A 115,343-nucleotide genomic window follows, 5' to 3' on the forward strand; every position below is an offset into this window, starting at 1 on the left:
GCATTTCGCTGTAGACCTCAGGGGTTGCGATGGGCATGTGTCCGCTCCTCGTGATGTGCGGGTTGGCGATCTGCGTACTGCGTACCTGCGGCCCTGACCCAGGGCCTGTCCAGCGGATCAGCTCGGAGACGCGGGGTGCGGCACGCCCATCTGCGGCGTTGTCGTCGGTTGCCGACGCTCCGCGTCGACGCCCTCCTCCGCCTTGCAGCTGCACGCACCACACCCCGCTCACCGGCGCTGATGAGGCGCCGCCGTTCTCCTCCGACCTGATCCGCTGGACAGGCCCTGACCCGGTTGCGAGACCTGGGAAGCGACGTCATTGTCGGCCCCATCTTTCCAGACGTTTCGCCCGGTACGCCGCCCGGTGCTCAGGCCAGGCCCAGGTCGCCCTTCGAGAACGCGAAGAGGTACGGCACCCCGGCACCCTGTTCGATCTTCTCGGCGGCGCCCGTCGCCCGGTCGACGATGGTCGCCACGCCCACCACCTCGGCACCGGCCTCGCGCACGGCCGCCACGGCGGTGAGGGGCGAGTCGCCGGTCGTGGACGTGTCCTCGACGACCAGCACGCGCCGCCCCTCGATGCTCGGCCCCTCGACCCGCTTCTGCATACCGTGCGCCTTGGCCGCCTTGCGCACCACGAACGCGTCGAGCCGCTGCCCGCGCGCCGCGGCGGCGTGCATCATCGCCGTGCCGACCGGGTCGGCCCCCATGGTCAGCCCGCCCACGGCGTCGAACTCCAGCCCGGCCTCCGCCGCCAGGTCGAGCAGCACCTGCCCGACCAGCGGCGCGGCCTGCCCGTCGAGGGTGACGAGGCGGAGGTCGATGTAGTAGTCGGCCTCGAGCCCCGACGACAGGGTCACCTTGCCGTGCACGACGGCCTTGTCCTTGATCTGCCGCAGCAGCGCGCCGCGTACGTCTACGTCACTCATGCCCGCCAGCCTAGACGGGGTCCCTGGAGGGGTCCTTACAGGCTTCGCCAGGTCCAGGTGGTGGTGGCTTCCAGGGGCTCGATGGGCGTGACGAGACGCGGCAGGGTGTTGAGCCCGTTGGGCGGCCCGGTCTGCGGCTCCACACACACGGCGGCGTCCTGCTCGTCGTACACGACGACCCATTCCTCCGGACTCGTCACTCGCAGCTCCAGGCGCTGCGGCCAGGTGAGGGTGACATCGACCCCGCCGGGCATACCGAAGCAGTCGTCCCACGGACCCGGCTTCGGATCGATCCGCTCCCCGGTCGGCAGATGGTCGTCGCCGCGCTCCTCCTGCCAGGCGGGCGTGAAGGCGACCTGCACCTCCGCCGGCGCGTCCGCGCCACCGAGGTCGCGGTTGAACCAGGGGTGCCAGCCGATCTGCGCCGGAAAGGAATCGCCGTACGTCTCCACGGACATGGTCAGCGTGAAGGCACCCGGCGTCAGCGTGAAGACCTGCGTGACGCGCCCGGGGTAGGGCCACGGCTCCACGAGGTCGTACGTGATCACGGCCTCGTCGGCGGTGACGCGGGCGACGCGCCAGGCACCGTCACGGGCGGTGCCGTGGATGGCGTGCGGCGGGGCGTTGAGGGGGAGTTGACGCACGGTACCCCCATCGAGGAACCGCCCGTCACGGGTCCGCCCGCACCAGGGAACCATCGGAAAACACCCGAACTTCGCCCCCTGCCGCAACAGTTCGACTCCACCGACACGCAGCCCACCAACTCGCCCACCGTTCCAGGGCTGCAAGGTCACTTCCGCGTCACCCGCGGTCAGAGTGATGTCATCGCTAGTCACAACCCGACCCTATCGGGCCGGCAACATCGAGGCACCGCCCGCATTTCCAGCCCGTCCGGCGCTTGAGGACGAGGCCCCTTCGGGGCCGAAAGGGGGGTCTGGGGGCACAGCCCCCAGGAACGGGATGGGACGGGTAGGGGCGGCGGGGGCGAAAAACCCCACCCACCTCACCTCCGCCTACGCAACACCCGCCCCACCACAATCGCCGACGCCACCACCAACGCCGCAGCCGGCGCAGCCCACCGCAACGTCATATTCGTCACCACCTGCTCCGGCGGCGGCACAGGCGCATACCGCCCCCGAGGCGGCGCATGATCGACTTCCTCCGCGCTACGCCCGATCATCGTCCGCCGAGCATGCGCGGCCTCGGCCGGCGGCTCATCGGCACCGACGAACTGCTCAGGCACCCGATCACCCTCATCAAGTTCATCGAGAGGCGCACCGGAAGCATCAGACCCATCGGAAGAATCAGGCCCATCGGAAGAATCACCGCCAGGCCCCTGAACCTCCCCGGCAACCTCCCCCAACCCCTCCCCGAACCGCCGAAGCAACCGCACCCCCGCCGCCGCGACGGCATCCGCCGGATGCTCGTTCACCCGCCCGTCGGCCGTGACAGTCCCCCCGAACACCAACAGGGACCCGCCGGCACCATCGTCCTCAGCAGCCCGCACCCGCAAGGTCAGCGCCACCTTCACCGCGCCACCCCCACGAGCCTCGACGGCATCGCCCTCGACGACGTACGCGTCCTCACCCGCATCAGCCGCGGGGACGACCCGCAGGGACCCGCGATACGTGATCGTGTGCCCCCCGATACGTACCTTCACCCGCCCGGCGACCCCAGCGGCGGCAGGTTCGGTGCCCGCGTCCTGCTGGAGTCCGGGAACCGCACGGGCAACGCGCGCGGGGTCGGCGAGCACGTCCCTCAGCCGCTCGACCGGAACCGGAACGAACACCTCATGGTCCATGAAACCCGAGAGTACCCAGCGTGGCCCGGGCCACGCCCCCGCATCCGGCGATTCGGCGGGTATTGGAGCCCCCTCAGTACCGCGGATGCACCAGCGTAGAAGCCTGCAAATCCCGGACACCGCCCCCATCCGCACCCGCACCCCTGCCTCCGCCCCCCACCCCCATCCGCACCCGCATCCGCTCCGCCGCCCGCGCGTCCGCCGCGAGCCCCGCCTGGGTGAGCGTCCGCAGCCGGGGCCCGCCCGCCTCGTCCACCCACAGCCGCGGAGCGGCCCCCGCGGCGCTCGCCGCGCTCGCCGCGCTCGCCAGCACGAACCCCCAGTCCTGCGGGGCCCGCGCCGCGCGTGGTGCCGTACGGTCCGGGCCGGCCGCGAAGTCGGCGTCGTCTCCGGTCACCACGTACGGCGCCGTACGCAGCCCGGCGGCCCGCACGGTCGTCTCGACGGTCCAGAAAGCGCGCGGCCGGGAGGCGACGGGCCCGCCGTGCACGACCAGTCGGCCGCCGTCGGTGAGCACCTGGCGCGCCAGCCCGTAGAACTCCTGCGAGTACAGCTTCGTACTCGCCGTGATGCCCGGATCCGGCAGGTCGGAGATGACGACGTCGTACGCGGCCCGCGCCCCGCGCAGCAGTTGGAAGGCGTCCGCCGTCGTGACGTGGACGCGCGGGTCGTCGAACGCGTGCTCGTTCAGCGCGGCGAGGGCCGGGTCCCGGCGGGCCAGCCGCACCACGCCCGCGTCGAGGTCGACGACGTCCACCCGCCGTACGCCGGGATGGCGCAGGACCTCACGGGTGGCGAGCCCGTCGCCGCCGCCGAGGACGAGCACGCGCGCGTGGGGGCCGTTCATCGCGGGGTGGACGAGTGCCTCGTGGTAACGCCGCTCGTCGCGGCCGCCGACCCGCAGCCGGCCGTCGATGAACAGGTTGAGCGGCCGTCCGCCGGTGCCGCCGGTGAGGACGACCTCCTGGACGCCGGTCCGCACCGCCACGCGTACGTCGTCGCCGTACACCGCGTGCCGGGCGGCGCGTTCGAAGTCGTCGACGAGTACGGCCGCGGCGGCCAGTACCCCGATCACGGTCACGTTGGTCACCACCAGCAGCCAGCGTCCGCGCCGGGTGAGGTCGCGACGGAACAGGCCGAGGACGAGGGCGCCCCCGACGAGGGCGTTGACCGTGCCGGTGAGCAGGGCGCCGGTGAGCTGGCCGAGCCAGGGGAGCAGGAGGAAGGGGAAGGCCAGCCCACCGACCAGTGCGCCCACGTAGTCGGCGGCGAACAGGTCGGCGACGGCTCCGCCGGCGTCCTGGCGGCGGATGCGCTGGATCAGCTCCATGAGGAGCGGTACCTCGGCGCCGATCAGCAGGCCGATGGCGAGGGAGAAGGTGACGAGGAGGACGCGGGGGCCGTTCGCCCACAGGCCGCCCCAGTCGCCGGTCCACGCGAACACCGCGTACAGGGCCATCGCACTGCATCCGCCGACCAGGGCGAGCGCCGCCTCGACCGCGCCGAAACCGGCGGCGGCGCGGCAGCGCAGGCGCTTCGCGGCGAGCGAGCCGATGCCCATCGCGAACACCATCACGGACAGGACGACGGAGGCCTGGGTGACCGAGTCGCCGATCAGGTAGGAGGCGAGCGCGACGAGCTCCAGTTCGTACACCAGTCCACAGGCCGCACAGACGAATACCCCGGCGAGAACGAGGAACCGGCCGGTGCCGGGCCGGACGGGCAGCCGCGCGGGGCCGCCCCAGGACGGGGGACTGCCCGGCGGAGCCGGCACGTGCGGTTCGATCACGCTGGGAACGCTACGTCACACCCTCGGCGCGTTCTGTCACCCACACGTGTGGAACTTGTTTACGCGGAGGAAGGTGATGTGAACTTCCGGAACAGTGCCAGAGCAGTGCCAGCGCCGTGCCAGAGCCGGGCCGCAGCCGCTCAGAGAGCCGCCGCCCCCCGTACCCCCACCCGCGTCCTGGTCGCCACCAGCTGCCCGTCCTGCGGGTAGGCGTGCCAGGTCCGCCAGTGCACCTGACCCTCGTGCCGCTGGGCCAGCATCGCGGTGAAGGCGTGCGGGCTGCCGGGGAAGACACCGGCCAGGCCGTGCGGATGGTCGGCGACCAGGGCCAGCAGTTCCTGGGCACGTCCGGCGAACGACCCCGGCGACAGGACCTCGACTCTCGCCGCGAACTCGTACTCCCAGTCGTCGATCCGTTTGGCCACGCCGAGCGGAAGGGGGGTGCTGGAACCCGGGATGCACGCGACCGTCTCCGAGCAACTGCCCCGTCGCTCCTCGAGCAGCACCTGATGGGAGGCGCCGAGGAGTCTCAACTGGAGTTTCGCGTCCTCGAGTTCCAGGTCGAGGGTGGCGAGAGCGGGCAGCGGCTCCCGGCCCAGGGCCCAGGCGAGGTCGGCCGCGCGCGTGTCGGTGTAGGCGGTGTTGAGGGTCGTGAGCATGGATCGGCTCCGCTGGCACGCAAAGGGAGTTGTGAGTGAGCAAGGTGTGGACGAGCGAGGTCTGGTCCGGCGCGCTCCGGGGAGATCGGCCCGGTCGGCCCAGCCAGGAGGGACATCCAGGTACATCCTGGGCGTCCGAGGGGGCCGTGTTGGTGTTTTAGAGGGAATCATGAACGGTGGCGCCGTCACAGCGCTTTTACCCAACTTCGTGGGGTTTCCATCCCTCCGAGGGCCCCACAGCTCAACTGTTCAACCGGGGCGTACGCCCGAGCGTGCGAAGGACTTCGACAAGCGGTCGCACGAACGCCCGCCGGGACGACGTGAATTTCGTACGTCGTCCCGGCGGGCGCTCCCCCCGTGATCCGGACGCGGTTCCCCCTGTGGAGCTCAGCTGCCCCGTGTCAGCTGCCTCCGCCGCATCCGCCCCCGCCTCCCCCGCAGGAGGACCCGCCCCCGCAGGACGAGGACCCTCCGCAGGAGGAGGAGCTCGAACCGCACGACGCGCTGCTCCCGGCGTCGCCGGTACTGCTGGAACCGGCCGCTCCCCCGGCCCACCAGCTGTTGTCGTTCCGGTTCCGGTTCCGGTTGTTCCTGTGGTTCCGGTTGCCCGCACCGCTCCTCAGCGGTGACCTCCGCGCCGCCCGGACCGTCGCGGTCACGACGATGAACATGCCCGCCAGGATGACCAGGACGACCACTGCGATGAATGCTGCGACCATGACGTCACCCTCCTTTCGTTCCCCCGAAGCGGCCCCCCGTGGGCGCCTCGCCGTCTTGCGTGACGGGGGGATTCCCGCTCGCCTCATCTGCCAAAGCAGAGTTGAGGAAGTCCAGAGCTTCGGCGCAGGATGACGACCATGACCAGCAGCGAACGCCCCTTCCTCAATCGCCGGCTCGCCGAGTTCGGGACGACGATCTTCGCCGAGATGTCGGCGCTCGCCGTCGCCACCGGCTCGATCAACCTCGGCCAGGGTTTCCCGGACACCGACGGCCCGGAGGAGATCCGCGAGGCGGCCGTACGGGCCCTGCGCGACGGGCGCGGCAACCAGTACCCGCCCGGCCCGGGCGTCCCCGAGCTGCGTACGGCGATCACGGCACACCAGGAACGCCGGTACGGGCTGTCGTACGACCCCGACCGCGAGGTGCTGGTGACGGCGGGCGCCACGGAGGCCATCGCGGCGGCCCTGCTGGCCCTGGTGGAGCCCGGGGACGAGGTCGTCGCCCTCGAGCCCTACTACGACTCCTACGCGGCGTGCATCGCGATGGCGGGCGCGGCGCGCGTACCGGTCACACTGCGCCCCCACGAGGGCTCGTTCCGCCTGGACCTGGACGAGCTGCGGGCAGCGGTGACGCCTCGCACCCGCCTCCTCCTGGTCAACACCCCGCACAACCCGACCGGCACCGTCCTGACCCGCGAGGAACTGACCGCGATCGCCCAGCTCGCCGTGGAGCGGGACCTGCTGGTGATCACCGACGAGGTGTACGAGCACCTGGTCTTCGACGAGGCCGAACATCTGCCGCTGGCCTCCTTCCCGGGGATGCGCGAACGGACGGTCTCTATCGGGAGCGCCGGGAAGACGTTTTCGTTCACCGGATGGAAAGTGGGCTGGGTCACATCCACGCCCGAACTGGTCACGGCCGTCCGCTCGGCGAAGCAGTACCTGACGTATGTGGCGTCGGGGCCCTTCCAGTACGCGGTGGCGGAGGCACTGTCCCTGCCGGACTCGTACTTCGAGGAGTTCCGTGCGGACATGCGGACGAAGCGGGACCTGTTGTCGGCGGGCCTGAGGGAGGCGGGCTTCGACGTCTTCACGCCCTCGGGCACGTACTTCATCACGACGGACATCCGCTCCCTCGGCGAGACGGACGGCTTCGCCTTCTGCCGCGCTCTGCCGGAACGGGCGGGAGTGGTGGCGATCCCGAACGCGGTCTTCTACGACCACCGGGAGCAGGGCGCCCCCTTCGTCCGCTTCGCGTTCTGCAAGCAGACGTCGGTGCTTGAGGAGGCCGCAGCCCGCCTCAAGACATTGGGCGCATAGGGCGGGCGCCGGGCGTCGGGCTATTCAGTGTCCTTCGGGTGTCGGGGGGGGGAGGCGTACACCAGGATCACAGTCGAGGTATCCGGGCTGATCAAGGTAGCGAACCCGGCCGCCGGTGGTGATCTCGTACTCCCACTGCTCCAGCTCGGAGCCCTTCCACTCCCTGGTGGCATGCCTGCCACGGAGCTGATGCTGACGGTTCCAGTTGGCGCGCGACAGAGGGTCTGTTCGAAGGGCTTCGAGGCAGCGATGCGCATTCGGCAACGCCACCCGGCACAGCTCCTCCCAACCGGTCGCGGCCTCTGTCGTTCCGTGGATGACGTTCCAGCCGCTGAGCGGCGGGACGCTGACCCGATCGCCTTTCTTCGGGCTCACCCGTGCACCTCGACCGGGCCGAGGTCGACGTCGCTGAGCGGACGGAGTGCTTCCCTGAGCTGGTCAGGGTCAGCGTTGATCCGGGCAGTCGCCCGCCACGAGACGATCGCTCGGTGCACAGCCTCCCTGGCGCCCAGCTCAGCCGCGTCGGACAACGCCTCCAGGAGCTCGACGGTGAATTCCCGGACTTCCTCGTCGTCCAGGTGACGCACCCACGGGAACACCTCGGGCAGCGCGAGCAGAAGCGACCTCGCGCCACCGTCCTGCTTCATCAGGGCGAGGAACAGCCGAGACGCCGTGGTCAGGTTTTCCTCGCTGCGCTCCGCGTGTATGGCCGTGGTGAGCACCATGTCGGGCGCGTCTCGATGCGTGACACGTAGACACCCCAGGGCGGCGGCCCTCGCGGCGACCGCCTTCGGGTTCCGGGACAGGTCGGTGAACGAGACGGACTCTGATTCGGATACCGAATGCACGATGCTCATACTCAGACCATAGTCTGATTGCGCTCTGATTTCTATGCGATACGGCAACCCGCCGACTGGGCGGCCACATTGCCGCGGCGGCCTACGGACCTTCCACCCCTTGGGACAAATCGCGAGATTCTTGACACGCGATCGGAGTCCATCCAAGATCCTCTCGTTTCCGGGTCCGCCTTGATCCGGGCCCTGAGCGGAGGCGGTGTGCGGACCGCACCCGGCGCCTCCGCCGAGCCAGGGGCCGGCCCAGGAGGAGAGACGTGGGTATATCCCGATCTGTCAGATCGCTCGCGGTTGCCGCGAGTGCCGCTGTGCTGTGCGCCGTCGTGCCCACGTCGGCGGCTGTCGCGGACGACACCGGTGCCGTGATCACGTTCGACGGCATCTCCTCGGCCGCCGGAGGCGACGGCACGGTCAGCGCCGGGCAGACGATCACCGGCGCGACGGATGTCACCTTCACGGTGCACGCGGACCCGGGCGACGAGCCGACCTCGGCTGTAGTCAGCATCACCGGAACCGTGTCCCAGGGCACCGGCACGGTCAAGCAGGCCTTCAGTCTCAGCCCGGGAGACTGCCTGCCCTCCTGCACCCTGCACGCGACCCTGGACACCGCCGCCACCCAGCAGTTCGGAGGCTCGAACGGGGTGGCCGCGCCGCTGGTGAACGACGGCGAGAACACCATCCACGTCGAGGTGGACAGCCCCCGCCCGCGGATCGTCACGGCCGACTCCGCCGTCACCGTCGACAACGAGCGGCCGGTCGTCACCCTGCCCGATCTGCCCGGCGACGACGCCTGGACCAACCACAGGCCCGTGGGCCTGTCCGCGGACGGCGAGTTGTCCCTGCGAGCCACCGCGACCGGCGCCAACGGCGTCTCGCGCGTACGGTACTTCAGCTCGAACAGCACCTGGCCCGCCCCCGTCGACCTGACCGCTCCGGCAAGCGGCGCGACATGGGCCACCACACTGGACACGAGTGCGGTTCGGGCCGGCCTGTGGGGCGGAGAGGTCTACGTCGTGGCCTACGACAAGGACGGCCGCGCGGGTTCCCCGGTCCGGGCCACCACCCTGGTCGACCACGGCTTCACCATCATGCCGAAGCTCGACACCATCATCCATCCGGGTGAGACGCCGGTGAACGTGAAGTACGCCTACCCGTCGGCGCTCAACAAGACGTTCCCGTCCAACCTCAACTACGCCTACCCGGTCAGTACCACCGTGTCGCTCGACGGCACGACACAGGCGACTACGCCGGTCGCCGCCTACACCTACGAGGGCAACACCGAAGGCTTCGTCGCCGACCTCGGCCAACTCCCTTACGGCGCCCACACGCTGGCGTTCGACACCGTCGACAACCGCGGCGCCCACGGCCGGGCGGACCTGTCGGTCAGGGTGGTGTCCGAGGTCACGCCGACCTGGACGGACGGCTTCCAGGCCTTTGTCGTAGCGGGCAGCAGCCGGACCTTCGCCGCCACGACATCAGCCGCCGACGGTGTCAGCCGGGCCGAGCACTGGACCCTCGACGTCGACGGCACGACATTCGCCACCGGCAGCTATCCCGCGCGGCCCTCCGGCACCTGGAAGGCCACGACCACCGGGGTGCACGACGTCACGCTGACCATCGTCTCCCAGTACGGCGACACCACCGTCAGCAGCCTGCCGATCCGTGTCGTGGCTGCCACGACGACCCGGCTGACCGGCCCGGCCATCAGCACCTACGGCAGCAAGGCGACCTTCACCGCCGACGTGACCCAGACCGGCGCCAAGCCCGCGGCCGGCGCCAAGGTCAGTTTCCAGTACAAGCGGACGGGAACCACCGTCTGGAAGACCCAGGCGACCGTCACCGCGGACAGCACCGGCAAGGCCCGTTACACCACGACCGCCAAATACAACGGCGCCTGGCGTGCCGTCACCGCGGCCAAGAACCTGACGTGGACGTCCTCGACCAGCAAGACCCTGGCCGCGTATGTCAGGGCCGTACTTACGGTCAGAGAGCCTGTCACCACCGCGGTCCACGGCAGGTCCGTGTCCTACACCGCGCTCAGCGCCCCCTACGTTCAGGGAACCGGACTGCTCTTCCAGGCCCGCCAGAAGGACGGCAGGTGGGTGACCCTCACCAGGGCCGCCCTCTCCAGCAGCGGCAGCGCCACTGCGCGGATCACCTTCTCGCGCGCGGGGACCTTGGCCCTACGGGTCTACCGTCCCGCGACCGGGGATCTGACGGGCACGTACTCCTCATCCTGGACGGTCAAGGTCAGCTGACCGCAGGGCCTTCGCACACCGAGCGCCGGCCGTCATTCTGGTACTTGCCACCGCAGAGAGCGATGTACAAGTTCTTGTACGTCAGCGAAGGGGTGCCGGTGAAGACCATGACGTACTCCGAGTCGCGCGCACGGTATGCCGAGGTGCTCAGCTCCGTCGCCGATGACCGCGAAGAGGTCGCCATCACCCGAGCCGGACACGAGCCCGTCGTCATCGTCTCCCTGGAGGACTACGAGTCCCTCAAAGAGACGGCATACCTGCTGCGAAGCCCGGCGAACGCCCGGCGCCTGCTTGCGTCCATCGACGAGCTGGAGAACGGCGGCGGCACCGTACTAGATTGATGTCGCGGGGTACGGGTACGTACCCGTACCCGTCTGGTGAGTGATGAGGAGTTAATGCGTCATGCCCGATGCCAATGTCCGTATCCCCGCTGATGCCCGTGACCGGCTTGCCGACATAGCTGCTGCGGAAGGACTGTCCCTGCGTTCCTATCTGGCGCGGCTCGCAGAGACTCTGCTCACCCCGGCCGAGCGGGCCGAGCGGGCGACGAAGGCACGGGCAGTACTGCGGGAGTGGAACGGCTACGACCCCGCCGAGCACGAGCAGGCCGAACTGGACGCCGAATTGGACCGCCGTATGACCGATGCGGGTGCCGCGTGACGCGTGACGTGCATGTATTCCTCGACGAGAGCGCGATGGTGGCCGCCGGGCGGGGCAACGCCCTTGCGTCCCGGCTGATCCATCGCGCACACGCCGAGCCGGGCTGGTTCCTGTACGCCACCGTGTGCGCCCTGGTTGAGGCCGACCGCGCCCGGCCAGGCACCGCGGAGCACCTTGCCGCCCTGCCCGGCATCGCGATCGTCGACCTGGACCTGCCCGCCGCGCTGTCGGTGGCTCGGGACAACACCTGGGCCGACGCGCACACTCTCCACGCCGCCCAGCCCAGCCCCGACCGCCCGAATGGTGCGGTGATCGCGACCACCAGGCCGCACACGTGGAAGGAACAGCCTGTGCGCATCCTGGACGTCAGCCCCTGACTCACGCGGCAAGGCGCCCGGCCGCTCCGGATCGGCAGTCCCGGCAACGGCCGGGTTCCGCCGCGCGGAACGCCCTGTCGCAGCCGTCGCAGTTCTGCAGCAGCGCCTCAGTCGGACGCACTGCGAATCCTGCGCTTCTGGTCGGCTCCGACGGGGCGAGGGGTGTCTCCTTGAGCCGGTAGGCGAGGATGCCCGCCGGGCGGGTCAGGAACGTGTCGGGGAGCCGTGCGGTGAGGTGGTCCGTGATGTGTGTGGGCCGGATACCTGCCGCGAGCCACCGGCTGACGCCCGGGGCGAGACGAACGGCTTCTTGCGCGGTGAGGGCGAGGCGGGGGTCGATCCGGCGTAGACCGGCGAGTACGGCGATGGCTTGCGGGTCGGCGTCCGCCGGCGAGATCGGCGCCTCGGCCTCTACGGGCACCGCCATCGTTTCCTGCACGGGCTCCACGGGTTCCACGGGCGCGGACACGGGCGCAGGCGCAGGCGCAGGCGCAGGTGGAGCCGCAGCGACGGCGGCCTGTGCCAGGGACCGGCGCGGCTTCGGCAGCGCGTCCGCTTCCCGGTCCCGGTCCCGGTCCCGGTCCCGATCGCGGTCCCGGTGCGGGTCGGGATCGAGGCGTGGGACGTCGTAGAAGTACGTCCGTGTACGGATCTGTCCGGTGGAGAGGCGTTCGCGGCGGCGCTCCAGGTATCCGGCGTCTTCGAGTTCCCTGAGCGCCCGGGAGATGAGGATCTCGCCCTCGCTGAAGTGCTTGCATAGGGCGGCGATGGTCACGGGGGCACTGTCGGGCAGGGAGTGGATGTAGGCCGCGACGCCGACGGTGACCGCGCTGCCGCGTCGTTGGGCGAGGGCGTTGGAGATCACGGTGAAGTCGGTCGTGAGGCGGGTGCGTACGTGGATCACGCCGGAGGTGGGAGCTCCGGCGTCGGCGCGCAGGCGCGCGTTAGACTGCGGCTCAGCCATTGGGAAGGTGTTCGCTTCCTGGTTGGTCAGGCCCTCGCCCCGGGATTGCCGTCCCGGCGGGGGCCGTTTCTGTGTGCGGTTGTCGCGGCGAACGTAACCGCCCGGATCCCGCGCCCGCAAGCCGGTCACTCGGACGGGTGACGCGCGGGTGACGCGCGCCTCGCGGGCGGGGAGGGAGGGTGGGCGGGTAGTTTCCCTCCCCCCTTAGAAGCGGTTCTTTCCCCCGGTTCTTCAGGGAGGTCAGGAGCTCACCGGACCCTCGCGGACCAGGACCCGGTGACCCCGTAACGCCGGACGACGACCGGGACCCGGCCGCCCCGGTGCCGGTGGCCTCGGCAGCGGCCGGCCAGGAAACGGCGAGAGCCCGGCCTCCCGGCCGGGCTCTCTGATCCACAGGCGTGCGGGGAGACCTACTCCTCGTCGCCCTCGGGCTTCTCCGCCTCGTCGATCTCCTCTTCCAGGCCCAGCTGCTCGATGAGCCACTTGTCGAACTCGATCGCGGCCCGTACCCAGCTCACCGTCGACGACACGAAGTGCTCCAGGCTGACGCCCGTCCCGATCAGCATCTGCGCCTCACCGATGAGGCGGACGGTGCCGTCGTCGTGGGTGTGGCTGTAGACCTTGGGCCACAGGGTCCGGCGGTTCCAGTCGTCGATCGACTCGAGAAGCACGGGCTTCTCCTCGATCTGGTGGGGGCGATCGTAGAAGGTCCGCACCGAGAAGACCTGCTGGTCGCCCTCACCACGGAACATGAAGTACGTACGGAACTGCTCCCACGGCGCCGCGAGGTCACCCTCGTCGTCGACGACGTACTTCAGCTCCATCTGCTCGAGGAGCTGCTTCACAAGGTCCTGATCCGGGACGACGGGGCCTGCCGGGCCGCCGGGCTGCGGCTCGGGCTGGCCCCCGAAGTTCGGAATCGAGGACGGGTCGATGGTCATACGGAACACTCCTGCACTCGTCTGGCTCGTCCGGCCATCGCTGAGACCAGACCTACACGCCCCACCCTCTCTTGCTTCGCCCCCGAGCGGCAACAGCCGCCCGCGTGCGTCGGCCCGAGGCGACCGAAAACGGCGTACGAAGATCCGCAGGACACCCCGCAGGACACCCCGGAGGTGCCCGCTCTCGGCGCTCTCGCCGGGTTCGGCTACAGCGTCTTGCCCGTCGCCGGACCCACGATCAGCCCGTCCCCGAACGCGTCCACCCGAACCGTGTCGCCGTCCTTGACCTCGCCCGCCAGGATCTCCTTGGCGAGGCGGTCGCCGATCGCCGTCTGGATCAGACGGCGCAGCGGGCGGGCGCCGTACGCCGGGTCGTTGCCCTCGTCGGCGAGCCAGGCCAGGGCGGCCGGGGTGATGTCGAGGGTGAGGCGGCGTTCGGCCAGGCGCCCCGCGAGCCTGCCGATCTGGAGGGCCGCGATGCGCTCCAGCTCCGCCCTGTCTAGCGCGGAGAAGACGACCAGGTCGTCAAGACGGTTCAGGAACTCCGGCTTGAAAGAGACCCGGACGACCTCGAGCACCTGCTGCTTCTTCTCCTCCTCCGACGTCATCGGCTCGACCAGGAACTGGCTGCCGAGGTTCGACGTCAGGATGAGGATGGTGTTGCGGAAGTCGACGGTACGGCCCTGGCCGTCCGTGAGGCGGCCGTCGTCCAGGACCTGGAGGAGGACGTCGAAGACCTCCGGGTGGGCCTTCTCGACCTCGTCCAGGAGCACCACGCTGTACGGGCGCCGCCGCACCGCCTCCGTGAGCTGGCCGCCCTCCTCGTAGCCGACGTAGCCGGGAGGCGCGCCGACGAGCCTGGCGACGCTGTGCTTCTCGCCGTACTCGCTCATGTCGATACGGACCATGGCCCGCTCGTCGTCGAAGAGGAAGTCGGCCAGTGCCTTCGCCAGCTCCGTCTTGCCGACGCCGGTCGGGCCGAGGAAGAGGAAGGAGCCGGTGGGGCGGTCGGGGTCGGCGATACCGGCACGGGTGCGCCGTACCGCGTCCGAGACCGCCTGCACGGCCTCGCCCTGACCAATCAGGCGGCGGCCCAACTCCTCCTCCATCCGCAGGAGTTTCTGGGTCTCGCCCTCCAGGAGACGGCCGGCGGGGATACCGGTCCAGGAGCCGACGACGTCCGCGATGTCGTCGGGGCCGACCTCCTCCTTGACCATGGTGTCCCTGGCGGCCTCCTCCTCGGCCTCCGAGGCTGCCTCCAAGTCCCTTTCCAGGGTGGGGATCTCGCCGTAGAGGAGTTTGGATGCGGTGTCGAAGTCGCCGTCGCGCTGGGCCCGTTCGGCCTGGCCGCGCAGTTCGTCGAGCTTCTCCTTCAGCTCACCGACCCGGTTGAGGGACTGCTTCTCCTTCTCCCAACGGGCCGTCAGCCCGCGCAACTCCTCCTCCTTGTCGGCGAGATCGCGGCGCAGCCGGTCCAGGCGCTCGCGCGAGGCCGGGTCGGTCTCCTTGTCGAGCGCCAGTTCCTCCATCTTCAACCGGTCGACGGCGCGCTGGAGTTCGTCGATCTCGAGGGGCGACGAGTCGATCTCCATACGGAGACGGGAGGCCGCTTCATCCACCAGGTCGATCGCCTTGTCGGGGAGGAAGCGGGAGGTGATGTAGCGGTCGGAGAGGGTCGCCGCGGCGACCAGCGCGCTGTCGGCGATGACGACCTTGTGGTGGGCCTCGTACCGGCCCTTGAGGCCGCGCAGGATCGCGATGGTGTCCTCGACGCTCGGCTCCGCCACCAGGACCTGCTGGAAGCGGCGCTCCAGGGCGGGGTCCTTCTCGATCCGCTCGCGGTACTCGTCGAGGGTCGTCGCGCCGACCATGCGCAGCTCGCCGCGCGCCAGCATCGGCTTCAGCATGTTGCCGGCGTCCATCGCGGAGTCGCCGCCGGCGCCCGCGCCGACGACCGTGTGGAGTTCGTCGATGAAGGTGATGATCTGGCCGTCGGAGTCCTTGATCTCGGCCAGGACGGTCTTGAGCCGCTCCTCGAACTCGCCCCGGTACTTCGCCCCGGCGACCATCGCGCCAAGGTCCAGCGCGACAAGCCGCTTGTTCTTCAGGGACTCCGGCACGTCACCCTTGACAATGCGCTGGGCGAGGCCTTCGACGACGGCCGTCTTGCCGACGCCGGGCTCGCCGATGAGGACCGGGTTGTTCTTCGTGCGGCGCGACAGCACCTGCACCACCCGGCGGATCTCCTGGTCCCGCCCGATGACCGGGTCGAGCTTGCCCTCACGGGCGGCGGCCGTGAAATCCGTACCGAACTTCTCCAGGGCCTTGTACTGGCCCTCGGGGTCGGCTGTGGTCACGCGACGCCCTCCCCTGCTCTTCTGGAACGCGTCCAGCAGCTTTTTCGCGCCGGCGCCCTGCTGGGAGAGTACGTCCCCGGCGGCGCCGCCCTTCGCGGCGATGCCGATGAGGATGTGCTCGGTGGAGAGGTACTCGTCGCCGAGCTCCTTCGCCCGTTCGGCCGCGTCGGCGATGACCGAAAGAAGCTCCCGGTTGGGCTGCGGGGGTGCGACGGTCGAACCGGTCACACTGGGCAGACTGGCGAGAACACGCTCGGCACCGGACCGTACGGCCGCCTGGTCGGCTTCGACGGCGGCCAGCAGGTCGGTGATGTTCTCGTTGTCCTCACCGCTCAGCAGCGCCAGCAGCAGGTGCGCCGGGGTCAGGTCGGGGTGCCCCCCGGACACGGCCCTGCTGGTGGCCGCGTTGATGGCGTCCCGGCTCCTGTTGGTCAGCTCGGCGTCCACAGTCGCTGTCTCCCTTCCCTGTCCCGGTCCTGCCCCGGTCGTGATGACTGACACAGCCAACGTACACAAAGTTGAGTCTATTCCACTCAAGGTGTGGATGGGGAAGGCTGGGAGTGGCGGCTGGGCAGACAAAAAACCCGCCCGTCATGAATGACGGACGGGAGGCACAAACGGGGTCGAGGAAACGGCCGGTTCCAGCCAAGCAGGCGGGCACCGGCCCCTCCCCCGATGGTTACCCAAGTCCCGAAATATCCCCGGAAACAGCAGCGGCGTCACCGTGTTCAGGTCACGGTGACGCCGCTACTGGGGGGAAGCACCTGAGCGATCTACTGCGACGGGGGAATCGCGTCAGGCACTGCGGGGGGTGGCTGTGATGGTCTGGACGTCCTGAAGGTCCTGGAGGTTGGGGCCGTCCGAGATATCAGGGTGGTCCAGCCGGTGGTCTCGCTGGTCAAGATTCACAAAGATCATTCCGTACCGAATGGCACACCGTACGGGCTGCGGCGCCCCCCGAGGCCGCCGCAGACACCGGTAAGCCCTGACGTCCTCTTCGTCGTCCCGCGTCACGACGACCGGCTCTCCGAACACGGTCACCATCAGCGAGTCACCGCTGTGGGGGATGGCGGTGACCAGGTCGATGAAGTGCCAGCCGGAGCGGTAGGCTGACGCCATTTCTCGACGGAAAGAACGATCGTCCGGAGGGGTGGTCATACGTCCGCGTCCACCGGAGTGGAGTCCCAGCCGCTGTCTGCCGGAAACGCCGGCCCCGCAGCCTGGACCGAGTCCCAGCCACTGTCTGCCGGAAACTCCGGAACCACGGCCTGGACCGAGTCCCACCCGCTGTCAGGCGGCGGGACCCCCGGATCACTCTCCCCCGAACCCCCAAGAGCGCCGGCAGCCACTACGACGGAGAAGATGGTGGCAAGTACTGAACCAAGCAATCTCACGCGCATAGTCGGCTTCGTCCTTACTCGATCGAATCTTCTCCCCCGTCGCAACAAGACGATGGCTTATTCAGGCACGTCAATGCCACAGGAGCGATGCATCATGTTCCTGCACGTTCAGGACCCTGGGGGGTGGAGAAATGACAACAAAAGACACTAAACCGACACATCCCCACGCCGTCACTGAGTTGTGCGACGAAGGGACGCGGATTTACGCCAGCGCTCTGCGCTCAGGAAAAATCACTCGCGGAGAGGTGGAACCCGCTCCGTGCCTGCTTGAGTTCGCGCTGCTTCACCCTGATCCGGATGACGCGAACTGGCTGCGCCCGGTCCCGCCGGCCATCGCCCTCGCGCAGCGGCTGCACCCGCTGGAGCGCGAGATCCAGGAGACCCGGCGCCATACGGTCGAGCTGACCGATGCCTTCGACCCGTTTATCGCGATCAGTACCCAGAGCCAGGCGAGTATCCACGCCATCACCGTGCTGGAAGGCTTCGACCGGATCAACACGGCCCTGGACTATGCCACCGCCGAGTGCCATACCGAGATGCTCACGATCCAGCCCGGCGGTGGCCGACACGCCGACACCCTGATGCAGGCACTGGAGCGCGACAGGCCACTCACCGACCGCGGGGTCAGGATGCGCACGCTCTATCAGCACACCGCCCGGCACAGCCAGAGCACGCTGGCCTACATCGAGCACATATCCGACGGAAAGATCCAGGTCCGTACGTTGGAAGAGCTCATCGAGCGTCTGATCATCTTCGACCGTACAGTCGCCTTCATCCCGGCGAGTGACGACCGGCGTGTCGCGCTCGAACTCCGGCACCCCGGACTCGTCACATACCTCAGCAAGGTCTTCGAGCAACTCTGGCAGCGCGCGGTCCCGCTGACCGAGAACGTCCCGAACGACGTCGACCCCAACGGCATCACCCCCGTTCAGCACTCCATCGCCAAGCTCCTCATCGAGGGCCACGTCGACGAGGCCATCGCCCGCCGCCTCGGGATGAACGTACGCACCTGCCGCGCCCACATCGCCAAGCTCGCCACCGCCCTGGGCAGCGGCAGCCGCGCCCAGCTCGGGTTCCTGATCGCGCAGTCGGGGATCCTCGACCAGGAACACTGAGCACAAGGGAGTCACCAGTGACGACACGGCACCCGCACGGGGCCGAGGAACTGTGCGAGGCCGGCCTGAGCCTGTACGGCCGCGCGCTGCGCGAGGGCCACGTCCCGGCGGGCGAGGCCGCGGACACACCCTGCCTGCTCGACTTCGGGCTGCTCCAGCCGGACATCGAGGACCCGCTACGACTGCGCCCGCTGGCCCCCGCGGTGGCTCTTCCCCGGTTACTGCGCGAGAGCGCGGAGGCGGTCGCCAGGAAGCGGCGGCAGGAGGCGCTGCTGGCCGAGGCGTTCGAGCCTCTGATGCACCTCGACGCCCCGGACGCGGCGACCGCGACGCCCATGATCAGCCTCCGCAGCGGCTTCGACAGGATCAACCGGATCATCACCCGCACCTTGGCGGAAGCCTCCGACGAACTCCTCGCCATCCAGCCCTACACGGGCCTGCTCTCCAGGACCCTGACCGCCCTGGAACGCGACCAGGCCCTCCTCGACCGGGGCGCCCGGATCCGCACCCTCTACCAGCACACCGTCCGCCACTCCCCCACGATCCGCGCCCGCTACGAGACGCTGAAGGGCGACGCCGAGGCCCGCTCGCTGGACGAGGTCACCGACCGGCTCATCATCGTGGACCGGACCGTCGCCTTCATCCCCGCCAACGAGGACCGGACCCTCGCGCTGGAGATACGTCACCCGGTCCTCGTGCGGTACTTCGTCACCACCTTCGAACGCCTGTGGGGCCTGGCCACTCCCATGTACCCCGAGGCCGTCCGGCCCCCGTCCCTCAACGGCGTCACACCCCGTCAACGGGCCATCGCCACCCTCCTCGTCGAGGGTCACACCGACGCCGTGATCGCGGGCCGACTCGGCATGAACATCCGTACCGCCCGCGTCCACATCGCCAAGCTGGCCGCCACCCTCGGCAGCGAGAGCCGCGCCCAACTCGGCTATCTCATCGGGCAGTCGGGGATTCTGGAGCCGGAGCAGGAGCAGGACCCGGAGCAGGAATCGGGGCCGGGGTCACGGTCGGGGTCGTCCGCGCCGGAAGACTGAGCGCCGGGCCCGCGCCCGGCTCGGCGACGGCCCCCGGCGGCCCGTCCAGGCCCGCCTGTGCGATCCGTACCCCCAGCTGCGTCCGGCTCGCCGCCCCCAGCGTCTCCGACAGCCGCGCGATGTGCGCCCGGCAGGTGCGCACACTGATGCCCAGGCGCTCCGCGACCATCGCGTCCTGGTGGCCCTCCGCGAGCAAGGCGGCGATCGACCGTTCCCGGTGGGAGATGCCCTCGATGCCCGTGTCGGGCAGCGGGGCCGTCAGCGGGACGGCCAGGCGCCACAGCCGGTCGAACACCGTGACGAGGTACTGCACCAGCGCCGGATGACGGATCTCCAGCGCGACCGTCCGCTCCGCGTTCGCCGGGATGAAGGCCACCGTGCGGTCGAAGAGGATCAGTCTCTCGACCACTTCGTCCAGGGTGCGCGCCTCGGCGGCCGAACCGACCAGTTCCAGGTAGTTGAGCAACCCCTGCCCGTGCCGGGCCACGTGGTTGTACAGGCCGCGCATCCGCACGCCGCGTCCACGCAGTTCGAGCGCGCGGTGCAGGCCCTCCGACAGTTCGTACTCACGGCGGATGCCGCCGGGCTGGACGGTGAGCACCTCGGTCGTACACGCCTGGGTCGCCTCGTCCATCGCGGTCTGGATACGGGCGAGACCGTCCAGGACCCGCAGGGCCGTACCCTCGCCGTAACCGAGGCCCGAGCCGAATCCGAAGCCGTGACCGGGCCCGGCCTCGGATTCGGATTCGGATTCGCCGCCGGAATCGGAACCCCGACCGGCGAACCGGCCCGGCTCGCCGAGCGCGGTGAACCGCTCGAAGGCCTCGACCGCCGAGCCCACGCGCCGCTGACTCTCGCTGACCTCGTCGTAGACGCCGCGCAGCAGCCGGGTCATGACCTCCTGCGGGGACGTCGGCACCAGCCAGGCCATGTCGTCGGGGTCGGGGTGCAGCAGGGCGAGTTCGAGCAGGCACGGCACACCCTCGGCGTCCACGCGCCGCACACGGCCCCGCCGTACGGCCCGGGAATACACCTGATCCCCGGCCTCGCACAGTCGGTCAGCACCGTGTGGATGCTCGTCCGTCCCGTGCCCGGCCATCGCCCATCCCACCGCTGGTTCCAGCCCTCTGCAGCGCAACTATGCGCGGCCTGGACGTGCTCCGCAACACGGCTCGACCCGCCGGGCGCCCCCAATCCCCTTACTATGTCCGACTTTCGCCCCTCCTCCGCCCGTGCCCCTGCAACAAGCTGACGGTAGTGGTCCGTTGCCCTCAAGGGCATTGTTGAAGGCGCTTCCCAGGGCGAAACGGGGGCGCCGAGAGGCGCGAACGGGGGAACGTCCTGAAGTGGCCTCGGCCGGATGTCCCCCATCCAGCCGGGGCCACAAGCATGCCCACAACAGGCCCGCCCTACGCGACGGGTGAGGAGAGGAGAGGCCATCGGGTCCGAGGGCGTGGCGGTGTGTCCTCAGGCAGGCGGCGAGGAAGCGGCGGGCATAAGGATGCCCTGGTCCTCGATCTTCAGACAGACGGCGTGGTCGTGGTCCCGCGTGCGAGGAGTTGCACTGGGCCGCGGCCACCGGCGTGCGATCCACGCAGCCCGCGATCCAACGGCAGTACCCGCCCATTTCTGACCCCTACGGCACGACCCGCGCCCCGCCCGGACTCAACGGGGCGCGCGCCCCTGCCTCGCCTCGGAAAGACTTCCTCTGTGTTCACCGCGATCTTCCAAGACCACTACGGTTTCCTCGCCGCCCTGTGCGCCGTAGCCCTGGCTGCCAGCGCCCTGGCCTGGCGGTTGAGCGTCCGTCTGGGCGCCCCGCACCACACGGGGTGGGCCGCCCTCGCCGCCACTCTGGTCGGAGTTCTCGGTGTCACGTCCTTCGGGGGAAGCGACGTACCGAGCGGCCAATGCGTCATCAACCACCAGTTCGCTGAGCCCTTCCACACCACCCAGGGCATCTGGAACCTGGGAATGTTCCTCCCGGTCGGATTTTTCGCCCTGCTCGCTCTGCGCAAGCCTTTCCCCGCGCTCGTGGGAGTAACTGTCCTGCCGTGCGTCATCGAACTCGCACAGGCACTCGTGCCCGGCATCAGCCGTAGTTGCGACAGCTCCGACGCCGAGATGAACATCGTCGGCGGCGTTCTCGGCGCCCTGGCCGCTGGCGTCCTCCTCACCGCCGGCCGCCGCACACTCGACTGGCGGGGCTGGGCAAAACCGGCCTCTTTCGCCGCCTTGGCCCTCGGGCTGGCGGGGATCGGAGTGTTCCGGACTGCCATCACCCCACTGAACTACGACGGCACAGGCCTCAGCAATGCCGACAGTACCCAGCGACAGGCCGCACACGAGGCCGCTCGCCAGGCCTTCGGCGACCGCTACCGGATCAGCCACGTCTACGTGCAACCCTGCGTGGGCGTCCGCTGCACCAACCTCCTCTTCCACGTCGCGGACGAAGGCATCGCAACCCTGGCCTGGCCCACCCGCCGTCACCTCAACATCCTTCTGGAGCAAAGGGATGTCCCAGGACCAGGCAGCTTCCCTGTCTCCGGTGCCACCACGCCTCGCGGCAAGGACGACGCGGCCCGCATCGCCGACCGGTACATGCGCGACCACTATCCCTGGGCAGCGCACGCCACCAGTCGCAAAACGTACCCCGTCGGGGAAAAGGCCACCTTCGGCTGGCTGACCAGTTGGCGCTTCTTCGACAGAGAAGGCGAAGACGGCATCCTCATGCCCCGCACGCTCGATGTCCAGATCAACCGCGCCGGGCGCGTCTCCCAGATCGACGTCACCGAGGGGCCCACCCACCTCGACGACCTGCCCGCGCCCCGGCTCAGCGCCGAGCAGGCCGAGCAGGTAGTCGTCCGGCAGGAGAACGCACAGAGCGCCCGGAGCGGACGCGGACCGTCGGGCCTCGAAGCTCACGCCACCACCCTCAAGGCCATCGACCGGGGCAACGGCTGGCGGCCCGAATGGCTCATCAGCACCGGCACAGGCAGCGGAGAAGAGGCCGACTCCAACGCCGGAGTCGGCTCCGCAGTCGGATCCGGCGCCGACACGCAGACCACAGCATGGGTCGACGCCATCGACGGAACCGTCCACGACAGCCAGTACCCCGCGGCATAACGGCACGACGGGACGAGCGGACGACGGGGCAAACATCGTCCGACGGCATGAACATCGACTGACGGCCCCTCACCGCCCCGCCGCGCTCGCCACCCCATAACAAACCGGATACCGCCCCGGTCTGTCGGAGAATGCACGTACCTCGCCTGTCGCGCAAGCTCCCCGAAACCACTCGGAGATCGTCCCATTGCGTCCCGCCCCTGCCGTCAGGTCATGGCGGACATATTTGACGCATACGCGCTGGCCGACGCATGGGACGAGATGTCAGTGCGGCCGGGTGGGGTCGCGCGTACCGTGGCGGCGTGGCAAACGAAGACCTGGGGCGGGCTCTCCGCCGCCTGCGCCGCCTGGCGTCTCTGACGCAAGAGGAACTGGCCGAGCGATCTGGCGTATCCGTCGACGTGATCCGTCAGCTCGAACAGCGCCGGAAGCATTCGGCGCGCCTACCCACGCTGCACGCGCTGGCGAACGGTCTCGGCGTAGAGCTGACGACACTCCTGGGGGACCCTCCTGCCGTCTCCTCGACGGCAGACAACGACGGGCCGCGCTTCGTGGCGGTGCGGCGTGCCATCATGCCGGCGCTCTGGGGGCCGGAGCTGGAGCCGCCAGGACCGGACTTTTCACTGGCCGACCTACGTGAGCAGATCGCGGACGGCTGGACGCAGTACCACGCGGCCGAGTTCGACACGGTGATGAAATCGCTGCCTGACATGATCTCGGGTGCGCGCGCGGCCGCGGTCTCGACCAACGGCGACGACCGGGGCGCCGGTTTCGCAGCGCTGGGCAAAGCTCTCCAGCTCGCCGGTCACGTCGCCGTGCGGATGGGGAAGACGGATCTCGCGCTCGTCAGCCTGGAGCGCGCCATAGACGCTGCCGAGCGATCCTCCGACCCCCTGCTACGTCCCATGATCGTCAACTCCGTCGCGTGGACGTACCAGCGGCAGGGGCGCCTCGGTGACGCCCTGGGTATCGCCCTGCGCGTCGCAGACGACATCAGGGACAGCGGGCACACGGCTACTGCTGACGGCCTGAAAGTCTGGGGCGCGCTGACGATGTCCGCCGCGACGTCTGCCGCACGTAGCAATGACTACGACCGGGCCTCTGCCTTGATGGCGAACGCGGAAAACGAAGCGGCCCAGGTGGCCAAGCTGCCGCAGGGCAGCGACAGCCGCATGGTCAGCGTGTTCAGCCCGTCATCGGTACGCATCGAGCGCGTCCGGCTGGCCGTCCAGTACGGCCACCCCGAGGATGCCCTGACCCTGGCGAAGGGAATGCGGCTGGGCAAGGACGTGCCCCCGTCCTGGCGGACGTGGCTGCTGCTGGACGTAGCCCGAGCCCATACGGACCTCGGGGACGCGGCGGGGGCCGTGAAGGCATTGGAGTCGCTGCGCCGTGTGGCGCCGACGTGGATGCGGCACCACACGCTGGCCGTGGCCATCGTGCGCGACCTGTGGGCACTTCCTCATCACCCGCCGGGGCTCCGGCCGTTGGCAGAGTTCCTGGGGCTTGGCGCATAACGTCGTAAAACTGGGACGCCACATCCCTGTCACGCTGCACAGCGCGCCGATTCCATAAGACGGACAGTGCCCCCGCGACCACGCGAACGGTCCGGGGCATGGACGACTGGTTGGAGCCGACATGCCCGAGCCTGTGCAGCCGGAACAACGCCCTGCCATCCCCCGCACGGGCATCGCCTGGTGCGCCTGGCACGAGGCGTACAGCAACACCGCCCGCCCGGTACGCGACACGTCCGGCGCCCGGCTCTTCGCCTGCCACTCATGCCGACAGGCCTACGACCTCACCCCCATCGCGGACCAGCCATGACCGCCCCCGCCAACCTGTCCACGGAGTGCACGGTCGGCCGGGAGCCCGGCTACCAGAACGTTCACGCGATGTGCCGCCAGACACGGGACGTTTCCCTCCCGCACTCCACCGGCATCCTCCTTATCGCCCGCTGCACCTGCACCTGCCACAAGGAGTCCGCATGACCACGGCGACGTCGTACCTACTGCAGATGCCCGCCGTACCGCCCGAGCCGACACCGGGCTGTGTGGTGTGCGCGAGCCTCGGCAGGCAGCGGACACAGGCCCGGAGCGTGAGCGACTACTCGCGGGTGTCCGACTGCAACGTCCGTATGCGCGCCCACACCTGCCGGACGATGCCCACACTCCACTGAGCAGTGTGCACCAGCAGGGCCCGCACCGGCGCGGTCGTCACCTCGGATCCGTACGGGCCTTGCCCAGGACCCTGCCGTTCTTCAGGTGCGCGAAGCACCTCGGGCGGATCGCTGGCGGAACCGTGCACGACAGCCAGTTCCCACCGGTGAAGACGGCGCCTGACAGCAGGTCACCGCTGTGCGGAACCCAATCCCCCTGGATAAACCGGACACCGCCCCCGTCCGTCGGGAAAACGCGTACCACGCCTTTCGCGCAAGCTCCCGGAAACCACTCGGAGATCGTCCCGTTACCTCCCGCCCCTACCGTCAGGTCATGGCGGACATATTTGACGCATACGCGTTGGCCGACGCGTGGGACGAGATGTTTGTGCGGCCGGGTGAGGTCAGGGCCGCCTATGAGCCGGTACTGGCGGCGCTTCAGCCCATCGAGCCGACCGAACTGCGCTTCCGGGCCGACCAGATGGCCCGGGCGTTCACCGACCGAGGGGTGACCTACGCCTTCGCGGGCGAGGAAAGACCCTGGCCACTGGACCTCGTACCGAGAATCCTCGACGCGCTGGAGTGGGATCTCATCCAGCGCGGGGTCGCCCAGCGGGTGCGGGCCCTCGAGGCCTATCTCGCGGACGCCTACGGGCACTGCCGGGCCTTCGAGGACGGTGTCGTGCCCTGGCGGCTGCTGCTCAGTTCGGCTCATTTCCATCGGGCCGCCCAGGGCATCGAGCCGCCCGGCGGTGTGCGTATTCACGTCGCCGGAATCGATCTCGTACGGGACGAGGCCGGGGACTTCCGGGTGCTCGAGGACAACGTCCGGGTGCCGTCCGGGGTGTCGTACGTCATCGAGAACCGGCGGGCGATGACCCGCATCTTCCCCTCCCTCTTCGCCGAGCAGCACGTCGTCCCCGTCGACGGCTACGCGCAGCGCCTGCTGGCCGCCCTGCGCGCCGCCGCGCCGGACGGGGCCGCCGCCGATCCGCGGGTCGTGGTCCTGACCCCCGGGCCGAGCAACGCCGCCTACTTCGAACACGCCCTGCTGGCCCGGCTGATGGGCGTGCAGCTGGTCGAGGGGCACGATCTGGTGTGCCGTAAGAACCGGGTGTGGATGCGGACCACGCGCGGTGAGGTGCCCGTCCATGTCGTATACCGGCGGCTCGACGACGACTTCCTCGATCCGCTCCACTTCCGGCCCGACTCGGTGATCGGCTGCCCGGGCATCCTGAGTGCCGCCCAGGCGGGCACCGTCACCCTCGCCAACGCCGTCGGCAACGGCATCGCCGACGACAAGCTGCTCTACACCTACGTACCCGATCTGATCAGGTACTACCTCTCCGAAGAACCGATTCTTCCGAATGTCGAGTCGTTCCGTCCGGATGAACCGGGGCAGTTGGACGCCGTGCTCGACCAGATCGACCAGCTCGTCATCAAGCCCGTCGACGGCGCCGGCGGGCAGGGCATCGTCATCGGGCCGAAGGCGGACAGGGAGACGCTTGAGCGGACCCGGGAGGCCGTTGCCGCCGATCCCCGGGGCTGGATCGCGCAGCGGCCGGTGGCGCTGTCCACCTCCCCCACACTCGCCGGTGAGCGGATGGCGCCGCGCCACATCGACCTGCGTCCGTTCGCCGTGAACGACGGCAACGATGTGTGGGTGCTGCCGGGCGGGCTGACCCGTGTCGCCCTCCAGGAGGGCAACCTGATCGTCAACTCCAGCCAGGGCGGCGGCTCCAAGGACACCTGGGTGCTCGCCGAGGGCCCCACCGAGACCCCGCACCCCGAGCCGGCCGCCACGCTTCCCGAGGTCGCCCCGCGCCAGCACGGACCCGACGGCAACCTCACCCTCGTACAGGAAGGGGCGCAACAACAGTGAACGACGTGATCCTCTCCCGGATAGCCGAGGCCCTGACGTGGACGGGCCGTTACGTGGAGCGGGCCGACGCCACCGGCCGCATCCTGGACGCCTATCTGCACCGCCTCCTCGAGGACCCCTGGCGCGACGAGGACGTGGCCTGCCGCTCCCTGTACGCGATCCTCGGCGTCGACGCGGGCGCCCAACCCGTCGACATGCAGCAGGTGTTGGACCAGCTCGCCTTCGACGCCCGATCGACGTGCTCGATCGAGGGCGCGCTGGGTGCGGCCCGGCTCAACGCGAGAAGCGCCCGGGAAGCCGTCTCCTCGGAGATGTGGGAGTGCCTCAACTCCACCTGGCACGCCCTCGCCGACCAGCGCCTCGCCGCCCGACGCACGGGCCCGTACGCCTACTTGGAGCTCGTACGGCGCCGGTCGGCCCTCTTCTTCGGCCTCGCCGACTCCACGATGAGCCGGGACGACAGCTGGCGGTTCGTCGTCCTCGGGCGCAGCCTGGAGCGGGTGGACATGACCGTACGGCTGCTGTCGGTACGGGTGTTGGACGCCGCCCACGCCCCCGACTGGCCCACGCTGCTGAGTGCGAGCGGTGCGGACGAGGCGTACGCGCGGGTGTACAGCGGCTTCGGGGACACCCCGAGAGTGGCCGAATTCCTGCTCCTGGACCGGGACTTCCCGCGCTCGGCGCTGCACGCCCTGACGACGGCGGAGGAGTGCCTCGCAGCTCTCGGACGCCCGCGCCAGGACCCGGCCCGCCGACCGATCGGACGCCTGCGCACCAGACTCGAGTACCTGGACTCACAGGCCCTGGAAGAGCAACTCCCTTCGCTGCTGCGGGACTTGCAGGTCGCCTGCATGGCCTCGGCGGAGGCGGTCGCGGAGAGGTTCTTCCCGTACCAGGGGCCCGTGGAGTGGGCCCAGGAAGGAGCGCGAGCGGTATGACGACCGATCGGCCCACACATTCCGCGCCGAACTCGGCGACGAACTCGGCGACGAACACGGCCATGATCCGCCGGCTCCGTATCCGGCACGTCACGCGCGTCGCGTACGCGCAGGCGGCGGTCTCCTCGCACAACGAGGTCCGGATGACCCCGCTGACGCTCCCCGGCCAGACCACGCTGGACGCCCGGGTCACCGTGAACCCGACGACGCCGACCTGGTCGTACTGGGACTACTGGGGCACGCAGGTCACCGGTTTCGACCTGATGGACCCGCACGCCGACCTCACCATCACCGCCCAGAGCCTGGTCGAGACGTCCCCGCCGGGCCCCCTGGACCCCGCGCCGAGCTGGGCGGAGGTGGCCGAACGGACCGCGAACTCACGCCTGTTGGAGTACGCGACGGCGACCACGCGTACGACCGTGCCGCCCGAACTGGTGGCACGGGCGAGGGAGGTGGCCGCGGGCCTCGACCCGCACGCCACGGCGACGGCGGTGTCCGCGCTGGTCGCGGACCGCGTGTCCTACCTGCCGGGGACGACGGGCGTGAACACGTCGGCGGCGGAGGCGTGGGAGCAGGGTGCCGGCGTGTGCCAGGACATCGCCCATGTGACCATCGCGCTGCTGCGCGGCCTCGGCCTGCCCACCCGCTATGTCTCCGGCTACCTCCACCCCGAGCGGGAGGCGGAACTGCACCGCCCGGTGGCCGGGCAGTCCCACGCCTGGATCGAGTACTGGGCGGGCGACTGGTGCGGCTACGACCCCACGAACCGCACCCGCGCCGACGAGTCCCACGTGGTGGTCGGCCGGGGGCGCGACTACGACGACGTGACCCCGCACAAGGGCGTGTACCGGGGCGTGGCCGGGGGCCCGCCGGAGGTGACGGTGGAGTTCACGCGGGTGGCGTGAACCGTCCCGTACGAGGTGTGCGTGTCCCCGGGAGTGAGCTCCCGGGGACACGTGAACGTGCGGGACGGGCGACAGCGTGTGCCTACTTCAGGCCCAGGGCCGCGCACTCGTCCTCGTACTTCTGGGTGCAGATGTCGGACACCTTGTAGATGCCGTCCTCGATGACCGTGCTCTTGATGTTGGACTTCGTCAGGGCGACGACACTCACCAGCTGGGACGGGACGTCCTTCTCGGTGGGGCTGTCGACCTTGTCCCGGGTGAGGGCGTCGAACTGGATGTCGCGGCCCTGGATGTGGGCGACGGCCATCTCGGCCGCCGTCTGGGCCTCCTGCGGGTACGACTTGTAGACGCTCATGTACTGCTCGCCGGAGATGATCCGCTGCACGGCGGCCAGCTCGGCGTCCTGCCCGGTGATCGGCGGCAGCTTGCTGACGCCCGCGGCCTCCAGCGCGTTGATGATGCCGCCCGCCATGCCGTCGTTGGCGGAGTAGACGGCGGCGATGTTGTCCTTGCCGATGGCCTCGATCGCCTTCGTCATGTTCGCCTGGGCGTTCTCCGGCTTCCAGTCCTTGGTGTCGAAGGACTGCGCGATCGTCACCTTGCCCTTGAGCTCGGAGAGGGCGCCCTCCTTGAACTGGGCGGCGTTCGGGTCGGTCACCGACCCGTTCATCATGACGATCTTCTGGGCGGGGTTGATGCTGCCGCCGAGCGCCTCCAGGATGGAACGTCCCTGCACCTCGCCGACGAGCTCGTTGTCGAAGGAGATGTACGCGTCGATGGGGCCCTCGGCCAGCCTGTCGTACGCGATCACCGGGATCCCGGCGTCCTTGGCCTTCCTGACCTCGGGCGCGATGGCATGCGCGTCCACGGCGTCGAGGAGCAGGACGTCGACCTTGTTGTCGATCATCTGCTGGAGCTGCCGGGCCTGCTTGGCGGCGTCCGCCCCGGCGTTGGCGTACTCGACCCTGCCCTCGCCGTTGGTGAGCGACTCGACCTTGTTCTTGATGATCGGGTAGTCGAACCTGTCGTACCGAGTGTTGGCCGTCTCGGGGAGCAGCAGCCCGACCGTGATGTCGTTGCCCTTCGCCGGGGTCGCCTCGGCCGTGTTCCCGCTGTCGGCGTCGAGCACGCCGCAACCGGCGGCGAGGGAGACCGTGACCGTGGAGGCGGCCACGGCCATCGCTGTACGACGCAAACGAGCCACACGAGTCACACGACTCAAGTGAGTCGGACGAGCCGGACGAGTCAGACGAAACATTCGGGTGCTCACTTCAGGTGCTTATGGGACGTGGACGCATCAGTGCGACCCATGTGTCCGAAAGACAACGTCGGCGAGCCCCCGGGCGTCAAGCGGAACTACGGAACGAGAGGGCAAGATCACAGCGCGCCGTGCGGGTGAAGAAGTGATGGAAGACCGCGCGAACTCTCTCCGTGCGTCCTCCATCGGGTGGGGAACTCGGGTGCGTGGAGAGGACGGCAAGATCCGTACAACCATGTGCATCCCTCACCGGTCCTGATCATCGACGGCTCACTTCCGCCGTTCTGGAACGGACGCGACGCGACCGGAGCGAAGGACCGAATGATCTCAGCCAGAAGTACGACAGCCAGGGTGCCGGCGAGGGCCACGGTCACCGCGAGGGCCACCGCCGCGACCGCTGTCGCACTCGCCACCGCCGGCGGACTGCTCACGGCGGTCACCTCCACGCCCGCCGCGGCGGCGACGACGTGCACCTCCCCCACGTACACGAGGCAGTTCTTCTCCAACACCACCTTCTCCGGCACCGCGAAGCGGACCGACTGCGACGCGTCGATCGCGGAGAACTGGGGAGCCGGGTCCCCCGCCACGGGCCTCCCGAAGGACAACTTCTCCGTGCGCTGGACGGTGACCCGGGACTTCGGCTCGGGCGGCCCCTTCGCTCTGGTAGCGGCAGCGCAGGACGGCATACGGGTCTACATCGACGGCACGCGGAAGATCGACCTCTGGAAGAACGTGTCGTCGACGGTGAAGAAGACCGTCAACGTCACGGTCCCCTCCGGCAAGCACACCCTGCGCGTCGACTACGCCAACTGGAACGGCAACGCGAACGTCAACTTCGCCTACGCGCCCCGGACTTCGGCGACGGTGGACAGGGTCAAGCCCCTTGTCCCGACCGCGCCCACCGTCACCTACGACAAGACGACCGGCAAGGCGAAACTCACCTGGGCGAAGAACAAGGAGATGGACCTCGCGGGGTACCGCATCTACCGCCGCCTCAACGGCACGTCCTTCTCCGGCACCCCCCTCGCGACGACCACCGCCACCACCTACACGGACTCGACCGTCCCGAAGACCAGCCAGACGTACGCCTACGAGATCCGCGCCCACGACAAGGCAGGCAACCAGTCCGCCGGCACCGCCGATCTGACCGTGACGACCGTCGACAAGACGCCGCCGGGCCAGGTCACCGGGGTCGAGGTGACCGTGGCCGCGTCCGCCGTGCGGCTCGACTGGAAGGCGGTCGCCGACGCGTTCTCCTACAGCGTCTACCGGGCGAGCGCGCCGCAGGGCCCGTACACCCGGATCACCCAGGCGGTCAGCGAGACCTCCTACACCGACGTCACGGCGAACATCAAGCAGCGCGCGTACTACCGGGTCACGGCCGTCGACAAGAACGGCAACGAGTCCGTCCCGTCCGCGACCGTCGACCCCGGCGAGCCCGACACCACGGCACCGGCCCAGGTCACAGGCCTGACGGCGCAGGGCACGACGGCGGGCAACGCGGTCCGCTGGGAGGCGTCGTCGGCCGACGTGGAGCGCTACGAGGTGTGGGCGGCCCCCGTCGGCCAGTCCGACCCCGACGGCCCGGACATCGCCCTCGGCACCTCCTTCAACGACACACGGGCGGAGGACGGCGTCCCGGTCACGTACAAGGTCCAGGCGATCGACGCGTACGGGAACGCCTCCCCGGTGTCCGAGACGGTGACCGCGACCCGCCCGGCGCCCGGGGAGTCGGCCGCGCCCACGGGCCTGACGGGCACCCTCCGCGACAGCGACACCGCACTCACCTGGGACTACTCGACGGACGCCCGGTTCGGCTACCGCGTCTACCGCCGCACGGGTGGGAACGACGCGTGGACGCGGATCAGCGAGGACGAGGTGACAGCGGTCCGCTACAACGACACCGAGGCCCCGGTCGGCCCCGCCTCCTACTACGTGGTCGTCCTCGACCAGTACGGCAACGAGTCCGCGCCCACGGGAGTGTTCACGGTGAACCGGGCGACTCCGGCGACGTCCACCGGCCCCAAGCCGCCGACCATCAGGCTGTCCGCTCCGTACACGGAGTGCACCGCGAACGACTGCGCCGCGCACGGCAGTTCGGGCACTCCGGTCACTGTGACGCTGACTCCTGACCCGGAGCGGCTGATCGGTGGCTACTCGTACAAGTTCTCCAGTGACACCAGCTATACGAGAACCACGAAGTCGACGGTCACGTGGACGCCGCCCAGGTCCGGCCTCTTTGTCTTCGAGGTGCAATCGGTGGACTACTACGGAAGCCGGAGCGGCGCCTCCACTCAGATCGACTTCAAGGTGGGCTGACCTCACCTGCCCCACTCGAACAAATTCACACCAGCCGTACAACCAATTCACACCTTCGCCGGTCCTGATCGTCAACGGCACCTTCCTCGCCGTTGACGATCAGGACCCGAAGGATCGCCTTGAACCCAGCCAGACGCACGACGCAGGCAGCCACCACCGCCCTCGTGCTCGCCACCACCGGCGCCCTGCTCAGCACCGCGGCCCCGGCCGCCTCCGCCGCGACGACGTGCACTGCTCCCGTCTACACGCGGCAGTTCTTCGCGAACACCACGTTCTCCGGCACACCGAAGAAGACCGACTGCGACGCCTCCATCGCCGAGAACTGGGGCGCCAACGCCCCCGCAACCGGCCTCCCCAAGGACAACTTCGGCGTCCGCTGGACCCTGACCCGCGACTTCGGCTCGGGCGGCCCCTTCGCCGTCACGGCCGCCGCGCAGGACGGGATACGGGTCTACGTCGACGGTCAGCGCAAGGTCGACCTCTGGAAGAACGTCACGACGACGGTACGGAAGACGGTCAACCTCACCATCCCGTCCGGCAGGCACACCCTGCGCATCGACTACGCCAACTGGACGGGTAACGCGAACGTCAACTTCGCGTACGCGCCCCGGACTTCGGCGACCGTGGACAAGGTCAAGCCGCTTGCGCCCACCGCCCCCACGGTCACGTACGACAAGGCCACCGGCAAGGCGAAGCTCACCTGGGCGAAGAACAAGGAGATGGACCTCGCGGGGTATCGCATCTACCGCCGCCTGAACGGCACGCCCTTCGGCAGCACCCCCCTCGCGACGACCACCGCCACCGCCACCACCTACACGGACAGCACCCTCCCCGTGACCGGGGAGAAGTTCGCCTACTCGATCCGCGCGTACGACAAGGCGGGCAACGTGTCGGCCGGGACGGCGGATCTGGCGGTCACCACCGTGGACCGTGTCGCCCCGGGCGTGCCCCAGGACGTGGCGCTTGTCGGTTCGACGTCGTCGGACGGCATGCGCATCGGCTGGAGCACGGTCGGAGGCGCGGTGTCCTACCGGGTGTACCGGGCACCCGAGGTGTACGACGGCGTCAAGTACGTGCCCGGCGCGTACGCGATGATCGGCAGCACGAGCGGGCTCGCGTACCGGGACACCTCGGCCGCTGAGAACAAGGGGTACTACTACCTGCTCACGGCCGTCGACGCGGCGGGCAACGAGTCCGCGCGGTCCAAGGTCGTGACGGGCCGCCTCTGGGACGACGTTCCGCCGCCCGCCGTCACCGGCCTGACCGTGACGCCGACCGAGTACGGCTTCGAGCTGGACTGGGACGCGAACTCGGCCGAGGACCTCGCGTATTACCGGCTCTACCGGGGCACGTTGGGCGACTACGACGAGGACGGTGTGGAGGACTGCCTCCTGAGCGTGGCCAGGGAGTACCTGCCGGCCGACAGAACCTCGTTCACATACACGGCTGTCTCGGACTCGTACAAGTACACCGCCCTCCTGGACGGCGAGCAGGGCTGCTTCCTCGTCGACGCCGTCGACGACTTCGGCAACTCCTCCTTCAAGTGGACGGGCGAGGGCAGGACCGTCATGGCCGGCGAGCTGGACATGAGGCCGAGCGTGGCCACGCCCGAGGGCTCCCCGCTGGAGCTGACGACGACGGGCTCCGAGGGCGCCACCGAGGGGAACCTCCTCAACTGGACGTGGAGTTCCACCGCCCAGGAGACGACCGGCTACCGCGTCCACCGCTGGAACCCCGCCACCAAGGCGTACGAGAAGATCGCCGACCTCGGCGCCGACGCCAACGACTACTACGACACCGACGCCCCGCGCGACACGACGTCCTTCTACTGGGTGACCACCCTGGCCGCGGACGGCACCGAGTCCGTGCCGGCGGGCGCCTGGGCGGTCAACACCCCCGCGACGTGACGGCGTACGGGACCACGAGACAGAGAAAGAGCAGACACACACCCGTATGAACCTCGCCAGACGCACGAACGTGACCACGTCCGCCGCGACGGCAGTCGTACTCGCCACCGCGGGCGGCCTCCTCACCGCAGCCGCCGCCACACCGGCCTCCGCCGCGACGAGCTGCAACTCCCCTATCTACAAGCGCCAGTTCTTCTCCAACGCCACCTTCTCCGGCACCCCGAAGAAGACCGACTGCGACGCCTCCATCGCCGAGAACTGGGGCACAAACGCCCCCACAGCGGGCCTCCCGAAGGACAACTTCTCCGTGCGCTGGACGGTGACCCGGGACTTCGGCTCGGGCGGCCCCTTCGCTCTGGTAGCGGCAGCGCAGGACGGCATACGGGTCTACATCGACGGCACGCGGAAGATCGACCTCTGGAAGAACGTGTCGTCGACGGTGAAGAAGACCGTCAACGTCACAGTCCCCTCCGGAAAGCACACCCTGCGCATCGACTACGCCAACTGGAACGGCAACGCGAACGTCAACTTCGCCTACGCACCCCGCACTTCGGCGACCGTAGACAGGGTCAAGCCCCTCGTCCCGACCGCGCCCACCGTCACCTACGACAAGACGACCGGCAAGGCGAAACTCACCTGGGCGAAGAACAAGGAGATGGACCTCGCCGGGTATCGCATCTACCGCCGCCTCAACGGCACGCCCTTCGGCAACACCCCCCTCGCGACGACCACCGCCACCACCTACACGGACTCGACAGTCCCGAAGACCGGCCAGACGTACGCCTACGAGATCCGCGCCCACGACAAGGCCGGCAACCAGTCCGCCGGCACCGCCGATCTGACCGTCACGACCGTCGACAAGACCCCCTGGGCCGCGCCCGCCAGGCCGACCGTCACCTCCGAATACAGGGGCCTGCGGATCGGCTGGAAGGGGGTCACCGGAGCAGCGTCCTACCGCGTCTACCGGTCGACGAGCTGGGGTGGGAGGTACACCCGGGTGGGCAGCACCAACCAGCTCAGCTACCTGGACACCTCTGCCACCGAGCGCGTCCCCTACTTCTACAGCGTGACGAGCCTCGACTCGGCGGGCAATGAATCCGCCCGTTCCCTGGTCGGAGAGGGCACGCGCGAGGACCTCACCCCGCCGCCCGCCGTCACCGGCCTGAAGGCGACCCCGACCGAGTACGGCTTCAAGCTCCACTGGGACGCGAACCCGGCCGCTGACCTCTACCGGTACGTCGTCTACGCCGGCGACCTCCTGCGCGAGGAGGGCCAGCAGTTCTGCGTGGATGTCCACCAGGTGAAGTGGCTGAGCCCCAACACGACCTCGTACGCGTACGCCACCGGCCCGGACGGCGAGGAGCGGTGTCTCTTCGTCGACGCCCTCGACACCAAGTGGAACTCCCACTACGAGTGGACCCGTTCCCCCAACATCGTGATCGCCACCGAACTCGACACGACACCGAGTGTGCCGACGCCTGAGGGCTCGCCGCTGTCCCTCGCCGTGTGGGAGGAGGTGGGCAGCGAGGGGATCGAGCTGACGTGGGGCGGCCTCCCCCAAGGTTCCCCGCTGGACGCGGCTGGTTACCGCATCTACCGCTGGAACCCGGCCACTACCACGTACGAAAAGATCGCCGACTGGGAAAGCGACATTCACCAGTACTTCGACACAAGCGCCAAGCCCGGCACCGCGTCCTACTACTGGGTGACGGCAGTGGCAGCGGACGGCACCGAGTCCCTGCCCGCCGGCGACTGGACGGTCACCGCCCCCGCGAACTGACGGCGCACAAAACGACGAGACAGAGAAAGAGCAGACCCACACCCGTATGAACCTCGCCAGACGCACGAACGTGACCACGTCCGCCGCGACGGCCGTCGTACTCGCCACCGCAGGCGGCCTCCTCACAGCGGTCGCCGCCGCACCGGCCTCCGCCGCGACGAGCTGCAACTCCCCCGTCTACAAACGCCAGTTCTTCTCCAACGCCACCTTCTCGGGCACCCCGAAGAAGACGGACTGCGACGCCTCCATCGCCGAGAACTGGCGCGCCAACGCCCCCGCCCCCGGCCTCCCGAAGGACATGTTCGGCGTCCGCTGGACAGTGACCCGCGACTTCGGCTCCGGCGGCCCCTTCGCCCTCACCGCCATAGCCCAGGACGGCATCCGCGTCTACATCGACGGCCAACGCAAGGTCGACCTCTGGAAAAACGTCTCATCGACGCGCACCCAGAAGGTCAACGTCACCATCCCGTCCGGAAAGCACACCCTGCGCGTCGACTACGCCAACTGGACCGGCAACGCGAACGTCAACTTCGCCTACGCGCCCCGGACTTCAGCGGCCGTAGACAGGGTCAAGCCCCTCACCCCCACTGGCCCCTCCGTCTCGTACAACAAGGCCACCGGCAGGGCGAAGCTCACCTGGGCGAAGAACAAGGAGATGGACCTCGCGGGGTACAGGATCTACCGCCGCCTGAACGGCACCTCCTTCGGCAGCACCCCCCTCGCGACCACCGCCTCCCCCTCCTACACGGACACCAACCTCCCTCTCACAGGCGCGAGTTACTTCTACGAGGTCCGCGCGTACGACAAGGCGGGCAACGAGTCCGGCGGTACGACGGACAAGAGCGTCGTCACCGTCGACCGCACCGCTCCGGCCGCGCCCCAGGGGCCGACGGTCGTCAACGAGTCCGAACTGAACGGGCTCCGGCTCAGCTGGAGTTCGGTCGAGGGCGCCGTGTCGTACCGGGTGTACCGGGCGGTCGGGCCGCAGGGCAGGCTCTTCGAGGTCGCCCGGACGAACAAGGCGTCGTACCTGGACACGTCGGTCGTCGAGGGCGTCTCCTACCGCTACCGCGTCTCGGCGGTCGACGCCGCGGGCAACGAGTCGGCGCGTTCCGTCGCCGTGGACGGCAAGCACGACGACCACACCGCGCCGCCTGCGGTGACCGGCCTGAAGGCGACCCCGACCGAGTACGGCTTCAAGCTGAGCTGGGACGCAAACCGGGCCTCGGACCTCGCGCGATACGCGGTCTACGCAGGCGAGTTGGTCGACGGCAAGGACAGTACGGGCGCCCCGACCGGCGAGAAGGTGTGCTCCGCCGGCCTCCTGAAGTACGTGAACGCCGACACCACCTCGTACTCCTACCTCACCCGCCCGAACGGCGAACAGGCCTGCTTCTTCGTCGACGCCCTCGACAACGCCTGGAACTCGGTCCACACGGAGACCGGCGCCGCCCCCACGGTCGTGGCCACGGAACTGAACACCACCCCGACCGTGGCGACCCCGCCCGGCTCACCCCTGCACGTGACCGCCGTCCCGACCGAGGGCAACAGGGCCAACCAGGTCTTCTGGACCGGCCTGGACGCCAACTCCCCGCAGGCGGCGGGCGGTTACCGCGTCTACCGCTGGAACGCGGCGACTTCGACGTACGAGAGGATCGCGACCCTCGGCAAGACGGCCATCGTGTACGTCGACACCGCCTCGAAGCCCGGCACGACGTCCTACTACTGGGTGAAGGCCGTGGCGACGGACGGCACTGAGTCGCTCCCGGCGGGTGACTGGGCGGTCAACGCACCGCTGAACTGACCTGGAGAAGAGTGCAGCCGACGCATCGCCTGAATCGCGTCGGCTGCACGGATGGTTGAGCAATCGAGGTTGGCGGGTTGATCACTCCGCCGCATAACGCGCCCCAACTGATCAAGTCCCAGCAGAGGAACGCCTGCTGCGGGCCTCATCCGAACAAGAAACCGAAGGATGGCATGAACCCAGCCAGACGCGCGGCAGGCCCGGCCATCACCGCGACTGCCGTCGTGCTCGTCAGCACGGGTGCGCTGCTCACCACCGCAGCTCCATTCGCGGCCGCCGCAACCACCTGCAACTCACCTGTTTTCAAGCGGCAGTTCTTCGCAAACACTGCCTTGTCGGGCACGCCCAGGCGAACCGACTGCGATTCCGTCATCGCTGAGAACTGGGGCGCCGGAGCCCCCGCCACCGGCCTTCCGAAAGACAATTTCGGCGTCCGTTGGACCGTCACCCGGGACTTCGGATCCGGCGGGCCCTTCGCCTTCACCCTCGCCGCCCAGGACGGCATCCGCGTTTACCTCGACGGCAAGCGCAGGGTCGACCTGTGGAAAAACACGTCATCGACTGTGAAGAAGACCGTCAACGTCGACATCCCCTCCGGCAAGCACGCCCTCCGCATCGACTACGCCAACTGGACAGGCTCCGCAAACGTCCAGTTCGGTTACGCGCCCCGCACTTCGGCGAGCACGGACAGGGTCAAGCCACTCGTCCCGGTCGGCGCAGCGGTGACGTACGACAAGAGCAGCGGCACGGCCAAACTCACCTGGTCGCGGAACAAGGAGATGGATCTCGCGGGGTATCGGGTGTATCGGCGGCTGAAGAGCGGCTCCTTCGGCAGCAGACCGCTGATGACGACCGTCGCCACTACGTACATCGACACCGCACTTCCGAAAACGGGGGCGATGTATTACTACGAGGTCCGCGCCCGCGACAAGGCGGGCCATGACTCGTCTGGTACTGCGGACCTGCCCGTCACCACCGTGGACAAAACCCCGCCCGCCGCCCCGTCGGTGGCCTGGGACGCGTGCCCAGGCGATCAGCCGTATGCAGCCCCCCAGCTCGTCACCACTGCGCAGAACCAAGCCGACATCGCCTGGTATGAGATGCAGCGCCTTGTCACTGGCATCTGGACCACCGTCTACTCCGGTCCCAAGGGCGCGATCTGCGACGCCGGTTATCCCGCCGACGGCAGCAAGGTCACCTACCGCGGCCGAGCCCGTGACGCGGCCGGCAACTGGTCCCTCTACTCGGCCGCCACGACGTTCACCACCCCCGACCTGACGCCCCCTGCGCCAGTCGCCGACGCCCGCGTCGAGTACCGGTCGGGGGTTCCGCACCTGATCTGGTCGCCCGTCAGTGGGGCCTCCGCCTATCAGGTCGTCCAGTACGACCCGGCCACAAGCGGCTGGCTCGACGCGCTGCCCGGCGGTGGCACCACCAAGGAAACCGACGCTGTGCCACGCCAGTTGGCCGCGACCGCCGACACATACCGGTACGCGGTCCGCTCGACGGACGCCGGGGGCAACGCCGCCGCCCGTGCGGAGGTGACCCTGTCCATGGCGGACCGGCCCGAGGCGATCCCCCCGTACGAGACCACCGCGAACCGGGCCGGCCCTGGGGTGGTCGTCTCGTGGAGCAGTGCCGACCCGTGGACTTACGACGATGGTCCGCTGCTGACATACCAGATCTTGCGGACCGACCCGGCGACGGGCGAGAGCACCGTCGTGGACAAGTGCAAGTCGGGCATCGCGTTCGACGAGCGGCTGACGGACCCCTCGGTCAACTGGTGGTGGGCCGGTGACGACGCTCCGGCGTACGCCGGCCGCAAGGTTCTCCACGGCAGCTGTTGGGATGTCTCCGGGGCTTCCAGGACGACGTACGAGTACCGGATCGTCACCGTCGACCGGTACGGACACGCCTCGCAGCCCGGCGCGGCGGCCACGGCGACCACGCCGGACACCGAGCGTCCGGCCCCGGTACGGAACCTGACCGCCGAGGAGCTTCCGCTCGGCGTACGCCTGACTTGGACGCCACCCGCCGACGACGACATCGCCGCGTACTACGTATGGCAGGGCATCACCGACCCGGACACCGGCGACACCGTCTGGAAGAAGAACTGCTGGAAGGGGGACTCGCTCGCCGAGACCGAGATCCTCTGCCCGACCGTCCCGGACGGATCCACCCACGTCTACCGGGTGGCCGCCACGGACGACTGGGCCTACATCGAGGAGGGCCCGGACTTCTTCCACACGGCCGATATCTCGGTCACCCTGTCCGACACCCGGCCCCCGGGCTGGACCGGGACCGGGGTCCGCCAGGGCCAGTACCCGGCGCTGGAGGTCGGCTGCGAAGAGACAGACGGTCTGGGTGACTGCTCCCTGCTGCCCGACTATCGCGTGGACCGCTGGGACCCGGCTTCGGGCTCCTACACCACCCTCACCACCGCCAAGGTCGGCCGCCCGACCATCTACATGGATCACACCGTGCACGCGGACCTGCTGAACCTCTACTACTACCGAGTAGTGTTCACCGGTACCTCGGGCGTCGAACTCGCCACGCGGCAGGTGGCCTACGGCATCTGGAACAACTGGCTGTGACCACGTGGAAAGGGGCCCGGAGAATCCTCCGGGCCCCTTTCACCTGCCTGTGGGCTACGTCAGTCCTGCGACCGCTTCGGCCGCCACACCACCAACGCACTGGTCTGCTGAACTTCCTGATACGGCACCAGATCCCGCCGATACGACGCGTGCACCGCTGCCTCCCGCTGCTGCATCGCCGCGGCTGCGCCGTCCAGGGCCGACTCCATCTCCGCAACCCGCTGCTGCAACGCGGCGACCTGGTTCTCCAGTTCGATGATCCGCTTGATGCCGGCCAGGTTGATGCCCTCGTCCTGTGACAACGCCTGCACCGTGCGGAGCAGTTCGATGTCGCGGGCCGAGTAGCGGCGGCCCCGGCCGGCGGTGCGGTCGGGGGAGACCAGGCCCAGGCGGTCGTACTGGCGCAGGGTCTGGGGGTGCAGGCCCGAGAGCTGGGCCGCCACCGAGATGACGTAGACCGGGGTCTCGTGGGTCAGTTCATACGGATTGCGTCGACGACCGTCCATCTCGGTCAGGCTCCCTTCGCCGCCTCGAACAGCTCCGCCCGCGGATCCTCGTCCGCGGTCGCCTCGCGATACGCCTCCAGTGCGTCACGAGCCTTCCCCGCCAGCTCCGTCGGGACACTCACCTCGACGGTGACCAGCAGGTCGCCCCGGGTGCCGTCCTTGCGGACCGCGCCCTTGCCCCGCGCGCGCATCGTGCGCCCGTTGGGCGTGCCCGGGGGCAGCTTGAGGGTGACCGGCGGGCCGCCCAGGGTGGGGACCCTGACCTCGCCGCCGAGTGCCGCCTCGACGAACGTCACCGGCACCGTCACCGTCAGGTTGTCTTCCTTGCGGCCGAAGACCGGGTGGCTGTCGACGTGGACCGTGACGTACAGGTCACCCGCCGGACCGCCCCGCTCGCCCGGGGCACCCTTGCCGCGGAGGCGGATGCGCTGGTTGTCCGCGACCCCGGCCGGTATGCGCACCTGCATCGTCCGGGAGGACTTGGCGCGCCCCGAGCCGCTGCACACCAGGCAGGCGTGCTCCGCGATCAGGCCCCGGCCCTTGCAGTCCGGGCACGGGTCGGTGAGCGAGAAACCGCCGCCCGAACCGCGCGCCACCTGGCCGGTGCCCACGCAGGTCGGGCACACGCGCGGTGTGCCGTTCTTGTCGCCGGTCCCCGAGCACGCCTTGCACGGTGACTGGGACGTCATGCGCAACGGGACCGTCGCGCCGTCCACCGCCTCCGTGAAGCTCAGCGTGACCTCGGTGTCGATGTCCTGGCCGCGCCTGGGCTGCGTACGGGTGGTGCCGCCGCCCCGGTTGAACAGGCCGCCGAAGACATCCCCGATGCCGCCGCCGAAGCCGCCCGCACCGGAGCCGGCCCCGGCCCCGCCCTGGGCGCCGCCGCCGAAGAGGTCGCCCAGGTCGAAGTTGAAGGAGCCGCCGCCCGCGCCCGGCCCGGGGCGGAAGCCGCCGTTGCCGAAGAGGGCGCGGGCCTCGTCGTACTCCTTGCGCTTCTTGGGGTCACCGAGGACGTCGTTCGCCTCGGAGATCTCCTTGAAGCGCTCCTCGGCCTTGGCGTTGCCCTTGTTGGCGTCCGGGTGGAACTCGCGGGCGAGTTTCCGGTACGCCTTCTTGATCTCGGCCTCGGTGGCGTCCTTGGGGACGCCGAGAACCTTGTAGAAGTCCTTCTCGATGAAGTCCTTGGTGCTCATCCTCGACGTCCCTCCTTCCCACCGCCGTCATGCACGTCAGCCCTCTTCCGGGCCACCGCTCTCCTTGCCGTCCGCCGCGTCGCCCGACGTCGAGTCCTTGTCGGCCGGCGTCGCCCCGGGCTGGGGTTCGGCCACCGCGACCCGCGCGGGACGCAGGTTGCGCTCACCGAACTTGTAACCCGGCTGCAGGATCGCCACACAGGTCGTCTCCGTGACGTCCGGCGCGTACGAGTGCATCAGGGCCTCGTGGATCGTCGGGTCGAAGGGCTCGCCCTCCTTGCCGAACTGCTGCAGGCCCATCTTCGCGGCGACGGACTCCAGCGACTCGGCGACGGACTTGAACCCGCCCACCAGTTCACCGTGGTCCCGCGCGCGGCCGATGTCGTCGAGCACGGGCAGGAGTTCGGTCAGGAGGCTCGCGACGGCGATCTCCTTGACCGTGATCCGGTCCCGCTCGACCCGGCGGCGGTAGTTCTGATACTCGGCCTGGAGCCGCTGGAGGTCCGCGGTGCGCTCACCGAGCGCCGTACGCACCTGGTCCAGCTGTGCCGTCAGACCGGCGACCTGTGCTGCTGCTGCGTCCCCGGCCGGGGCCGCCCCCTCCGAAGAGGGGGCGGTCTTCGGCTCGGCGTCGTCGGACGTGGCGCCGGAAGGGACGTCGGGCTTCTCGTCGAAGCCCGGAGTCTCCTCCGTCACGCGGCACCGTCCTTGCGCTCGTCGTCGACGATCTCGGCGTCCACCACGTCGTCGTCGGCCTTGGGGGCCTCGGCGCCGGGCGCGTCGCCACCGGCGGCCTGCGCGGACTGGGCGTCGGCGTACATGGCCTGGCCCAGCTTCTGCGAGACGGCGGCGACCTTCTCCGTGGACGTGCGGATCTCGGCGATGTCCTCGCCCTTGAGCGCGGTCTTCAGCTCCTCGATCGAGGCCTCGACCTCGGTCTTGATGTCGCCGGGGACCTTGTCCTCGTTGTCCTTGAGGAACTTCTCCGTCTGGTAGACGAGCTGCTCGCCCTGGTTGCGGGTCTCGGCGGCCTCGCGGCGACGGTGGTCCTCGTCCGCGTACTGCTCGGCCTCCTGGCGCATCCGGTCGACCTCGTCCTTCGGCAGCGAGGAGCCGCCGGTGACGGTCATCTTCTGTTCCTTGCCGGTGCCGAGGTCCTTGGCCGTGACGTGCATGATGCCGTTGGCGTCGATGTCGAAGGCGACCTCGATCTGCGGGACACCGCGCGGGGCCGGCGGCAGGCCCGTCAGCTCGAACATCCCGAGCTTCTTGTTGTACGCCGCGATCTCGCGCTCGCCCTGGTAGACCTGGATCTGGACGGACGGCTGGTTGTCCTCGGCCGTCGTGAAGATCTCGGAACGCTTGGTCGGGATCGTGGTGTTGCGCTCGATGAGCTTCGTCATGATCCCTCCCTTGGTCTCGATACCGAGGGACAGCGGGGTGACGTCGAGGAGGAGTACGTCCTTGACCTCGCCCTTGAGGACACCGGCCTGGAGCGCGGCGCCGATGGCGACGACCTCGTCCGGGTTGACGCCCTTGTTGGCGTCGCGGCCGCCGGTCAGCTCCTTGACGAGCTCGGCGACGGCGGGCATACGGGTCGAGCCACCGACGAGAACGACGTGGTCGATCTCGGACAGGGCGATGCCCGCGTCCTTGATGACGTTGTGGAACGGCGTCTTGCAGCGCTCCAGCAGGTCGGCCGTCAGCTGCTGGAACTGGGCGCGGGTGAGCTTCTCGTCCAGGTGCAGCGGGCCCTCGGCGGAAGCCGTGATGTAGGGCAGGTTGATCGAGGTCTCGGTGGACGAGGACAGCTCGATCTTGGCCTTCTCGGCGGCCTCGCGCAGGCGCTGGAGGGCCATCTTGTCCTTGCCGAGGTCCACGCCGTGGCCGGTGCGGAACTGCTGCACCAGGTAGTCCATGACGCGCTGGTCCCAGTCGTCACCACCGAGGTGGTTGTCACCGTTGGTGGCCTTCACCTCGACGACGCCGTCACCGATCTCCAGGAGGGACACGTCGAAGGTGCCGCCACCGAGGTCGAAGACGAGGATCGTCTGGTCGTCCTTGTCGAGGCCGTACGCGAGAGCGGCGGCCGTCGGCTCGTTCACGATGCGCAGGACGTTCAGGCCCGCGATCTCGCCGGCCTCCTTCGTCGCCTGACGCTCGGAGTCGTTGAAGTAGGCCGGGACGGTGATGACCGCGTCCGTGACCTTCTCGCCCAGGTAGGCCTCGGCGTCGCGCTTGAGCTTCTGCAGGATGAAGGCGCTCATCTGCTGCGGGTTGAAGTTCTTCCCGTCGAGCTCGATCTTCCAGTCGGTGCCCATGTGGCGCTTGACCGACCGGATGGTCCTGTCGACGTTGGTGACCGCCTGACGCTTGGCGACCTCGCCGACCAGCACCTCACCGTTCTTCGCGAAGGCGACGACGGACGGCGTGGTCCTGGCACCCTCGGCGTTGGTGATGACGGTGGGCTCGCCGCCCTCCAGAACGCTGACGACGGAGTTAGTCGTGCCCAGGTCGATGCCGACCGCACGTGCCATTTCGATTCCTCCAAGGGAATGACCGAGTTGCATGACCGAGTCGGACCCTGACTTGGAGCCTGACTTGCAGTCTGACTTGAGTGGAACAGGCTCAAGTGTGCATCACTCCCGCCGCCCGGTCAACAGAGCTGAGTCGACCCCACTCAACTCTTATCCGTTCCTTACGCGCAACGCCGCTCTGACCTGCGCGGACTGCACCGCCGGATCCTGCCGAAGCCCGTACACGGGAACCCTCAGCAGCCCCAGTACGACCACCCCGGCCACCCCCACCACCCACCACAGCCCCGACTCCCCGACCCACCCGCCGTGCACGAGCACCCCCACCAGCACCGCCCCGAAGGCGCCCGCACCGAGCAGCAGGGCCGCCCCGCGCGAAGTGAGCCCGAGCCGCCGCAGCCGGTGAGCGAGATGGTCGGGCCCGCCCCGGGACAGGGGCCGCCCGGCCAGCCGCCGCGACACCACCACCAGCACCACGTCCGCGCCCGCGACGGCGGTGAGCGCGAACAACACCCCCGCGCTGGACGCCAGTTCGTGCCCGGTCCGCACGACCACCGCCGCCGACGCCAGCACGAACCCGGTGAACAGGGACCCGCAGGCGCCGAGGGCGATCCGCGCGGGATGCCAGTTGTGCATCAGGAACCCGGTGAGCGCGGCGGCCAGGACACTGAGCAGCACGGCGAGCCCGTCGAACACCTCGACGGCGGCACACGCGCCCACCCCGAAGGCGGTGAGCACCCCGACGGTCCCGAGCAGCCCGTCGGCGTGGTCGAGGGCCCGGAAGGCGAGGGCCACGAACACGATCCAGAGCAGCGCGAGCAGCCCGACCCCGAGCCCCAGCTCCCGGTACGGCACGACGAACGCGGCGGCGACACCCGTACCGACGACGAGGAAGCGCGCCTTGACCCGCCGTACGTCGGCCACGAGCCCCAGCGCGCCGACGCCCGCCCCGGCGACCAGCAGCTCGCCGACCCCGTCCCCCAGCGGGGCGTACCCGGTCCACTCCCCCGCGCCCGCGACCAGGCCCGTGGCGAGCGCGACGGCGAGCCCGCCGAGCAGGGGCAGGGGCCGTGCCCGGCGCCGGTCGAGCACCCCCAGCCGCAGGGCGAGGGTCCGCAGGAGGGCGGTGAGGACGGCGGCGAGGAGCAGGGCGGCGGTGGCGGCGAGAATCCCGTAGAGCACGGATTCACGGTAGGCGCAAATGTAACAATTGCGTACGAATAACACGACGCAACATCGTCGGAAAGTCGCCTGATCCGATCGGCCCCGATCCGCCACTCAGGTAAGCCTGAGCGATCCAGATCACTCCGCCGCTGGCTACAGTGCGGTTCAAGATATGAGTAGTCTCTGACAGACTGCCTAAGTTACCGCTTAGTAATACTGCTCCATTAGTCATTACGTACGTCATTACGCGCAGGCCTGAGGAGCCCCTCCATGCAACTCGCCGCGATCATCGTGTCGCTCGTCCTGACCGTGATCGGCGTCGCGCTGCTCGCACGCGCCATCGGTCAGTTCGTCCGGTACTTCAAGCTCGGCCAGCCGGTCCCGGCCGGTCTGCGGACGGACAACCCCTATCAGCGCAGCGTGACGCTGGTGAAGGAGTTCCTCGGCCACACGCGGATGAACCGGTGGGGCATCGTCGGCTTCGCCCACTGGTTCGTGGCGATCGGCTTCCTGACACTGCCGCCGACCCTCGCGCAGGCCTTCGGCCAGCTCTTCTCGGCGGACTGGACGCTGCCGGTCATCGGCGGCTTCCTGCCGTTCGAGCTGTACATCGAGTTCATCGGCGTGATGACGATCCTCGGCATCGCCGTGCTCATCGCGATCCGCCTGCTGAACCTGCCCTCGCGCCCCGGCCGCAAGTCCCGCTTCGCGGGCTCCAAGGCGGGCCAGGCGTACTTCGTCGAGTACGTCATCCTCACCATCGGCCTCGCGATCTACACCCTGCGCGGCCTCGAGGGCGCGATCCACCACGTCGAGCACTACGAGGCCGGCTACTTCGCCTCGTACCCGCTGGTCCTCGCCTTCAAGGGCCTGTCGCTCGGCACCCTGCAGAACCTGATCTACCTCACGGCGATGATCAAGATCGGGACGTCGTTCGTCTGGATGATCGTCGTCTCGCTCAACACCAACATGGGTGTGGCCTGGCACCGCTTCCTGGCCTTCCCGAACATCTGGTTCAAGCGCGAGGCGACCGGCGGTACGGCCCTGGGCGCCCTCCAGCCGATGACGTCCGGCGGCAAGGCCATCGACTTCACCGACCCCGGCGACGACGACGTCTTCGGCGTCTCCCAGGTCGAACAGTTCTCCTGGAAGGGCCTGCTCGACTTCTCCACCTGTACGGAGTGCGGTCGCTGCCAGTCGCAGTGCCCGGCCTGGAACACCGGCAAGCCGCTGTCCCCCAAGCTCCTGATCATGTCGCTGCGCGACCACGCCCACGCCAAGGCCCCCTACCTGCTCGCGGGCGGCGGCAAGACGGCCGAGGGCGAGGAGAAGGGCAGCGAGGAGCAGCTGAAGGACGTACCGGCCGCCGCGCTGGCGGAGGCCGAGCGCCCCCTGATCGGCACGGCGGAAGAGAACGGCGTCATCGACCCGGACGTCCTGTGGTCCTGCACCACCTGCGGCGCCTGCGTCGAGCAGTGCCCGGTCGACATCGAGCACGTCGACCACATCGTCGACATGCGCCGCTACCAGGTGATGATCGAGAGCGCGTTCCCGTCCGAGGCGGGCACGATGCTCAAGAACCTGGAGAAGAAGGGCAACCCCTGGGGCCTGGCGAAGAAGCAGCGCCTGGAATGGCTCAAGGAGCTCGACTTCGAGGTCCCGGTCGTCGGCAAGGACATCGAGGACCTCAGCGAGGTCGAGTACCTGTACTGGGTCGGCTGCGCCGGCTCCCTCGAGGACCGCGCCAAGAAGACCACCAAGGCGTTCGCCGAACTCCTCCACATCGCGGGCGTCAAGTTCGCGATCATGGGCGGCGACGAGAAGTGCACCGGCGACTCCGCCCGCCGCCTCGGCAACGAGCCCCTGTTCCAGGAGCTCGGCATGGAGAACGTGGCGGCGCTGAACATGGCGTTCGGCGAGGAGATCGACGACGACGGCAATGTCACCCCGGAGTCGAAGAAGCCCAGGTCGGCGAAGAAGATCGTCGCGACCTGCCCGCACTGCCTGAACACGATCGGCAACGAGTACCCGCAGCTCGGCGGCGACTACGAGACGATCCACCACACCCAGCTGCTCCAGCACCTCATCGACGAGGGCAAGCTGCTCCCGGTCACGCCCGTCGAGGGCCTGATCACCTACCACGACCCCTGCTACCTGGGCCGCCACAACAAGATCTACACGCCCCCGCGCGAGATCATGTCGGCCGTCCCGGGCCTGCGCCAGCAGGAGATGCACCGCCACAAGGAACGCGGCTTCTGCTGCGGCGCGGGTGGCGCGCGGATGTGGATGGAGGAGCGGATCGGCAAGCGCATCAACAACGAGCGCGTCGACGAGGCCCTCTCCCTCAACCCCGACATCGTCTCCACCGCCTGCCCCTTCTGCCTCGTCATGCTGACCGACTCGGTCAACGGCAAGAAGAACGAGGGCAAGGCGAAGGAGTCCGTCACGGTCGTCGACGTCGCCCAGCTGCTCCTGACGTCCGTGAAGACCCCGGCTTCCGACGACGAGCCCCCGGCGGACGAGCCGGAGTCCGAGAACGCGCCGGAGCCGCAGCCGGTGAAGTAACCGGCCGCACCGCTGCAGCCGACAGCCCCCTGCCCCGCACGGGCACGGGGCTGTCGCCTTGTCTCGAACACGTGCATCATTACTGAGTAGTTGCCAATGGGGTCAATGGTCCGGACGAGGTGCAGGGTGCGGATGCGGGCGCAGGTGCGGGCACGAATGCAGGTGCGGACGCGGGTGCGAAGCGGCGGTCGGGGTACGACGGCCACCACCGCCCTGGCGGCCATCGGCGCCCTCGTGGCCCTCACCGCCTGCGGCCCCTCCTCCGGCGACGAGGGCGCGACCCCCGACCGGACCCCGATCCGCGCCGCCAAGGCCCCCGCCCAGCGCCCGATCCCGCAGGGCGACGGCAGCAAGGTCCCGGACGACTTCAACGGCGACGGCCACCGCGACCTCGTCCTGGGCGACCTGGTCAAGGACCAACTCCACACCGACGACGCCGGAATCGGCATCGTCTACGGCTCCCCGGGCGGACTCGTCCCCGGCGCCCGCCAGTTGCTCAGCCCGTCCCGCCAAGCAGCCCGTACGAAGGGCCAGTTGCCGGCCGTCTTCGACGCGGAGGAGACCTGCGACCTCGACGGCGACGGCTTCACCGACCTGATCGTGTCGACGGACCCGCCCTACGACGGCCAGGGCCGGCCCCCGGTACCCCTCCAGCTCCTCTTCGGCTCCCCGAACGGCCTCACCGGCCGCGCGGTCACCCTCACGATCCCCGGCCAGGCCCGCGCCGGCAACGACTGGCCCGACCAGCCGGTGTGCGGCGACTTCGACGGCGACGGCGCCAAGGACCTGGTCGTCCACGCCTCGGACGTCCAACTCAGCTATCTGCGCGGCCCGTTCACCCGCAAGGGCACCCCGCGCAAGGCCGGCCCGCCGATCGTCGCCCCCGGCAACGTCCCCACGGGCCCGGCGGCCGACGTGAACCGCGACGGCTACGACGACCTGATCGTCCGTACGGCGGACGGCACCGCGAAGTCGTCGGTCGTCCTCGGCGGCCCGAACGGCCCGACACGCACCGGGGCCGTGCTGCCCGAGGGCATCGACGTCGCCCTCGGCCGCTTCGGGAAGGGCAAGAACCTGGACGCGGCGGTGGGCGCGATGGGCGAAACGTCACTGCGCTACGACCTCCCCGACGCGGCCTCCGGCACCCTCGCCACCCCCGGCTCGATGCTCGACACCGGCGACTTCGACGGCGACGGCCGCGCCGAACTCGTCTCCAGCGGCTCCCGGTTGAGGATCTTCCGGGCCCCGACAGCCACGACCGGCCTCTCGACGAAGGGCATGGTCACCGTCGCCCCACCGACCCGGGGCACGACCCGCGTCCTCACGGTCGGCGACTTCGACGGTGACGGCCGGGCGGACCTGGTGGTGCGGACGTATCGGGGGGAGACGTGGGACGAGGTGGCCGTCTACCCCGGCACGAAGAACGGCCTGGTGGCGGCGAAGCCGTCGGTGACGTTCTCCAGCTCGGAGTTCCTGTAGGGGTCTCGCAGGGCCCCCTCCCGTACAACCTTCGGCCGTCACCGACCGTCTCCCACGTACTCACGGGAACCGCCCACCGTGCCAACACGCTTACGCGGACGTGCACTTGACCGCGTGCACCTGTACCGGGGAGACCACCATGCGACGGACACGCATCACCACGGCGGCCCTGGCCGCCACCCTGCTCGCCACCGGCCTGGCACCGCTGGCCCTCACCACGCCCGCCACCGCGGCCCCCGCCAAGTACGCCGACGACTTCAACGGCGACGGCCACCGCGACTACGCCGAGTTCTCCTACGGCGCCCGGCACGAGCACCGGGGCGGCGCCGTCAAGGTCACCTTCGGCACGGCGAACGGACCGGGCACCAGGGTCCAGTACATCGGCCAGAACAGCCCCGGTGTGCCCGACTCCGACGAGGTCGACGACAACTTCGGGAACGTCCGGGCCGCCGCCGACTTCAACGCCGACGGGTACGGCGACCTGGCCGTATCCGCCACCGGCGAGAGCGTGGCGGGCCGGATGAGCCAGGGCTCGGTCACCATCCTCTGGGGCAGCAGGGCCGGCCTGTCCGGCGGGACCAGCATCCCGGCGCGGTCGCACACCTCGTGGGCACGGATGGGCACGGACCTCGCGGTCGGCGACTTCAACGGGGACGGCAAGAAGGACCTGGCCGTCGTCGCGGGCAGCAAGGCGTGGGTCTACCGGGGCACCATCTCCCGCGCGGGCGTGGCCGGTTCGGTCACCGCCCTGGACAGGAACGGGCAGTTCGAGGTCTCCTCGCTGATCGCGGGCAATGTGACCGGCGACAACAAGACCGACCTCGTCGTCATCGGCGATGTCCTCGGCGCCGGCACCATCGCCTCCGACGCCTGGTTCATCAAGGGCGGCACCAGCCTGGTCCCCGGCCGCACGCTCCGGCTGGAGGGCGTGCACAGCCTCGGCGGCCAGGTCGAGCGCGGCGGCGACGGCGTCATCGCCGACTTCAACAAGGACGGCAAGGGCGACATCGCCATCGGCACCCCGCTGTTCTCCTCCTACCGCGGCATGGTCAGCATCTGGTACGGCGCCGCCGCCGGACCCGCCAGGGTCACCCGCCTCACCCAGAACACACCGGGTATCGCGGACAGTACGGAGCCGGACGACAGCTTCGGCGCCGGCATCGCCGCCGGCGACATCGACGGCGACGGCTACCGGGACCTCGCGATCGGCGCGTACGGCGAGAAGATCGGCGGCCAGCCGTACGCCGGCGGGGTCCACGTCCTCTACGGCCGCGCGGGCGGTCTCACGACCACCGGCGCGCAGTGGCTCGCCCGCAGCACGGCCGGCATCCCCGGCAACCTCACAGCAGGCGACATGTTCGGCGCGAAGCTGCGCCTGCGCGACGGCAACCGCGACGGCAAGGCCGACCTGTACGTGTCGGGCGGCGTGAGCTCCGTGCGCCTGCTCGGCTCGGCGACGGGGATCAGGACGGCCGGGGCGACCTCGGTGCCGGACGGCCTGATCGACGGCCTGCTCCCGTAGGGGACAGAAGCGAAACTCCCCTAGGGAAGCAGCCCAGGCCCCCCTTACGGGATGTCACAGGTCGGCAGCAAAGCGGGGTCCGGAAGCCCGGGCCCCACGCGCCACTCTCCAGGACCAGGTACGTTCGATGACGTGGCTGGATTCAGGATCGGACGCGGCGGCCGGGACAACCGCCCCCCGCAAGCGCGACCGCAACAACAACCGCGGCAGCAGCCGTACGGCCAGCAGCCCCCGCAGGGCGGCCCGTCGTACGGCTACCCCTCCGCGCCGCAGCAGCAGCCGTACGGCGGCGGACAGCCGTCCTACGGCGGCCCGGGCGGCGCCGGAGGGCGGCAGTGGCCCCCGCAGCCGAACCCCGGCGGCGGTTACGGCGGACAGGGCGGGCCCGGTGGACACGGCGAGCCGGAGTACTTCGGCGACGGCGGTCACGGGCAGCAGCACGGCCAGTACGGGCACGGCCCCCAGGGCCACCCCGACGCCCCCGTGGACCCGTACGCGGCCAACAACCCTGGTCACACACAGGCGTTCACGACGAGCGACGACCCGTACAACCAGGGCGACACCTATCGCGCGGGCGGCCCCTCGGCCCCGGCCGGTCCGCGGCTGCGCTGGAAGGAACTGCTGCGCGGCATCGTGACCGCCCCCGACCGCACGTTCCTCCAGATGCGCGACTACCAGGTGTGGGCGCCGGCTCTCGTCGTCACGTTCCTGTACGGCCTGATCGCCGTCTTCGGGTTCGACGACACCCGCCAGGACACGATAAACGCGACGCTCAGCAACGCGATCCCGATCGTGCTGACGACGGGCGTCGCGATGGTCCTGAGCGCTTTCATCCTGGGCGTGGTCACCCACACCCTGGCCCGCCAGCTCGGCGGCGACGGCGCCTGGCAGCCGACGGTCGGCCTCTCCATGCTGGTCATGTCCATCACGGACGCCCCGCGCCTCGTCGTCGCGATGTTCGCGGGCGGCGACGCCCCCTTCGTACAGATCCTCGGCTGGGCGACCTGGGTCGCGGCGGGCGTACTCCTGACCATCATGGTCCGCCGCTCCCACGACCTGCCGTGGCCGAAGGCACTGGGGGCGTCGGCGATCCAGCTGATCGCGCTGCTGTCGATCGTGAAGCTGGGGACGTTCTGAGGTTCCAGGGGGCTCGCTGAGTTTTCAGGGGGCCCCTGAGTTTTCAGGGGGCCCCTGAGTTTTCAGGGGGCCCCTGAGTTTTCAGCGGGCCCGCTGAGGTTCCAGGGGGCCCGCTGAGGTTCCAGGGGGCTGTCTACTGCCTGTCGGCGGCGGGTGCGCCGTGCCAACGCCATTGCGTGAGTCGCGGCCGGCCTGGGATTTCCGCGCGGCCGGTGGCCCACAGCAGGGTGAGCCACCGGTCGGTGTCCGTCGGGGCGTGGGGGAAGAGCCGGAGCAGCACACGGTGGCAGACGTCGGCGTCCGGCACCCAGTCGATGCCGAGGCCCTCGGCGATGTCGTACATGTGCACCAGCGTCTCGACGACCCCCATGGCGGCGAAGCCCTCGGGATCGGACGCACCGAAGACGTGGTGCGACCTGACTGCCGGCGGCGCAGTCCGCGCGATGGCCGTCAGCAGGGCGCCGCAGGCTTCCAGTACCTGCAACAGGCCGGCCGTGCCGGCGTCACGGTCCGCGAAGATGACGTTCGCCGGGCCGCCGGGCTTCTTTCGGCTCCAGACGAACGGGACATGCGTGTCCAACGGCGGGCTCGCGGGGCCCAGTTGGGCAGCGTAGGAGAACAGGTCGTCGGCGAGGTGCTCGACGGTCTCCCAGCAGCTCCACTCCAGGGAACCGGCTTTGGCGTCCCAGTCCGGCGCTTTCGCCGCCCGCAGGGTGGCCACCGCCAGGCGGACGGCGTACTCGACGTCGTCGGCGGTGACGGGGCCGCTCGATCCGCGCGTTTGAGGCATGCCGGGACCGTATCAATGACCGTGGGGGGCTGCGGCTTCGCGATCAACTCCGCGTCCACATGCGAGAATTCGCGCCGTGCAGTGGACAACGATCGTAAGCACCGCCGTCGGCATCGCCGGCGGAGCGGGGGCCACCATAGCCGTCGAGCATGTTCGCTGGCGCCGAGCAATGATCGATCGCGTGTTTCAGGATCGCCGCGATCTGTACGTGGACTGCTTCGTCACCCTCCGGCGAGCCCACGAGGCCATGCGGGGCACGGTCGCGGACGGGCAACCGCACGATGAGCTGGCGGCAAGGGTCCGCGAGGCCTTCCGCGCCTCCGGCTGCGACGAAGCCCGGGAACGCATGTTCCTGCTGGGCGTCTCGGACGAGGTTGAGGCCGCGATAACGGCCTCGTATCACACCCTCCGCGAGGTGAGGCAGGTGCTGGCCGAAGGCCACGACCTGACCTCGGCCGAGTACTCGACCGCCAGGCAGGCGCACGGAGACGCGACGCGCGCGGCCCGCGTGGTGCTCCGCCGCGATCTGAGCGCTGTCCGCAGGTAGGGCGGGCAGGGCGTCAGAGCGCTTCTTTCGACGGCGTGACCGGCTCCCCCGACTTACGTACTACAGGCAGGACACTCCACGGGAAGTTGATCCACGCGTCGGTCCGCTTCCACACGTACTCGCACTTCACGAGCGACTGCGTCTTCTCGTAGATCACCGCCGAACGCACCTCGGCGACGGCGTCCAGGCAGAAGTCGCGCACCAGTTTGAGCGTCTTGCCGGTGTCGGCGACGTCGTCGGTGATGAGGACCTTCTTGTCGGAGAAGTCGATCGCGTTCGGGACGGGCGCGAGCATGACGGGCATGGGAAGCGTGGTCCCGACACCGGTATAGAACTCGACGTTGACCAGATGGATGTTCTTGCAGTCGAGCGCATAGGCAAGCCCACCGGCGACGAACACCCCGCCCCGCGCGATGCTGAGCACGACATCGGGCTCGTACCCGTCGTCGGCGATGCTCTGCGCGAGCTCACGCACGGCACCACCGAACGCTTCGTAGGTCAGGTTCTCCCGTATGTCACTTACATCACTGGCGTCACTCACGTCGCTCACACCTGTGTCCGGTGGAAGTTGAGGAAGGACCGGGAGGCAGTGGGCCCACGCTGCCCCTGGTACCGGGAGCCGTACCGCTCGCTGCCGTACGGGTACTCGGCCGACGAGCTGAGCTGGAACAGGCACAGTTGGCCGATCTTCATACCGGGCCAGAGCTTGATGGGGAGGGTGGCGAGGTTGGAGAGCTCGAGCGTCACGTGTCCGCTGAACCCCGGGTCGATGAACCCGGCGGTGGAGTGGGTGACGAGTCCGAGGCGCCCGAGCGAGCTCTTGCCCTCGAGGCGGGAGGCGAGATCGTCGGGAAGGGTGATGACCTCGTACGTGGAGGCGAGCACGAACTCCCCGGGGTGGAGGATAAACGGCTCGTCGCCCTCGGGCTCGACCAGGCGCGTCAGGTCGGCCTGCTCGATCGAGGGGTCGATGTGGGGGTAGCGGTGGTTCTCGAACACCCGGAAGAAGCGGTCGAGGCGCACGTCGACACTCGACGGCTGCACCATGGATTCGTCGTAGGGCTCGATCCGTACCCGCCCGGAGTCGATCTCGGCCCGGATGTCCTTGTCTGAGAGAAGCACGCCCCGAGGATACGCAAGGCGCGCGAACCCGACACCATCGGTCGACCTCGCGCGCCTGCTACTGCTACTACTACTGCTTCGACTTCCACTTCACTTGCTGGTGGTGGTGCTCCGCTGCTGCTGTTGCTGCTCCAACGTCACCGGCACCACACTGCGGAGCCGCGCACAGCGCGGACACCGGACCAGCCGGCCGGGGCCGAGCCGCTCGGCCTGCTGCATCGGAAACGAAGCGGTGCTGAACACGTGCCCTTCGGCACAACGGACGACGGTGCGCTCGATCAAGTCCTCAGAGTCCCTTCCCCAAGAGCCGTCGCCGGTCACTGCCGAGACCGACGAGGACCGTCACATTACGGGACGAAAAGGGCGGCCCTCCAGGCGGCACTCCGATCCCGCCCGATCCTGCCCGACCCCTCTTCCGCGCCCCCACCGTACGCCCCAACTCCGGCCGCCCGCAGCCGGGTCACGCGGTGGGAACGGGTCCGGTTCGCGTGGGTTTCCGGCCCCGTCAGGGTCTGATCTGCGGGCGATTCACATCCGGAACATCGCCGGAACCGCCCAGAAACGGCGGCAGGCCCCACGGCTTCGGCGCCGGGGGCCTGGCGTACGGTAGAGTGACTGAGCGTTCGGACACCGGTCGTACCGGCGTCTTACGCGGGTGTAGTTTAGTGGTAGAACATCAGCTTCCCAAGCTGAGAGTGCGAGTTCGATTCTCGTCACCCGCTCCATGACAAACCCCCAGGTCATCGACCCGGGGGTTCTTTGTTGTCTAGACCGGTGGGCAGGTGCCGCACCACAACCGCACCATTAGCTCTCGGCGGCCTCCTCACTGTGGTGCGCGGGTTGATCCTTGTGACGCTTCGCACGCTCGGTCCGCACCAGACCATCGAGCCCGGCGGCGACCTCCCGCTGCCGCTCCTCGTCGGAGTGCTGATAGATCAGCGCGGCCTTCTCCGAGGACTGACCCGCGCGAACCATCGTGTCCTTCAGGGTGGCGCCAGAGCGCGTCGACAGGGTGTGTCCGGTGTGCCGAAGATCGTAGAAACGGAAGCCGTCCGGGAGACCTGCGACGACCCGGGCGCGCCGCCACTTCCGGCCGAAGGATGTGCGGCGGAAGGCCGCCCCTTTCTCGCCGACGAAGAGGAGACCGTCAGGCCCCTTCTCCGCGTACCAGGCGAGGTGGCGTTTCACCTCCTCCTCCGGGAAGGCCGGAAGGACGACGAGGCGGGCGCCCGCATCCGACTTTGTGGCCCCGGGAGCACGCTGCCCGTTGGTTCGCTCGGGCTCGGCGACATGGACGCGGATCACGAGGTTGTCGAGGTCGACGTCTCGGCGCCGGAGGCCGGCCAACTCCTCGGGCCGCATCGGTCCGTACGCCCCGAGGTAGACCATGAAACGCCAGCGGATACCGATCACATCGGCAAGGGCGTCGACCTGGGCGACGGTGGCGATCCGGCGCTCAGCGGCGGACTCCTTTCCGGCGCCCTTGATCCGGCACGGGTTGCGGCTGATCAGGTCATCGTCGACGGCCGTCTCCATGATGCCTTTGAGCAGCCGGTACGCCTTAGTGCTGTGACCGGGAACGTTCACCGTGTTAGGAGTTCGGGCTCATCTTGGCGAGCCCGTGTGGACCGATCAGTCAGAAACAGCTGCTTGCCAGCTCCATGAGGCGCGGCGGGGGCGGTCATCCAGCTCGCCGCGGCCGGTGCACCAGAGATCCCCCGGCGCATGGTGCAGTTCTTCCTGGAGGTGAAGAAGGCCGATGAGGACCCCGACGTTTGAGGAGTTGTTCCGCGACTGCCAGAGGACGGCCGTTCATCTGGAGATGCGCGACGCCTACATGAAGTCGGATCCCGCCTTCGTCGACTGGAAGGCCGGCGTGGCACTCGACCCGGCCGAACGCTGGGGTGACTGGCACAGCATCGTCACTGAGGCGACCTCGCGAGGCGTCGAGGTCCGCCGAGCCCGGGTCGTGTCGACTCCCGTCAGCGAGTACGTCCGCTTCGAGTACGACGTGACGGACGGACTGAACATCGCTGCTGGCGAAGAGGTGCGCTGGCTCTCCCGGCGAAACGCAACGGGCCTGGCGCTTCCGGGCAACGACTTCTGGCTTTTCGACTCCAGCCTCGTCCTCGTCAACCACTTTGACGGAGAGGGCGAGAACATGGAGGTGGAGCTCACAGAAGACCCTGAGGTGGCGAAGCTCTGCAAGTCTGCCTTCGAGTCCGTGTGGGCGCGGGCAACACCGCACGCAGAGTTCCAGCCGGCCTGACGGCTCGAACGGCAGTATCGCAGCGACATGACATCGCCATCTTCGAGCGTTCAGGAAGCCCGCAGGGCCCTGGGTAAACGCCTGAGTGAAATCCGGGTCGAAGCCGGGCTCACCAAGCGAGCGCTGGCCAGCAGTCTCGGCTGGCATGAGTCGAAGTGTTCGCGCTTCGAGAGCGGCACGCGTCCGCCTTCGGAGCGCGACCTTCGTGCGTGGGCTGCTGCTTGCGGTGCGGACAGCGCGGCCGAGGATCTCGTGTCGACAGCCCGCGGCATCGAGGGCATGTACGTCGAGTGGCGCCGGATGGAGCGCACCGGCCTGAAGCAGGCCCAGGAGTCCGTTCTCCCTGAACGCGCGGGTCAGGGCAGGGCGACAGAGGTGTTCTGGTTCAGGTGCGTGCGGAGGGTGGCGGCGAAGTCCTCGGCGCGGGCCAGCTGGACGCGGAGCTTGTCCACCTGCTCGGTCGCGGCCTGTTCGTAGACGCGGACACGGCCCAGCAGGACGTCCCGCTCGGCGGCATCGACGGGGTCGTCGCCGTCAAGGCGGTCGGTGGCGTCCAGGAGGTCGCGCATCTGGTCGAGGGTGAAGCCGAGCGGCTTCATGCGCCGGATGACCATGAGCCGGACGACGTCGGCCTCGGTGTAGAGGCGGAAGCCGCCCTGGGAGCGGGCGGAGGGGATGACCAGGCCGGTTTCCTCATAGTGCCGGATGGTGCGCAGAGACAGCTCCGTCCGCGCGGCGACCTCGCCGATCTGCATGTGCTTGTCGTCCACGCCTGTCTCCTGGCCCTTCTCGTCCTGTCGGGACCGCGCCCCGTGCGATGCCGCCACCCTCTACTCTAACGTTAGGGTAGAGTTGCTGATGCGCGGGCGGCCCGGCTGCCCCGCGACTGCCGTTCCGGGGCCAATGCCGCCCCCGGCGAAGATCCAATTCTTGCAGGAGAGAGTGTGCGCGAGCCCACGACGCCCATCGCCGCCGCCTGCCCACCGTGACTCTTCGCTCCCCGATGTGAGCCGCCCGGCCGCGCCTCCGCGCAGGCCCCCGGCTCCGTCGCTTCTTCGACTTCCGGCCCGCTCCTCGCGGGCCGCCCGCGGGGTGCCGGCCCGGTTCCTCCGCGTTCTCCCGCGCGCCCCGGCCTACCAGTGGGGTGCCCGAGCACGACAGGTACGCATCTCCTTGTCCTCTCCCGTAGTGACTCCCGCCGCGCGGCTGCGCGGTCTGCGCCCCGACTGGCTGAGCGACCCGAAGGTCTGGCGTACCGAGGTCCTGGCCGGCCTGGTCGTCGCCCTGGCCCTGATCCCGGAGGCGATCTCGTTCTCGATCATCGCCGGTGTCGACCCCGCGGTCGGTCTGTTCGCCTCGTTCACCATGGCCGTGGTCATCTCGATCGTCGGCGGACGGCGCGCGATGATCTCGGCGGCGACCGGTGCCGTCGCGCTCGTGATCGCCCCGCTCAACCGTGAGCACGGCTTCGGCTACCTAGTCGCCGCCGTCATCCTCGCCGGGATCATCCAGGTCGCGCTAGGCGCACTCGGAGTGGCGAAGCTGATGCGGTTCGTTCCGCGCTCGGTGATGGTCGGCTTCGTCAACGCCCTCGCCATCTTGATCTTCATGGCGCAGGTCCCCGAGATGCACGACGTGCCCTGGCCCGTGTATCCGCTGATCGCCGCCGGGCTAGCCCTGATGGTGTTCTTCCCGAAGGTCACCACCGTGATCCCGGCGCCGCTGGTTTCCATCGTCATCCTCACCGTGATCACGGTCGCCGCCGGGATCGCCGTGCCGACCGTCGGCGACAAGGGCGTACTGCCGTCCTCGCTGCCGGTGCCGGGCCTGCCGGACGTGCCGTTCACCATCGAGACCCTGACCACCATCGCCCCGTACGCGTTCGCGATGGCACTGGTCGGACTGATGGAGTCGCTGATGACCGCGAAGCTCGTCGACGAGATCACCGACACCCACTCCTCCAAGACCCGCGAGTCCATCGGCCAGGGCATCGCCAACATCGTCACCGGCTTCTTCGGCGGCATGGGCGGCTGCGCCATGATCGGCCAGACGATGATCAACGTGAAGGTGTCCGGCGCCCGCACCCGCCTCTCCACCTTCCTCGCCGGCTCGTTCCTGATGGTGCTGTGCATCGCCTTCGGACCGGTCGTGTCCGACATCCCCATGGCCGCCCTCGTCGCCGTGATGGTGATGGTGTCGTTCGCGACGTTCGACTGGCACTCCATCGCACCCAAGACACTTCGGCGGATGCCCACCGGGGAGATCGCCGTCATGGTCATCACCGTGATCTGCGTGGTCGCCACCTCCAACCTCGCCATCGGTGTCGTCGTCGGCTCCATCACCGCGATGGTCATCTTCGCCAAGCGTGTCGCCCACCTCGCCAACGTCACCGCCGTCACCGACCCCGACGGCAGCACGGTGGTGTACTCCGTGACCGGTGAGCTGTTCTTCGCCTCGTCCAACGACCTCGTCGGCCAGTTCAGCTACGCCACCGACCCGGACAGGGTCGTCATCGACCTGTCCGCCGCCCACATCTGGGACGCCTCCTCGGTCGCCGCCCTCGACGCGATCGAAACCAAATACGCCCAGCGCGGCAAGACCGTGGAGATCATCGGGCTGAACAACCCCAGCGCCGACCTCCACAGCAAGCTCACCGGCGAACTCACCAGCCACTGACCCAGTGGTGAACAACGGAGGACCCCGGTTTTCGCCGGGGTCCTGCGCTGTTCAAGCGGCAAGCGTGGCGCATCTCGAAGCCATCGCAGCAGCCCCCGCCGACTCCGCCGCCCTCCAGCAGCACAAGAACCACCCCGAGTTGTCCCTCAGCGCACGCCACCTCCCCGTAGACGCGAGCGGGGCCGTGCACACAAGCTCAACCCTCACCCCCGTCCGGCCCCGGGGCCCCGCCGACCACCGCCGCGATGTGAGGCCCAGCGGCGCCGCAGCCAGTCTCCGGCCTCTCCGATCGCGACCAGAAGGGCAGCCGATGCGGCACACCCGGCAAGGCGCACCTGTTGCCCGAGTGCCATGCCCAGTAGCCACAGCGCGAGGGTGACCGTGATCCACCACGCGGTGACGGATCTGGTCTCCGCCCACCACCGCGGAACGTGCTTCACCGGCCGACGCCGGCGTTCGGGAGAGTGGAGACTGCCAGGGCGAGCGACTGCCAGAGCATCGTCGTCATCCCTTTCTGGTTGTTGGCGGGACCAGAGTTCCGATACGCGGGTGGGGCGTCGCCGGTTGCTGGCGGCGACCATGACCAGGCCGGTGATCAGCAGGGCGAGGCCGATGACCAGGACAGGGAATCCGGGGCCGGGCAGGACGTACATCAACGCCCCGGCCAGGGCGAGCGGCGCTCCGACGGCCGCCAGGATGGTCCCGATGCGACGTTCAGACACGCACTGCTACTTGGATGCTGATGCGGTGGGGGGTCATCAGATGTCCCTCCCGATCAGGGATGCGGTCAGGGCGCCGGCGAGGAGGGCCCAGGCGACGGCGGCCCATCCGGCCTGGCTCCAGCCGATGGCCGTCATGCTCACCGCGACCACGCCTGCGGCTGTCATCGCCCGCCGGCTGGTCGTGAAGGCCCATTGGCGGCGGGCGCTGCCTGGGTGCCGGATCTCGGTGAGCGCGGTGCGGATGCCAAGAGCCGCGACGATGATCACTGGCGCCAGCAGCGATGCCTCGCCACCGCCGTCCATCAGGTGTCCTGCCTGTCCGGCCCGGCGTCGGCCGACTGGGCCTGCTGGTAGATGTCGGGGATGCCGTCCGCGTCGGCGTCGAGGTTCTCCGCCTCGTACAGACGCCGGTAGATCGTGTTCCGACGGCGCAGCAGGGCGGCGGCGAGCAGCGCGGCGAGCACCGAGGCGATCAGGACCGCCGCCTTGACGTGCTCCCCGACCGCCGTGCCGGTGAAGGCGAGCTCGCCGATCAGCAGCGCCACAGTGAAGCCGATCCCCGCCAGCACCGACAGGCCCAGCACGTCGGCCCAGGCCAGGTCTGGGTTGAGGCGGGCGCGGGTGAAGCGTGCGGCCAGGTACGTCCCGGCGAAGATGCCCACGGTCTTGCCGGCGATCAGACCGATGACGACGCCGAGGGGCTCGGGGCTGGTGAACACCTCGCCCAGAGCCGCGCCGGTGATGCTCACTCCGGCGGCGAACAGCGCGAACAGCGGCACCGCGACCCCGGCCGAGACCGGGTGCACCAGGTACGCGACCCGGGCTGCCGGGGACTTCGTGTCGCCTGCGTCGGGGGTGGTGCGCAGGATCAGCCCCATCGCGACCCCGGCCACCGTGGCGTGGATGCCGCCGTTGTGCATCAGCGCCCAGACCGTGACGCCCAGGGGGATATACCACCACCAGCCACGTACCCGCGCCCGCTGGAGCAGGTAGAAGACGACGAGTCCGGCGAACGCCCCGGCCAGCGCCCACAGGTTCAGGTCGGAGGGGAAGAACACCGCGATGATCAGGATGGCCCCGAGGTCGTCGACGACCGCGAGGGTCAGCAGGAACGCGCGCAGCGCGGCCGGCAGGTGGGTGGACAGGACCGCGAGCACGGCGAGGGCGAACGCGATGTCGGTGGCCATCGGCACCGCCCACCCGTCCAGGCTCCCGCCGCCCGCCGAGGCGGTCACTGCGTACAGGGCTGCGGGCACGGCCATTCCGCATATCGCGGCAATCACCGGCAGCGCCGCCGTCGCGGGAGTGCGCAGCTCGCCGACGACCAGTTCACGCTTGAGCTCGATCCCCGCGACCAGGAAGAACACCGCGAGCAGCCCGTCCGCCGTCCAGTGCCCCACCGACAGGTCCAGGCCGAGGACCGGTATCCCGAAATGGAAATCCCGTATCTCCTCGTAGGCCCAGCTCCACGGGCTGTTCGCCCACACCAGGGCCACCACCGCGGCAGCAAGGAGAACCAGGCCACCGACGGTCTCGGTGCGCAGTGCACGAGCGACGGCCTGACGCTCGGGAAGCGGAAGCAGGCCCAGGAAATAGGAACGCGAGCGAACATCAGACACGGCGGGGAGTCCTCCGGGGCGTCGGCGGGAAAAGGGCACACAGCCCCACGGACGCCGACCAGACTTCCCGGCACACCCCGCGCCAGTTCTTGACGCGTTCTTTGCACTCTATCCAGCCCGAACCCCGCTGTCTCCCCCACCCTGCGGACGCCCAAGATCGACATGGTGCGGCGCTGTGACCACCCGGCCCTGTCAGGTTCGGGCCACACGCCTCCGCCAGCTCGACCTCCGCGAACACCTCCCCGGCTGCCGCGCGCGGCGGTCTCAGCATCCGCGTCGGCATCGTCCTGCTCGCCGCCGTCGTCCACCTCTACCTCGTCATCAACCACCTCGCGGCCGACAGCACGGTGGCGCCAACCCGCCCTCGCTCAGCGGACCGGCGACTGCAATGCGCCAACCGCCGCAAGGAAGAACACACACCACAGAGCCCCTGTGGAGATCCACCTCGTGCACGACCTTCAGAAGGGCTTCGCCGGCCAGTCCAGCAGCCGGGCGCCGATCACCGCGGTCTGCAACGTGTAGCGGTGCACCGGGTCGGACGGGTCCGCGCCGGTGAGGCGGTGGATGCGTTCCAATCGGTAGGTGAAGGCCCGCACACTCAGCGACAGCCGTCGCGCCGCCTCCGCGGACACGCAGCCGGAGTCGAAGTACGTGGTGAGGGTGTCCAGGAGCGGCTGTGCGCCACCGCGGGCTCCGCGCAGCGAGCCGAGGGCGCTTTCGACCAGATCGGCCATGGCCTGCCGGTCGCGGGTGAGGACGGGGTAGACGAGGAGGTCCGCCGCGCGCAGCACGGGTTCGTCGAGCTCCAACCGGTCGGCCAGGTCGAGGGCGTTGAGGGCCTCCTCGTAGGACTGGACGACCCCGGCCGCGCCGGGCTGCGGGCGGCCGATCCCCACCTGTCCCCCGCCGGTGGCAACGGCCGCGTGTTTGGCGAAGTACGTGAGAACCTCGCTCTGGTCACCCGGAGCGACACAGACCAGCCGTCCGTCCTTGGTGGTGAGCAGGATGCTGCGGTCGCCGAACCGGCCGATCAGCGCATGCTCGACCTCCCGGAGAACCGTGTCCCCCTCCTCGTACGCGACCGTGCCTCGTGCCACGGCGACGGCGTGTTCGTACGACAGGCGCAGTCCGTAGCGTTCCGCGCGCTGGGCGAGCCGGCCCAGGTCGCTGCGGCCGTACAGCAGGTCGTCGATGAACTCCCGGCGGCCTGCCTCCTCCTGGCGTACGGCGATTCTCTGCGCCTGCTCGTAGCCCTCGGCGAACGCGTCGACAGCCTGGGCCGCGGCGGCCAGCACGTTGTCCACGGACGCGCCGTTCTGGGTCGGCCAGTGCGCCCGGGTGGCTGCCATGTGGGTGCCCACCAGGACACGCAGCCCGAGGCCGGCCTCCGCGGCCAGTTTGCCCAGGGCACGGCGGGAATCGAGTTCATCCCGGGACAGTCGGCGGCCGGTCGCCGAAGCGTCCGCGAGGATGCGGGCATAACCCCGCAGGTACTCCCCGTGCTCCCCGTACTCATCGGACATGTCCCGCCCCGCCATGTTGTTCCCCCTGAATTGGACGCGCCTTGACGTCTTTTTAGAGACCATCTCATTTGGCGAGTCTGCGGTAGCAGATGAGGGTGCAGGCGATGCTGGTGAAGGCCAGGAAGTGGTCGCCGCCGGCGGAGCAGGTGGGCTCGACAGCGGCGCGTCCGGGTTCCGGCCGCGCCGCTGTCGAGCTGTGGTCAGCCCTCGGGGGAGCCCCCGGGTCAGTGGAGCTTGTCGACGGCGGTCTTCGTCGTGGTGCGGAAGGCGGTCAGCGGGGCGTCCTTGAGGTCGCCCATCTGGCCCCAGCGGACGAGGGTGACGGTGCGGCCGTCGCGGCCGACGGAGAACAGGTGGATGTCGGAGATGCCGATCTGCGGGTCGGCGGTGTCCAGGCTGTAGACCCAGGCGCCCTCCTCGACGGCGAGCTTGCCGTGGGAGGCGCTGACGGCCTGCAGGCCCGGGTTCTGCTGCTCCAGCCGGGGGCCGCAGCCGGCGAGGGCCCCGCGGAGGGTGTCGACCAGTTTCACGGCGTCGGCCTCGGTACGGGCGACGGTGGTGACCTGGACGCCGTTGGTGTCGAGCTCGGTGCTGAACTCGCGGTAGCGGGTGTTCTGCGCCGGGATCTTGTACGGGGCGCAGAGAACGCCGCCGTTCTCCGGGACGCCGGTGAAGACCTGGGTGGCGGTCCACGGCGTCGACGACGGCGGCATCTGGGAGGCGGCGAGGAAGGCGGGCTGGGCAGCGGCCTGCGCCGGGGCTGTGGCGAGGGCCGCGAGGCCCAGTGCGGCAGCGGCTGCGGTGGCGAGTGCGGTGCGGAGCTTGTTCATGGTGATGGATCCCCCGTCGGGTCGTTCGTTCGGTCAGTGCTCAACCAGCGTGGGGCCGGCGCCCGCCGGCTGCAACGATCACGCGCCCACCAGCCGTCCCGGAACCATTCCACCCCCGCTGACGTGCAAGGACGTGAAGGATGGGACGCAGGGTCGAGGGGGGATGGAATGCCGAAGGACGCCGCCGTCGAGGAGTTCGCGGAGCTCGTGCGCGCGCTGAAGGCGCGGGACGGGAGGAGTTTCGAGGCGCTGGGCCGGCGGCTGAGCGTCAGCGCGTCCACCCTCCACCGCTACTGCTCGGGCGCGACCGTCCCGGAGGAGTTCGCCGTGGTCGACCGCCTCGCCCTGCTGTGCGGGGCGGACGAGGAGGAACGGCGGGCCCTGGAGGCGGCCTGGACGGAGGCGGACCGCGCCCGCCGCCGAGCGGCCTCGCCCGCGCCCACGCCTGTGCCGGCCGTGTCGGCCGCGCCGGAATCGAACCAGGAACCGTCCGCGCCGGAACCGGGCCCCGGCCCCGCCCCGGACCCGACCGCCCCGGACCCGTCCGCCGCGGATCCGTCCGCGCCGGAGGCGCCCCGCGCCCGCCCCCGTCGTGGCGCCCCCGCTCCCCTCCTCGTCGCCGCCGCCGTCGCCCTCGTCGTGCTCGCCCTCGCCGCCGCCCTGCTCGGCCACCCCACCCGTACGGCTTCCGCCCCCGCTCCCGCTTCCACCGCTCCGGGGCGGACCGCGGCCCCCCTCCCCTTCACCTGGGGCATCGGTTCCCAGCTCTGGGAGGGCGGCTGCGGGCACACCTACCTCGTGGACCGGGCCCCCCGCGCGGTCGCCCCGCCGCCGGTCACGGCCGACTCCGGGGCGTGGGCCGGGACGCACGGTGCCGTGCACGGCGGGGAGGCGCTGGTGCGGATCACGGTCCAGGGCCGGTCCCCGTCCGACGCCGTCGTCCTCCATGCCCTGCACGTGCGCGTGGTCGACCGCGCCGCGCCGCTGCCGTGGAACGCGTACCGGATGGACAACGGCTGTGGCGGCGCCGTCACCCCGCGCCACTTCGCCGTGGACCTCGACCGGCCGCGCCCGCTCGCGAGGCCCGTCGACGGCCTTGACGCCTCCGGCGCCGAGGTCCGGAAGATCCCGGCCGTCTCCTTCCCGTACAAGGTCACCTCCTCCGACCCCGAGGAGCTGCTGGTCTCCGCGCGGACGGCGGGCTGCGACTGCCGCTGGTACCTGGAGCTGGAGTGGAGCGCCGGGGGCCGTACGGGGACGGCGCGGATCACGGACGGCGGGAAGCCGTTCCGCACGAGCGGGACCAGGGGGAGGCCGGCGTACGTGCATGACTCCGCCGAAGGGCGCTGGATCACAGACTCGACAGACCGGGTGACCGATGAGTAACTTCGACTGGCATAGGCTGAGCAAGCGCTTGGAGACCATCTCATTTGGCGAGTCTGCGGTAGCAGATGAGGGTGCAGGCGACGCTGGTGAAGGCCAGGAAGTGGTCGGCTTTGCGCTCGTAGCGGCGGGGAGGCAGCGGCATCCAGCGAGCCATGCCATCGTGCGTTCCACGGTCCAGCGGTGGCGGCCCAGTCGTTGTGAGGACTCAACTCCCTTGCGGGAGATGCGGTGGGTAATGCCTCGCCCGGCTAACCATCGTCGCAGGTGGTTGTAGTCGTAGCCCTTGTCGGCGTGGAGCTTGCCCGGCTTGCGCCGCCGCCGACCACGGCGTGAACGGATCGGCGGGATGCCCTTCACTAGAGGGATCAGGGCCTGGCTGTCATGCAGGTTGGCCCCGGAGATTCCGACGGAGATGGGCAGACCGGAGCGTTCCGTGATCAGGTGGATCTTCGAGCCGTACTTGCCCCGGTCGACAGGATTCGGACCTGTCAGGTCCCCCTTTTCAGGGCTCGCATGCTCACCGAGTCGATCGCGCACCGCGACCAGTCCAGCTCGCCACGAGCCCCGAGTTCGTCGAGGACCATGCGGTGGAGCTTGGCCCACACCCTGGCCTTCGACCACTCCGAGAACCGCCGGTGGGCCGTCGCCCCGGACGGGCCGAACGACGCGGAAGGCAACTGCTGCCAGGTGCAGCCCGACGTGGCCACGAACACGATCGCGGCCAGCACCTCCCGGTCACCGTGCCGCCGCCGGCCACCACCTTGCGGCCGCAACGGCGCCTCCGGCACCACCCGTTGCTGAACGTGGAGAGCGGCATCAACGACGGGCTCGCCCTGCCGGTCGTGCTCATCCTTATCGCCGCCGCCGGACCGACCTCCGGGCACACCGAGGCGTCCTTGGGAACGATCGCACTGGAGCTGGTCCTGGGTTTGTGGCGGCGCGCAGCACCAGAGTTGCCTGTGGGGCGGACGGGTCAGGGGGGTTTCACCACCGCGTCAGATTCTCGTAATGTCTGCCCCTGCCACGTGGCGGGCCATGGGGTTGGTCACGGGGTGGCGTGGGTCGGCCGGGCGGTTGATCGCCGTCTCCACGGCGGCGAGCCGGTCGGCGAGCAGCCCGAGGGTGGTCACGGCGCGGGTGAGGAGGTCGTCGTCCGGTCCGCCGAGCGTTCGGGTAGGGACGTACGCCGCCTTCAACTCGGCCCAGCGGGATGCCTGTTCGCGTGTCAGTGTGCCGCGCAGCTCGGCCAGCTTCAGCAGGTTGGCCTCGGCACCGGTGGTGAGGGTCTGGGCCTCAGCTGTGTAGTGGTCGTCGATCAGCGCGGCCAGCTCGGTGTCGTTCATGACCGGCTGGATACGCTGGGCCATCTTGTTCATGTTGCGGTAGGAGCCCTGGAGCCGGAAGGGCGGCTCGGTGCGGGTGGCGTCGGACTGGGCGGCCGAGGCGATGTACGTGGCGTTCACCGCGAGAACTGTCGCGCGGGCCGTCAGCAGGTGCCGCAGCAGGGCGAGGACGCGCTCCAGCTCGGCGGGCGCGTACGGGTGGGTCAGCCGGTCGGCACGGGCCGTCGAGTCGCCCTCAGCCAGGCGGATGAGCAGGTCGAGGTCGGTGCGGTCGCGGCCGGCGAGCGGGGCGAGGACCGGGTTGGCCGTCAGCGCATTCTCGATGAAGCTGAGCCCGAAGGCGTGCTCCTTGCCGGTGAGGACGTCGCCGAGGTTCCAGACGTCGGCGCGGTTGGCGAGCATGTCGGGGACGCGGAAGCGGCTGCCCGACTCGGTGTAGGGGTTGCCGGCCATGCACACGGCGAAGCGCTTGCCGCGCAGGTCGTACGTGCGTGGTTCGCCGTCCCGTACGCCCTCGATGCGGCGGGTGGCGTCGCACAGCGGGATGAACTTCTGCAGCAGCTCGGGCGAGGTGTGCTGGATGTCGTCGAGGTAGAGCAGGGTGTTGTTGCCCGCCTCCAGCGCGAAGTTGATCTTCTCGATCTCCTGGCGGGCGGTCACGTTCGGGGCCTCGGCAGGGTCCAGGGACGTCACCGCGTGCCCCAGCGCCGGACCGTTGACCTTCACCAGGATCAGGCCGAGGCGCTCTGCCACGTACTCCATGAGGGTTGTCTTGCCGTAGCCGGGCGGGGAGATGAGCAGGAGCAGGCCGCCGGTGTCGGTGCGTTTGGACTCGCCCGTGGTGCCGAGCTGCTTGGCGAGGCTGTCGCCGACCAGGGGGAGGTACACCTCGTCGATGAGCTTGCCGCGCACGAAGGCCGACATCACGCGTGGTCGGTACTCGTCCAGGCGCAGGCGGGTGCGCTCGGCGGCCACCAGTGCCGTACGGCGACGCTGGTACGCGCGGTGGGCGGGGACCTCGTGGGAGCAAAACGCCCTTGTGCGGGCCAGGAATTCGTCGACGCGGACCGTGAGGGAACGGCCCTTGACGCGCGGGTGGGTGCCGAGCAGCCCTTCGACGGTCTCGGTGAGCGGCGCGTCGGACTCGTAGCGGGGCAGGCCGGGGCAGAGCTCGGCGGTCACCGCTTCGGCCAGGTCACCGGGGGTGGCGTCCGTGCCGTTGGCGGCGGTGTACGACGTCAGCCATGCCTCGACGAGTTGCCTGCGGGCTGCGAGGTCGTCGAGCGCGGCGAGGTCGTCGTCGTAGGCCGAAGTGCCCACCGTACGGCGGAACTTGTCGAGGAGCGTGCGGGTGGCGGCGCTGATGACGAAGCCGTCGGGGCCGGTGGTGAGTTCCTCGAAGAGGTAGGCGGCGACCACGTCCCGGTCGGCTCGCGCGGTGTGCGCGTCACGCGCGGCGCCCGAGCGGCCCTCGCCGGGGAGCGCCCGGTCCCCGCGCCCGCCCGACGCCCCGTCGGCCGTGGCTGGACCGACGGTCACGCCGATTCCGCCGCCCCGCTCCTTCTGTCGCACCCCCTCGTCGATCGCTTCCGACAGTTCCCGCTCGAAGTCCGCGATCGCCGGGGTGAGCCCGAAGGTGTCCCGGGCGCGTGCCAGGGACACGGCCCGGCGCGTCCACGCCGCGCGCTCGTCGGCTGTCGTGCCGTGTGCCCAGAACAGCTGGGCGGCGGCGCGGGCGGCGGGTTCGTGCCGTAGCGGGCCCGCGGTGTCGTGCAGGCGCAGGAGCGCCATGAGGATCAGGACCGCGTCGTGGTCGTGGATTCCTCGCTCGTAGCTCTCGTCGTACGCCGCCTCCGCAGCCTGCCTCACGAGTGCGGGCAGGTCGGCCTCGGCCAGGACCGCCGGGCCGTGTTCGGCAAGCAGGCGGGCGGCGAGGTGCTCGGCGCGGTAGACCTCGGGGGACTCCGAGGGCAGCGGGCGGTCCCAGTACGGGCGGGTGGCGGCGAAGTCGGGGTCCGTGACCGGCGAGCGGTAGTCCGTGCCGGTGAGTGCGAAGGCGAGGGTGTCGCCGTGCGGGACCAGGGTCAGGTCCAGGGGCTGGGTGTTGACCGCGAAGCGGTGGGTGCCCAGGCGCAGGGTGCGTCCGTCGTGGGTGTACAGGTCGGTGCGGTCACGCAGGGCGCGCAGGGCCTCCTGGCGGGCGGACCTGAGGCGGCCGTCCAGTTCCTCCGCCCTGACCTGGTCGCCGAGTTCACGCAGGTCGCCGATGACACGGCGGACCTTGGCGGGCATCGGGTCGGAGGTGAAGTACGTGGCGACGGCGTCCGCGTCGGCCAGTGTGGCGGCCCGGCGGGTGACCGTGGCCAGGACGCGGGTCGCCGAGTCGGCGAGGCGTTCCGCGCGGCGGGCGCGGGCGTCGGCGAGGGTCTGCTTGCGGGCGGAGAACGCCTCCTGTACCTCGTCACGCTTGTCGGCGAGCTCGCCGAGGAAGTCGTCGAACTCCGCGAACCGGGACTCCAGGTTCTCCAACTGGACCAGCACAAGGGCGAGTTGGTCATCGCACGCCTCGGGGCTGTCCGCAGCCGCGAGCGCACCGGTGACCGTCTGCCCGAGCAGCGCGGACTCGGCGGCGAAACCGGCACGCCCCTCCCTGTCGAGGAGTGCGCGGCGGCGGCCATCCAGGGTGGCGCGGGCGCGGTTGACACCGCCGAGGACTTCGGCGACGCGCGCCAGGATGGACGTACGGACGGTGGTGTCGCCGATGTCGAGTCCGGCGACGACCTCGGTGACCGTGCGCAGACCGTCGGCGAGCTCGTCGAGGCGGGCGGTGACGGGTGCGGCTTCGGCGACGGTGACGATCGCCTCGGCGTCCGTGACGAGTTGCTCGATGTCGGCCTGGTGGCCGGCGAAGGCATCCTCACGGGCGAGGTGGGCGACCGCGCGCCGGCCGAAAGCGGCGAGGTCGGCCTCGGTGTCGGCGACGAGGTCGTCGATGCGGGCGGTGTCGGCGTACCGCATGTCCTTGAGGGTGATCAAGTGGCCCTGGGCGCGGTGGAGTTCGGTCAGGCCGGTGACCCAGGCGGCGGCGCTGCGCGGGGCCTCGCCGCGCAGCCGTCGTACGACAGTGGCGACGCGCGACGCGGCCTCGGCGAGCGCGTCGGCGGCCCGGCGGGTAAGGGCCTGGACAGTCTCGAACTCGGCCAGCACCCCCTCGGCTGTCGTGCGCACCTGCTCCAACGGGCCCAGCAGATCGCCGAGTTCGGGCTCGCCCAGCCAATGGTGGGAGTCGGCGGCCCGGACGCACGCGGCGGCCAGCGCCTCGTACACCTCGTGCGTCGGGGTCGTCTCGACCACAGCACGCGTGATGGACAGGCAGTCGGAGATGCCGCGCACGAGGTCGGCGTTGCCGATACGGGTCAGCGGGCCGGTGCCGACCGGCTGGGAGGCGGCGTGGACGTCGGAGACGTACGGGGAGTTCCACAGCTGGACGGGGTGCACACGCTGCGCTTCGTGGCTGTCGGCACGCAGCACGACAAAGGAGCCGTCGTCGAGCAGCGCCCAGCCGTGGCAGGAGAGCGGGGTGACCACCTCCTTGCGGATCATGTTGTAGGGCAGCAGGAGGCTGCGGCCTTCCGCGCGCGAGTGGAAGGCGAACAGGACGTCCTCGCCGTTCGGGGAGCGCACCTCGCGCTCGAACTCCAGGTCCGCCGTGTCGATGCCGTCGAACGTTTTGTGGGTGCCCGTGGTCAGGCAGTAGCCGCCGGGAAAGACGATGCCCTGGTCCTCGGGCAGGCGGCGGCAGGCCCGGCCGATGCCGTCGAGGCGGACGACCGTCCTGGTGAGGGTGTTGAACACCAGGTAGCGGCGGACGTCCTCGTTGTACGGAAGAACGGCCAGCAGGATCAGGGCGCCCACGCGCGCGTACGCGATGTCCGCGTCCGCGAGGGACTGCAGCGACTCGTCGACGGGCTCGGCGTAAATGCCCTCACCCGTCTCGGTGTTGTCCTCCACCTTGACCGTCAGCGTCCCGCCGAGCGTCTCGACGAAGACCTCGCCCTCGATGGAGACGTGCGGGTGACGGCCCAGGACGTGGTTCTCGCGGGTCGCCCCGGTCCACTCGAAGTCGTGGGAGGGAGGGAATGCGTTGAGATGCCCGCCGCGGTCTGCCCCCGGGTCCAGGAAGGCGGCCTTCCCGTCGTCGGTCAGTGCCCAGCGCAGGACGCGGAGATCGCCGGCCTTCTCCCCGGTCTGGAAGACAGCCAGCAACTTGCCTTCCGTACGGCGCAGTTGAAGAAGATATGCCTGCCGGTAGTAGCGGTAGAGGGCCGCGAACTCACGGACGAAGGCAGGATCATCGAGGAGGCCGGGCACGGCGTCGTCGGGCAGCCTGTTCAGGTCGCGGTCGTGCAGCGCGAAGACGTCACCGACGGTCGTCTCGGGCCCCCGCCCGAGGAAGACGTTGTGGCCGAAGAGCAGGACGTCGCCGACGGCGGCGATGTCGCGGGGCACGCAGGTGTGCTCGGTGCGCAGCCGCTCGGTGCCGACGAGTTCGAGCGGTGTGGAGCCGAACTCCTCGGTGCGGCGGGTGTTCAGCGCCTCCGCGCGGCGGGCGAGTTCGGTGGCCTGCGCGGTCAGGCGGTCGCGCAGTACTTCGTACGTGCCGGTGTCCAGGCCGGTGGTCATGGGGTCCCTCTCGGAGAGTCGGAAAAAGCGGTCCGGAGCTGCCGTCCCCTGTGCGGCAGCTCCGGACCGCGGCCTGTCAGACCTTGGCGCTGCCGTTCAGGGCCGCGAGCGAGGTGTCGGCGACACCCAGTTCGCCGGCCTTGCCGAGCAGTTGTTCCAGAGCGCCGGAATCGGCTCCGCCCGTCTTCATCAGCTTCATCAGCAGCGCGGAGACGGTCAGGTTCTGCACATCGGCCGTGGAGACCGAACCGAGGACGCGGCTGAGGTCGTCGGTGAAGCTCGACGAGCCGTCCAGCCAGGGCCCCGCGAGGGCCTGTGCCGTCTCGGAGTGCTGGACGAACCCGTCGACGCTCTTGCCGAGCGCGATCGAGTTGACGAGCCGGTCGAAGAAGACGGACTCCCCGCCGACGATGTTGATGTCGGCGTTCTCCAGTCCCGTGGCGAGGACCGTGGCCTGCGCCTCGGCGACGTGCTTCTGCACGTCGAGCCCGGCGAGCCGGATCTCCTTCTCCGCCTCCAACCGCAGCCGGTACTCCTCGTGGCCGCGGGACGCCTCGTCCAGCGCCGCCATCGCCGCCGCCTTCTCGGTCAGACCGGCCGCCTCCGCCTTGAGCTTCTCGCCGATGCCCTCGGCCTCCGCGAGCACCCTCGCCCTGGCGCCTTCCGCCTCGGCCCGCATCCGCGCCTCGGTGGCCGCGGCCTCCGCGCGGCCGGCCTTCTCGGTGACCTCGGCCTCCTTGTCACGGACCTGTACGGTGGCCAGCCCCTCGGCGGCGGCCTCCGCCTGGACACCCTCGGCAAGTCGCAGCTTGGCCTGCGCGTCGAGGTCCGCCGACTTCAACCGGGCTTCGGCCAGGGTGAGTTCCTCGGCGGCGCGGTGCACGGCGGCCTGCTCGGCGGCCTCCGCGGCCTTGATGTCCTTGACGAGCAGCTCCTGAGCCTCGGCCTCGGCGGCGATGACGACCGTCTGCCGCTGCCGCTCGGCCTCCTCCACCGCGCGCAGCTTCTTGATGGACTCCTCCTGCTCGGCGACCGTGCGGTCCACCGCCACCCGCTCCCGGACGACTTCGGCGATCTCCCGCTTCTCGGCCTCGATCTCCTTCGAGGCCGAGATCCGGGTCAGCTCGGTCTCCCGCTCGCGTGCGATGACTTCGAGGAGGCGGTCCTTCTCGATGCGCTCGTTCTCGATGGCGATGACCCGCTCGCGGTTCTTCTGCGCGACGGCGACCTCACGGGCCTGGTTCTCCCGCTGAATGCCGAGCTGTTCCTCGGTCTTCAGGAAAGCGCCCTGCGAGCGCAGCCGCTCCTCCTCCACCACCCGCGCAGTCTCGGCCTCCTCACGGGCCCGCACGGTGTCGATCTCCCGCCGCTGCTTGATCTCAGCGTCGGCCTGCCGGCGCTCCAGCTCCAGGATGGCCTCACGGGCGTCGACGTTCTGCCGGGTGATCTCCTTCTCCTCGGTGCGCTGCGCCTCGTTGGTGCGTACGTGCTCCACGGCCGTCAGCTCCGTGATCTTCCGGATGCCCTGCGCGTCCAGGACGTTCGCCGGGTCCAGCTGGGTCAACGGCGTCTGCTCCAGGTAGTCGATCGCCGCGTCCTCCAGGTGGTAACCGTTCAGGTCGACGCCGATGACCTCGATGATCCGGTACCGCAATTCCTCACGCTTGGTGTAGAGGTCGGTGAAGTCCAGCTGCTTGCCGACGGTCTTCAACGCCTCGGAGAACTTCGCGTGGAACAGCTCCTGCAGCGTGTCCCGGTCGCTGGCCCGTGCGGTGCCGACGGCCTGGGCGACCTTGATGACGTCCTCGGCGTTCTTGCTGACCTTCACGAAGAACGAGATCCGGATGTCGGCGCGGATGTTGTCCTGGCAGATCAGCCCGTCCTTGCCGGCCCGGGTGATCTCGATGGTCTTCACCGAGATGTCCATCACCTCGGCCTTGTGCAGCACTGGCAGCACGACCTGACCGGTGAAGGTCACATCGACCTTCCGCAGCTTGGAGACGATCAGCGCCTTGCCCTGTTCCACCTTGCGGAACAGCAGGGAGACGATGAGTACGGCGAGCAGGCAGACGGCTACGAGCGCGCCGATGCCCACGATCATGGCAGTCATGGCATACGTCCTTCAGGCGTAAGGGAGTTGAGCGTGAAGAGGAGAGGCCGGAGGTGAGATCCCTCCGCAGCGCGGCTCAGGCGGCGTGGTCCCGGGACCGGAGGCCGGCGTCGCGCGGCACGCCGCCGTAGGGATCACGGCTGCGGGCATGCGGCAGCACGGTGGTGGCGCCCGTGCGAGCCTCGCTCAGCACGGGCGGTCCGGGTTCGTTCGGGAAGAGGCGGTGCAACGGCCGTACGATCAGGCGCGTCACAGCCCGGGCGACGAACAGCGCCCCCACGGGCACGACCAGACGCAGCACCCCGGCGACCAGTGCCGGGGGCGCGAACGCGGCCAGTAAAACGGCTGCTCCGACGCTCAGGGACCAGGCGAGCACCGTCATCAGCGAGAAGGCGACCGTCACCGGCACCCCGCTCATGCGCCACAGCCGTAGGTCCACGTCCGTGTCGAAACTGCCGACGCCGGCGACGCCCACGGCGGCCAGGAGCCAGAAGCAGACGACCACGACGAGGGCCGCGGTCAGCAGGATCGTGGGCAGGCCCGTGGCCGCTGCCAAAAATGTCCGCATCTCCCGGTCCCCCCTTCCACCCACGGCGCGCATCAGCCGGTCCGGCGGTGCACGACCCCTGCTGTCCCCTGGCGGACACCTGCCGATGCTCGGCAATGAAACCAACGGCCGTGGCCCCCTCGGGCAATGCTGCCAGGCCGAGTCCCGCCCACGCATTGCCGGTTCCCGGCAGTCTTTCCTACGGTCTGCATGCCGGTGACCCTCAACATCTGCTCACCACACACTCCGGTGCCAACGGCGGCCGGGTCGCCACCGACCGCACCCGCCCCGGCGCCGTCGTCCTGGCGAACCCACGCCGAGACACACGAGGATCACGGAAATACATGTCCCCCACCGGCCGACGGGCGAGCCGACGCCGGTGCTTCAACAGCGGTGCCGACAGCCATACTTGGCCATGCGGGACGATCCCGTAATGGCTCGATACGGGATAGGCGGTAGGCCAGTGAGCAGCGACAGCACGGGAGTTGGGAAGGCTGAGGTACGACTCAAGTGGGACCCGAGTCCCTGGAATCAGCCACCTCGTCATCTCGACATCATCGCCGCCACGTATTCGGCGGACGCCCCCTACGGGCGGCCGGTGTACGTCGTCCACTTCGACAGCCGCTCACCGGACGGCACCATCAACATGGGCCGGCACAGCCAGACCGGTCAGGGCTTCGGCTACGTCGAAGTGATGACCCTGGAACTTGACCGCCTCGCGTCCTCCTTCGCACGGGTGGTGGTGGGCGTGGCCATCCACCAGAACAACGGCCCCATGACCTTCGGCGACCTGTCGAATGCCGGAGTGCTGGTCGTCGAGGGGTACCAGGAACTGCTCAAGGACGAGTTCACGCAGGTCGCCGGATCCACCGCCACGACCGTCGCGGAGTTCACCCGCGGCACCTCCGGAGCGTGGGAATTCCACGAGATGGTCCGAGGGTTCGACAGCGACCCCGTGGTCTTCACCGCAGAGATGGGCAGCGCCCAACCGCGCTGACCAAGCGCCTCACCGCGCTGACCGCCGACAGCGCGAAACGTACGGCCGATCATGGTGACGGCTTCCCGAGCTCCTGGATCCGGAGCAGCAGGCACTCCGAAAGCGTCACAGTGTCGGCCCCGGCGTTACTCGTCCGACTCGGGCGGTGGTCGTCGGCGCCGTTCGGATGTCTCGGCGCGGGTGCGGTCAAGCGGCGCAGGGTTACGAGCGGCGATCGCCATAGGGCGTAGCTCTTCTCCAGTGTGCTCCCTCGGCATAGATCGTTGCTGCTCACGGTGGTTTGCCGGGTCAGCGCTACGGCTGATCGCCCCAGCCGCATCCCTCATTCAGTGGCTTGGGAAGACGCTGGGAGACGGCACTCCTGCCGTCGTACACGCGGACTGCGGCTCGTTCTCTACGGCCAGTTCCCTGATGGTGACCTCAGAGCTCCGATGGCCGCGCCCGTCCGGTGTGACGGTGAAGGTGAAGCACCCCGTCATCAATGTCTCGCTGGTGAGGAAAACGCCCGGCCCGACGCCCAGTAGCTCTGCCGTCACTATGACATCAGGACCATGCCGCTCGACCCTGACCAGGCCCTGAGCCGGCTTTCCCTGAGGGAAAACCCGAGCGATCTCGCTGTCGTCCAGCACACCGTCGGCCGTCGCCCCGGCGAGCTTTTCCCGCCGAGTCTCAGCACCACTCCGCATATCAGCGCGGGCCTCTCCCTCGGCGCGGTCATCCGCCGTGGCCGCCCAGATCCACAGTCCGATGACGCACACAAGAAGCAGCACGAGCACAGCCAGACAACCATTGAACAGGCACCCTCCGGCTGTTCCTCTCCGCACCCCGTCGCGTCTCCCCATGACCTGAGCATGACGGTCCCCAGACCGGCTAGGGGCACGAGTCCAAGCTGTTACTCACTCCGCCCCTGCCCGAAACCAGCCCGAGCTCGTTGGACAGATCCCAGGGACGCCGACCGCCGTCAGCGGGGCGGGTGATCCGGGAGGGCATCGGGGGTGACGCGCTCGGCCTTGGCTGCTTCGGCGAGGGCCTCGGCAGCGGCTTCGGCGGCCTGGGCCTTGTCGTTGGCGGCCTGGGCAACCATGTCGTCCGAGGGTTTCTCACGGGTGGCCGGCGACTGGGGCAGCACGTCGGTGAAGGCGCGGGACATGCCCTGGAGCGCGGAGGTGATCTCGCTGGGGATCACCCAGAAGTTGTTGCCCGAGCCCTGCGCGAGTTGGGGCAGCGTCTGAAGATACTGGTAGGCGAGCAGCTTGGGGTCGGGGTCGTTGCGATGCACGGCCTGGAACACCTCGTCGATGGCCCGGGACTGGCCCTCGGCCTGGAGGATCGCGGCGGTACGGTTGCCCTCGGCGCGCAGGACGGCGGCCTGTTTGTCGCCTTCGGCGGTGAGGATCTGCGACTGGCGCTGCCCCTCGGCCCCGAGAATCGCGGCCCTCTTGTCCCGTTCCGCTCGCATCTGCTTCTGCATCGCGTCCTGGGTGAAGATCTCCGCCACAGCCAGCACGGCTGCGACGATCAACCAGATCAGCCATGGATCCGTAGCGTGCCTCTTCTGACCGGTGCGGGCGCGAAGGGCCTGACTCCCACCATTGGACCCCGATACGGGGCAGAAGCGATACCCCTGGGGAACGAACCCTGCCTAACGACCGGAGGTTGAAGCGGTGACGCCCGCCCTTTCGCCCCCAGGATGCGGGCCATCGACGGGACCCGCCAGATGAGCGGAAGGCTCAGTACACGACCGGGCAGTTCCCCCAGGCCGAGGCCAGGACCTCGGGAATCTGTGGGACGTCACCGCAGCCATGCGGCCCGCGGGGGAAGCCGTCGCTGGTGAGGTAGGTCCAGCCGCCCCCGGAAGTGCCGCGGAAGTACTTGGTGACGCTCCCCTCGTCCTGCATGCCCACGAGTTCCTCGGGTGTGGCACCGGGGGTGGACTCGAAACGGGTGGCGGCGTAGCGGACGCCGCCGCACTGGCCGTAGAAGAACTGGTGCGGGACCGGCTGGATGTGAGAGAAGCGGGAAAAGCTGCGCTGGTATGCCCCCGTCACGGCGGCCTTCACTTCGTTGCTGACGGCCAGATTGCGGCAGCCGGGGTGGTTAGCGGACGCAGGCAGGGTTCCGGCAGGAGTGGGGGACGCGGATGCCTCCCCGGCCGGGGCGGTAGAGGTGTGCAACGGGGTGGGCGTGGGGGCAGATGTCGGGGGCGTGGGGACAGGGCCGTTCGAAGGGCGGCCTGCCTGCACAGAGGCATTAACGGAAGGCGAGGATGAGGAGGGGGCACCCGAGCCGGCGGGCGAACCTGACGAATCCTGGCACCCTGTCAACACCAGGATCCCGCCCATCACCACCATCACCGACGCACCTATGAAACCCGGCACAGCGAGTCCTCCCTTCGACCGATGAAGCTACGGCCACGTCCTGCGTGACCGCCATGACAAGGGTGTGCGGCGCCGTACGGTCGGCCACCGACTCGTTCGTAGACACACAGGACAGCCCCGCGGTTGCGGGCAGTGGCCTGCGGGGCGGTCTCGATTCCGTATACGCCCTCCGCCCCGGTGCCGTCGTACGTCAGACGGAGGGTGAGGCGGTACGGCCACCCGCCGCCCGCAGGGTCACAGTGGCCGCGACGCCCGCGAGGACGCCCCAGAGCAGCGCGGCGGTCACCCCCTCACCGAGGCCGGACGCCACGTACAGCAACCCCGAACGCATCTGCGTCCCGCCACTCGCGATGCGCAGCGCTTGTTCGGCCAGCAGCCCGAGGACGACCGCGCAGACCCCGCCCGCCGCCATCGCCGGGACGGACACCCGGGTGAGCAGCCCGGGCAGCCACCGCAGGGCGCACCAGACCACGGCGAGGAGCAGGACGTCCCCGAGGCGGTACAGGAGCCAGTCGCCGAGCGGTGCGCCGGCCGGACCGGACCATGCGCCGAGCAGCAGCCACTGACGCAGCAGGTCACCCGGTTCAGCGAGCAGCCCGCCTCCCGTGAAGGCCGTCTGGAGGGTGGCGGCGTTCGACTGGTACGACAGGACGACCAGGGACACCGCGACCACCACGGTTCCGACGGTGGCGGCCAGCAGGGCGGCCCGCGCCGGAACCTCCTCGCGCGGCTGGGGCTCGGCGCCCTTCAGCGCCAGCCGCGCCACGAGCACCGTCCATGCCGCCGCGGCCAGCGCCACCGGCACCACGATCTGCCGCCCGGCCGAGGAGAGGGAGGCCAGCTGCGGCAGGAACCGGTAGCTGCCGTGCCCCCCGGCCGCGATGAGCCAGGGGGCCGACACCGTCACCGCCAGGGTCGCCGCCACCAGGCCCCACGCCCACAGCGCGAGCAGTCCGACCCACGTCCGGCCGCGCTGCGGAGGAAGCCGCCGGACCAGGAGGAGCGCCCCGGCCGCGTAGAGGACGAACACGGCGGCGAAGCGGATCTGGATCGCCGTGTGGTGCAGGCCGAGATAGCGGGAAGCGCCGGTCCCGTCGAGGTACCCGCCCGCGGTCCCGCCGGAGGGTTCGTACGCCCAGGGCAGCAGCCAGCTCTGGAGGCGGGCGACGGCCTCGTAGCCGAGAACGTCGGTGGCGCCCTGAAGATGCAGCGCGTCGGCGCTCGCGCCCGCCCACCACAGGAGCAGCGTCACCATCAGCCCACCCGCCACCGCCGGTATCACCGCGCGCCGGTATTCCATGTCCCGCCCCCGTGTTCGCTTCGTGTCGCCACCCGCCACCGTGGCCCAGGAGACCTTACGTGGCCGCGGTCACCTGTGGATCGCAGCCCCGCTTCGTCCTGCCCGCGCTGCCGAGTCCCCTCGCCATCCCTCCGGGGCCCAGGCGCCTGCGCTGTGACCGTCGTACCGGGCCCGATGCCCCAATGGCGTGCCGTATCCGCCACAGCTGCCCTCAGGGACCAACGGCTGCGGCGCCGGGAGCAGCGCACCGGCGGCTGGCTCATCGGCCTCGCGGTGGTCGCCTCATGGCGTACGCGGTGCCGATCCTCGACCCGGGGCAGCCCCGCACCTGGCGGAACGCCGCCGAAATCGTGACCCGCAGCTCCTGCGTGTGCCCCTGCAATGGCGCCCCTCCGCCCAGCGCCCGCTTCCAGAGCTCGGCACCTCCTCAACCGCTGAGGTGGGCTCCGGGCGAATCCGATCTGACGGCGTGCCCATAGCGTGCCCATAAGACGGGTCAACCACGGTCAACAGCGGTGCGATCCCGCACTCCCGAGCGCCACGCCGGAGCACATAAGCCCAGGTCGGGAGCTATCCGTCCATGCAAGCGCCGTGGCTTCCCAAGCTGAGAGTGCGAGTTCGATTCTCGTCACCCGCTCCAGAGAGAAACCCCAGGTCAGCAGCCTGGGGTTTGTTGTTGTCTAAAACGATTTGGTGGCTCCGTGCCCTCCGCGTGTCCTGAGTCGCGGGCTCGTAACGTACAGAAGGGCCTTCGAGTGCCGCTTCAGGCACCACTGGGTCGAATAGTCTTCCATCGCGAGACGCACTTTCGGTGACCTGGGTCACGAGGTGCGCGGAGGGTCGACCAAGTCGCGTAAGCAGAGCAGCAGTTGTCAGGTGCGCCAGTGCCGCCGCTCACGTGGTCGTCGCGGTCAAGAGCCCCTCACCGGTCAGTAGTTCTCGACTCTGGTGATGAGGAGCGCCCCCACTCCATCTGCCTCCCCACCAGCCTGAACGCAGAGTCGGGCTTCCTCTGCCTGAGCCCCGCGCAACGGCGCCGTCGCGCCCAGAGGTGGAGATGGCCCGGAAGCGCTGGCCAGCTTCGAGCAGCATCCCTTCGGACGGGGACTACCTCCTGCCCCTGGACGAGGGTGATTCACCCTCGTCCAGGGGCACGGCACGGTCGGGCAACGGAGGCTCAGTGCGCGGCGCGGCGGGCCAGCGCCCCGCGAGAGCGGGTCACCAGCGCGGCCAGCAGGGCGGCGCCGAGGGGCACGGCCACCAGGAGGGCGGCGAGCGTCTCCCAGGGGACGATGATCGGCACGTACGGCGGGGCGTCACCGGTGCCGCCCCAGCCGTTGTCGAGAGCCTCCTGGTAGAAGCGCGTCTGCTCGCGCTCCTCGGTGAGCCGCAGCCCGACCGCGGGCAGGACACCGGCCGCCGAGCCGAGGACCACACCCATCGCGGCGACCACACCGCACTGGAAGCCGCTGAGCATGCGGCGCACCCGGGGCGGGGCTCCGACCGCGGCGAGCGTCTTGAAATCGGCCTCCGCGTCGGCCTGGGCGAGACCGGTGGCGATGCCGGCCGCACCGATGGTGACCAGGCCGGCGAAGACGGTCAGCGCGAGCAGGACGAGCCCGTTCTCGTCGACCCAGCCCTGCTCCACGGTCAGCTCGACGTTGCTGCCGAGCTTGGCGATCTCGGCGTCGAGCTTCTGCCGCTGCTCGGTGCTGGGCATCCGGTCGGTGCTGAAGAAGGCGCCGAGGGGGACTGTGGTCAGTCCGGCGGCCTTGGCGGCGGCGGGGCTGAGCACGCTCTGCACTCCGTAGGAGTCGGGCGAGCCGGGCACCTGGTAGGCGGGGAAGGACTTCAGCTCGCCCGGGACCGGCTTGTTCTGCTCGACGGCGCGGTCGGCGGCCTTCTGGTCGGTGATCAGCTTGATGCCGACGGCGCCGTTCCTGTCGACCTGGGGCTTGTGGAAGCTGAGGAGCTTTCCGTCGGCGAGCGCCTTGACCGCGCCCGGGTCGTCGATGCCGAGGACCTTCAGGAGCGGGGCGTCGGCGACGAGGAGACCGCCCTCGACGTAGATGCCGTTGCCGTCGCGCGAGAGGCAGCGCCAGTCCTTGGCGAGCGCGCGCCGCTGCTCCTTGGTGTACTTCTCCGCCGGGTCGGAGCCGTCGGGGGTGCTGGCCCACAGCGGGCACTCGTTGGCCGGCGGGGTGATGACCTCGAAGCGGCCACAGCCCTCGCCCTCGCCGTACGGGGCGCAGCCGGGCTTGCCGACGGCGATCCGGAACACGTCGGCGCGGACATCGACGGGCAGCGTCCGCTGTATGGCGTCGCGGACCGCGGGGACGTCCCGGCCGCCCTCCTCGGTGACGAGCGCGGCGCCGGCCCCGTACGGCAGGCTGGCCCGGTACTCGGCCAGACTCTGGGCGTCGCGGCTCGCGGCGTACGTCGAGACGGCGACGGTGCCCGCGACGGCGGCCAGGACGGCGGCGACAGCGGGTGCCGTACGGCCCCGGTTGCGGACGGCGTCCCGCAGGGCGAGGCGCGGCGAGAGCGGCAGCCAGCGGCTGGCCCGGCCGAACAGGCCGACCAGGGCGGGCGTCATGGCGACCACACCCAGCTCGGCGACGGCCGAGCCACCCGCGACCAGGACGAACTGGTCGGAGACGACCGAGCCGTACAGGGCGATGGCCGCGCCGAGCAGAACGGCGCCGAAGCCGATGAGCGGCAGCACGCGGTTGCTGCGGCGCACGCCGCGACGGCCGGTGAGGGAGGCCAGGACGGTCTGCCGGGAGGCGGTGACGGCCGGGATGATCGCGGAGAGCAGGCCGGTGAGGACGGCGAGCGCGGCGATGGCGAGCAGTTCCTGCGGCCTGACGGTGAAGCCGCCGAACCGCTGCCCCATGTAGTCCTCGAGGAGCGGCCGGAGGGCGAAGGTCAGGATCAGGGCGAGGACGATGCCGACCAGGGCCGCCGCGACGCCGATGACCAGGCCGCCGCTCAGCACGATGGCCCGGATGTGGCTGCGGGCACCGCCGTTGGCGCCGACCAGGCCCAGCTGGCGGCGGGAACGACGGGCACCGACGGCGAAGGCGGGACCGGCGAGCAGGCAGATCTCCAGCATCGCCAGGCCGACGACCGTGCCCACGGCGGCGAGCGCGGCGGCGTCGGCGCCCCCGCTGCTCTCGTAGACGGCCCAGCCTTCCTTCTGGTAGAGCGGCACCTTGGAGTCGGCCGGCGGGTCGAGGGCCACGACGCGCGAGGTGACCAGGACACCCTTGGCGTTGATCGCCTGGACCGTGTTCCACGTGAAACCACCGGCCTTCTTCACCAGGTAGGTGGTGGAGATGTCGGGCTTCGGCAGTCCGGCCTTCTCGACCGCCTTGGCGTACGGCGCGAGGAAGGCCCCCGGCAGGGCGTTGACCTGCTGTGCCGTGAGTTCGCTGGGCAACTCGTACGAGCCGCTGATCACATAGGTGCGGTCGAAGCCGCGGGCGGTGAGGGTGGAGCCGACGGACAGCCCGCTGCTCTCCAGGAACCGGGTGGTCGCGGCGATCTCGTCGTTCTTCTCGGGGAAGTGGCCCTCTTGCAGCCGCATGATGCCCCGGGCGACGGGATCGACGGCGGCCAGCTCACGGACCTCGGTCTGGAGCAGACCGTACCTGGTGGTCAGCTTGGCGTTGCCCGTGCTGTCGGTCAGCACCGTCGAACCGGCCGGGATGGTCTTGGTGACATCCGTCGGGCCGTCGGGCCAGGACTTGCCCGGCGAGTCGTAGTCCCCGGCCGGGGTGTGCTGCTCGCCCTCGGGGTCCTGGAGGATGGCCACGCCGGCCGTTCGGGGGTCGGAGAAGCGAGCGTCGGCGGCACCCAGGGTGCGCTCCATCCGCTGCGCGGGGGTGAGTTCGGCGCTGCGCAGGGTCAGGTCCAGGGCGCTCACGCCCAGGATCGGCAGCGCGATCATGGCGAGGACGAGGAAGCTGCGGCCCTTGGAGCGCCAGGCGTCACGGCGGGCGATGCGGACCGCGGCCCGCCAGGAGTGGAACCAGGTCGTCACCGCTGGGCCGCCCGGCCGGTCAGGAGCGAGTCGGCGTCGCTGCGTACGGTCTGGTCGACGACGGCGCCGTCCCGCAGGAAGACGACCCGGTCGGCCCAGGCGGCGAACCGCGGCTCGTGGGTGACCATGACGCCGGCGGCTCCGGCGTCGCAGCGGGAGCGCAGCAGGGCCAGCACGGACTCGCCGGTCTCGGAGTCGAGGGCGCCGGTGGGCTCATCGGCGAGGACGAGCCGGCGGTCGCCGACGAGGGCACGGGCGATGGCCACGCGCTGCTGCTGGCCGCCGGACATCTCGTCGGGGAACCGGTCGGCGAGTTGGCCGAGGTCCATCTCGGCGAGGGCGGCGAGGGCCTCGGTGCGGGCCTTGCGGGCCGATATGCCGTCCAGTTCGCGGGGCAGGGCCACGTTCTCGGCGGCGGTGAGGGCCGGGATGAGGTTGTAGTCCTGGAAGACGTAGCCGATGCTGCGGCGGCGCAGGGCGGCGAGCCCCTTGATGCCGAGGACGGTGATGTCGGTGCCCTCGACGAAGACCTGCCCGGAGGTGGGGTTGTCGAGGCCGCCGGCGATGGTGAGCAGGGTGGACTTGCCTGAGCCCGACGGGCCCATGACGGCGACGAGTTCACCGGGGTGGACGTCGAGGTCGATGCCGCGCAGGGCGTGCACCTCGGTGGCGCCGGAGCCGTGGACGCGGGTCAGGTTCCGCAGACTCAGCACGGGTTGCTGCTGTTGTGTGGACATGGTTCCCCCTCGGGCGTACGCCGGCGAACGGCCGGACGTCGGTGCGACGGACGGTCGTTGGCAGAGCCGTGCGTACGGTATTGGTCTGGTCGGGTGGTTCGGAGTCTTCATGTGGGTCGGGTGGACCCGGTGGGTCGGGTGGACCCGTTGGACTCGGTCGGCCTTGTGGATCCGGTCGTTCGGGTGCTCAGGGCCGGTCGTGAAGGGCGGATGTCACGGGCGGACGTCACGGGCGGTGGTGTGCGCCCTCCTCTGCCCCGGCCCCCGCCCGCGCCCCCATCCCCGCCGCTCCCGCTACCGCCCCCGGCGAGGCCGGCTCCGGGGCGGTCGACGAGAGACGGATCAGCCGGGACTCGCAGTGGTCGAGCCAGCGCGCCTCGGCCTCGGTCTGGAAGATCAGCTGCTCCAGGACGAGAAGCCAGGCGATGTCGTCCCGCTCCCGGGCCCCGTTCTTCTCCACGGCGGTGAGGGCCTGCGCCTTCAGCCGGGTGTAGTCCTGCATGGCTTTCACGGTGTGCCGACGCTGGGACTGGATGACGTCACGGATGTCGACCCCGGGCGCCCCGACGGCCATGGCCAGCTTGATGGCCAGCTCGTCACGGGCCGGGCTGGTGCGGTCGACGGGGTTCTCGAACCAGCTGCGCAGTTCGACGCGACCGCTGTCGGTGATCGCGTAGAGCGCGTGGCCGGCCTCATCCTCGCCGTCCTGCACGACCATGCCGTCGCGTTCGAGCCGGCTGAGCGTCGTGTAGACCTGACCCACGTTGAGCGGCCAGGTGGAGCCGGTACGGGCCTCGAACTCCGTACGGAGCTGTGAGCCGTAGCGCGGGCCGCGTTCGAGGAGGGCGAGAAGCCCGTGGCGGATGGACATACCGAGTATGTATACCGAGTATGTCCGCGTGGACCAAGCGTCCTGAGGAGGACCCCGGAGGTCCGACTCAAGGGGGACCCGGGCCGTCGCGAGCCGCTCGGCGGCGGCGCGTCCGCACCCCGAGGAAGCCGATGTCGAGGCCCCCCAGAGCCGCCCCACGCCCAGTGTGAGCTCGGGAATCCGCCGGTCGGAGAGGTCGAGGGGGGCCTCGGTGCCGGTTCCGGTGAGCGGCCGTCGACAGCCCCGCGGGCGAGCTCTCGGCGGCCGGGGCGTCCGTCTCGGGTACCACCTCGACCCCCTCGTCCGACTCATGGGCGGGCTCCTACTCTGTTGCCGTTCTGGTACGAGCGGGCTCCACCGGGCCCGTGGGGGACGGCGAGCCGGAGGGGTCGGCCGGTCGGCCGGGCCGCTCCCGGCCCTCCCCCGCCGGCCGCCCCGCGAGGGAGGCGGAGTCGCTGGGCGCGAGCGCGTCGGGCGGCCCCGACAGCTCGGGATCCGCCGGACGGGCGGGTCCGGCGGATCCGGAGGAGGGCGACGCCGACGGGGCGGACGGGCGATCGGGCGAGGTGGATGCGGCGGTCGTGGCCGCGGAACCGTTGGGAGCGGGGCGCGAGCAGGCGGTTCGGGGGAGGCCGTGGCCGGGCGCGAGGGGGCCGGCGGGCGCGGGACGGACGGGACGGTGGGCGGCCTGGAGGGTCTCCGGAAAGGGAGTTCTCCTACACGGCCGGCGGCGTCGCCAACGACCTTCTCTCGTTCGTCGGCAAGGCCCAAGGAGTCCTCAACCCGCAGCAGGATGCTTGATGCGGGCCACTGCATTCGAAAGACGCCATGTGTGCAGTCGCGACGGCCTCACTCGACTGCCGTTCGAGGCGGAGCCACTCCCGGTCGCTGGGGGCCAACCGGAAGCCCTGCTCTCCCCCATCCCTGCTCCGTGCCCATAGCGTGCCCTTCAGAGCGGACAACCACGGTCAACAACGGTGCAACCAGTCCCTCACACCTGCCGCCTGACAACGAATTTTCCCAGGTCAGCGATCCAACGCACCTTCGGTGCGCGCCGGGGGCGGGGTAAATCCCGTGGCGTGCGCCGGAGGTGCTTCTGTGTGCCCTGACGGGGGTTGATGCGGGTCGGGGACGCTGGAGGGGTTCGTTCCGGCCGAAACCGATGCTTCTGTGATGCCGGCGATCACCACGACCGCCGGGCCACAGACCTGCCCACACCACCTCTGATCAGGCCCTATTTACGCGTCAGAGGCCCTACCTCTACGCAAGCGCCGTCGCTTCCCAAGCTGAGAGTGCGAGTTCGATTCTCGTCACCCGCTCCATGACTGAGGCCCAGGTCAGAGACCTGGGCCTTCTTGCTGTCGTCGTCGGCTACTCGCCGCGTGCCAGATTCGTGCCAGAACGTTGACCGTCGGGGTCGGCGGTCTCCGGTTCTGGCACGGCAGCAGCTTCCTGGCGTGCCTTGCGTACGCTAGAAGTAACCGTCGTGGATCGACAGTTCAGCGCTGAGTGTAAATGCCGCACAAGAGGGCGATTACCTGTCGCGGTAGGCGCGTGGACCGGTTCCGTAGTGGTTCTTGAACGCCCTGGTGAAGTGGGAAGCGTCTTTGAAACCGAGGCCGAAGGCGATGTCGCTGATCGTCCGCCTCGCATGGCGAGGGTCCGTGAGGAGCCGCGCGGCGCGTTCGAGCCGCTGCTCCTGGATCGACCGGGAAGGTGAGGTGCCCTCGGCACGGAAGAGCACCTGCAGATACCGGATGGACACACCGAGGGCGTCGGCGACCATGACGGGCGAGAGCTGCGGGTCCGTGATGTGCTCCGCGATGTACTGGCGGGCCCGCAGCCACTGTGCCGATCGAGGGAGCGCCGAGCCGTCGCCGGAGGCGGGCCCCTTGGGCAGCGCGGCCCCCAGGAGCTCCAGAACATTGATGCCGACCTGCTGGACGACATCGGGCTCCAGTTCGACCGCGTGCCTGGTCAGCGAGCGGAGGTAGGGCGAGAACAGAGCGCCTACCCCGTGATCGCCTCGAACGACGGTCGCCATCGCGTCCTGCGGCAGTCGGCAGTACGCGGTGAACAGTGCCCGGGGGATCCTCAGCGACACCAGTCCGAACCGGTCGGGACCCGTGATCCGGCACGGACGGGCGCTGTCATAGAGGGTGAAGTCGCCCGGCCGCAGGACCGCGTCCCGCTCGTCCTGCGTCACGATGACCAAGCCTCGGACGGTCAGGTTGACGAGGAAGTCGTCCTGTGGCGACCGGCGTATCAGTGACGGCGTCCTGAACACGGTGTGCGGATCGGCGTCGACCGTGGACACCTGCATGCCGGCGATCGCGTGAGCGGTGACCGTGCCCCGGAAGCCCTCGGTGCGGCGCCGCGGCGCCGTGACGTCGTAAGGGACGAACGCCTCGCTGATCACCTGGCGCCAGGACGACAGCTGGGAGGGGTCGTCGACCGTCGCTGTGGAGAATTCCAGACTCATGCGGTCACCTCGCTGCCGATGCTGCACGGACCACGGAGATCCGTTGCGCGCAGAGTCAACAATCCCGTGCGGCGGGAGTCAAGACCTGACCGGACGTCTCCCCCTACGTTCGGTGCGGGCCCGAAGAACAGCACCCGACGGGGGCAGCCGCACCGAAATCGGTTGCTGCGACATCCCCTTCTTCCCCGGCATCAGAAAAGAGGAGAGATGACCACTTCCGACGACATCATGAATCAGTATGTCGCGACAGAGGCACGGGTGGACCTCATGCGGGACAAGTACGCTCTCGAAGAGGGCTACATCAGCGACGACAGCACTCCGTGGGTGCCGTTCGCGCCCAACGTCTTCATCAAGCACCTCACCTTCGACGTCCGGACCAGCAGCGCCGCGAACGTGTTGTGGGTGCAGGAGGGCGGTGTGCTCGGCCGCCACCGCCACCGCGGCCCGGTCTCCGGTTATGTGCTGGAAGGCAGCTGGCGTTACATGGAATACGACTGGGTCGCACAATCGGGCGACTTCGTTCGCGAGAGCCCGGGGCGAAGCCACACGCTCTACTCCGAACACGGTATGAAGACGATGTTCTGGCTCAACGGGCCGCTGGAATTCCTTGACGAGGAGGACCGTGTCCTCGAAACGGTCGATGTGTTCTGGTTCATCGATCATTACGAAAGCCACTGCAAGGCGAACGGAATAAAGATCAACGAGCGGCTCTATTTGTGACACAGCCCGACCATGCGCAGGAACCGCCGGCGAAGCGGTTCCCGCGCCTGACGTCTGCCCCGGCCGACCGGCCGAGGCGCAGCTGACCGCTCCTCCTACAGTGACCGTTGTGAACCTCCCACCTGCGGCAGCCGACCTCACCGCGACGCAGACCCGCCGGGAGGGCTGCCTGCGTGCCTTGGGTGTCACCACGCTTGTCCTGCTGGCCGCCGCGGACGTGCTCATCGCCGTCGCCAACGGCAAGACCCTCTGGCCGGTGCTCCTGCTCCTGTCGCTCGGCCTCGCGGCTGTTCTCTGGCCCCGCGCCCATCGGCCCGCGTGGCTCACCCGCAGTTGCGGGCCGTCGTACCAGCGGGCGTTTCCCTGGCCCTGACCACAGTGGCCACGATGACAGAGCGCGTGCGGACCCTCGGCCCCGGTGAGGTGGCGGTCCTGCTCTGCCTGTTGTTGATCGCCGTCCGTGCCTGCCCACCACGGTGGGCGTTGCTGTGCGCCGTCCTCGCAGGCGGGGCAACCATCGCGGCGCCGCTGCGTTTCTACGATGCCATCGCCAAGGAGGACGCGCTGCTGTTCACGCTGCCGGTGGCGCTGCTGACCGGCGTTTTCGCCGGCCTCGGCGGCTACCTGCGCTCCCTGGACCACAGACGCGGCGTCGCGGTCGCCGAGACCCGCCGCTCGGAACGCCTTGCCATGGCGGCCGACCTGCACGACTTCGTCGCCCACCACGTGACCGGCATCCTGGTCCAGACACAGATGGCCCGCATGATGGCCGCCACCGAACCCGGCCGCCTGGACCCGGTCCTGGCAGGCATCGAGCACGCCGCGACCCAGGCGCTCGACTCCATGCGCGTGACCGTCGGTATTCTGCGCGGTGGCCGACAGGAGACGGCCCGCCTTGAGCCGGGCGAGAACCGCCCGGTGGGCGACCTGACAACCCTTGCGGACCTGGTCGACCAGTTCGGCGGTCCGACCGGTCCGAAGGCCGAAATGCACGGCGACGCCTCAGTGCCCCGGAACCTGCCCCACGAAGTGCAGGCTGCCGCCTACCGCGTCGTCCAGGAAGCCCTCACGAACGTACGCCGCCACGCCGCCGACGCCACCGAAGTCACCGTCGCCCTCGCTCACGCCGACGACACCCTGCGCGTGACGGTGCGCGACAACGGCCACGGAGGCTCCCCGCTGCCGTACGCCGCCCGGGGCGGAGGCTTCGGCATCGTCGGCCTCACCGAACGCGTCACTGCTCTGGGCGGCACACTGCACACCGGCCCGCGCAAGGACCGCGGCTGGGAGGTCGTGGCCCGCCTCCCCGCCGCGGCACGAGCGGACTGACCCGCGGGCGGGCGGTCGATGCCTCCGGTGCGTCGATCAGCCGAGCAGTCGCGTTCGCGACGATGGTCGCCAGTTGCTCCACGTGGATCTCGGACGTCTCGCCGACTGTGTACACGAGAACATCCATGGACAGAGCGACGAATGTCCCAATGTTGCTCAGCAGAGTTCCGATAGTGGCGACGCCGCGCAACACGTCCAGCGAACGCACGCACCGACTGACGGCCGCTGTTTCCGGTTCTTCCGGCTTGATCTTGTCCGACACCTGGCGAGGCTATGGCGGCGGTGATCGCGAGCACGTCAGACCGGCGTAGGGCACCGCCTCATCACTTCGACGGGGAAGGACCGCTCACTACCTGCTCGCGACCGTATGGCCGTGGGCACGGTGTGCCTACGGCCATGCGGCGATCCGCTCCGCCTACTCGGTCTTGATGGCGGTGAGCATGTTCAGCCGGGCCGCGCTGCGGGCGGGCCACATGGCGGCCAGCAGGCCGACCAGCGCCGCCAGCAGCAGACGCCGACCGGCTCCGCGCGCAGCCGGTCCTCGCGCAGCCGTACCGCCTGGCGGCTCGCCCCACCCGCGATGTGCACCACGGCTGCCCCGGTCTCCGCCGCCATCCGGCAGGGCTCTCGACCACGTCGCCGACGCGCACCACCAGTCGGCCGCGTCGCCCGCAGGCCGCGTCGCCCGCAGGCCGCGTCGACGTCGGCAGGCTGCCGCCAAGGAACGCCGCGCGGTCGGGCCCGGCGAAGCCGGTGGGGTGGATGCCGTCGGCGACGAAGAGCGAGACCACACGTTCGGCGTCCTTCAGAGCGGCCTGGTGGACCGGGTTGTCGTGCACCCGCGGTCGGCGGTGAACAGGGCCACCGAGACGCGCACGGTTCCTCAAGCGCCCTCAGCGCGTACGGGCCGGTTCAGGGGCGGCCGATTCGGCCGCGGCGGCGATGTTGCGGGCCATGCCGCCGAAGACCGCAGCGTGGAAGGGGGCCACGCCCCACCAGTAGGCGTGCCCGGCCAGGCCGTGCGGATGGAACAGGGCCCGCTGCCGGTAGACCGTGCGCCCCTGTGGGTCCCGGTCGACGGCCATCTCCAGCCAGGCCAGGCCCGGCAGTCGCATCTCCGCGCGCAACCGGAGCAGCCGGCCGGGCTCGATCTCCTCCACCCGCCAGAAGTCCAGGCTGTCGCCGACCCGCAGCCGGGTCGCGTCCCGGCGGCCCCGGCGCAGACCGACACCGCCCACCAGGGTGTCCAGCCAACCTCGCAGGGACCAGGCCAGCGGCGAGGAGTACCAGCCGTTCGCGCCACCGATCGCCTCCACCACCCGCCACAGAGCCTGCGGCGACGCCATGACCGTGCGCTCACGGTGATCCGTGTAGAGGCTCCCGCCCGCCCAGTCGGGGTCGGTGGGCAGCGGGTCGCTGGGGGCGCGGGGAGTCGACGCCGAGGACCACCTGGTGGCGACGTCCGCGTCCTGCACGCGCCGCAGAGCCAGCCGGATCGCCCGGTCGAGGGTGACCGGTCCCTCCGGAGGGTCCGGCACGTAGCGGACGATGTCCCGCTCGGCGCAGACGACCTCGTGCTTGAGCGACTCCACCAGCGGGCGCGCGAGGGCGCCCGGCACCGGGGTGACCAGACCGACCCAGAGGCTGGACAGCCGGGGGGTGAGCATCGGAACGGGGAGGATGACGCGTTTCGGCAGCCCGGCGACGACGGCGTACCGCCGCATCATCTCCTCGTACGTGACGATGTCCGGTCCGCCGATGTCAAAGGCACGGTTCACGTCGTACGGAAGCCTGGCGCATCCCACGAGGAGGCGCAGCACGTCGCGGACGGCGATGGGCTGGATGCGGGTGCGCACCCAGCTCGGGGTCACCATCGCGGGCAGCCGCTCGGTCAGATGACGCAGCATCTCGAACGAGGCCGAACCCGACCCGATGATCACGGCTGCCCGCAGTACTGCGGTCGGCACGCCCGAGGCCAGGAGGATGCGGCCCACTTCGGCGCGGGACCGCAGGTGGGGTGAGAGTGCGTGCTCGGGTACTCCAGAAGGGCTCAGACCGCCGAGGTAGACGATGCGACGGATTCCGGCGGCACGCGCCTGCTCACCGAAGATCCCGGCCGCGCGCCGGTCGGTCTCCTCGAAGCCCCGACCGGTGCCCAGCGCGTGCACCAGGTAGTACGCGACATCCATGCCCTCCAGGGCCGCGCGTACGGCCCCCTCGTCCGTCATGTCCGCGCGCACGGCCTCCACCTGCCCGGACCACGGATGGTCCCGCAGCTTGCCGGGGGCGCGGGCCGGGCAGCGCACGGAATGTCCGGCGGCCAGCAACTCCGGCACCAGCCTGCCGCCGATGTAACCGGTGGCACCGGTGACCAGACAGCGCAGCGGCCGGTCGTCGTCGGTCATGCCGATCGCACGCATGCCTGCCGGGTGCGCCTTGTCCCGCAACGGTCTGCGGACCGGGGGGCGGGAAACGTCATGGCTCTCATGTCCTCCCGGGACGTTCTTCTCCGATGGGCTCTGTCGCTGTTCTCCTGAGCCCATGCTTGGGTCCGAGCACGAGCACCGCAACCTCGCCGGTCCCGGCCGCTGATGCCATCCGCGCCCAGGTTGATCGTCCACCGGCTTCGTCACGCTCCGAGCTCCACCGCGACCAAGGCCGCTCGTCGCGATGTCGCGCCGCCGACCGGCCCGTCAGACGACGTCGTGGATGTTGTGCTCGGTCAGGTCGGATGCGTGCCGGGCAATGGTGCCGTAGTCGGCATCGTCGTGGAGGACGGTCAGGCCATGATGGGCGGCAGTAGCCGCGATGACGAGGTCAACTGCCGAGGCACTGCGATGCTCCCCGGCCTGTGCCATACGGTGTTGCACCGCGCTGATCCAACGCGCTGCGTTTTTCGGCACGGCCGCGTCGGGATAGAGGTCGGAGAACATTTCCGCGATCTCGTCGTACTCACGGCGGTTCCGGGCGTTGTACAGGAACTCGGCGCGCTGCACGTAGCAGGATGCGACGGCCCCGGCATCGATCGCGTCGTACCAGGCCGATTGCAGTTTCGGATCACGGAGCAGCCGGACCAGGCCGGAGGTGTCGAGCAGGTAGATCACCGGCTGTGCTTCTCCGCTCGGTGCGAGCGCTCGGCGTCCTCGACGGCACCCCACTCACGCGCACGCTCGAAGTGACGACTTATGCGCGCCGCACGCTCCTGCTGCTCGGCGTAGAAGTTCAGAGCGAGATTGACCGCTTCCTTTTTGGTCCGGACGTGAGCCAGAGCCATGACCCGCTCCAGGGCGTCGTCATCGATGTCGATCTGAGTCACGGACATACCGTGCCTCCCGCGCAATGTTGGTGATGTACATCGAATGATATGTCACCAACATTCACGGGTACCACCTCTCTGCTTCGGTGTATGCAGTCGCGACGGACCCTCCGGATCAGGTCCGGAGATGATCAGTCCGGTGGGTGCAGGTGTTTTGCGCAGCACAGACCGCCTGCTGAGGCCATGCGGCCGACCGCGCATTGCGCACCCCGTCGGCAGCAACCTTCCTGCGGTGAGGCGGGAACCTCAGGACGCCCGGCGGCGTTCATGTCACTGACGGCCGGACGAGCGGAGCCGTCGGTTCGCAGTGTCGACTGATGGTTGCGTACGACGACTTGACCGGGGGGCAAGAGGCGTGCAGCAGCACCGTGCATACCCGACGCGCCCGGCCGCCGTCGTGCTCTCCGTGCTGGTCGCGGTCCTGACCTTCCTCCTGCCGGTGTCGGCCAAGTCGGCGTCGGCGGCTCGCCCGTCTTCGACGGGCACGGCCGCGGTGGCGATCGCGCAGGCGTCCGCCACCGCCGACGCGCAGCGACCTTTCACCGTGGCGCGTCCCGTGCTCGGCCACGCCGACGCCCTGCCGTACCCGTTCCCGTTCCCGTTCCACCCTTTCCTGGGCCCTGGCGCCGGGGACGCGGCCCCGCACCGCGCTGTCGGCGGTCCCGCCGTGGGCGTGGCGGTCGCGGACGCGGAAGCGAGCCTGGGCAGCCACGCGTATCGCCCGCGCGGCCCGCCGTCCTGATGGAGCACCGAAGTCCGTATCGACGCCTGACCGTCGCCTCCGCGCGCGGGGCAGACGTCGACTCCGTCTGCCTGCCCATCGTGGAGAACTCATGTCTCGCGCGCCCATGTGGCGGGCGATCGTCGCCCTAGGTGTGATCGCCGCCTCGCTCTTCTTCGCTCTCACCCAGTCCGCCCGCCTCGGTCTCGACCTGCGTGGTGGCACCCAGATCGTCCTGGAGACCAGGGACTCACCCGTGGTCAGGGCCGATGCCGAATCGACCCAGCGGGCCCTGGAGGTGCTCCGCCAGCGGGTCGACGCGCTCGGCGTGTCCGAGCCGAGCCTGTACCGGTCCGGCCAGCAGCGGATCTTCGTCGAGCTGCCCGGCGTACAGGACCCGCGCGAGGCCGCCGAAGTCATCGGCCGCACCGCGCAGTTGACCGTCCACCCGGTACAGGGCGTGACGGACAAGCAAGACGAGAACAAGGGGGCCAAGGGGGCCAAGGGGAAGCCGGCCAAGGACGGCTCGCGCATCCTGGCCGACCCCGACCAGAAGGGGGCGTTCCTCAAACTCGGGCCCACCGCCCTCACCGGCGAGGGCGTCAAGGACGCCGAGGCGGTGCTCGACCAGCAGAGGATGTCGGGCTGGATGGTCAACCTCACCTTCCGCGGGCAGGCAGGCAAGGACTGGGCGCGGGTCACCGGAGCGGCGGCCTGTGCCCCGCAGGGCGCCCCCGAGCGGCGCGTCGCCATCGTCCTGGACGGCAAGGTGCTCTCGGCGCCCGCCGTCAACGCGGACGTGGCGTGCCAGGTCGGCATCTCCGGCGGCTCCACGCAGATCACCGGCGGCTTCGACAGAGAAGAGGCCCGCGAGCTGGCCGCGCTCGTCAAGGGCGGTGCGCTGCCGGTGCCCGTGGAGGTCGTGGAGCAGCGCACCGTCGGCCCCACGCTCGGTGCCGACGCCATCGCCGCCAGCACCCAGGCCGCGCTCATCGGGCTCGCCCTGACGGGGCTGTTCATCCTCGTCGTCTACCGGCTCCTCGGCGCCCTGGCCACCATCGCGCTCGCGCTGTACGGGCTGATCTCCTACGCCGTCCTGGTCGCTCTGGGCGCGACCCTGACACTGCCCGGACTCGCCGGTTTCGTCCTGGCGATCGGCATGGCGGTGGACGCGAACGTGCTGGTCTTCGAGCGTGCCCGCGAGGAGTACCTGGGAGTCCGCACTCGGAAGTCGGCCTCGGCGCACCTGGACAAGCCGCTGAGCATCGGCTTCAACAAGGCATGGAGCGCGGTCGTCGACTCGAACGTGACGACGCTGCTCGCGGCCGGGCTGCTCTTCTTCTTCGCCACCGGACCCGTCAAGGGCTTCGGCGTCACGCTCTCCATCGGTGTCCTCGTCTCGATGATCTCGGCCCTGGTGATCACCCGGGTCCTCGCCGACTTCGCGATCCGACGCACCTTCGTGCGCAACCGGCCCTGGCTGACCGGAATCACCTCCACCGGCCGGGTGCGTGCCTGGCTCGCGCGCCGCAAACCCCGCCTGGTACACCACCGGCGCCGCTGGCTCGGCGTCAGCGCGCTGCTGATCGTGGTTGCCGTCGCCGGAATCGGCCTGCGCGGCCTGGAGTTCGGGGTGGAGTTCACCGGCGGGCGCCTGGTGGAGTACAACACCAGCAGGCCCTTGGACGTGGACGCGGCGCGGGCGGCGGTCACGGACGCCGGATTCCCGCGCGCGGTGGTACAGGAGTCGGGGGACGAGAACATCTCGGTACGCACCGGCGAGCTGAGCAACGACCAGCAGCACACGATCAGAACGGCGCTGGCGAGGGAGGGCGGCGAGGTCACCGTCCAGCGGGACGAGCTGATCGGCCCGAGTCTCGGCGACGAGCTGCGCCGGCACGCGCTCATCGCGCTCGGCATCGCCGTCGCGACCCAGCTGATCTACCTCAGCGTGCGGTTCCGGTGGACGTTCGCCGCCGCGGCGGTGACGGCCATGGTGCACGACGTGCTGCTTGTGGTGGGCCTGTTCGCCTGGCTCGGCAGGCCCGTCGACAGCGTCTTCCTGGCGGCCCTGCTCACGGTCATCGGTTACTCCGTCAATGACACCGTCGTCGTCTTCGACCGGGTGCGCGAGGCGCGCCACCGCGATCCGGCGGCGGACCTGGAGACCACCGCGAACAAGGCCGTCATCCAGACGCTGCCGCGCACGGTGAACACCGGTATGGGCGCGCTGTTCATCCTGGCGGCCCTGGCAGTGCTCGGCGGTGACTCGCTCGCGGACTTCTCGGTGGCGCTGATCGCCGGCGTGGTGATCGGTATGGCGTCGACGGTGTTCACCGCCGTGCCGATCGCCGTGCAGCTCGAGGGCAGCCGCCCGGCGCCGCCGGTGCGCCCCAAGCGCGGCGAGAACAGCGGGCCGCGCGGTCCGCTGGAGCGACGCGGGCGGGCGCGGGATTCAGGCGCTGTGGTGTGAGGGGGCGCGGAGGCTCGCGGGGATGACGCGGATGGGCCGGGAAGACGCGCGCATTTGGAGGGCGGCCGCGGCGGCAGCTCCGGATGCAGACGCGGGGTGAACATGGGCGCGGGTGCCGGCCCTGTCCCGGCGTGCCCGATGCCGGGCTGTCGTTCGGCTCGCAGGTGCCGGAAGCCCTCCTGGGCGGGAGGAGGCCGGCCGGCCGGTAGGCGTGATCCCCCGTTCCATGGGCTGCAGTTGCAGTGCCAGCCACACGGCGACCGAGGCGTCCGGTTCACATCCGGCCGCCTTCGCCGTCCTGGTCAGGCCGCGACGGCCTGCGCCGACCGACGGGCTGGTGGCTCACCCCTGTTCCAGGCGGACCACATTGGTGCCGTGACGTGACGTGACGTGACGTGACGTGCAGGGCCGTGCCCAGGGTCTCGTCCGCTCCGTCGCTGTGTCCGCCGGACAGTCGTCGTCCCTGGTACTGGCTGTCCTACCGTCGCGGAGGGCACTGGTTGTCCTCTCGCCACGGGCCGAGGGTGGACGCATGACGACAACATTCATCACCGGAGCCAACAAGTCCCTCGGGTACGAGACCGCCCGCCGTCTCATCGACGCCGGCCACACCGTCCTCCTCGGCGCGCGTGATCCGGAGCGCGGTCGGCAGGCCGCCGACGCGCTCGGGGCCCGCTTCGTGCAGATCGACGTGACGGACGACGCGTCGGTGGCCGCGGCCGCAGACGACATCGCGGCCCACGAGGGGCGCATCGACGTCCTCATCAACAACGCGGGTGTCTTCGGGCCGCATGTCCCCGCCGACCAGCTCACCGCCACCGACGCCGGCGCGGTGTTCGAGGTCAATGTCGTGGGGATCGTACGGGTGACGCACGCGTTCCTGCCCCTGCTGCGCAAGTCCGCGCACCCGGTCATCGTCAACGTCTCCAGCGGCATGGGGTCGTTCACGCTGACCCATGACACCGAGCGCGCCGAGGGCCGTAACCTCGCGCCGCTCTACACGGCGTCGAAGGCCGCCGTGACCATGCTGACCACGCAGTACGCCAAGTCCTGGCCGGACGTGAAGGTCAACGCAGCCGACCCGGGTTACACCGCGACCGACTTCAACGCGCACAGCGGGCCGCAGACCGTGACCGAGGGCACCGACGCGATCGTCGGACTCGCGACCATCGGGGCGGACGGACCGACCGGAACCTTCCGTGACCGTCACGGCGAGATGCCCTGGTGATCCACCTCTGCGAGCGCCGTGAGGGGGAAGGGACGTACGGGGCGGAGAAGCCCGGACAGGCGGACAGGTACTACTCGGCAGCCAGGCTCTGCGTACCGACCACCGCGAGCAGCTCCAGCTTCTCGGCGTCCTCGGTGCCCGGCTCGGCCGAGTAGCCGAGGATGCGCAGACCGCTGCCGTCCATCCGGAGCACGTTGCAGTCCAGGGTGAGCAGGCCCACCTGCGGATGTTCGATCGTCTTGCGTGAGACTTCCAGACTGCCCACGACACCCGCTTCCCACAGCTCGGCGAACCGCTCGCTGCCCGCCCGCAACTCGGTGATCAGTAGGCGCAGTTGACGGTCGGCGGGATACCTGGCGGCGGCCGACCGCAGCTCGGACACCATGCCGATCTCCAAGGCGCGCTGCTCGTCCGGCGTGTGCCGGATCCGGGTGGACGGTCCCAGGAACACCCCCCACGCCCCGTTACTTCGAGACGCGGGAGCCTTTCGACGCCTTCGACGCCGTGGTGGGCCGCTACGTCCTGCCGTACCAGAAGGACCCCGCCGCCACACTCCGCCGATTCGCCCGTTTCCTGCGGCCGGGCGGGATTGTGGTGCTCCACGAGTTCGACTTCACCGTGCGGAACCCGACTTGGCCGCCGTGCCCCCTGTGGGACGACAGCTACCGGCTGCTCACGGCCGCGTTCCGGGCCATCGGAACACCGCCGGACTTCGGACGCCGGCTGAACCGCGTTTTCCTCGACGCCGGGCTGCCCGCGCCGGAGGTCGAGTGCCAGGCCCCGGTCGCGGCGGGCGCGGACTCACCGATCGTTCCGTGGCTGGCGTACACGCTGCGCAGTGTCGCCCCGGTGCTGGCGGGGGCGGGCCTGTCCCTGCCCGCGGGCCTCGTCGCCGACGACACCCTGCCCGACCAACTGGAGCAGGCCGTGCTGGAACAGGGCAGTCAGGTCCTGGGGGCATTGCAGTACGGCGCCTGGACCCGAGTGCCGTGAGCGGACGAGGGAGGCTGCGTGCCCAGGGTGTTGAAGAACACTCATCACTGTGAACGATGGCGTGGCCTCCAGCGGTTGGGACGTCCTGGACGCCTCCCACGAAGCACTGCGCACGGCGGTCCGTGCCGTCCCCGCCGACGTCTGGCAGCTGCCGACGCCCTGCGAGAGGGCTGGACCGTCGCCCAGGTCTTCCAGCACGCCGCCGGCGGACAGATCGGCTACGCCGCCGCGCTGACCGGCGAACCCGGCCCCGACTTCGACCCGTTCGACCCGTCGGGCGAGATGGAGGGCGTGGACCCGGCGGCTTTCCTGGAGGACGCCCTGGCACGTGCGGCGAAGGCGTGGGCGGGGGTCGACGAGGACATGGCCGAGGTGCCCGTGCCGGTGCCGCCGCATATGTCGTCCCCGTGGTCGGGCTCGGCGGCATGCGGGCTGGACGCGGCGGTCCCGCGACCCCCACTGGAGGAGCGCCCCCCAGGCGGCCTGTCAGACGCCGGGATCCAGCGTGTGAATCAGCGGGTCCAGGGGCTCTGCGTGTAGTCGCTGTCGAAAAGGCAAGCGAGTTGGCGACGGGTCAGAACATCGTGTTGCCGTTGGCAGAGGTCGCTGGAACGGCTTCGATCATGTCCCAGTGCTCGACGATCTTGCCCTCGCGCACCCGGTAGATGTCGAGGATGGCCATGCCACGGTCATCGGCCGAGTCCTTGGAATGGGTGTAGACGGCCACGTAGTCGTTCTCCGCGATGATCCGTTTGACCGTGGTGGTGGCGTCCGGGTTCGCGGCCCAGCGGCCGGCGAAGAAGTTCTTGACGGCCTCCGTGCCGTTGGGCACCCACGGGTTGTGCTGGTAGTACGGATCGGCGATGTACCGGTCGAAGGCGGTGAGGTCCCGGTTGGCGATTCCGGTGTACAGGTTCGTCACCGCCTGCCTGCTCACCTCGGTGGGGACCCTGCGGTCCGGCCAGGGGAGGCGGGGGCTGCTCAGGGTGGAGAACATGTCGTTGCCGCTGGCTGTGGTCTCCGGGACCTGCTGCCGCACGGCCCAGTGTTCAGCGATCCTGCCGTTCTCGACACGGAAGATGTCGGCCCGCGCCGTGCCCCGGGTACCCGGCACAGCCACGGCGTTGCTGTGCAGCACGACGAGGTCACCGTCGGCGATGACCCGGTGGATGGTGGTGTGGTGCTTCGGGTAGGCGGCGTCGTAGCGGGCCACGAAGTCACGCAGAGGCTGACGCCCGTCGGCCGCCTGCGGACTGTGCTGGATGTAGTCGGGCCGTATGTACTTGTCGATGACGGAAAGATTCCCGTGGTTGAACAGCTGGTCGTAGACATGGACGACCAGGGCCTTGTTCGCTGCCTCCTGGAAACTCTGCGCGTGGGCCGGCTTGGTGGCCGCCGAGGGCGGCAACGCCACCGCCGTGGAGGCCCCGGCGATCAGGGCACCTGCCGTGACTGCGCCGACGACAAGGCCGACGCCCTTCCTGGTGCGGTTCAGGAATCGGGACATGGGGGGTGTCTCTCCTTGTGTTCGTTCGTCTGGTGCTGCCTGGGGCCTGCCGCCCGGGCCATGGGTGCGATCCACCTCGTTGGGATCGGTCCGGCTTCGGCCACCGCCCAGGGCTGTCTTCCAGAGGTCCGTCCCGTACGCCGCATGGTGCTTCGGCGCCCGGCTTTCCCCTGTGCCAACCACTCTCGACGGGAAAGGCCGGGTGAGCGAGGTAATCTGAGGACTGATCAGGATCGGGAGCGGACATGACCCAGGGTTCTACGACGCTCACACACCTCCCCGCCGACGCCGGCCGGGAGGATGTCGCGCGCATTTACGATCTGGACTGCAACGCGCCCGAGGGCCCCGTGCCCGGCTTCGAGATCACGGCGTTGGACGCGGTGCGCCGCCGGATCCCGAAGGCAGTCCAGGAGCGCTTCAACCGGGTGGACTTCCACACCATCACCCTGATCACCGAAGGCCGGGACGATCACACCGTCGACTTCGTGACGTACGGCTGCCGCCCGGGCACGCTGCTGTGGGTACGCCCGGGCCAGGTGCAGCGCTTTGTGCCGTCCACGCTTCAGGGCGTGCATCTGCGGTTCGCGGCCTCCTTTCCGCTGCGCACAGCCCGTACGGAGCGTCTGCTCACCCCCTGGGCCGGGCCCGTGTGGCGTCAGCTGGGCGTGGACGCCGAGTACAGCGCGCTGTCCGCGTCACTGGGCCGTCTGGCCACGGAGTACGCCCAGCGAGCCGAAGAGGTCTCCCGCGAGATCCTTCAGCACCTGTTGGCCGCCACTCTGCTGGAGATCGACCGGCTGCCGGATCCGGGCACCGGGGAGGCTCAGCGTGGCAGCGAGGTCTACAACCGCTTCTGCGCGGAGCTGGAGTCGTCATACGCCACCGTCCATCGGGCCGAGGACTACTCCCGTCGCCTGGGCTACACCGTGAAGACCCTGACCCGGGCATGTCTGGCGGCCACCGGGCAGCCCGTGAAGCAGGTCATCGACGGCCGCATCGCCCTGCAGGCCCAACGCCTGCTCGCCCACACCGACGACCCGGTGTCTTCCATCGCCCATGGTCTGGGCTTCAGTGAACCCACCAACTTCAGCAAGTTCTTCACCCGGCTCACGGGGACAGCACCCGGAGACTTCCGGCGCCTGCACCGCGGTGGCGACGTGCGGTGAAGGTGCCGGTCACGGGCCTCTGGCCTGGCGCCGAGCTCAGGCCAGGCCGACCTGTCGTCGCATGGTCAGCTGGTCGAAGAAGAGGAACTCCTCTTCCATGACGCCACGCTTGTTCAGGACGCCGATGGTGCACATGTGCAGGGCGAACGGCTTGCCTGTGGGCTGGATGACACCGCCCTCCCCGTCCGGCATCGGGCCGGTGAACGTGCCCTCCCACACACCGGTCACCGCGACGAAGTTGCCCTTGGCGATGCGGACGGGGTGCACCTCGATCTTGATGTCGGGTGCCCACAGGAACTGGGCCTTCATGTCCTCGATGTGGATGTCCAGCCCGTCGGTGTAGTGGCCGTCGGGCCAGTGGACGCGTACGTCCTGGTCGTGGCTCTCGTCGAAGCGGTCCCAGTCCTGGTGGGAGTAGACGTCGAAGTCGGCGACGTCGAACATCTCCAGGTTGCGGCGCTCCTCACGGGTGAGATGCCCGGGCCACGGGTACTCCTCGCGGGTCCTGACGGGGTCTCCCATCTTGAATTCGCTCAGGTGGCGATACCGGTCCGAGGCCTCGGCCGGGGTACCGCCGTCGAGGACTGCGGTGAGTGCCAGGGCGCCGAAAGCGGCTCCGGCGCCGCCCCTGAGTACGGCACGACGATCCATGAGTCATCACTCCCCAGTGATCAGAACATTTACTTACTTGCGCACACAATTACAGAATTTCGTTGCGCACACAAGTAATGCGTAGGATGAAGGCGTGCCCCACGACAGCGACAGGCCCGCCCCTCTCACCGCTGACGAGTACGCCCTGGTCAAGACGCTCCGTCCCGCCATGGCCGCTCTGACCCGCGCCTTCGACGCGAACCTGCACCCTCTGGGCCTGACACATGCCGAGTACGTCGCGCTGATGTTCCTGTCCGAAGCTGAAGGGCGTGCCCTCCGCCTGGGCGACCTGGCCGAGCTGTGCCATCAGTCCGCCTCCCACATGGGGCGTACCGTTCAGCGGCTCCAGAGCGAAGGGCTGGTCGTACGGGAGCAGTGCAGCCAGGACGCCCGTTCCTTCCGGGCGGTCCTCACCGACGCCGGCCTGGCCCGCCTGGAAAGGGCCTGGCCCGTCCATATCGCGGGCGTCCGCCATCAGCTGTTCGACCAGCTCGAAGGCATCGACCTGGGCAAACTCGCGGCCGCGTTCCAGCGCATCGTCGACGCCGAGGACTGAACCCCAGGTCAATGACCTGGGGGGGTCAGGTCGCCGCGTGGCGGTTCCGGCAGCGCGTCAGCGTCGTACCGCCGCCGGGTCCTCCGCCACCACCGGAGCCGTCACGCTGCCGAGAAGCCGCAGCGCCGCCTCCGACGGTGAGCCGGGCTCGGCGGTGTAGGCGATGAGGCGCTGGCCGGAAGCGCCGGGGATGACGAGGTTCTCGAAGCTGAGGTCCATCGCGCCGACCATCGGATGGCGCAGGTGTTTCACCCCGGACGTGCAGGTGCGTACCGGGTGGCGGGCCCAGCGGGATGCGAACTCGTCGCAGTTCATGGTGAGTTGGCCGATGAGTTCGGCAAGGGAACGGTCGTGGGGGTGGCGGCCCGCGACCAGGCGCAAGGAGGCCACGCCGAGTTGCGCCTCCTCGTCCCAGTTCGTGAACAACTCCTGGTACTGCTCGTCCAGGAAGAGCATCCGGGTCAGGTTGGGGCGGGTCGCCGGCGTGTCGGGGCTCTCGGGCGCCAGGTGTCCGGCGAGCAGAGCGTGCCCCATCCGGTTCCAGGCGAGGACGTCGTTGTGCCGGTCCAGGACGAGGGCCGGTACGTCGCTCATGGCCGCCAGCAGTTGCCGGGCCGAGGCACTGGCGTGTGCCACCCGGGGCGGAGCCGGCCGGGAGGAGGCGACGGCTGGGCGGGCGAGATCCTTCAGATGGGCCGTCTCGTCGTCGGACAGGCGCAGGGTACGCGCGATCGACTCCAGTACACCGTCGGAGGCGCTGAGGGCACGCCCCTGTTCGAGCCGGGTGTAGTGGGTGATGCTGACGCCGGCGAGCATGGCCAGTTCCTCACGGCGCAGACCGGTGACGCGGCGGCGGTTCGGGTACGGCGTGATGCCGACGTCCTCGGGACGCAGCGCGGCGCGGCGGGACTTGAGGAATTCTCCCAGCTCGGACGGGGCGTCCATCCATGCCTCCAGGTGGGCGGAGTGCGACAGGCCGTGGCCCCTGACTTCCCATCATGCCCGCCGGTCCCGAGGGCCGGGAGCCGTGAGAGTGGTCCTCTGATGACTACCCTCCCGCCGGCTGTGCGGGACAGGGTTCTGGCTGGCGGTCCGGACATCGACGAGCCTCCCATCAGGAAACTTGAGGAAAGGGACTCGCTGTCATGTCTGTCACTGATTCGGAGGCTGCCGGTACCACGCCCCGTACCGCGCCCCGTACCGCGTCCGGCACCGTCGCCGACACGCCACCGAACGTGCTCACACCCCGGCTCCGGCTGGTGCTGGTGCTCCTGCTCGCCTCCCAGTTCATGCTGGCCGTGGACTTCTCCATCCTGAACGTGGCGCTGCCGGTGATCGGTGAGGGCCTGGGCTTCTCGCTCGGGCACCTGCAGTGGATCGCCACCTCGTTCGCCCTGTGCGCTGCGGGCTTCACCCTGCTCTTCGGCCGGGTCGCCGACCTGTTCGGCCGTCGCCGGCTGTTTCTCGGCGGCCTCGTCCTCCTTGGCGCGGCCTCGCTCGTGGGCGGCCTGGCGCAGAGCCCGGAGGTACTGATCGCGGCCCGCGTCTGCCAGGGTCTGGCCACCGCCGCCGTCACCCCGGCCGGACTGTCGCTCCTGACGACCTCGTTCCCGGAGGGTCCGCTGCGCGAGAAGGCGCTCGGCCTCAACGGGGCGTTGATGTCCGCCGGGTTCACCACCGGAGCCATCCTCGGCGGCCTGCTGACCGACCTGCTGTCGTGGCGCTGGGCGTTCTTCATCAACGTGCCCGTCGCCCTCGCCGTGCTGGTCATCGCCCCGACGGTCATCAAGGAGTCCCGTCCCGACGAGCGTCCGAAGCTGGACCTGCCCGGTGCCGTCAGCGTCACGCTCGGCCTGCTGGCCATCGTCTTCGGCCTCACCCAGGCCGGTGAGAAGGGCTGGGGCTCGGCGGACGCGCTGCTTCCGCCGGCCGCGGGCGCGGCACTGATGCTCGTGTTCTACGCCGTCGAACGCAAGGTGTCCGCGCCGCTGGTCCCGCTCAGCGTGCTCGGCAAACGCTCCGTGGCCTGGGGCAACGTCGCCGGTCTGATCGCGTTCCTCACCGAGACCTCGCTGGTCTTCCTGCTCACCCTCTACCTTCAGGAAGTACTCGGCTTCTCCGCCCTCGCCGCCGGGCTGTCCTTCGGTGTGCTGGGCATCGGAACGGTCGTGGGCGGCTCCACGGCCCCTCGGGTCATCGGGAAGCTCGGCACCAGGCAGACGCTGCTCGTGGGCGGCATCCTGCAGACCGTGTTCACGGTGGCCCTGCTCGGCCTCGGCGACGACCGCTCGTGGATGTGGCTCCTGCTGGTCGCCACCTTCGCCGGTGGCGTCGGCAACATGTTCGTCATCGTCGGCTTCATGGTCACCGCAACCTCGGGCCTCGCCGACCACGAGCAGGGCCTGGCCACCGGCCTCGCCACCATGACCCAGCAGGTCGGCATCACCATGGGTACGCCCATCATGAGCGCCATCACCACCGCCGCCATGACCGGCAGCGGAGCCTCCGCCGTCCTCGGCGGTCTGAAGGTCGCGATCGCGGTGAACGCCGCCATCGTGCTCCTCGGCACCCTCACCAGCGCCCTGTTCCTGCGCGGCGCCCGGTCGAGTGCGCACTGACGACGGGCGGTCCGGGCCGCCGGCCGCCGGGCCACGGCCCTCCACTTCCGTTCGCCTCGACGCCCCGCAGGGCGAGGAGGTCCGCTGGGAGGACCGGTTGCTCGACGCCGGGACGCACACCGTCCCGGTGCGGGTCTACCGGCCCGGACCGAGCCCCTACGGCTGGCTGGTCTGGGCACACGGCGGCAGCTGGCAGGCGGGGTCCGTGGAGCACTGGCACGAACCGGTCATGGACCTCGCCCGGGTATCGGGCTGCACCGTGGTCAGCGCCGGATACCGGCTGGCACCCCGCCAGCAGGAGGACAGCCATGTCGCCTCCTCGCGATTGATGATCAGGTCCGCAACAGTGATCATCCCGTCCAATGGGCCGTCGAGCCGAATCGAGTGGTCACCGACGAGGGACATTTTCCAGTCCGCGTCGCTGTGCCAGAGCCGAGCGGTTTTCTCGCCCCGACGCTGGGCGAACACGAGTTCCTCCCCGTACCCGTTCATGAAGTATCCGACGTAGTCCTTGTCGGTGATCTCTCTCGTGACAGTCCGCCGACGGAGTCGGTGGACCGTTTTCGTGCCGTGGGCTGAGGCTGTGCAGGCCGAGGGCCCGAGTGTCGCCTCGGATTGGCGCCGGGTTCCCCTGCTCCGGGTGTTGAGGTGCCGCCGAAGGGATGGGGAATCCGCAGGTCAGTTAGGGTCGGGCAGGTGGGTGAGCCGGTCGAGGGCTGCGGTGATGTGACCGGTCCAGGGCCAGTGCCGGGCCAGGCGGAGGACTCGCCGACGACCGGTGGTCACGAGTTGTCCGGCCGCGGTGAACAGGCGGAGCCGCAGGCGGCGGGGTTCCCAGAGCCTGGCTTTGCCGGTCAGGGCGCATCGGCACCCAGGCCCGCAGGTCAGAGCGATCTGCACGATCTCCAGCCAGATCCGGTTCAGGGCCGTGCGATGCAGGGGCAGGTTGCGCAGGCCAGTGGCCCGGGCGGCGTGGATGCGGCCCGGGGCCCGCAGCCGGTGACGGCGCTCGAGCTCGGCGATCGGCCGGCCCTGGGTGTTGGTGGCGAAACAGGTCAGCCGCATGCCGTCCGCATCCGTTTGATCAAGTATCGGACACTCCACCTCGTGAAAGCGCGAGGCTAAGGTCTGCCCGAGCCCGTTGATCTACCGGCCTCGCCCGCCGGGCTCCCGGACGCACACGCATTCCGGCGCATGCTGGCGAGGCTCAGCGCGGGCAGCGCGGGCAGCGGCGGCGCCAGGGCGTCGGCCTGACTCGGCCCCTTCTACGCGTCGAGTTCCGTCGGCGGCGATCGACGGCGCACCAGTACGCGGCGTACGACACGATCTCAGATGACCAGCGTTCACCTGCGGTTGTCGAAGCCGGTGATCAGGCCTCTGCCCACGTTGCCTCCCGTGTACTGGGATCGACTTCGTCGGAGGGCGCGGACGCGGGCCGCAGGATCCAGGCGAAGATCGCGCCGGCCGTGTACAGCAGGAAGATGACGACGAAGAGCAGCCGGGGCCGTGTGTCGTACAGAAGTGCCGCGACATAGCCGGAGGGAATCGCCATCATGGCGGTCACGCTTTGCAGGGCACCGAACATCGCGGCCCGGTCCCTGTCATCGAGTGTCCCCACAATGATGGTGTCGCGGTAGGACTCCGTGAGGAACACGCCGGCGGCGATCAGCGTGCTGCTCAGCATCAGCAGGACGACTCCGTGCCTCGGGACCAGAAGGAACAGCAGCCATCCCGCGGCGCTCAGCGCGAGGGCTGTTCGGGTGGTGTTCACGACGGAGTGTCCCTGCAGCCGGGGCAGCAGCATCAGGAAGCACACCAGTGCCACAGCCGCGGTCAGCGCCGGGATCCAGGAGATGATGTCGGCGCCGATCCCGAGGTTGTCCGCCAGGTAGACGACCTGGAAGACGTTGATCGTCACCGCGAGGCTGGTGGCGATGTACAGGCCGACGAGAGGCCACATCCGGCGCTGTCGTGACAACTGCCAGAACAGCCGTAGGTTCGTGGCGACGCTGCGGGCCATGCCGGTGTTGCCGCGCCGCTTCATAGCGGCCTTGCCCGCGACGGTCTCACGGACCATGCGGTGGCGCCAGACGAAGTGGGCGAACATCATGACCGCGCCGACGCCGTAGATGACCCGCAGGGTCGAGACCACGCCGTACTGCCCCATGAGGGCACCCGCGATCGGGGTGAGCAGCCCGGCGCCCATGGCGATCAGCTTTACCGCGGCGAAGACGCGGGGCTGGCCCTCCTTCGGTGTGTCCTCGGTGGCGAGGAGGTTGAAGGAGGTGTTGACGATGCTTGAGCAGGCGTTGAACAGAGCGGCGATCAGGAAGATCCAGAAGTTCGTCGCGATCGCCCAGAGCGCCATGGGCAGTGCCCAGCCGACCAGATCGAAAACGAGGGATGTCATCCTGCGCCCGAGCCGGTCGGTCACGGCTCCGGCGATGATCTGGAAAAGGAAGGCAGCGTAAAGGTTCGCTGACAGGATGACACCGATGGAGAGATTGCTCAGTCCGACGGACTTCATGTAGAGCGTGGCGTAGTAGAGCACGACCGTGCCGGTCAGTGCCCACAGCGGTTCGAGAAGGACGCAGTACCGGGCGTTCGGAGGCAGGTCCTTCAGGAGGATGGATCTCAACGAGGGGTCCGTTCTGGGAAGCCCGGCCGCGCCCCGCCGTATGAGGGCGGAGCGCGGCGGGCGTCGGTTGCTGGGGGCCCCGGGGCCGAGGTCCGGCAAGCCGGCGCCTCAGCCCCGTACCGGCAGACCTCGGATCAGCGTTCGGCCCGGATCTTGGCCGTGTCCCACGTCAGCGGTGTGTCGTCGAACACCACGGCGATGTTCACCTTCCCGGCCGCGAGGGTCTTGGGAAGGGTCACGCTGCCCTTCTGGTTTTCGTCGAAGGGGACCGGACCGAGGTCCGTGACCTTGCCGTCGGCCGCGAACACGTAGGCGTGGCCCGTCTTGTTCGCGTGCAGGGCCGTGCCCGCGGGGTCCGACGCGGCGGCGTTCAGCGACACGATGGCCTTCTTGCCGACGCTTCCCGCGATCAGGTGCTTGGACCGCGTGTCCTCGGTCAGGCTGGCGGAGACCGGGGCCTGCTGGACGAGCTGCCACTCCTGCGAGCCGTCCGCGACCATGTTCTGCAGGGTGAGCGGCGCCCCGGCGGACGCGCCGGTCAGGTACACGTTGTGGTTCTTGGCCGACTGGAACCTGTAGTACCCGTCAGCGGTCCTGACGAGGTTCCACAGACCGGCCGGCGTGTCGTCGGCCCACTGGCCGATCCGCTGGCCGACCGTCGGATTCGCCGTCCAGATGCCGGCGGCACGGCCGCCCGACTTGTTCAGCAGCGTCAGTGCGCCATCGGCCTTGGTGGTCAGGTGCCAGTACTGCGTGTCCTTGTTCGCCGCGGAGCCGGCGTCCTCCAGACGGACGTCGGGAACGTCGCCGTTGCCGATGTTCGCGTCGTTGGTCTTGTTTCCGGTACCGATCACCTGGCCGGTCCTACGGTTCACGAGCTGGTAGTAGGCGCCCTCGGAACGGCCGAAGTCGACCTCGGCGTAGCGGAGCGTCGAGGTGCCCTCGTGGTTGAGGATCGAGACGCGGCCGGTGCCCTCGACGTACTGCAGGTTGCGGGTGTAGCCGGCCCGCGACGTCGTCTGGTACTCCTTCCACACGCCGTCGCTGCGTCCGCTCTCGTTGATCCAGACGTTGCCGCTGTTGGACGCGTTGTAGGCCAGCCGCCCGTCGGGCAGCCCGATGACGACCGGGCTGCCACCGACCGCGAGAGGACGGGAACCGGCGTCCACCGGCAGCGAGGTGACTCCCGTACCCGTGGGGGAACCGCGGTAGAACTTCAGCGGGTCGTCGGCGAGCACGTACCTGGTGTTGGTTCCGCCGCCCCAGTACTCGAAGGCGAGGAGCCACTTGCCGTCCGTGGTGGGGACGACGTTCGTCATGCCCGGCCGACCGCCACCGATCTCCGTCTTGCCGCCGCCCATGTCCTGGGTCAGGCCCGCGAGGTCGACGACCGGAGCGCTCCACTGCGCCTTGCGGCCGTCCCAGGTCTTGTGGACGAGGATCTGCCCGTGCGAATCCGGGGCGGTGTCGTTCGCGGGGTCCAGTTTCGGGACGCCTGTCACCGGGTCGAAGCCGACGTAGTCGTTCTCATCCGAGTAGTAGCAGACGAGTTGGCCCTCGTGGACCATCAGGTACGGCTCCCACAGGGGGTCCACCTGCTTGTACGTGTTCGCGGCGGCGACGTTCTTGCCGACCGCACCCGCGCTGCCGCCCTGCCAGCCCCCCGTCGCGATGATGTTGAGGACGTCCCACGTCACGCCGTCGTCGGTGCTGGAGTAGAGGGCCATCGCCACGTCACTGCGGTCACCGTCGTTGGACGGCGTCCAGTTCGGGTCGGCCGCCTTGTGCTCGAGGTAGTACTGGTCGTCACCCGTCACGACGCTCGCGAGGAGCAGCGTGCCCTTCTTCAGCTTGCCGACCTTCTCCGGCAGCGTGTAGAGGTACGGGGCGCCCCAGTTGCTCGTGTACTTCGCGTAGCGCGGATCGCTGGAGAGATACGCCGGAGCCTTCACCTCCGAGAGTGCCTGCCACGACGTTCCGTGGTCGTCGCTCTTGTAGATCGGCAGTGTCTCCCCGTCGGCGCTTCCCGTCTCCGGCACGACCGTGGCCTTCTCGAACGACGCGACCAGGCGTCCGCTCGACAGCTGAGCCGACTTCACGTAGATCGCGCAGTTGCCCCGGCCCTTCAGGCACGATTCGTTCCCGAGCTGGTACATGACCCCGCCCGTCGGGTTGTACGCCTGCGCACTGGCCATGGGTATCACCAGCATCGCAGTCGCAGCGGCGAAGGTTCCCAGCACCTTCGCCGACCTTCCTCTGTGCATTGCGTCTCCTTTGTCGCGGCGGCGGGTCCGGCGCTCGGCCGTCTGCGCGCGGTCGTGCGGCTTCGCATGACCGCGCGGTCACACAAGGGCGTATGACCGCGCGGTCATGCGGAGTTTGTGGTGGCCACCATGCCGAAGTCAAGACTCGCGTCACGCCCATCACGTTGAATGAGGCTGATGACCGACGATCACGACGATGAACCCGGCATGTCGGCTCACGAGGGGCTGACTGCGCAGTCAGACTGTGGTTGACTTCGCGTTCGCGCAGGTCGCCGGATCCACGGCCACCACCGTCGCGGAGTTCATTCGTGACGCCTCCGGCGCGTGGGAATTCCGCGAGACGGTCACTGGGTTCGACAGCGACCCCGTGGTCTTCACCGCAGAGATGGGCGGCGCCTCACAGCGCTGACCGCAGGCAGCCCGGAAAACGTCGGCCGATCACAGTGACGCTTCCCGATCACAGTGACGCTTCCCGCGTTCCTGGATCCGGAGGAGGCAGGCGCTCCGAAAGCGTCACCGTGTCGGCCCCGGCGATACCCGTCCGACTCGGGCGGTGATCGTCGGCGCCGTCCGGACGTCTCCCGGCGTGGGTGCGGTCGAGCGGCGCAGGGTGACGAGCGGCGATTGCCACGGGGTCGGGCGCTCGGAGGCTTGCGGTGTCTGGTCGCGCCGACAGGGACGCCGACCGCCGTCAGCGGGGCGGGTGATCCGGGAGGGCATCGGGGGTGACGCGCTCGGCCTTGGCTGCTTCGGCGAGGGCCTCGGCAGCGGCTTCGGCGGCCTGGGCCTTGTCGTTGGCGGCCTGGGCAACCATGTCGTCCGAGGGTTTCTCACGGGTGGCCGGCGACTGGGGCAGCACGTCGGTGAAGGCGCGGGACATGCCCTGGAGCGCGGAGGTGATCTCGCTGGGGATCACCCAGAAGTTGTTGCCCGAGCCCTGCGCGAGTTGGGGCAGCGTCTGAAGGTACTGGTAGGCGAGCAGCTTGGGGTCGGGGTCGTTGCGATGCACGGCCTGGAACACCTCGTCGATGGCCCGGGACTGGCCCTCGGCCTGGAGGATCGCGGCGGTACGGTTGCCCTCGGCGCGCAGGACGGCGGCCTGTTTGTCGCCTTCGGCGGTGAGGATCTGCGACTGGCGCTGCCCCTCGGCCCCGAGAATCGCGGCCCTCTTGTCCCGCTCGGCACGCATCTGCTTCTGCATCGCGTCCTTGATGGACTGCGGCGGGTCGATGGCCTTGATCTCCACCCGGTTGACTCTCAGCCCCCACTTTCCGGTGGCCTCGTCCAGCACGCCGCGGAGCTGGCTGTTGATGGTGTCCCGTGAGGTGAGGGTCTTTTCCAGGTCCATGGATCCCACGACGTTGCGCAACGTGGTGACGGTGAGCTGCTCCACCGCCTGGAGGAAATTCGCGATCTCGTAGAAAGCCGCTCGTGGGTCGGTCACCTGGAAATAGAGCACGGTGTCGATCTCGACGACCAGGTTGTCCTCGGTGATGACCGGTTGCGGTTTGAAGGAAACGACCTGTTCCCGCAGATCGATCACCGGATGAACGCGGTCGATGAACGGGATGACGAGGCTGAGGCCGGGATCCAGGGTCCGGTGGTAGCGGCCGAGCCGCTCGACATTGCGAGCGCGTGCCTGGGGCACGATACGGACGGCCCGCACCACGGTGAAAACCGCGATCAGTGCGACGATCAGGCCGGCAACGAGGAACGCCGAGGTTTCCATGATTTCAGTCCCGGGGGTAGACGATCGCGGTGGCGCCGCTGATCTCCATGACATCGACGGTCTTTCCAGGAGGAATCACCAGCGTCTCGTCGTAGGCGCGGGCCGTCCACTCCTCACCGTCGATGCGGACCCTGCCGCCCAGGCCCGTCACCTCCGAGACGACATAGGCGGCCTTGCCGACCAGCGCGTCCACGCCGAATCGCGCCACTTGGGGCCGGAGTACGTGGCGTAGCGCAATGGGGCGGACGAACAGCACGGTGACTGTGGCGACGATGGTGAACACCAGGAACTGCAAGGGCAGCGGCATCCCGACCGCGGCGGACCCCGCCGTGACCAATGCGGCCGCACTCAGCAGTCCGAGCGCAGCGGTAAGGGTGAAGATCTCCGCCACAGCCAGCACGGCCGCGACGATCAACCAGATCAGCCATGGATCCATAGCGTGCCTCTTCTGACCGGTACGGGCGCGAAGGGCCTGACTCCCACCATTGGACCCCGATACGGGGCAGAAGCGATACCCCTGGGGAAAGAACCCTGCCGAGCGCACAACGGCGCGCACACCGCACTGCCACTTGGCGGCCTCGATGCCGTTGCGCCACGCCTCGTCGGCGGACTGGCGCACCACGGCTGTCTCACGTTCCTCGGCTCCGGACGCCTTCACCGTGCGGAAGGCGCCCAGCGCGCGTTCGAGTACGGAACCCATCGCGCCCACCGACGCCTGCGCCCGGAGCGTCGCGCGGGAGATGCGCGGCATGGCCGTGGTGATCACACCGCTGACGACAGCGACGACACCGACGGTCACGCCCAGGAGCAGCGGATCGAGTCCGCCCATCATGACCATCACCGCCCCGAGCGTGAGGACACCGGTCACGGCCGAGACCATCGGCTGGGGGGTGACCTGCCGCAGGAGGGTGGTGTCCGAGGTCACGCCTCGCGCCGGGTCCTGCGCGAAGCGCGCGCCGAGTGCCTCGACGACGTCCGCTGTCTCTCTGCCCACCTGGAGCAGTCGCACGACCGCCGCCCCTGTGGGATTGAGCATCCAGTAGCGGCCGGTGCCCTCGTGGAGCAGCACCATTCCGTCGTCCGATTCGGTCGCGGCCGCACCGGGGCCGAGTGCGAAGCTCATCGGGTTCCTTCCGCGCCACGGGCACGCGTTCGCGCGGCCTCGACAGAGCGCAGCCACGACTCGGGGGCCAATGTGCGCGTTACCAGGTTCCGCTTTCCGTTGGACGGCAGGATCTCAGTGGCGGGCCCAACTGACTCTGTTCTTCCGTCTGGTCCAGCAGGGACCGCTCGGCCGACGGGTCGCCGGCCGACAACTGCATGGTTCTGCTGGGAGCCGGTGCGTGGCTGCTGGAGCATCCGCCCGCGTGGCACGTCGGCCGAGAATCCGCCCACGGTGGTCCCGAGCGGTTCCCACAGCCGGTCAGGGCTGCCCGTTCTGGCGGCGGATCCTGGCGGCCACCTCGTTCTGTTCGGTCTCCCACCAGGGGCGTACGCGGTCGGGAGTGGATGTCGTGCCGGGCTCCGGGACCGGTGCGGCGGCGGCGAGTTCCGCGTCCAGTCGGCGGTCGAGGGCCGCGGTCTGAACGCGTTCGGCACGCGTCCACTGGAACAGGACCGCCAGCAGGAAGGGCAGAGCGACCAGCTCGGCGATGCCGAGCATCGCGCCACCGCCGACCTGCTGGTCATGGTGGACGTCCGGCGACCAGGACGGGGCGTGGCGCACATACCAGGCGCCCGCGATCAGGGTGCCGTGCGTCATGACGACGATCCCGGGCACCGCGTCGACGACGCCGTCCAGGAAGACCAGCGCCGCCCGCACCGGATGCGTGCACCAGGACGGCAGCGTCTCCTCCCGGGTCAGTACCGGTACGACGAACAGGCAGCCGGCCGCCAGCAGGTGCAGGTACATCAACTCGTGCAGCCAGCCCACCCGCAGCGCCGTGGCGAAGTACGGCGTGAAGTACACCGTCAGCTCGGTGGCCAGCACCAGCACCGTACTGACCAGGGGAAAGGTCAACGCCCGTACCACCCGCCCGGTCACCACCCGCCGGACCCGGGCGCCGGCCCTTTCCGGCAGTGCCTCGACGGCCAGCCGCAGCGGATCGCCGAGCGCCAGGCCCAGTGGCACCACCAGGTCCAGCGCGACGTTCTGCACGGCGGCCGGCCAGAACAGCACGCGGTCGTAGACGGCGAGCCCGGACATCGTCGCCACGACCAGCCCGCCGAGGCCGAGGAGCGCGAACGCGGCAGCCCTGGCGAGTGGCCAGGGCGTCCCGCGCCGACGGAGTCTTGTCACGCCCCAGCCGTAGAGCACGCCCAAAGCTACGGCCAGCAGGAGGGCGGGGACGTCCAGTCGCCAGGAGGACAGCAGCCGGCCCGCGGTCAGCTCCGCGAGCGGGCCGGTCGCCAGATCGGTCAGGGCGTGACCAGCCATCCGGTCCCTCCCCTCCTCCCACGCCCCGCGCCGGGACGCGTCACCTCCGCCGTCCAGCCACACGGCCGCACAGTTGGACGGTATGCCTGTACGGCCGCGGGTCGGGCAGCGGGGTGCTCCGGGCCCGTCACCCGCTCCGGTGGCCGGCGGCCCCCTGGCCTCGGGTGGCCCCAGGCCCGGGCGGAGCGGCGGCGGGCTTCATCTGCGCTTCGTGGCGGGAGGCGTCGGCTCCGGGCCCTCGGCGCGCAGAGTCGCATGACCGGGCTTCGGGTCGTCGGCGGCCGCCGGCGACTTCTTCAGGTGACGGGGTACGGCGTCCTGGGGGAACGTCAGTTGCTGGTTCATCCACTTCAGGGCGGGAGGCATCTCCTGTACCCAGGTCGGGAAGTTGTGGCTGCCGTGCTCGGGCAGGATCGACACGACCCGCATGGGCGGCTTGACGGCCCTGACGAATGCCTGCGTCTGCGGATAACCGCGCTCGCCGTGCTTGCTCTCGGCCACCAGGACGGACACCTGGGGGGCGGGCAGGTGCTTGAGCCGCCACATCAGGTCGTGGCCGTTGATCCGCTCGTCCCGGTCCGGTCCGCTGCCGAAAAGGCTGCCGGTCGTCGGATCGTCCTTGACCTTGTAGTCGGGCGACAGCGCGGCCGCCGTCGTGTACACGTGCGGATCACGCATCGTCAGCTGAAGGGCGCAGCTGCCTCCCGAGGAGTAGCCCATGACACCCCAGGCACTGGCGGCATGACCCACCCGATAGGCGGACTTCAGGGCGTCGGGCAGATCCTTGGCCAGGAAGGTCTCGGTCTGCGGACCGCCCGGTACGTTCACGCACTCGGTGTCGCGCGGCGGCGCGATCGTCGGCCGGATCATCACCATGACGGTCGGCTGCATCTGACCGCGCCGCTGCAGATCGCCCGCGATCTGGGGCACCCGCAGATGCTGCGCGAGGTTGAAGATGCTGCCCGGATAGCCGCTGAGGGCGACGATCACCGGGAAGCGCTGCCGTTGGTACGCCTTCTGGAAGTACTGCGGCGGCAGATAGACGAACGCCGGGTCGACCACGCCGGTGCGGCGTCCGATGACCTTCACGGACTCCACCCGCCCGTTCACCGAGGCGGGCCCGGTGGGCAGTCCACTGACCTGGCCCAACTGCTCATTGGTATCCGGCTGTACCAGCGCCCCCTTCATGGCGGCACCGCTCATCGTGCCGACGCCTCCGACGCCTCCGCCCGCCTGGGTCAGCTCGACGGGGGCCGTCTCGACGCGGCCGAAGAGTTCGTTCCACGATCCGAAGAACTGGTACGACGAGTTCACCCAGCACGCGAACGCCGCGATGAGCACCACCTGGGTCGTCCCGATGGCGACCAGTCGTCCCAGCACCTGCCACAGTCCCCGCCGGGCGAAGCGTGGCCACGACCAGACCAACAGCGCCACACTCACGGCGGCGACAGCCGTCATCACATACACAGTCGTTTCGCTGGTCAGACCCATGCCGGTTGATACCCGATTTCCCTGTCTGTGCGTATTCCTTCATCCAGAAGGAGGGAAATTCGGGCCTCCGCGTTCCCCCAGACCGCTCATCGGGGTCACCGCTCAGCGGCAGTCGTACGTGAAGTGCGTGGTCACCGTGCGCCGGGTGGGTGAGAGGAGGTGCAGTTCGGCCTGCGCGGTGTAGCGGCCCTTGCCCTGGAAGGTCCACAGCAGGTGGAGGTTCGCGTGTTTCTGGCCCCGGACCATCTCCTCGCGCAGTACGCCCGACGCGGTGCCGTCGCTTCGGGTCCAGCGGTAGGAGAGGGTGCCCGGTCGGCCGTTCGTGGTGACGCGGGCGGCGATGTCCGCCGTGGCGTCGCAGCCCAGCAGCGTCGGACGGGCTGTCACCTCCACTGTGCGTGCCGCGATGTCCGGTCCCAGGCGCTGCCAGGCGAGGAACGCGATGACGACGAGCAGGACGAGGGCGGGCAGGGCGTGTCTTCGCAGGCGTCTGCGCGGGGGCGCGAGGGGCGCCGGCACCACGTTCAGCGTGCTGTGGGTACGGTTCGCGACGGCCGCCGTCACCCCGGGGC

91 protein-coding genes, 1 tRNA gene and 11 pseudogenes (1 of these 103 only partly in view) are annotated in these 115,343 nt (G+C 69.6%); 45 read left to right on the forward strand and 58 right to left on the reverse strand.

All coding sequences use genetic code 11. The features are described 5' to 3' along the window. Positions 1 to 368 precede the first annotated feature (368 nt). From pyrE to PV396_RS17620, 6 genes are all read right to left on the reverse strand, one after another. On the reverse strand, positions 369 to 929 hold the full coding sequence (gene pyrE, locus PV396_RS17595) for an orotate phosphoribosyltransferase (protein ID WP_319205711.1): 561 nt from the start codon (positions 927 to 929) through the stop codon (positions 369 to 371). Positions 930 to 964: 35 nt separating this feature from the next. Continuing rightward, positions 965 to 1,765 (reverse strand): aldose 1-epimerase, encoded by an 801-nt coding sequence (locus PV396_RS17600; protein WP_319205712.1) that lies wholly within the window; start codon positions 1,763 to 1,765, stop codon positions 965 to 967. A gap of 167 nt (positions 1,766 to 1,932) precedes the next feature. Beyond that, a complete protein-coding gene (locus tag PV396_RS17605) occupies positions 1,933 to 2,730 on the reverse strand; it encodes an SRPBCC domain-containing protein (RefSeq protein WP_319205713.1) in 798 nt (265 codons plus the stop codon). A 73-nt stretch (positions 2,731 to 2,803) separates the two neighbouring features. Next, entirely contained in the window at positions 2,804 to 4,519 is a 1,716-nt protein-coding gene (locus PV396_RS17610; RefSeq protein WP_319205714.1) for a polyamine aminopropyltransferase, read from the reverse strand. A 140-nt stretch (positions 4,520 to 4,659) separates the two neighbouring features. Beyond that, positions 4,660 to 5,178, reverse strand: coding sequence for a DUF2617 family protein (locus tag PV396_RS17615; protein WP_319205715.1), 519 nt, complete (start codon positions 5,176 to 5,178; stop codon positions 4,660 to 4,662). Positions 5,179 to 5,579: 401 nt separating this feature from the next. Continuing rightward, positions 5,580 to 5,897: a hypothetical protein gene (locus tag PV396_RS17620; RefSeq protein ID WP_319205716.1), complete on the reverse strand. Its 318-nt coding sequence runs from the start codon at positions 5,895 to 5,897 to the stop codon at positions 5,580 to 5,582. Between the two features lie 129 nt (positions 5,898 to 6,026). Between PV396_RS17620 and PV396_RS17625 the strand changes: the two genes are divergently transcribed. Next, complete coding sequence (locus PV396_RS17625) at positions 6,027 to 7,217, forward strand: pyridoxal phosphate-dependent aminotransferase (protein WP_319205717.1); 1,191 nt, start codon at positions 6,027 to 6,029, stop codon at positions 7,215 to 7,217. Between the two features lie 371 nt (positions 7,218 to 7,588). Here PV396_RS17625 and PV396_RS17630 read toward each other — a convergent pair whose 3' ends face one another. Continuing rightward, the gene (locus PV396_RS17630) at positions 7,589 to 8,074 is read right to left on the reverse strand and encodes a prevent-host-death family protein (RefSeq protein WP_319205718.1); all 486 of its coding nucleotides are present in this window, start codon (positions 8,072 to 8,074) and stop codon (positions 7,589 to 7,591) included. Positions 8,075 to 8,328: 254 nt separating this feature from the next. Here PV396_RS17630 and PV396_RS17635 point away from each other — a divergent pair, with 254 nt between their 5' ends. The 4 genes from PV396_RS17635 (at position 8,329) to PV396_RS17650 (ending at position 11,366) form a co-directional block, all read left to right on the forward strand. Next, complete coding sequence (locus PV396_RS17635; RefSeq protein ID WP_319205719.1) at positions 8,329 to 10,329, forward strand: hypothetical protein; 2,001 nt, start codon at positions 8,329 to 8,331, stop codon at positions 10,327 to 10,329. 98 nt (positions 10,330 to 10,427) lie between these two features. Next, the gene (locus PV396_RS17640; protein WP_319206332.1) at positions 10,428 to 10,670 is read left to right on the forward strand and encodes a type II toxin-antitoxin system prevent-host-death family antitoxin; all 243 of its coding nucleotides are present in this window, start codon (positions 10,428 to 10,430) and stop codon (positions 10,668 to 10,670) included. 61 nt (positions 10,671 to 10,731) lie between these two features. Further along, on the forward strand, positions 10,732 to 10,989 hold the full coding sequence (locus PV396_RS17645) for a hypothetical protein (RefSeq protein ID WP_319205720.1): 258 nt from the start codon (positions 10,732 to 10,734) through the stop codon (positions 10,987 to 10,989). Between the two features lie 35 nt (positions 10,990 to 11,024). After that, complete coding sequence (locus PV396_RS17650) at positions 11,025 to 11,366, forward strand: hypothetical protein (RefSeq protein WP_416071438.1); 342 nt, start codon at positions 11,025 to 11,027, stop codon at positions 11,364 to 11,366. A 1-nt stretch (position 11,367) separates the two neighbouring features. On the opposite strand, the gene PV396_RS17655 is transcribed toward PV396_RS17650, so the two are convergent. From PV396_RS17655 to PV396_RS17670, 4 genes are all read right to left on the reverse strand, one after another. Beyond that, positions 11,368 to 12,330, reverse strand: a complete 963-nt coding sequence (locus tag PV396_RS17655; protein ID WP_319205722.1) for a hypothetical protein — start codon at positions 12,328 to 12,330, stop codon at positions 11,368 to 11,370. A 410-nt stretch (positions 12,331 to 12,740) separates the two neighbouring features. Then, positions 12,741 to 13,271 carry a YbjN domain-containing protein gene (locus tag PV396_RS17660; protein ID WP_319205723.1) on the reverse strand — a complete coding sequence of 177 codons (531 nt, stop codon included), beginning with the start codon at positions 13,269 to 13,271 and terminating at the stop codon, positions 12,741 to 12,743. Between the two features lie 206 nt (positions 13,272 to 13,477). Continuing rightward, positions 13,478 to 16,075: an ATP-dependent chaperone ClpB gene (clpB, locus tag PV396_RS17665; protein ID WP_319205724.1), complete on the reverse strand. Its 2,598-nt coding sequence runs from the start codon at positions 16,073 to 16,075 to the stop codon at positions 13,478 to 13,480. Positions 16,076 to 16,423: 348 nt separating this feature from the next. Beyond that, positions 16,424 to 16,786: a hypothetical protein gene (locus PV396_RS17670; RefSeq protein ID WP_319205725.1), complete on the reverse strand. Its 363-nt coding sequence runs from the start codon at positions 16,784 to 16,786 to the stop codon at positions 16,424 to 16,426. Positions 16,787 to 17,159: 373 nt separating this feature from the next. Here PV396_RS17670 and PV396_RS17675 point away from each other — a divergent pair, with 373 nt between their 5' ends. Both PV396_RS17675 and PV396_RS17680 read left to right on the forward strand, forming a co-directional pair. After that, positions 17,160 to 18,143, forward strand: coding sequence for a helix-turn-helix transcriptional regulator (locus PV396_RS17675; protein ID WP_319205726.1), 984 nt, complete (start codon positions 17,160 to 17,162; stop codon positions 18,141 to 18,143). A 17-nt stretch (positions 18,144 to 18,160) separates the two neighbouring features. Beyond that, entirely contained in the window at positions 18,161 to 19,189 is a 1,029-nt protein-coding gene (locus PV396_RS17680; RefSeq protein ID WP_319205727.1) for a helix-turn-helix transcriptional regulator, read from the forward strand. On the opposite strand, the gene PV396_RS17685 is transcribed toward PV396_RS17680, so the two are convergent. Beyond that, complete coding sequence (locus PV396_RS17685) at positions 19,089 to 20,288, reverse strand: helix-turn-helix transcriptional regulator (RefSeq protein WP_319205728.1); 1,200 nt, start codon at positions 20,286 to 20,288, stop codon at positions 19,089 to 19,091. The genes PV396_RS17680 and PV396_RS17685 overlap by 101 nt on opposite strands. 611 nt (positions 20,289 to 20,899) lie before the next feature. On the opposite strand from PV396_RS17685, the gene PV396_RS17690 reads away from it, so the two are divergent. The 8 genes from PV396_RS17690 (at position 20,900) to PV396_RS17725 (ending at position 28,195) form a co-directional block, all read left to right on the forward strand. Continuing rightward, positions 20,900 to 22,315 carry a VanZ family protein gene (locus PV396_RS17690; RefSeq protein ID WP_319205729.1) on the forward strand — a complete coding sequence of 472 codons (1,416 nt, stop codon included), beginning with the start codon at positions 20,900 to 20,902 and terminating at the stop codon, positions 22,313 to 22,315. Positions 22,316 to 22,617: 302 nt separating this feature from the next. Beyond that, entirely contained in the window at positions 22,618 to 23,832 is a 1,215-nt protein-coding gene (locus PV396_RS17695) for a helix-turn-helix transcriptional regulator (protein ID WP_319205730.1), read from the forward strand. Between the two features lie 121 nt (positions 23,833 to 23,953). Beyond that, positions 23,954 to 24,139 (forward strand): hypothetical protein, encoded by a 186-nt coding sequence (locus PV396_RS17700; protein WP_319205731.1) that lies wholly within the window; start codon positions 23,954 to 23,956, stop codon positions 24,137 to 24,139. Further along, on the forward strand, positions 24,136 to 24,303 hold the full coding sequence (locus tag PV396_RS17705; protein WP_319205732.1) for a hypothetical protein: 168 nt from the start codon (positions 24,136 to 24,138) through the stop codon (positions 24,301 to 24,303). Before PV396_RS17700 ends, PV396_RS17705 begins: the two co-directional genes overlap by 4 nt. Further along, the gene (locus PV396_RS17710; protein ID WP_319205733.1) at positions 24,300 to 24,491 is read left to right on the forward strand and encodes a hypothetical protein; all 192 of its coding nucleotides are present in this window, start codon (positions 24,300 to 24,302) and stop codon (positions 24,489 to 24,491) included. Before PV396_RS17705 ends, PV396_RS17710 begins: the two co-directional genes overlap by 4 nt. 313 nt (positions 24,492 to 24,804) lie before the next feature. Then, a complete protein-coding gene (locus PV396_RS17715; protein ID WP_319205734.1) occupies positions 24,805 to 26,352 on the forward strand; it encodes a circularly permuted type 2 ATP-grasp protein in 1,548 nt (515 codons plus the stop codon). Continuing rightward, positions 26,349 to 27,290, forward strand: a complete 942-nt coding sequence (locus PV396_RS17720; RefSeq protein ID WP_319205735.1) for an alpha-E domain-containing protein — start codon at positions 26,349 to 26,351, stop codon at positions 27,288 to 27,290. The genes PV396_RS17715 and PV396_RS17720 overlap by 4 nt, the downstream gene beginning before the upstream one ends. A gap of 62 nt (positions 27,291 to 27,352) precedes the next feature. Next, the gene (locus PV396_RS17725; RefSeq protein WP_319206334.1) at positions 27,353 to 28,195 is read left to right on the forward strand and encodes a transglutaminase family protein; all 843 of its coding nucleotides are present in this window, start codon (positions 27,353 to 27,355) and stop codon (positions 28,193 to 28,195) included. A gap of 82 nt (positions 28,196 to 28,277) precedes the next feature. On the opposite strand, the gene PV396_RS17730 is transcribed toward PV396_RS17725, so the two are convergent. Then, on the reverse strand, positions 28,278 to 29,375 hold the full coding sequence (locus PV396_RS17730) for a sugar ABC transporter substrate-binding protein (RefSeq protein ID WP_319206336.1): 1,098 nt from the start codon (positions 29,373 to 29,375) through the stop codon (positions 28,278 to 28,280). Between the two features lie 399 nt (positions 29,376 to 29,774). On the opposite strand from PV396_RS17730, the gene PV396_RS17735 reads away from it, so the two are divergent. From PV396_RS17735 to PV396_RS17755, 5 genes are all read left to right on the forward strand, one after another. Next, on the forward strand, positions 29,775 to 31,772 hold the full coding sequence (locus PV396_RS17735; RefSeq protein WP_319205736.1) for a fibronectin type III domain-containing protein: 1,998 nt from the start codon (positions 29,775 to 29,777) through the stop codon (positions 31,770 to 31,772). A 119-nt stretch (positions 31,773 to 31,891) separates the two neighbouring features. Continuing rightward, positions 31,892 to 33,679 (forward strand): fibronectin type III domain-containing protein, encoded by a 1,788-nt coding sequence (locus PV396_RS17740; protein ID WP_319205737.1) that lies wholly within the window; start codon positions 31,892 to 31,894, stop codon positions 33,677 to 33,679. A gap of 46 nt (positions 33,680 to 33,725) precedes the next feature. Further along, complete coding sequence (locus PV396_RS17745) at positions 33,726 to 35,459, forward strand: fibronectin type III domain-containing protein (protein WP_319205738.1); 1,734 nt, start codon at positions 33,726 to 33,728, stop codon at positions 35,457 to 35,459. A 46-nt stretch (positions 35,460 to 35,505) separates the two neighbouring features. Next, a complete protein-coding gene (locus tag PV396_RS17750) occupies positions 35,506 to 37,263 on the forward strand; it encodes a PA14 domain-containing protein (RefSeq protein WP_319205739.1) in 1,758 nt (585 codons plus the stop codon). Between the two features lie 173 nt (positions 37,264 to 37,436). Beyond that, positions 37,437 to 39,857 carry a PA14 domain-containing protein gene (locus PV396_RS17755; RefSeq protein WP_319205740.1) on the forward strand — a complete coding sequence of 807 codons (2,421 nt, stop codon included), beginning with the start codon at positions 37,437 to 37,439 and terminating at the stop codon, positions 39,855 to 39,857. A 59-nt stretch (positions 39,858 to 39,916) separates the two neighbouring features. On the opposite strand, the gene PV396_RS17760 is transcribed toward PV396_RS17755, so the two are convergent. The 5 genes from PV396_RS17760 to PV396_RS17780 form a co-directional block, all read right to left on the reverse strand. Beyond that, positions 39,917 to 40,363 carry a heat shock protein transcriptional repressor HspR gene (locus tag PV396_RS17760; RefSeq protein WP_319205741.1) on the reverse strand — a complete coding sequence of 149 codons (447 nt, stop codon included), beginning with the start codon at positions 40,361 to 40,363 and terminating at the stop codon, positions 39,917 to 39,919. 5 nt (positions 40,364 to 40,368) lie between these two features. Further along, positions 40,369 to 41,556, reverse strand: coding sequence for a molecular chaperone DnaJ (gene dnaJ, locus PV396_RS17765; protein ID WP_319205742.1), 1,188 nt, complete (start codon positions 41,554 to 41,556; stop codon positions 40,369 to 40,371). Between the two features lie 36 nt (positions 41,557 to 41,592). Continuing rightward, positions 41,593 to 42,252 carry a nucleotide exchange factor GrpE gene (gene grpE / locus PV396_RS17770; protein ID WP_319205743.1) on the reverse strand — a complete coding sequence of 220 codons (660 nt, stop codon included), beginning with the start codon at positions 42,250 to 42,252 and terminating at the stop codon, positions 41,593 to 41,595. Further along, entirely contained in the window at positions 42,249 to 44,093 is a 1,845-nt protein-coding gene (gene dnaK, locus PV396_RS17775) for a molecular chaperone DnaK (RefSeq protein WP_319205744.1), read from the reverse strand. The genes grpE and dnaK overlap by 4 nt, the downstream gene beginning before the upstream one ends. 150 nt (positions 44,094 to 44,243) lie before the next feature. Further along, positions 44,244 to 45,272 (reverse strand): MraY family glycosyltransferase, encoded by a 1,029-nt coding sequence (locus PV396_RS17780; RefSeq protein ID WP_319205745.1) that lies wholly within the window; start codon positions 45,270 to 45,272, stop codon positions 44,244 to 44,246. A 252-nt stretch (positions 45,273 to 45,524) separates the two neighbouring features. Here PV396_RS17780 and PV396_RS17785 point away from each other — a divergent pair, with 252 nt between their 5' ends. The 4 genes from PV396_RS17785 (at position 45,525) to PV396_RS17800 (ending at position 51,957) form a co-directional block, all read left to right on the forward strand. Further along, a complete protein-coding gene (locus PV396_RS17785) occupies positions 45,525 to 47,819 on the forward strand; it encodes a heterodisulfide reductase-related iron-sulfur binding cluster (RefSeq protein WP_319205746.1) in 2,295 nt (764 codons plus the stop codon). Between the two features lie 156 nt (positions 47,820 to 47,975). Further along, entirely contained in the window at positions 47,976 to 49,298 is a 1,323-nt protein-coding gene (locus PV396_RS17790; RefSeq protein ID WP_319205747.1) for a VCBS repeat-containing protein, read from the forward strand. A 139-nt stretch (positions 49,299 to 49,437) separates the two neighbouring features. Beyond that, the gene (locus PV396_RS17795; RefSeq protein ID WP_319205748.1) at positions 49,438 to 50,820 is read left to right on the forward strand and encodes an FG-GAP and VCBS repeat-containing protein; all 1,383 of its coding nucleotides are present in this window, start codon (positions 49,438 to 49,440) and stop codon (positions 50,818 to 50,820) included. Positions 50,821 to 50,871: 51 nt separating this feature from the next. Then, positions 50,872 to 51,957 carry a Yip1 family protein gene (locus tag PV396_RS17800; RefSeq protein ID WP_319205749.1) on the forward strand — a complete coding sequence of 362 codons (1,086 nt, stop codon included), beginning with the start codon at positions 50,872 to 50,874 and terminating at the stop codon, positions 51,955 to 51,957. A 133-nt stretch (positions 51,958 to 52,090) separates the two neighbouring features. Here the strand turns inward: PV396_RS17800 and PV396_RS17805 are convergent, their stop codons facing one another. Continuing rightward, positions 52,091 to 52,747 carry a hypothetical protein gene (locus PV396_RS17805; protein ID WP_319205750.1) on the reverse strand — a complete coding sequence of 219 codons (657 nt, stop codon included), beginning with the start codon at positions 52,745 to 52,747 and terminating at the stop codon, positions 52,091 to 52,093. A 76-nt stretch (positions 52,748 to 52,823) separates the two neighbouring features. On the opposite strand from PV396_RS17805, the gene PV396_RS17810 reads away from it, so the two are divergent. Beyond that, complete coding sequence (locus PV396_RS17810) at positions 52,824 to 53,294, forward strand: hypothetical protein (protein WP_319205751.1); 471 nt, start codon at positions 52,824 to 52,826, stop codon at positions 53,292 to 53,294. A gap of 13 nt (positions 53,295 to 53,307) precedes the next feature. Here PV396_RS17810 and PV396_RS17815 read toward each other — a convergent pair whose 3' ends face one another. From PV396_RS17815 to PV396_RS17825, 3 genes are all read right to left on the reverse strand, one after another. Continuing rightward, positions 53,308 to 53,835 (reverse strand): phosphoribosyltransferase, encoded by a 528-nt coding sequence (locus tag PV396_RS17815; protein ID WP_319205752.1) that lies wholly within the window; start codon positions 53,833 to 53,835, stop codon positions 53,308 to 53,310. Between the two features lie 5 nt (positions 53,836 to 53,840). Continuing rightward, entirely contained in the window at positions 53,841 to 54,416 is a 576-nt protein-coding gene (gene dcd / locus PV396_RS17820) for a dCTP deaminase (RefSeq protein WP_319205753.1), read from the reverse strand. Positions 54,417 to 54,506: 90 nt separating this feature from the next. Further along, positions 54,507 to 54,695, reverse strand: a complete 189-nt coding sequence (locus PV396_RS17825; RefSeq protein WP_319206338.1) for a hypothetical protein — start codon at positions 54,693 to 54,695, stop codon at positions 54,507 to 54,509. Positions 54,696 to 55,067: 372 nt separating this feature from the next. On the opposite strand from PV396_RS17825, the gene PV396_RS17830 reads away from it, so the two are divergent. Beyond that, positions 55,068 to 55,141, forward strand: a tRNA-Gly gene (locus PV396_RS17830). A gap of 79 nt (positions 55,142 to 55,220) precedes the next feature. Here PV396_RS17830 and PV396_RS17835 read toward each other — a convergent pair. Next, positions 55,221 to 55,979 (reverse strand): annotated as a pseudogene (locus tag PV396_RS17835) (tyrosine-type recombinase/integrase); the annotation flags it as partial. Between the two features lie 196 nt (positions 55,980 to 56,175). Here PV396_RS17835 and PV396_RS17840 point away from each other — a divergent pair. Both PV396_RS17840 and PV396_RS17845 read left to right on the forward strand, forming a co-directional pair. Further along, positions 56,176 to 56,685 (forward strand): DUF6879 family protein, encoded by a 510-nt coding sequence (locus tag PV396_RS17840; protein WP_416071429.1) that lies wholly within the window; start codon positions 56,176 to 56,178, stop codon positions 56,683 to 56,685. A gap of 27 nt (positions 56,686 to 56,712) precedes the next feature. After that, positions 56,713 to 56,913: pseudogene (locus PV396_RS17845) on the forward strand (helix-turn-helix domain-containing protein); the annotation flags it as partial. Positions 56,914 to 57,041: 128 nt separating this feature from the next. Here PV396_RS17845 and PV396_RS17850 read toward each other — a convergent pair. Further along, entirely contained in the window at positions 57,042 to 57,455 is a 414-nt protein-coding gene (locus PV396_RS17850) for a MerR family transcriptional regulator (RefSeq protein ID WP_319205754.1), read from the reverse strand. A 403-nt stretch (positions 57,456 to 57,858) separates the two neighbouring features. Between PV396_RS17850 and PV396_RS17855 the strand changes: the two genes are divergently transcribed. Further along, positions 57,859 to 59,361: a SulP family inorganic anion transporter gene (locus PV396_RS17855; RefSeq protein ID WP_319205755.1), complete on the forward strand. Its 1,503-nt coding sequence runs from the start codon at positions 57,859 to 57,861 to the stop codon at positions 59,359 to 59,361. A gap of 203 nt (positions 59,362 to 59,564) precedes the next feature. Here PV396_RS17855 and PV396_RS17860 read toward each other — a convergent pair whose 3' ends face one another. The 5 genes from PV396_RS17860 to PV396_RS17880 form a co-directional block, all read right to left on the reverse strand. Further along, complete coding sequence (locus PV396_RS17860; RefSeq protein WP_319205756.1) at positions 59,565 to 60,083, reverse strand: hypothetical protein; 519 nt, start codon at positions 60,081 to 60,083, stop codon at positions 59,565 to 59,567. Between the two features lie 36 nt (positions 60,084 to 60,119). Further along, positions 60,120 to 60,386 (reverse strand): hypothetical protein, encoded by a 267-nt coding sequence (locus PV396_RS17865; RefSeq protein WP_319205757.1) that lies wholly within the window; start codon positions 60,384 to 60,386, stop codon positions 60,120 to 60,122. Next, on the reverse strand, positions 60,386 to 61,702 hold the full coding sequence (gene nhaA, locus PV396_RS17870; protein ID WP_319205758.1) for a Na+/H+ antiporter NhaA: 1,317 nt from the start codon (positions 61,700 to 61,702) through the stop codon (positions 60,386 to 60,388). Before nhaA ends, PV396_RS17865 begins: the two co-directional genes overlap by 1 nt. A 458-nt stretch (positions 61,703 to 62,160) precedes the next feature. After that, entirely contained in the window at positions 62,161 to 63,240 is a 1,080-nt protein-coding gene (locus tag PV396_RS17875; protein WP_319205759.1) for a helix-turn-helix domain-containing protein, read from the reverse strand. A 209-nt stretch (positions 63,241 to 63,449) separates the two neighbouring features. Continuing rightward, positions 63,450 to 64,055 carry a hypothetical protein gene (locus tag PV396_RS17880; RefSeq protein WP_319205760.1) on the reverse strand — a complete coding sequence of 202 codons (606 nt, stop codon included), beginning with the start codon at positions 64,053 to 64,055 and terminating at the stop codon, positions 63,450 to 63,452. 168 nt (positions 64,056 to 64,223) lie between these two features. Between PV396_RS17880 and PV396_RS17885 the strand changes: the two genes are divergently transcribed. Continuing rightward, positions 64,224 to 65,441, forward strand: a complete 1,218-nt coding sequence (locus PV396_RS17885; RefSeq protein ID WP_319205761.1) for a helix-turn-helix transcriptional regulator — start codon at positions 64,224 to 64,226, stop codon at positions 65,439 to 65,441. 40 nt (positions 65,442 to 65,481) lie between these two features. Here PV396_RS17885 and PV396_RS17890 read toward each other — a convergent pair. Next, positions 65,482 to 66,232: pseudogene (locus PV396_RS17890) on the reverse strand (IS5 family transposase). 3 nt (positions 66,233 to 66,235) lie between these two features. On the opposite strand from PV396_RS17890, the pseudogene PV396_RS17895 reads away from it, so the two are divergent. After that, positions 66,236 to 66,373 (forward strand): annotated as a pseudogene (locus tag PV396_RS17895) (sodium:proton antiporter); the annotation flags it as partial. A 63-nt stretch (positions 66,374 to 66,436) separates the two neighbouring features. Here PV396_RS17895 and PV396_RS17900 read toward each other — a convergent pair. The 3 genes from PV396_RS17900 to PV396_RS17910 form a co-directional block, all read right to left on the reverse strand. Then, entirely contained in the window at positions 66,437 to 71,467 is a 5,031-nt protein-coding gene (locus tag PV396_RS17900) for a DNA repair ATPase (protein ID WP_319205762.1), read from the reverse strand. Between the two features lie 76 nt (positions 71,468 to 71,543). After that, entirely contained in the window at positions 71,544 to 73,577 is a 2,034-nt protein-coding gene (locus tag PV396_RS17905) for a flotillin family protein (protein WP_319205763.1), read from the reverse strand. Positions 73,578 to 73,653: 76 nt separating this feature from the next. Beyond that, on the reverse strand, positions 73,654 to 74,145 hold the full coding sequence (locus tag PV396_RS17910; protein ID WP_319205764.1) for a hypothetical protein: 492 nt from the start codon (positions 74,143 to 74,145) through the stop codon (positions 73,654 to 73,656). A gap of 442 nt (positions 74,146 to 74,587) precedes the next feature. Here PV396_RS17910 and PV396_RS17915 point away from each other — a divergent pair, with 442 nt between their 5' ends. After that, complete coding sequence (locus PV396_RS17915) at positions 74,588 to 75,121, forward strand: TerD family protein (RefSeq protein ID WP_319205765.1); 534 nt, start codon at positions 74,588 to 74,590, stop codon at positions 75,119 to 75,121. A gap of 326 nt (positions 75,122 to 75,447) precedes the next feature. On the opposite strand, the gene PV396_RS17920 is transcribed toward PV396_RS17915, so the two are convergent. The 8 genes and pseudogenes from PV396_RS17920 to PV396_RS17955 form a co-directional block, all read right to left on the reverse strand. Beyond that, positions 75,448 to 75,897 (reverse strand): hypothetical protein, encoded by a 450-nt coding sequence (locus PV396_RS17920; RefSeq protein WP_319205766.1) that lies wholly within the window; start codon positions 75,895 to 75,897, stop codon positions 75,448 to 75,450. A 185-nt stretch (positions 75,898 to 76,082) separates the two neighbouring features. Further along, a pseudogene (locus PV396_RS17925) lies at positions 76,083 to 76,601 on the reverse strand (SPFH domain-containing protein); the annotation flags it as partial. Positions 76,602 to 76,851: 250 nt separating this feature from the next. Then, complete coding sequence (locus PV396_RS17930; protein WP_319205767.1) at positions 76,852 to 77,169, reverse strand: hypothetical protein; 318 nt, start codon at positions 77,167 to 77,169, stop codon at positions 76,852 to 76,854. A 520-nt stretch (positions 77,170 to 77,689) separates the two neighbouring features. Further along, positions 77,690 to 78,799, reverse strand: a complete 1,110-nt coding sequence (locus PV396_RS17935) for a hypothetical protein (protein ID WP_319205768.1) — start codon at positions 78,797 to 78,799, stop codon at positions 77,690 to 77,692. 1,177 nt (positions 78,800 to 79,976) lie between these two features. Further along, positions 79,977 to 82,844, reverse strand: coding sequence for an FtsX-like permease family protein (locus PV396_RS17940; protein WP_319205769.1), 2,868 nt, complete (start codon positions 82,842 to 82,844; stop codon positions 79,977 to 79,979). Then, positions 82,841 to 83,581: an ABC transporter ATP-binding protein gene (locus PV396_RS17945; RefSeq protein WP_006380198.1), complete on the reverse strand. Its 741-nt coding sequence runs from the start codon at positions 83,579 to 83,581 to the stop codon at positions 82,841 to 82,843. The genes PV396_RS17940 and PV396_RS17945 overlap by 4 nt, the downstream gene beginning before the upstream one ends. Positions 83,582 to 83,807: 226 nt before the next feature. Then, positions 83,808 to 84,452 (reverse strand): PadR family transcriptional regulator, encoded by a 645-nt coding sequence (locus PV396_RS17950; protein ID WP_319205770.1) that lies wholly within the window; start codon positions 84,450 to 84,452, stop codon positions 83,808 to 83,810. A gap of 1,534 nt (positions 84,453 to 85,986) precedes the next feature. Continuing rightward, entirely contained in the window at positions 85,987 to 86,934 is a 948-nt protein-coding gene (locus PV396_RS17955) for a helix-turn-helix domain-containing protein (protein WP_319205771.1), read from the reverse strand. 207 nt (positions 86,935 to 87,141) lie between these two features. Between PV396_RS17955 and PV396_RS17960 the strand changes: the two genes are divergently transcribed. The 3 genes from PV396_RS17960 (at position 87,142) to PV396_RS17970 (ending at position 88,983) form a co-directional block, all read left to right on the forward strand. Next, positions 87,142 to 87,654, forward strand: coding sequence for a 2,4'-dihydroxyacetophenone dioxygenase family protein (locus tag PV396_RS17960; protein ID WP_319205772.1), 513 nt, complete (start codon positions 87,142 to 87,144; stop codon positions 87,652 to 87,654). A 109-nt stretch (positions 87,655 to 87,763) separates the two neighbouring features. Continuing rightward, entirely contained in the window at positions 87,764 to 88,027 is a 264-nt protein-coding gene (locus tag PV396_RS17965) for a hypothetical protein (RefSeq protein WP_319205773.1), read from the forward strand. Between the two features lie 14 nt (positions 88,028 to 88,041). Beyond that, positions 88,042 to 88,983: a sensor histidine kinase gene (locus PV396_RS17970; RefSeq protein WP_319205774.1), complete on the forward strand. Its 942-nt coding sequence runs from the start codon at positions 88,042 to 88,044 to the stop codon at positions 88,981 to 88,983. Positions 88,984 to 89,427: 444 nt separating this feature from the next. On the opposite strand, the gene PV396_RS17975 is transcribed toward PV396_RS17970, so the two are convergent. The 4 genes from PV396_RS17975 to PV396_RS17990 form a co-directional block, all read right to left on the reverse strand. Next, entirely contained in the window at positions 89,428 to 89,598 is a 171-nt protein-coding gene (locus PV396_RS17975; RefSeq protein WP_319205775.1) for a hypothetical protein, read from the reverse strand. A 278-nt stretch (positions 89,599 to 89,876) separates the two neighbouring features. Further along, complete coding sequence (locus PV396_RS17980) at positions 89,877 to 91,403, reverse strand: SDR family oxidoreductase (RefSeq protein WP_319205776.1); 1,527 nt, start codon at positions 91,401 to 91,403, stop codon at positions 89,877 to 89,879. A 273-nt stretch (positions 91,404 to 91,676) separates the two neighbouring features. Continuing rightward, entirely contained in the window at positions 91,677 to 92,087 is a 411-nt protein-coding gene (locus PV396_RS17985) for a PIN domain-containing protein (RefSeq protein WP_319205777.1), read from the reverse strand. After that, the gene (locus PV396_RS17990) at positions 92,084 to 92,305 is read right to left on the reverse strand and encodes a type II toxin-antitoxin system VapB family antitoxin (RefSeq protein ID WP_319205778.1); all 222 of its coding nucleotides are present in this window, start codon (positions 92,303 to 92,305) and stop codon (positions 92,084 to 92,086) included. Before PV396_RS17990 ends, PV396_RS17985 begins: the two co-directional genes overlap by 4 nt. 349 nt (positions 92,306 to 92,654) lie before the next feature. On the opposite strand from PV396_RS17990, the gene PV396_RS17995 reads away from it, so the two are divergent. The 3 genes from PV396_RS17995 (at position 92,655) to PV396_RS18005 (ending at position 96,721) form a co-directional block, all read left to right on the forward strand. Continuing rightward, positions 92,655 to 93,041, forward strand: a complete 387-nt coding sequence (locus tag PV396_RS17995) for a hypothetical protein (RefSeq protein ID WP_319205779.1) — start codon at positions 92,655 to 92,657, stop codon at positions 93,039 to 93,041. 91 nt (positions 93,042 to 93,132) lie between these two features. Further along, positions 93,133 to 95,493, forward strand: coding sequence for a protein translocase subunit SecD (gene secD, locus PV396_RS18000; RefSeq protein ID WP_319205780.1), 2,361 nt, complete (start codon positions 93,133 to 93,135; stop codon positions 95,491 to 95,493). 532 nt (positions 95,494 to 96,025) lie between these two features. Next, positions 96,026 to 96,721, forward strand: coding sequence for an SDR family NAD(P)-dependent oxidoreductase (locus PV396_RS18005; protein WP_319205781.1), 696 nt, complete (start codon positions 96,026 to 96,028; stop codon positions 96,719 to 96,721). 70 nt (positions 96,722 to 96,791) lie between these two features. Here the strand turns inward: PV396_RS18005 and PV396_RS18010 are convergent. Continuing rightward, a pseudogene (locus PV396_RS18010) lies at positions 96,792 to 97,187 on the reverse strand (transcriptional regulator); the annotation flags it as partial. A 35-nt stretch (positions 97,188 to 97,222) separates the two neighbouring features. On the opposite strand from PV396_RS18010, the pseudogene PV396_RS18015 reads away from it, so the two are divergent. Beyond that, positions 97,223 to 97,714 (forward strand): annotated as a pseudogene (locus PV396_RS18015) (class I SAM-dependent methyltransferase); the annotation flags it as partial. 75 nt (positions 97,715 to 97,789) lie between these two features. Next, positions 97,790 to 98,254, forward strand: a complete 465-nt coding sequence (locus PV396_RS18020; protein WP_319205783.1) for a maleylpyruvate isomerase N-terminal domain-containing protein — start codon at positions 97,790 to 97,792, stop codon at positions 98,252 to 98,254. A gap of 34 nt (positions 98,255 to 98,288) precedes the next feature. Here the strand turns inward: PV396_RS18020 and PV396_RS18025 are convergent, their stop codons facing one another. Continuing rightward, positions 98,289 to 99,221 carry a nuclear transport factor 2 family protein gene (locus tag PV396_RS18025; protein WP_319205784.1) on the reverse strand — a complete coding sequence of 311 codons (933 nt, stop codon included), beginning with the start codon at positions 99,219 to 99,221 and terminating at the stop codon, positions 98,289 to 98,291. 245 nt (positions 99,222 to 99,466) lie between these two features. On the opposite strand from PV396_RS18025, the gene PV396_RS18030 reads away from it, so the two are divergent. Further along, positions 99,467 to 100,387 carry an AraC family transcriptional regulator gene (locus tag PV396_RS18030; RefSeq protein ID WP_319205785.1) on the forward strand — a complete coding sequence of 307 codons (921 nt, stop codon included), beginning with the start codon at positions 99,467 to 99,469 and terminating at the stop codon, positions 100,385 to 100,387. A 36-nt stretch (positions 100,388 to 100,423) separates the two neighbouring features. Here PV396_RS18030 and PV396_RS18035 read toward each other — a convergent pair whose 3' ends face one another. Then, a complete protein-coding gene (locus tag PV396_RS18035; protein ID WP_319205786.1) occupies positions 100,424 to 101,038 on the reverse strand; it encodes an ester cyclase in 615 nt (204 codons plus the stop codon). Positions 101,039 to 101,132: 94 nt separating this feature from the next. Here PV396_RS18035 and PV396_RS18040 point away from each other — a divergent pair, with 94 nt between their 5' ends. Continuing rightward, positions 101,133 to 101,594 (forward strand): MarR family winged helix-turn-helix transcriptional regulator, encoded by a 462-nt coding sequence (locus PV396_RS18040; protein ID WP_319205787.1) that lies wholly within the window; start codon positions 101,133 to 101,135, stop codon positions 101,592 to 101,594. Between the two features lie 57 nt (positions 101,595 to 101,651). On the opposite strand, the gene PV396_RS18045 is transcribed toward PV396_RS18040, so the two are convergent. Further along, entirely contained in the window at positions 101,652 to 102,539 is an 888-nt protein-coding gene (locus tag PV396_RS18045; RefSeq protein WP_319205788.1) for a helix-turn-helix transcriptional regulator, read from the reverse strand. Between the two features lie 200 nt (positions 102,540 to 102,739). On the opposite strand from PV396_RS18045, the gene PV396_RS18050 reads away from it, so the two are divergent. Both PV396_RS18050 and PV396_RS18055 read left to right on the forward strand, forming a co-directional pair. After that, complete coding sequence (locus PV396_RS18050) at positions 102,740 to 104,212, forward strand: MFS transporter (RefSeq protein WP_319205789.1); 1,473 nt, start codon at positions 102,740 to 102,742, stop codon at positions 104,210 to 104,212. After that, positions 104,202 to 104,720 carry an alpha/beta hydrolase gene (locus PV396_RS18055; protein ID WP_319205790.1) on the forward strand — a complete coding sequence of 173 codons (519 nt, stop codon included), beginning with the start codon at positions 104,202 to 104,204 and terminating at the stop codon, positions 104,718 to 104,720. Before PV396_RS18050 ends, PV396_RS18055 begins: the two co-directional genes overlap by 11 nt. 170 nt (positions 104,721 to 104,890) lie before the next feature. On the opposite strand, the pseudogene PV396_RS18060 reads toward PV396_RS18055, so the two are convergent. The 3 genes and pseudogenes from PV396_RS18060 to PV396_RS18070 all read right to left on the reverse strand — a co-directional run. Then, positions 104,891 to 105,292: pseudogene (locus PV396_RS18060) on the reverse strand (transposase); the annotation flags it as partial. 289 nt (positions 105,293 to 105,581) lie between these two features. Continuing rightward, entirely contained in the window at positions 105,582 to 106,850 is a 1,269-nt protein-coding gene (locus tag PV396_RS18065) for an MFS transporter (RefSeq protein WP_319205791.1), read from the reverse strand. Positions 106,851 to 107,311: 461 nt separating this feature from the next. Next, positions 107,312 to 109,045, reverse strand: a pseudogene (locus tag PV396_RS18070) (RICIN domain-containing protein); the annotation flags it as partial. A gap of 328 nt (positions 109,046 to 109,373) precedes the next feature. Between PV396_RS18070 and PV396_RS18075 the strand changes: the two are divergent. Then, a pseudogene (locus PV396_RS18075) lies at positions 109,374 to 109,523 on the forward strand (TerD-family protein); the annotation flags it as partial. Between the two features lie 282 nt (positions 109,524 to 109,805). Here PV396_RS18075 and PV396_RS18080 read toward each other — a convergent pair. The 6 genes and pseudogenes from PV396_RS18080 to PV396_RS18105 form a co-directional block, all read right to left on the reverse strand. Continuing rightward, positions 109,806 to 110,843, reverse strand: a complete 1,038-nt coding sequence (locus tag PV396_RS18080) for an SPFH domain-containing protein (RefSeq protein WP_319205792.1) — start codon at positions 110,841 to 110,843, stop codon at positions 109,806 to 109,808. Positions 110,844 to 110,847: 4 nt separating this feature from the next. Next, positions 110,848 to 111,279: an NfeD family protein gene (locus tag PV396_RS18085; RefSeq protein WP_319206341.1), complete on the reverse strand. Its 432-nt coding sequence runs from the start codon at positions 111,277 to 111,279 to the stop codon at positions 110,848 to 110,850. 105 nt (positions 111,280 to 111,384) lie between these two features. Then, a pseudogene (locus tag PV396_RS18090) lies at positions 111,385 to 111,966 on the reverse strand (PqqD family peptide modification chaperone); the annotation flags it as partial. A gap of 300 nt (positions 111,967 to 112,266) precedes the next feature. After that, the gene (locus PV396_RS18095) at positions 112,267 to 113,280 is read right to left on the reverse strand and encodes a cytochrome c oxidase assembly protein (protein ID WP_319205793.1); all 1,014 of its coding nucleotides are present in this window, start codon (positions 113,278 to 113,280) and stop codon (positions 112,267 to 112,269) included. A 198-nt stretch (positions 113,281 to 113,478) separates the two neighbouring features. Continuing rightward, positions 113,479 to 114,771: an alpha/beta hydrolase gene (locus PV396_RS18100; RefSeq protein ID WP_319205794.1), complete on the reverse strand. Its 1,293-nt coding sequence runs from the start codon at positions 114,769 to 114,771 to the stop codon at positions 113,479 to 113,481. Between the two features lie 102 nt (positions 114,772 to 114,873). Then, positions 114,874 to 115,343 carry the 3' portion of a hypothetical protein gene (locus PV396_RS18105; RefSeq protein ID WP_319205795.1) on the reverse strand. 478 nt of this gene lie beyond the right edge of the window, so the window shows 470 of its 948 coding nt (coding positions 479-948); its start codon lies beyond the right edge, outside the window; its stop codon occupies positions 114,874 to 114,876.

The organism is Streptomyces sp. ME02-8801-2C, assembly GCF_033793965.1.
Taxonomy (GTDB): domain Bacteria; phylum Actinomycetota; class Actinomycetes; order Streptomycetales; family Streptomycetaceae; genus Streptomyces.

What these genes read in the sequence shown, in the direction of transcription:
- pyrE (WP_319205711.1), bottom strand. Translation starts at nt 929, where the DNA reads ATGAGTGACGTAGACGTACGCGGCGCGCTGCTGCGGCAGATCAAGGAC.
- PV396_RS17605 (WP_319205713.1), bottom strand. Translation starts at nt 2,730, where the DNA reads ATGGACCATGAGGTGTTCGTTCCGGTTCCGGTCGAGCGGCTGAGGGAC.
- PV396_RS17615 (WP_319205715.1), bottom strand. Translation starts at nt 5,178, where the DNA reads ATGCTCACGACCCTCAACACCGCCTACACCGACACGCGCGCGGCCGAC.
- PV396_RS17620 (WP_319205716.1), bottom strand. Translation starts at nt 5,897, where the DNA reads ATGGTCGCAGCATTCATCGCAGTGGTCGTCCTGGTCATCCTGGCGGGC.
- PV396_RS17625 (WP_319205717.1), top strand. Translation starts at nt 6,027, where the DNA reads ATGACGACCATGACCAGCAGCGAACGCCCCTTCCTCAATCGCCGGCTC.
- PV396_RS17630 (WP_319205718.1), bottom strand. Translation starts at nt 8,074, where the DNA reads ATGAGCATCGTGCATTCGGTATCCGAATCAGAGTCCGTCTCGTTCACC.
- PV396_RS17645 (WP_319205720.1), top strand. Translation starts at nt 10,732, where the DNA reads ATGCCCGATGCCAATGTCCGTATCCCCGCTGATGCCCGTGACCGGCTT.
- PV396_RS17650 (WP_416071438.1), top strand. Translation starts at nt 11,025, where the DNA reads ATGGTGGCCGCCGGGCGGGGCAACGCCCTTGCGTCCCGGCTGATCCAT.
- PV396_RS17655 (WP_319205722.1), bottom strand. Translation starts at nt 12,330, where the DNA reads ATGGCTGAGCCGCAGTCTAACGCGCGCCTGCGCGCCGACGCCGGAGCT.
- PV396_RS17660 (WP_319205723.1), bottom strand. Translation starts at nt 13,271, where the DNA reads ATGACCATCGACCCGTCCTCGATTCCGAACTTCGGGGGCCAGCCCGAG.
- PV396_RS17670 (WP_319205725.1), bottom strand. Translation starts at nt 16,786, where the DNA reads ATGACCACCCCTCCGGACGATCGTTCTTTCCGTCGAGAAATGGCGTCA.
- PV396_RS17675 (WP_319205726.1), top strand. Translation starts at nt 17,160, where the DNA reads ATGACAACAAAAGACACTAAACCGACACATCCCCACGCCGTCACTGAG.
- PV396_RS17685 (WP_319205728.1), bottom strand. Translation starts at nt 20,288, where the DNA reads ATGGCCGGGCACGGGACGGACGAGCATCCACACGGTGCTGACCGACTG.
- PV396_RS17700 (WP_319205731.1), top strand. Translation starts at nt 23,954, where the DNA reads ATGCCCGAGCCTGTGCAGCCGGAACAACGCCCTGCCATCCCCCGCACG.
- PV396_RS17705 (WP_319205732.1), top strand. Translation starts at nt 24,136, where the DNA reads ATGACCGCCCCCGCCAACCTGTCCACGGAGTGCACGGTCGGCCGGGAG.
- PV396_RS17710 (WP_319205733.1), top strand. Translation starts at nt 24,300, where the DNA reads ATGACCACGGCGACGTCGTACCTACTGCAGATGCCCGCCGTACCGCCC.
- PV396_RS17715 (WP_319205734.1), top strand. Translation starts at nt 24,805, where the DNA reads ATGGCGGACATATTTGACGCATACGCGTTGGCCGACGCGTGGGACGAG.
- PV396_RS17725 (WP_319206334.1), top strand. Translation starts at nt 27,353, where the DNA reads ATGATCCGCCGGCTCCGTATCCGGCACGTCACGCGCGTCGCGTACGCG.
- PV396_RS17730 (WP_319206336.1), bottom strand. Translation starts at nt 29,375, where the DNA reads ATGGCCGTGGCCGCCTCCACGGTCACGGTCTCCCTCGCCGCCGGTTGC.
- PV396_RS17735 (WP_319205736.1), top strand. Translation starts at nt 29,775, where the DNA reads ATGATCTCAGCCAGAAGTACGACAGCCAGGGTGCCGGCGAGGGCCACG.
- PV396_RS17745 (WP_319205738.1), top strand. Translation starts at nt 33,726, where the DNA reads ATGAACCTCGCCAGACGCACGAACGTGACCACGTCCGCCGCGACGGCA.
- PV396_RS17750 (WP_319205739.1), top strand. Translation starts at nt 35,506, where the DNA reads ATGAACCTCGCCAGACGCACGAACGTGACCACGTCCGCCGCGACGGCC.
- PV396_RS17755 (WP_319205740.1), top strand. Translation starts at nt 37,437, where the DNA reads ATGAACCCAGCCAGACGCGCGGCAGGCCCGGCCATCACCGCGACTGCC.
- PV396_RS17760 (WP_319205741.1), bottom strand. Translation starts at nt 40,363, where the DNA reads ATGGACGGTCGTCGACGCAATCCGTATGAACTGACCCACGAGACCCCG.
- dnaJ (WP_319205742.1), bottom strand. Translation starts at nt 41,556, where the DNA reads ATGAGCACCAAGGACTTCATCGAGAAGGACTTCTACAAGGTTCTCGGC.
- dnaK (WP_319205744.1), bottom strand. Translation starts at nt 44,093, where the DNA reads ATGGCACGTGCGGTCGGCATCGACCTGGGCACGACTAACTCCGTCGTC.
- PV396_RS17785 (WP_319205746.1), top strand. Translation starts at nt 45,525, where the DNA reads ATGCAACTCGCCGCGATCATCGTGTCGCTCGTCCTGACCGTGATCGGC.
- PV396_RS17790 (WP_319205747.1), top strand. Translation starts at nt 47,976, where the DNA reads ATGCAGGTGCGGACGCGGGTGCGAAGCGGCGGTCGGGGTACGACGGCC.
- PV396_RS17795 (WP_319205748.1), top strand. Translation starts at nt 49,438, where the DNA reads ATGCGACGGACACGCATCACCACGGCGGCCCTGGCCGCCACCCTGCTC.
- PV396_RS17800 (WP_319205749.1), top strand. Translation starts at nt 50,872, where the DNA reads ATGTCACAGGTCGGCAGCAAAGCGGGGTCCGGAAGCCCGGGCCCCACG.
- PV396_RS17805 (WP_319205750.1), bottom strand. Translation starts at nt 52,747, where the DNA reads ATGCCTCAAACGCGCGGATCGAGCGGCCCCGTCACCGCCGACGACGTC.
- PV396_RS17840 (WP_416071429.1), top strand. Translation starts at nt 56,176, where the DNA reads ATGAGGACCCCGACGTTTGAGGAGTTGTTCCGCGACTGCCAGAGGACG.
- PV396_RS17865 (WP_319205757.1), bottom strand. Translation starts at nt 60,386, where the DNA reads ATGGACGGCGGTGGCGAGGCATCGCTGCTGGCGCCAGTGATCATCGTC.
- PV396_RS17875 (WP_319205759.1), bottom strand. Translation starts at nt 63,240, where the DNA reads ATGGCGGGGCGGGACATGTCCGATGAGTACGGGGAGCACGGGGAGTAC.
- PV396_RS17880 (WP_319205760.1), bottom strand. Translation starts at nt 64,055, where the DNA reads ATGAACAAGCTCCGCACCGCACTCGCCACCGCAGCCGCTGCCGCACTG.
- PV396_RS17885 (WP_319205761.1), top strand. Translation starts at nt 64,224, where the DNA reads ATGCCGAAGGACGCCGCCGTCGAGGAGTTCGCGGAGCTCGTGCGCGCG.
- PV396_RS17900 (WP_319205762.1), bottom strand. Translation starts at nt 71,467, where the DNA reads ATGACCACCGGCCTGGACACCGGCACGTACGAAGTACTGCGCGACCGC.
- PV396_RS17905 (WP_319205763.1), bottom strand. Translation starts at nt 73,577, where the DNA reads ATGACTGCCATGATCGTGGGCATCGGCGCGCTCGTAGCCGTCTGCCTG.
- PV396_RS17910 (WP_319205764.1), bottom strand. Translation starts at nt 74,145, where the DNA reads ATGCGGACATTTTTGGCAGCGGCCACGGGCCTGCCCACGATCCTGCTG.
- PV396_RS17935 (WP_319205768.1), bottom strand. Translation starts at nt 78,799, where the DNA reads ATGGAATACCGGCGCGCGGTGATACCGGCGGTGGCGGGTGGGCTGATG.
- PV396_RS17945 (WP_006380198.1), bottom strand. Translation starts at nt 83,581, where the DNA reads ATGTCCACACAACAGCAGCAACCCGTGCTGAGTCTGCGGAACCTGACC.
- PV396_RS17950 (WP_319205770.1), bottom strand. Translation starts at nt 84,452, where the DNA reads ATGTCCATCCGCCACGGGCTTCTCGCCCTCCTCGAACGCGGCCCGCGC.
- PV396_RS17955 (WP_319205771.1), bottom strand. Translation starts at nt 86,934, where the DNA reads ATGAGTCTGGAATTCTCCACAGCGACGGTCGACGACCCCTCCCAGCTG.
- PV396_RS17960 (WP_319205772.1), top strand. Translation starts at nt 87,142, where the DNA reads ATGACCACTTCCGACGACATCATGAATCAGTATGTCGCGACAGAGGCA.
- PV396_RS17970 (WP_319205774.1), top strand. Translation starts at nt 88,042, where the DNA reads ATGACAGAGCGCGTGCGGACCCTCGGCCCCGGTGAGGTGGCGGTCCTG.
- PV396_RS17975 (WP_319205775.1), bottom strand. Translation starts at nt 89,598, where the DNA reads ATGGCGGCGGAGACCGGGGCAGCCGTGGTGCACATCGCGGGTGGGGCG.
- PV396_RS17980 (WP_319205776.1), bottom strand. Translation starts at nt 91,403, where the DNA reads ATGCGTGCGATCGGCATGACCGACGACGACCGGCCGCTGCGCTGTCTG.
- PV396_RS17990 (WP_319205778.1), bottom strand. Translation starts at nt 92,305, where the DNA reads ATGTCCGTGACTCAGATCGACATCGATGACGACGCCCTGGAGCGGGTC.
- secD (WP_319205780.1), top strand. Translation starts at nt 93,133, where the DNA reads ATGTCTCGCGCGCCCATGTGGCGGGCGATCGTCGCCCTAGGTGTGATC.
- PV396_RS18005 (WP_319205781.1), top strand. Translation starts at nt 96,026, where the DNA reads ATGACGACAACATTCATCACCGGAGCCAACAAGTCCCTCGGGTACGAG.
- PV396_RS18025 (WP_319205784.1), bottom strand. Translation starts at nt 99,221, where the DNA reads ATGTCCCGATTCCTGAACCGCACCAGGAAGGGCGTCGGCCTTGTCGTC.
- PV396_RS18030 (WP_319205785.1), top strand. Translation starts at nt 99,467, where the DNA reads ATGACCCAGGGTTCTACGACGCTCACACACCTCCCCGCCGACGCCGGC.
- PV396_RS18035 (WP_319205786.1), bottom strand. Translation starts at nt 101,038, where the DNA reads ATGGATCGTCGTGCCGTACTCAGGGGCGGCGCCGGAGCCGCTTTCGGC.
- PV396_RS18045 (WP_319205788.1), bottom strand. Translation starts at nt 102,539, where the DNA reads ATGGACGCCCCGTCCGAGCTGGGAGAATTCCTCAAGTCCCGCCGCGCC.
- PV396_RS18050 (WP_319205789.1), top strand. Translation starts at nt 102,740, where the DNA reads ATGTCTGTCACTGATTCGGAGGCTGCCGGTACCACGCCCCGTACCGCG.
- PV396_RS18080 (WP_319205792.1), bottom strand. Translation starts at nt 110,843, where the DNA reads ATGGAAACCTCGGCGTTCCTCGTTGCCGGCCTGATCGTCGCACTGATC.
- PV396_RS18085 (WP_319206341.1), bottom strand. Translation starts at nt 111,279, where the DNA reads ATGGATCCATGGCTGATCTGGTTGATCGTCGCGGCCGTGCTGGCTGTG.
- PV396_RS18095 (WP_319205793.1), bottom strand. Translation starts at nt 113,280, where the DNA reads ATGGCTGGTCACGCCCTGACCGATCTGGCGACCGGCCCGCTCGCGGAG.
- PV396_RS18100 (WP_319205794.1), bottom strand. Translation starts at nt 114,771, where the DNA reads ATGGGTCTGACCAGCGAAACGACTGTGTATGTGATGACGGCTGTCGCC.